109 protein-coding genes, 4 pseudogenes and 1 riboswitch (2 of these 114 cut by a window edge) are annotated in these 114,883 nt (G+C 67.6%); of the genes and pseudogenes, 70 read left to right on the plus strand and 43 right to left on the minus strand.

The genetic code is table 11. From position 1 onward, the window contains the following. The 3 genes from LWP59_RS34145 to LWP59_RS34155 all read left to right on the plus strand — a co-directional run. Positions 1-248: the 3' portion of a 50S ribosomal protein L25/general stress protein Ctc gene (locus tag LWP59_RS34145; protein ID WP_144643384.1), read on the plus strand. It extends 364 nt beyond the left edge of the window; only the last 248 of its 612 coding nucleotides appear in the window; its start codon lies beyond the left edge, outside the window; its stop codon occupies positions 246-248. Next, positions 245-838 (plus strand): aminoacyl-tRNA hydrolase, encoded by a 594-nt coding sequence (gene pth, locus LWP59_RS34150; protein ID WP_144643385.1) that lies wholly within the window; start codon positions 245-247, stop codon positions 836-838. Before LWP59_RS34145 ends, pth begins: the two co-directional genes overlap by 4 nt. A 136-nt stretch (positions 839-974) precedes the next feature. After that, the gene (locus LWP59_RS34155; protein WP_144643386.1) at positions 975-1,334 is read left to right on the plus strand and encodes a DivIVA domain-containing protein; all 360 of its coding nucleotides are present in this window, start codon (positions 975-977) and stop codon (positions 1,332-1,334) included. A 52-nt stretch (positions 1,335-1,386) separates the two neighbouring features. Here LWP59_RS34155 and LWP59_RS34160 read toward each other — a convergent pair whose 3' ends face one another. The 4 genes from LWP59_RS34160 to LWP59_RS34175 are packed head-to-tail and all read right to left on the minus strand — an operon-like array spanning position 1,387 to position 6,549. Further along, positions 1,387-3,156 (minus strand): fatty acyl-AMP ligase, encoded by a 1,770-nt coding sequence (locus LWP59_RS34160; protein ID WP_144643387.1) that lies wholly within the window; start codon positions 3,154-3,156, stop codon positions 1,387-1,389. Positions 3,157-3,187: 31 nt separating this feature from the next. Beyond that, a complete protein-coding gene (locus LWP59_RS34165) occupies positions 3,188-5,002 on the minus strand; it encodes an ABC-F family ATP-binding cassette domain-containing protein (RefSeq protein ID WP_144643388.1) in 1,815 nt (604 codons plus the stop codon). Then, positions 4,999-5,961, minus strand: a complete 963-nt coding sequence (locus LWP59_RS34170; protein WP_144643389.1) for a 4-(cytidine 5'-diphospho)-2-C-methyl-D-erythritol kinase — start codon at positions 5,959-5,961, stop codon at positions 4,999-5,001. The genes LWP59_RS34165 and LWP59_RS34170 overlap by 4 nt, the downstream gene beginning before the upstream one ends. A gap of 9 nt (positions 5,962-5,970) precedes the next feature. Further along, the gene (locus LWP59_RS34175; RefSeq protein WP_144643390.1) at positions 5,971-6,549 is read right to left on the minus strand and encodes a TetR/AcrR family transcriptional regulator; all 579 of its coding nucleotides are present in this window, start codon (positions 6,547-6,549) and stop codon (positions 5,971-5,973) included. A 162-nt stretch (positions 6,550-6,711) separates the two neighbouring features. On the opposite strand from LWP59_RS34175, the gene LWP59_RS40505 reads away from it, so the two are divergent. Beyond that, a complete protein-coding gene (locus LWP59_RS40505; RefSeq protein WP_267903832.1) occupies positions 6,712-7,422 on the plus strand; it encodes an MFS transporter in 711 nt (236 codons plus the stop codon). Positions 7,423-7,435: 13 nt separating this feature from the next. Beyond that, positions 7,436-7,840, plus strand: a complete 405-nt coding sequence (locus tag LWP59_RS40510) for an MFS transporter (RefSeq protein WP_267903833.1) — start codon at positions 7,436-7,438, stop codon at positions 7,838-7,840. Between the two features lie 47 nt (positions 7,841-7,887). Here LWP59_RS40510 and LWP59_RS34185 read toward each other — a convergent pair whose 3' ends face one another. From LWP59_RS34185 to metG, 5 genes are all read right to left on the minus strand, one after another. Beyond that, on the minus strand, positions 7,888-8,898 hold the full coding sequence (locus LWP59_RS34185; protein WP_144643391.1) for a methionine ABC transporter ATP-binding protein: 1,011 nt from the start codon (positions 8,896-8,898) through the stop codon (positions 7,888-7,890). A gap of 185 nt (positions 8,899-9,083) precedes the next feature. Then, positions 9,084-9,174, minus strand: a riboswitch (SAM riboswitch). A gap of 112 nt (positions 9,175-9,286) precedes the next feature. Then, complete coding sequence (rsmA, locus tag LWP59_RS34190; protein WP_144643392.1) at positions 9,287-10,141, minus strand: 16S rRNA (adenine(1518)-N(6)/adenine(1519)-N(6))-dimethyltransferase RsmA; 855 nt, start codon at positions 10,139-10,141, stop codon at positions 9,287-9,289. A gap of 55 nt (positions 10,142-10,196) precedes the next feature. Continuing rightward, positions 10,197-11,603 (minus strand): resuscitation-promoting factor, encoded by a 1,407-nt coding sequence (locus tag LWP59_RS34195; protein ID WP_144643408.1) that lies wholly within the window; start codon positions 11,601-11,603, stop codon positions 10,197-10,199. A 265-nt stretch (positions 11,604-11,868) separates the two neighbouring features. Then, positions 11,869-12,675: a TatD family hydrolase gene (locus LWP59_RS34200; RefSeq protein WP_229858489.1), complete on the minus strand. Its 807-nt coding sequence runs from the start codon at positions 12,673-12,675 to the stop codon at positions 11,869-11,871. A gap of 16 nt (positions 12,676-12,691) precedes the next feature. Continuing rightward, positions 12,692-14,497 (minus strand): methionine--tRNA ligase, encoded by a 1,806-nt coding sequence (gene metG, locus LWP59_RS34205; RefSeq protein WP_186383486.1) that lies wholly within the window; start codon positions 14,495-14,497, stop codon positions 12,692-12,694. A 48-nt stretch (positions 14,498-14,545) separates the two neighbouring features. On the opposite strand from metG, the gene LWP59_RS34210 reads away from it, so the two are divergent. The 4 genes from LWP59_RS34210 to LWP59_RS34225 all read left to right on the plus strand — a co-directional run bounded on the left by LWP59_RS34210 (position 14,546) and on the right by LWP59_RS34225 (position 17,859). Continuing rightward, the gene (locus LWP59_RS34210; RefSeq protein ID WP_144643394.1) at positions 14,546-15,181 is read left to right on the plus strand and encodes a PadR family transcriptional regulator; all 636 of its coding nucleotides are present in this window, start codon (positions 14,546-14,548) and stop codon (positions 15,179-15,181) included. 80 nt (positions 15,182-15,261) lie between these two features. Continuing rightward, the gene (locus tag LWP59_RS34215) at positions 15,262-16,251 is read left to right on the plus strand and encodes an ATP-binding cassette domain-containing protein (protein WP_144643395.1); all 990 of its coding nucleotides are present in this window, start codon (positions 15,262-15,264) and stop codon (positions 16,249-16,251) included. Further along, positions 16,241-17,008 (plus strand): ABC transporter permease, encoded by a 768-nt coding sequence (locus tag LWP59_RS34220; RefSeq protein ID WP_144643396.1) that lies wholly within the window; start codon positions 16,241-16,243, stop codon positions 17,006-17,008. Before LWP59_RS34215 ends, LWP59_RS34220 begins: the two co-directional genes overlap by 11 nt. A 236-nt stretch (positions 17,009-17,244) precedes the next feature. Continuing rightward, complete coding sequence (locus LWP59_RS34225) at positions 17,245-17,859, plus strand: GH25 family lysozyme (protein ID WP_144643397.1); 615 nt, start codon at positions 17,245-17,247, stop codon at positions 17,857-17,859. Between the two features lie 10 nt (positions 17,860-17,869). On the opposite strand, the gene LWP59_RS34230 is transcribed toward LWP59_RS34225, so the two are convergent. From LWP59_RS34230 to LWP59_RS34245, 4 genes are all read right to left on the minus strand, one after another. Continuing rightward, the gene (locus LWP59_RS34230) at positions 17,870-18,853 is read right to left on the minus strand and encodes a DUF4185 domain-containing protein (RefSeq protein ID WP_144643398.1); all 984 of its coding nucleotides are present in this window, start codon (positions 18,851-18,853) and stop codon (positions 17,870-17,872) included. A gap of 57 nt (positions 18,854-18,910) precedes the next feature. Beyond that, positions 18,911-19,387, minus strand: a complete 477-nt coding sequence (locus tag LWP59_RS34235) for a hypothetical protein (protein WP_144643399.1) — start codon at positions 19,385-19,387, stop codon at positions 18,911-18,913. Positions 19,388-19,831: 444 nt separating this feature from the next. Beyond that, positions 19,832-20,488, minus strand: a complete 657-nt coding sequence (locus LWP59_RS34240; RefSeq protein WP_144643400.1) for a response regulator — start codon at positions 20,486-20,488, stop codon at positions 19,832-19,834. Then, a complete protein-coding gene (locus tag LWP59_RS34245; RefSeq protein WP_229858487.1) occupies positions 20,485-22,089 on the minus strand; it encodes a sensor histidine kinase in 1,605 nt (534 codons plus the stop codon). Before LWP59_RS34245 ends, LWP59_RS34240 begins: the two co-directional genes overlap by 4 nt. A gap of 215 nt (positions 22,090-22,304) precedes the next feature. On the opposite strand from LWP59_RS34245, the gene LWP59_RS34250 reads away from it, so the two are divergent. From LWP59_RS34250 to LWP59_RS34270, 5 genes are all read left to right on the plus strand, one after another. Continuing rightward, positions 22,305-23,111 (plus strand): ABC transporter ATP-binding protein, encoded by an 807-nt coding sequence (locus tag LWP59_RS34250; protein ID WP_144643401.1) that lies wholly within the window; start codon positions 22,305-22,307, stop codon positions 23,109-23,111. Further along, complete coding sequence (locus LWP59_RS34255) at positions 23,101-23,979, plus strand: ABC transporter permease (RefSeq protein ID WP_144643402.1); 879 nt, start codon at positions 23,101-23,103, stop codon at positions 23,977-23,979. Before LWP59_RS34250 ends, LWP59_RS34255 begins: the two co-directional genes overlap by 11 nt. Before the next feature lie 16 nt (positions 23,980-23,995). After that, on the plus strand, positions 23,996-25,045 hold the full coding sequence (locus LWP59_RS34260) for an ABC transporter substrate-binding protein (RefSeq protein ID WP_144643403.1): 1,050 nt from the start codon (positions 23,996-23,998) through the stop codon (positions 25,043-25,045). Between the two features lie 183 nt (positions 25,046-25,228). Beyond that, entirely contained in the window at positions 25,229-25,918 is a 690-nt protein-coding gene (locus LWP59_RS34265; protein WP_186383487.1) for a G1 family glutamic endopeptidase, read from the plus strand. 56 nt (positions 25,919-25,974) lie between these two features. After that, complete coding sequence (locus LWP59_RS34270; protein WP_144643404.1) at positions 25,975-27,213, plus strand: aminodeoxychorismate synthase component I; 1,239 nt, start codon at positions 25,975-25,977, stop codon at positions 27,211-27,213. A 216-nt stretch (positions 27,214-27,429) separates the two neighbouring features. On the opposite strand, the gene LWP59_RS34275 is transcribed toward LWP59_RS34270, so the two are convergent. Beyond that, positions 27,430-28,386 (minus strand): quinone oxidoreductase family protein, encoded by a 957-nt coding sequence (locus LWP59_RS34275; protein ID WP_144646321.1) that lies wholly within the window; start codon positions 28,384-28,386, stop codon positions 27,430-27,432. A gap of 242 nt (positions 28,387-28,628) precedes the next feature. Next, positions 28,629-29,453: a 16S rRNA (cytidine(1402)-2'-O)-methyltransferase gene (gene rsmI / locus LWP59_RS34280; RefSeq protein ID WP_144646319.1), complete on the minus strand. Its 825-nt coding sequence runs from the start codon at positions 29,451-29,453 to the stop codon at positions 28,629-28,631. A gap of 56 nt (positions 29,454-29,509) precedes the next feature. On the opposite strand from rsmI, the gene LWP59_RS34285 reads away from it, so the two are divergent. Next, the gene (locus LWP59_RS34285) at positions 29,510-31,063 is read left to right on the plus strand and encodes a dolichyl-phosphate-mannose--protein mannosyltransferase (protein WP_144646317.1); all 1,554 of its coding nucleotides are present in this window, start codon (positions 29,510-29,512) and stop codon (positions 31,061-31,063) included. 496 nt (positions 31,064-31,559) lie between these two features. Here LWP59_RS34285 and LWP59_RS34290 read toward each other — a convergent pair whose 3' ends face one another. Continuing rightward, on the minus strand, positions 31,560-33,278 hold the full coding sequence (locus LWP59_RS34290) for a serine/threonine-protein kinase (RefSeq protein WP_144646117.1): 1,719 nt from the start codon (positions 33,276-33,278) through the stop codon (positions 31,560-31,562). A gap of 143 nt (positions 33,279-33,421) precedes the next feature. Here LWP59_RS34290 and LWP59_RS34295 point away from each other — a divergent pair, with 143 nt between their 5' ends. The 5 genes from LWP59_RS34295 (at position 33,422) to LWP59_RS34315 (ending at position 39,265) form a co-directional block, all read left to right on the plus strand. Continuing rightward, positions 33,422-35,293, plus strand: coding sequence for a propionyl-CoA synthetase (locus tag LWP59_RS34295; RefSeq protein WP_144646115.1), 1,872 nt, complete (start codon positions 33,422-33,424; stop codon positions 35,291-35,293). 78 nt (positions 35,294-35,371) lie between these two features. Continuing rightward, positions 35,372-36,256: a MarR family transcriptional regulator gene (locus LWP59_RS34300; protein WP_229858485.1), complete on the plus strand. Its 885-nt coding sequence runs from the start codon at positions 35,372-35,374 to the stop codon at positions 36,254-36,256. Between the two features lie 69 nt (positions 36,257-36,325). After that, entirely contained in the window at positions 36,326-37,885 is a 1,560-nt protein-coding gene (locus LWP59_RS34305) for a beta-N-acetylhexosaminidase (RefSeq protein ID WP_144646113.1), read from the plus strand. Between the two features lie 73 nt (positions 37,886-37,958). Then, positions 37,959-38,762 carry an SGNH/GDSL hydrolase family protein gene (locus tag LWP59_RS34310; RefSeq protein WP_144646111.1) on the plus strand — a complete coding sequence of 268 codons (804 nt, stop codon included), beginning with the start codon at positions 37,959-37,961 and terminating at the stop codon, positions 38,760-38,762. Beyond that, positions 38,735-39,265 (plus strand): TetR/AcrR family transcriptional regulator, encoded by a 531-nt coding sequence (locus LWP59_RS34315; protein WP_144646109.1) that lies wholly within the window; start codon positions 38,735-38,737, stop codon positions 39,263-39,265. The genes LWP59_RS34310 and LWP59_RS34315 overlap by 28 nt, the downstream gene beginning before the upstream one ends. A gap of 204 nt (positions 39,266-39,469) precedes the next feature. On the opposite strand, the gene LWP59_RS34320 is transcribed toward LWP59_RS34315, so the two are convergent. After that, positions 39,470-40,870 (minus strand): aminotransferase class I/II-fold pyridoxal phosphate-dependent enzyme, encoded by a 1,401-nt coding sequence (locus tag LWP59_RS34320; RefSeq protein ID WP_144646067.1) that lies wholly within the window; start codon positions 40,868-40,870, stop codon positions 39,470-39,472. A 24-nt stretch (positions 40,871-40,894) separates the two neighbouring features. After that, complete coding sequence (gene cadA / locus LWP59_RS34325; protein ID WP_308431792.1) at positions 40,895-42,625, minus strand: cadmium family heavy metal-translocating P-type ATPase; 1,731 nt, start codon at positions 42,623-42,625, stop codon at positions 40,895-40,897. A 62-nt stretch (positions 42,626-42,687) separates the two neighbouring features. Here cadA and LWP59_RS34330 point away from each other — a divergent pair, with 62 nt between their 5' ends. The 3 genes from LWP59_RS34330 to LWP59_RS34340 are packed head-to-tail and all read left to right on the plus strand — an operon-like array spanning position 42,688 to position 45,028. Next, positions 42,688-43,047, plus strand: coding sequence for an ArsR/SmtB family transcription factor (locus tag LWP59_RS34330; RefSeq protein ID WP_144646061.1), 360 nt, complete (start codon positions 42,688-42,690; stop codon positions 43,045-43,047). A gap of 17 nt (positions 43,048-43,064) precedes the next feature. Then, positions 43,065-43,559: a PH domain-containing protein gene (locus LWP59_RS34335; protein WP_229858482.1), complete on the plus strand. Its 495-nt coding sequence runs from the start codon at positions 43,065-43,067 to the stop codon at positions 43,557-43,559. After that, a complete protein-coding gene (locus tag LWP59_RS34340; RefSeq protein WP_229858479.1) occupies positions 43,556-45,028 on the plus strand; it encodes a PH domain-containing protein in 1,473 nt (490 codons plus the stop codon). Before LWP59_RS34335 ends, LWP59_RS34340 begins: the two co-directional genes overlap by 4 nt. Here LWP59_RS34340 and LWP59_RS34345 read toward each other — a convergent pair. Next, on the minus strand, positions 44,996-46,462 hold the full coding sequence (locus LWP59_RS34345) for a phytoene desaturase family protein (RefSeq protein ID WP_144646063.1): 1,467 nt from the start codon (positions 46,460-46,462) through the stop codon (positions 44,996-44,998). The two genes, LWP59_RS34340 and LWP59_RS34345, sit on opposite strands and share 33 nt — an antisense overlap. A 228-nt stretch (positions 46,463-46,690) precedes the next feature. Between LWP59_RS34345 and LWP59_RS34350 the strand changes: the two genes are divergently transcribed. Further along, positions 46,691-47,854 carry an FAD-dependent monooxygenase gene (locus tag LWP59_RS34350; protein WP_144646065.1) on the plus strand — a complete coding sequence of 388 codons (1,164 nt, stop codon included), beginning with the start codon at positions 46,691-46,693 and terminating at the stop codon, positions 47,852-47,854. A gap of 88 nt (positions 47,855-47,942) precedes the next feature. Further along, positions 47,943-48,311, plus strand: a pseudogene (locus tag LWP59_RS34355) (helix-turn-helix domain containing protein). Between the two features lie 297 nt (positions 48,312-48,608). Here LWP59_RS34355 and LWP59_RS34365 read toward each other — a convergent pair. From LWP59_RS34365 to LWP59_RS34370, 4 genes are all read right to left on the minus strand, one after another. Beyond that, positions 48,609-50,117, minus strand: coding sequence for an ISL3 family transposase (locus LWP59_RS34365; protein ID WP_456151351.1), 1,509 nt, complete (start codon positions 50,115-50,117; stop codon positions 48,609-48,611). A gap of 65 nt (positions 50,118-50,182) precedes the next feature. After that, complete coding sequence (locus LWP59_RS41395) at positions 50,183-50,524, minus strand: IclR family transcriptional regulator domain-containing protein (protein ID WP_444541916.1); 342 nt, start codon at positions 50,522-50,524, stop codon at positions 50,183-50,185. Further along, positions 50,457-50,675, minus strand: coding sequence for a helix-turn-helix domain-containing protein (locus LWP59_RS41270; RefSeq protein ID WP_144646301.1), 219 nt, complete (start codon positions 50,673-50,675; stop codon positions 50,457-50,459). Before LWP59_RS41270 ends, LWP59_RS41395 begins: the two co-directional genes overlap by 68 nt. A 96-nt stretch (positions 50,676-50,771) precedes the next feature. Next, positions 50,772-51,704 (minus strand): GlxA family transcriptional regulator, encoded by a 933-nt coding sequence (locus LWP59_RS34370; RefSeq protein ID WP_144646303.1) that lies wholly within the window; start codon positions 51,702-51,704, stop codon positions 50,772-50,774. A gap of 71 nt (positions 51,705-51,775) precedes the next feature. On the opposite strand from LWP59_RS34370, the gene LWP59_RS34375 reads away from it, so the two are divergent. From LWP59_RS34375 to LWP59_RS34385, 3 genes are all read left to right on the plus strand, one after another. Further along, positions 51,776-52,462 carry an HD domain-containing protein gene (locus tag LWP59_RS34375; protein ID WP_144646305.1) on the plus strand — a complete coding sequence of 229 codons (687 nt, stop codon included), beginning with the start codon at positions 51,776-51,778 and terminating at the stop codon, positions 52,460-52,462. 40 nt (positions 52,463-52,502) lie between these two features. Next, positions 52,503-52,922, plus strand: a complete 420-nt coding sequence (locus LWP59_RS34380; RefSeq protein WP_144646307.1) for a RidA family protein — start codon at positions 52,503-52,505, stop codon at positions 52,920-52,922. A 66-nt stretch (positions 52,923-52,988) separates the two neighbouring features. After that, positions 52,989-53,642: an MFS transporter gene (locus tag LWP59_RS34385; RefSeq protein WP_144646309.1), complete on the plus strand. Its 654-nt coding sequence runs from the start codon at positions 52,989-52,991 to the stop codon at positions 53,640-53,642. Here LWP59_RS34385 and LWP59_RS34390 read toward each other — a convergent pair whose 3' ends face one another. Continuing rightward, entirely contained in the window at positions 53,643-56,270 is a 2,628-nt protein-coding gene (locus LWP59_RS34390; RefSeq protein ID WP_233921950.1) for a LuxR C-terminal-related transcriptional regulator, read from the minus strand. Positions 56,271-56,411: 141 nt separating this feature from the next. Between LWP59_RS34390 and LWP59_RS34395 the strand changes: the two genes are divergently transcribed. Further along, the gene (locus LWP59_RS34395; protein WP_144643333.1) at positions 56,412-56,861 is read left to right on the plus strand and encodes a nitroreductase family deazaflavin-dependent oxidoreductase; all 450 of its coding nucleotides are present in this window, start codon (positions 56,412-56,414) and stop codon (positions 56,859-56,861) included. Here the strand turns inward: LWP59_RS34395 and LWP59_RS41275 are convergent. Further along, complete coding sequence (locus LWP59_RS41275; RefSeq protein ID WP_222425683.1) at positions 56,762-57,256, minus strand: SDR family NAD(P)-dependent oxidoreductase; 495 nt, start codon at positions 57,254-57,256, stop codon at positions 56,762-56,764. The two genes, LWP59_RS34395 and LWP59_RS41275, sit on opposite strands and share 100 nt — an antisense overlap. Here LWP59_RS41275 and LWP59_RS34400 point away from each other — a divergent pair. Then, positions 57,162-57,365 carry a hypothetical protein gene (locus LWP59_RS34400; protein ID WP_222425685.1) on the plus strand — a complete coding sequence of 68 codons (204 nt, stop codon included), beginning with the start codon at positions 57,162-57,164 and terminating at the stop codon, positions 57,363-57,365. The genes LWP59_RS41275 and LWP59_RS34400 overlap by 95 nt on opposite strands. A 15-nt stretch (positions 57,366-57,380) precedes the next feature. On the opposite strand, the pseudogene LWP59_RS41280 reads toward LWP59_RS34400, so the two are convergent. The 3 genes and pseudogenes from LWP59_RS41280 to LWP59_RS34410 all read right to left on the minus strand — a co-directional run. Beyond that, a pseudogene (locus tag LWP59_RS41280) lies at positions 57,381-57,572 on the minus strand (SDR family NAD(P)-dependent oxidoreductase); the annotation flags it as partial. Continuing rightward, positions 57,572-58,408: an NmrA/HSCARG family protein gene (locus tag LWP59_RS34405; protein WP_186383473.1), complete on the minus strand. Its 837-nt coding sequence runs from the start codon at positions 58,406-58,408 to the stop codon at positions 57,572-57,574. The gene LWP59_RS34405 and the pseudogene LWP59_RS41280, both read right to left, overlap by 1 nt. A gap of 80 nt (positions 58,409-58,488) precedes the next feature. Then, positions 58,489-58,953, minus strand: coding sequence for a nuclear transport factor 2 family protein (locus tag LWP59_RS34410; RefSeq protein ID WP_222425682.1), 465 nt, complete (start codon positions 58,951-58,953; stop codon positions 58,489-58,491). Between the two features lie 191 nt (positions 58,954-59,144). On the opposite strand from LWP59_RS34410, the gene LWP59_RS34415 reads away from it, so the two are divergent. The 3 genes from LWP59_RS34415 to LWP59_RS34425 all read left to right on the plus strand — a co-directional run bounded on the left by LWP59_RS34415 (position 59,145) and on the right by LWP59_RS34425 (position 60,396). Further along, positions 59,145-59,381: a hypothetical protein gene (locus LWP59_RS34415; protein ID WP_144643330.1), complete on the plus strand. Its 237-nt coding sequence runs from the start codon at positions 59,145-59,147 to the stop codon at positions 59,379-59,381. Positions 59,382-59,454: 73 nt separating this feature from the next. Further along, a complete protein-coding gene (locus LWP59_RS34420) occupies positions 59,455-59,949 on the plus strand; it encodes a (2Fe-2S)-binding protein (protein ID WP_267967028.1) in 495 nt (164 codons plus the stop codon). A 270-nt stretch (positions 59,950-60,219) separates the two neighbouring features. Then, positions 60,220-60,396: a hypothetical protein gene (locus tag LWP59_RS34425; protein ID WP_186383472.1), complete on the plus strand. Its 177-nt coding sequence runs from the start codon at positions 60,220-60,222 to the stop codon at positions 60,394-60,396. On the opposite strand, the gene LWP59_RS40515 is transcribed toward LWP59_RS34425, so the two are convergent. Next, positions 60,393-60,527 carry a hypothetical protein gene (locus LWP59_RS40515; protein ID WP_267903830.1) on the minus strand — a complete coding sequence of 45 codons (135 nt, stop codon included), beginning with the start codon at positions 60,525-60,527 and terminating at the stop codon, positions 60,393-60,395. The two genes, LWP59_RS34425 and LWP59_RS40515, sit on opposite strands and share 4 nt — an antisense overlap. A 154-nt stretch (positions 60,528-60,681) precedes the next feature. Here LWP59_RS40515 and LWP59_RS34430 point away from each other — a divergent pair, with 154 nt between their 5' ends. The 4 genes from LWP59_RS34430 to LWP59_RS34445 all read left to right on the plus strand — a co-directional run bounded on the left by LWP59_RS34430 (position 60,682) and on the right by LWP59_RS34445 (position 64,499). Further along, positions 60,682-61,122 (plus strand): nuclear transport factor 2 family protein, encoded by a 441-nt coding sequence (locus tag LWP59_RS34430; protein ID WP_229858560.1) that lies wholly within the window; start codon positions 60,682-60,684, stop codon positions 61,120-61,122. A gap of 104 nt (positions 61,123-61,226) precedes the next feature. Then, the gene (locus tag LWP59_RS34435; protein ID WP_222425681.1) at positions 61,227-63,191 is read left to right on the plus strand and encodes an alpha/beta hydrolase fold domain-containing protein; all 1,965 of its coding nucleotides are present in this window, start codon (positions 61,227-61,229) and stop codon (positions 63,189-63,191) included. 13 nt (positions 63,192-63,204) lie between these two features. Beyond that, complete coding sequence (locus LWP59_RS34440; protein WP_186383471.1) at positions 63,205-64,164, plus strand: amidohydrolase family protein; 960 nt, start codon at positions 63,205-63,207, stop codon at positions 64,162-64,164. Then, a complete protein-coding gene (locus LWP59_RS34445; RefSeq protein WP_144643327.1) occupies positions 64,161-64,499 on the plus strand; it encodes a hypothetical protein in 339 nt (112 codons plus the stop codon). The genes LWP59_RS34440 and LWP59_RS34445 overlap by 4 nt, the downstream gene beginning before the upstream one ends. A gap of 23 nt (positions 64,500-64,522) precedes the next feature. Here the strand turns inward: LWP59_RS34445 and LWP59_RS34450 are convergent, their stop codons facing one another. Both LWP59_RS34450 and LWP59_RS34455 read right to left on the minus strand, forming a co-directional pair. Then, entirely contained in the window at positions 64,523-65,374 is an 852-nt protein-coding gene (locus LWP59_RS34450) for an alpha/beta fold hydrolase (protein WP_233921951.1), read from the minus strand. Between the two features lie 23 nt (positions 65,375-65,397). After that, positions 65,398-66,249, minus strand: a complete 852-nt coding sequence (locus LWP59_RS34455; protein WP_308431797.1) for an SDR family NAD(P)-dependent oxidoreductase — start codon at positions 66,247-66,249, stop codon at positions 65,398-65,400. Between LWP59_RS34455 and LWP59_RS34460 the strand changes: the two genes are divergently transcribed. The 6 genes from LWP59_RS34460 to LWP59_RS34485 all read left to right on the plus strand — a co-directional run bounded on the left by LWP59_RS34460 (position 66,233) and on the right by LWP59_RS34485 (position 72,286). After that, the gene (locus tag LWP59_RS34460) at positions 66,233-69,040 is read left to right on the plus strand and encodes a helix-turn-helix transcriptional regulator (protein WP_144643325.1); all 2,808 of its coding nucleotides are present in this window, start codon (positions 66,233-66,235) and stop codon (positions 69,038-69,040) included. The two genes, LWP59_RS34455 and LWP59_RS34460, sit on opposite strands and share 17 nt — an antisense overlap. A gap of 97 nt (positions 69,041-69,137) precedes the next feature. After that, positions 69,138-69,887: an SDR family NAD(P)-dependent oxidoreductase gene (locus tag LWP59_RS34465; RefSeq protein WP_144643339.1), complete on the plus strand. Its 750-nt coding sequence runs from the start codon at positions 69,138-69,140 to the stop codon at positions 69,885-69,887. Positions 69,888-69,924: 37 nt separating this feature from the next. After that, entirely contained in the window at positions 69,925-70,278 is a 354-nt protein-coding gene (locus LWP59_RS34470; protein WP_144643324.1) for a VOC family protein, read from the plus strand. Then, on the plus strand, positions 70,275-70,727 hold the full coding sequence (locus LWP59_RS34475; protein ID WP_144643323.1) for a nitroreductase family deazaflavin-dependent oxidoreductase: 453 nt from the start codon (positions 70,275-70,277) through the stop codon (positions 70,725-70,727). The genes LWP59_RS34470 and LWP59_RS34475 overlap by 4 nt, the downstream gene beginning before the upstream one ends. Before the next feature lie 138 nt (positions 70,728-70,865). After that, on the plus strand, positions 70,866-71,612 hold the full coding sequence (locus LWP59_RS34480; RefSeq protein WP_144643322.1) for an SDR family NAD(P)-dependent oxidoreductase: 747 nt from the start codon (positions 70,866-70,868) through the stop codon (positions 71,610-71,612). Between the two features lie 50 nt (positions 71,613-71,662). Then, positions 71,663-72,286 (plus strand): helix-turn-helix domain-containing protein, encoded by a 624-nt coding sequence (locus LWP59_RS34485; RefSeq protein ID WP_229858559.1) that lies wholly within the window; start codon positions 71,663-71,665, stop codon positions 72,284-72,286. An 80-nt stretch (positions 72,287-72,366) separates the two neighbouring features. Here LWP59_RS34485 and LWP59_RS34490 read toward each other — a convergent pair whose 3' ends face one another. Continuing rightward, entirely contained in the window at positions 72,367-73,179 is an 813-nt protein-coding gene (locus LWP59_RS34490; RefSeq protein ID WP_144643321.1) for a MerR family transcriptional regulator, read from the minus strand. A 79-nt stretch (positions 73,180-73,258) separates the two neighbouring features. On the opposite strand from LWP59_RS34490, the gene LWP59_RS34495 reads away from it, so the two are divergent. The 4 genes and pseudogenes from LWP59_RS34495 to LWP59_RS34500 all read left to right on the plus strand — a co-directional run bounded on the left by LWP59_RS34495 (position 73,259) and on the right by LWP59_RS34500 (position 74,967). Then, positions 73,259-73,627, plus strand: a complete 369-nt coding sequence (locus LWP59_RS34495; protein WP_144643320.1) for a nuclear transport factor 2 family protein — start codon at positions 73,259-73,261, stop codon at positions 73,625-73,627. 5 nt (positions 73,628-73,632) lie between these two features. After that, entirely contained in the window at positions 73,633-73,764 is a 132-nt protein-coding gene (locus LWP59_RS40520; RefSeq protein ID WP_267966977.1) for a hypothetical protein, read from the plus strand. Positions 73,765-73,791: 27 nt separating this feature from the next. Next, a pseudogene (locus LWP59_RS41285) lies at positions 73,792-74,399 on the plus strand (SDR family NAD(P)-dependent oxidoreductase). Positions 74,400-74,403: 4 nt separating this feature from the next. Then, positions 74,404-74,967, plus strand: coding sequence for a DNA-3-methyladenine glycosylase I (locus LWP59_RS34500; protein WP_144643319.1), 564 nt, complete (start codon positions 74,404-74,406; stop codon positions 74,965-74,967). A 64-nt stretch (positions 74,968-75,031) separates the two neighbouring features. Here the strand turns inward: LWP59_RS34500 and LWP59_RS34505 are convergent, their stop codons facing one another. Continuing rightward, on the minus strand, positions 75,032-75,559 hold the full coding sequence (locus LWP59_RS34505) for a MarR family winged helix-turn-helix transcriptional regulator (protein ID WP_144643318.1): 528 nt from the start codon (positions 75,557-75,559) through the stop codon (positions 75,032-75,034). Positions 75,560-75,659: 100 nt separating this feature from the next. Here LWP59_RS34505 and LWP59_RS34510 point away from each other — a divergent pair, with 100 nt between their 5' ends. The 8 genes and pseudogenes from LWP59_RS34510 (at position 75,660) to LWP59_RS34545 (ending at position 83,405) form a co-directional block, all read left to right on the plus strand. Beyond that, on the plus strand, positions 75,660-76,568 hold the full coding sequence (locus tag LWP59_RS34510; protein ID WP_144643317.1) for an NADP-dependent oxidoreductase: 909 nt from the start codon (positions 75,660-75,662) through the stop codon (positions 76,566-76,568). 91 nt (positions 76,569-76,659) lie between these two features. Then, positions 76,660-77,043, plus strand: a complete 384-nt coding sequence (locus tag LWP59_RS34515; protein ID WP_144643316.1) for a limonene-1,2-epoxide hydrolase family protein — start codon at positions 76,660-76,662, stop codon at positions 77,041-77,043. A 354-nt stretch (positions 77,044-77,397) separates the two neighbouring features. Next, a pseudogene (locus LWP59_RS34520) lies at positions 77,398-78,226 on the plus strand (helix-turn-helix domain-containing GNAT family N-acetyltransferase). 34 nt (positions 78,227-78,260) lie between these two features. Further along, entirely contained in the window at positions 78,261-78,776 is a 516-nt protein-coding gene (locus LWP59_RS34525; protein WP_144643315.1) for a DinB family protein, read from the plus strand. A 1-nt stretch (position 78,777) separates the two neighbouring features. Continuing rightward, positions 78,778-79,368, plus strand: a complete 591-nt coding sequence (locus tag LWP59_RS34530; protein ID WP_229858556.1) for a helix-turn-helix domain-containing protein — start codon at positions 78,778-78,780, stop codon at positions 79,366-79,368. A 78-nt stretch (positions 79,369-79,446) separates the two neighbouring features. Next, positions 79,447-79,818 (plus strand): hypothetical protein, encoded by a 372-nt coding sequence (locus LWP59_RS34535; RefSeq protein ID WP_222425679.1) that lies wholly within the window; start codon positions 79,447-79,449, stop codon positions 79,816-79,818. Next, the gene (locus tag LWP59_RS34540; RefSeq protein ID WP_144643314.1) at positions 79,815-80,981 is read left to right on the plus strand and encodes a hypothetical protein; all 1,167 of its coding nucleotides are present in this window, start codon (positions 79,815-79,817) and stop codon (positions 80,979-80,981) included. Before LWP59_RS34535 ends, LWP59_RS34540 begins: the two co-directional genes overlap by 4 nt. An 18-nt stretch (positions 80,982-80,999) precedes the next feature. Beyond that, positions 81,000-83,405 carry a DEAD/DEAH box helicase gene (locus LWP59_RS34545; RefSeq protein WP_222425678.1) on the plus strand — a complete coding sequence of 802 codons (2,406 nt, stop codon included), beginning with the start codon at positions 81,000-81,002 and terminating at the stop codon, positions 83,403-83,405. Between the two features lie 289 nt (positions 83,406-83,694). On the opposite strand, the gene LWP59_RS34550 is transcribed toward LWP59_RS34545, so the two are convergent. After that, positions 83,695-84,051 (minus strand): hypothetical protein, encoded by a 357-nt coding sequence (locus tag LWP59_RS34550; RefSeq protein WP_144643313.1) that lies wholly within the window; start codon positions 84,049-84,051, stop codon positions 83,695-83,697. A 135-nt stretch (positions 84,052-84,186) separates the two neighbouring features. Here LWP59_RS34550 and LWP59_RS34555 point away from each other — a divergent pair, with 135 nt between their 5' ends. The 3 genes from LWP59_RS34555 (at position 84,187) to LWP59_RS34565 (ending at position 86,822) form a co-directional block, all read left to right on the plus strand. Then, positions 84,187-84,480 carry a hypothetical protein gene (locus LWP59_RS34555; RefSeq protein ID WP_144643312.1) on the plus strand — a complete coding sequence of 98 codons (294 nt, stop codon included), beginning with the start codon at positions 84,187-84,189 and terminating at the stop codon, positions 84,478-84,480. A gap of 786 nt (positions 84,481-85,266) precedes the next feature. Next, the gene (locus LWP59_RS34560) at positions 85,267-86,238 is read left to right on the plus strand and encodes a tyrosine-type recombinase/integrase (protein WP_229858553.1); all 972 of its coding nucleotides are present in this window, start codon (positions 85,267-85,269) and stop codon (positions 86,236-86,238) included. A gap of 71 nt (positions 86,239-86,309) precedes the next feature. Further along, on the plus strand, positions 86,310-86,822 hold the full coding sequence (locus LWP59_RS34565; protein WP_144643310.1) for an Rv3235 family protein: 513 nt from the start codon (positions 86,310-86,312) through the stop codon (positions 86,820-86,822). Here LWP59_RS34565 and LWP59_RS34570 read toward each other — a convergent pair. The 5 genes from LWP59_RS34570 to LWP59_RS34585 form a co-directional block, all read right to left on the minus strand. After that, positions 86,798-87,964: a hypothetical protein gene (locus LWP59_RS34570; protein WP_144643309.1), complete on the minus strand. Its 1,167-nt coding sequence runs from the start codon at positions 87,962-87,964 to the stop codon at positions 86,798-86,800. The genes LWP59_RS34565 and LWP59_RS34570 overlap by 25 nt on opposite strands. A gap of 219 nt (positions 87,965-88,183) precedes the next feature. Further along, positions 88,184-89,053 carry an ETEC_3214 domain-containing protein gene (locus LWP59_RS34575; protein ID WP_144643308.1) on the minus strand — a complete coding sequence of 290 codons (870 nt, stop codon included), beginning with the start codon at positions 89,051-89,053 and terminating at the stop codon, positions 88,184-88,186. Positions 89,054-89,211: 158 nt separating this feature from the next. Beyond that, positions 89,212-90,258, minus strand: coding sequence for a hypothetical protein (locus LWP59_RS34580; RefSeq protein WP_144643307.1), 1,047 nt, complete (start codon positions 90,256-90,258; stop codon positions 89,212-89,214). Between the two features lie 55 nt (positions 90,259-90,313). Beyond that, on the minus strand, positions 90,314-90,976 hold the full coding sequence (locus LWP59_RS41290) for an NPCBM/NEW2 domain-containing protein (RefSeq protein WP_144643306.1): 663 nt from the start codon (positions 90,974-90,976) through the stop codon (positions 90,314-90,316). 149 nt (positions 90,977-91,125) lie between these two features. Next, on the minus strand, positions 91,126-92,241 hold the full coding sequence (locus LWP59_RS34585; RefSeq protein ID WP_186383476.1) for a hypothetical protein: 1,116 nt from the start codon (positions 92,239-92,241) through the stop codon (positions 91,126-91,128). Here LWP59_RS34585 and LWP59_RS34590 point away from each other — a divergent pair. From LWP59_RS34590 to LWP59_RS34635, 11 genes are all read left to right on the plus strand, one after another. Further along, entirely contained in the window at positions 92,236-92,838 is a 603-nt protein-coding gene (locus tag LWP59_RS34590; RefSeq protein ID WP_233459072.1) for an IS3 family transposase, read from the plus strand. The genes LWP59_RS34585 and LWP59_RS34590 overlap by 6 nt on opposite strands. Positions 92,839-92,916: 78 nt before the next feature. After that, on the plus strand, positions 92,917-94,176 hold the full coding sequence (locus LWP59_RS34595; RefSeq protein ID WP_233921948.1) for an IS701 family transposase: 1,260 nt from the start codon (positions 92,917-92,919) through the stop codon (positions 94,174-94,176). A gap of 36 nt (positions 94,177-94,212) precedes the next feature. After that, positions 94,213-94,368, plus strand: a complete 156-nt coding sequence (locus LWP59_RS41295; protein ID WP_407653019.1) for an IS3 family transposase — start codon at positions 94,213-94,215, stop codon at positions 94,366-94,368. Next, the gene (locus LWP59_RS34600; RefSeq protein ID WP_267903854.1) at positions 94,313-95,644 is read left to right on the plus strand and encodes a zinc ribbon domain-containing protein; all 1,332 of its coding nucleotides are present in this window, start codon (positions 94,313-94,315) and stop codon (positions 95,642-95,644) included. Before LWP59_RS41295 ends, LWP59_RS34600 begins: the two co-directional genes overlap by 56 nt. 323 nt (positions 95,645-95,967) lie before the next feature. Continuing rightward, a complete protein-coding gene (locus LWP59_RS34605; protein WP_144645875.1) occupies positions 95,968-96,699 on the plus strand; it encodes a thioesterase II family protein in 732 nt (243 codons plus the stop codon). Continuing rightward, positions 96,696-102,338 (plus strand): type I polyketide synthase, encoded by a 5,643-nt coding sequence (locus LWP59_RS34610; RefSeq protein WP_144645877.1) that lies wholly within the window; start codon positions 96,696-96,698, stop codon positions 102,336-102,338. Before LWP59_RS34605 ends, LWP59_RS34610 begins: the two co-directional genes overlap by 4 nt. A gap of 451 nt (positions 102,339-102,789) precedes the next feature. Beyond that, positions 102,790-103,248, plus strand: coding sequence for a hypothetical protein (locus LWP59_RS34615; protein WP_229858647.1), 459 nt, complete (start codon positions 102,790-102,792; stop codon positions 103,246-103,248). Between the two features lie 74 nt (positions 103,249-103,322). Further along, a complete protein-coding gene (locus LWP59_RS34620; RefSeq protein ID WP_229858644.1) occupies positions 103,323-104,039 on the plus strand; it encodes a hypothetical protein in 717 nt (238 codons plus the stop codon). 476 nt (positions 104,040-104,515) lie between these two features. Beyond that, on the plus strand, positions 104,516-105,784 hold the full coding sequence (locus tag LWP59_RS34625; RefSeq protein WP_233921952.1) for a hypothetical protein: 1,269 nt from the start codon (positions 104,516-104,518) through the stop codon (positions 105,782-105,784). Further along, positions 105,748-106,014 (plus strand): transposase, encoded by a 267-nt coding sequence (locus LWP59_RS34630; RefSeq protein ID WP_233921953.1) that lies wholly within the window; start codon positions 105,748-105,750, stop codon positions 106,012-106,014. Before LWP59_RS34625 ends, LWP59_RS34630 begins: the two co-directional genes overlap by 37 nt. Further along, positions 106,011-106,934 (plus strand): IS3 family transposase, encoded by a 924-nt coding sequence (locus LWP59_RS34635; protein WP_144646400.1) that lies wholly within the window; start codon positions 106,011-106,013, stop codon positions 106,932-106,934. Before LWP59_RS34630 ends, LWP59_RS34635 begins: the two co-directional genes overlap by 4 nt. Positions 106,935-106,992: 58 nt before the next feature. Here LWP59_RS34635 and LWP59_RS34640 read toward each other — a convergent pair whose 3' ends face one another. Both LWP59_RS34640 and LWP59_RS34645 read right to left on the minus strand, forming a co-directional pair. Further along, positions 106,993-109,275 (minus strand): hypothetical protein, encoded by a 2,283-nt coding sequence (locus tag LWP59_RS34640; protein WP_144645989.1) that lies wholly within the window; start codon positions 109,273-109,275, stop codon positions 106,993-106,995. Positions 109,276-109,787: 512 nt separating this feature from the next. After that, complete coding sequence (locus LWP59_RS34645) at positions 109,788-111,164, minus strand: AbiJ-related protein (RefSeq protein WP_144645991.1); 1,377 nt, start codon at positions 111,162-111,164, stop codon at positions 109,788-109,790. A 224-nt stretch (positions 111,165-111,388) separates the two neighbouring features. Between LWP59_RS34645 and LWP59_RS34650 the strand changes: the two genes are divergently transcribed. Next, a complete protein-coding gene (locus LWP59_RS34650; protein WP_144645993.1) occupies positions 111,389-113,224 on the plus strand; it encodes a hypothetical protein in 1,836 nt (611 codons plus the stop codon). 63 nt (positions 113,225-113,287) lie between these two features. Here the strand turns inward: LWP59_RS34650 and LWP59_RS34655 are convergent, their stop codons facing one another. Both LWP59_RS34655 and LWP59_RS34660 read right to left on the minus strand, forming a co-directional pair. Next, on the minus strand, positions 113,288-114,187 hold the full coding sequence (locus LWP59_RS34655) for a hypothetical protein (protein ID WP_144645995.1): 900 nt from the start codon (positions 114,185-114,187) through the stop codon (positions 113,288-113,290). Then, positions 114,162-114,883, minus strand: the final stretch of a protein-coding gene (locus tag LWP59_RS34660) for a hypothetical protein (RefSeq protein WP_186383644.1). It continues 844 nt past the right edge of the window; only the last 722 of its 1,566 coding nucleotides appear in the window; its start codon lies beyond the right edge, outside the window; the stop codon is at positions 114,162-114,164. Before LWP59_RS34660 ends, LWP59_RS34655 begins: the two co-directional genes overlap by 26 nt.

The following is a 114,883-nucleotide window of genomic DNA, read 5'->3' on the forward strand; positions in this document are numbered from 1 at the left end:
ACCTCGACGCCCTCTCGATCGAGGTCGAGGCCCTGCACATCCCCGAGCAGGTCGAGGTCTCCATCGAGGGCGCCGAGGTCGGCACCCAGATCCTCGCCTCGCAGGTCACCCTGCCGGCGGGCGCGACCCTGCTGACCGACCCGGAGGCCCTGGTCGTCGCGGTGAGCGAGCCGCAGGCCGAGGCCGCCGAGGGCACCGAGGGCGAGGCCCCCGCGGGTGAGGGCGAAGCCGAGGCCGCCGCGGAGTGACCGCTGATCTGCCCGGGGCCGGCGAGCAGGTGCTGCTCGTCGGCCTCGGTAATCCCGGACCCCGCTACGCCGGCAACCGGCACAACGTGGGGTTCATGGTGCTGGACGAGCTGGCCGCCCGCGTCGGCGGGAAGTTCAAGGCCCACAAGGGCGGCGCCGAGGTGCTCGAAGGCAGGCTGGCCGACCGGCGCGTGGTGCTCGCGAAGCCGCGCTCGTTCATGAACCTCTCCGGCGGCCCGGTCTCGGCGACCGCCAAGTTCTACAAGATCGAGCCGAGCGGGATCGTCGTCGTCCACGACGAGCTGGACCTGCCGTTCGGCAGCCTCAAGCTCAAGCTGGGCGGGGGCGACAACGGCCACAACGGGCTGCGGTCGATCACCAAGTCGCTCGGGACGAAGGACTACTTCCGGGCGCGGTTCGGCATCGGCAGGCCGCCCGGCCGGATGGACCCGGCGGATTTCGTGTTGAAGGACTTCTCGTCGGTCGAGCGCAAGGAGCTCCCGTTCGAGGTCGACCGCTGTGCCGACGCCGTCGAGGCGCTCATCGGCAAAGGACTGACAGCGGCGCAGAACACCTTCCACGCTGCGTAGTTGTTCGTCACTCACACGCGTGCGGCAGGCTCCTCCATCGAGTTCATGCGGACCTCGGACCTTCCGAGCGCGTTTCACCGCGGCTAGGACTGGATATGGGAAGTGTCCCGTCCTAGCTGAATGTGGAGAACTCTTCATGTCCCTTACCGCCGAAGACGTCTACCGCGTGGAGTTCGGTAACGCGCCGATCGGTCGGCGTGGTTACGCCAAGAACGAGGTCGACGCATTCGTCCGGCGCATCGCGAAGACCCTGGAGGACGAGGACGACCTCACCGCCGCCGAGGTGCACCACGTCGAGTTCGACAAGCCGCTGCTGGGCAAGCGCGGCTACGACGAGCGGGAGGTCGACGAGTTCCTGGAGCGGGCCGAGGACACCCTCGCGCAGCGCTTCGGCCAGGCCCACCGCCTGCCGGCCGCCCGCACGGGCACGGAAGCCACGGCACCCTCGCCGACCCCGCGGGTCACGGACGCGGGCCCGCTGAGCACGGCGCCCTGACAGGCCGCACGGAGAACGGGCACCTCGGCCGAGGTGCCCGTTCTCCGTGCGGTCAGCGGGTGGCCGACTGCTGGATCCGGTCCGCGAACTGGGTGGCCGTGGCGGCGCGTTTGACCTTGCCCGAGGGGGTCTTGGGCAGGCTCCCCGACGGGAGCACGACCACCGCGAACGGGCGCAGGTCCACGGCGTCGCGCACCCGCGCCACCACCTGCTTCACCAGCGTCCGCTCCGCCTCGGCGTCGCCGGCGAGCTTCGACTCCAGCACCACCGCGAACCGTTCGCGCCGGGTACCCGCGTCGATCCGGACCGCCACCGCGTTGCCCGCGCGCACGCCCTCGACCGAGGTGGCCGCGCGCTCGATATCCGTCGGGTAGATGTTGCGCCCGCCCATGATGATGACGTCCTTCTGCCGGCCGCAGATGACGATCTGCCCGTCGATCAGGTACCCCAGGTCGCCGGTGGCCAGCCAGCCCTCCGCGTCCTGCGTCGGCACCGGGCCGTCGACCGTCAGGTACCCCGGGGTGACCGCCTCGCCGCGCAGCCGGATCTCGCCGACCTGCCGCTCGCCCAGCACGTTGCCCTCGCCGTCGACGATCTGCGCCTCGAGCCCGTCCAGCGGCCGCCCCAGCACCGCGAACGAACGCACCTCGTCGGTGCCGCGGCGCAGGTCGCCCTCGGGCACCGGGACGGCACGGTTGTCCGCCTCCAGCGCGTCCGCCTCGACGAAGTCCAGCGTCAGCCCGGTGAACAGCGGCGCGAACGACACCGCGAGCGTCGCCTCCGCCATGCCGTACGCCGGGAACACGCACTCCGCAGGCATCTTGAACCGCGCACCGGCGTCGGTGAACGTCTGCACGGCGGTCTCGTCGATCGGCTCGGCGCCGTTGAGCGCGATCCGCAGGGTCGACAGGTCGTAGGCGTCGTCCTCCTCGACCCTGGCCAGCCGCCGGCCGACGATGGCGTACGCGAAGTTCGGCGCGGCCGTCGTCGTCGCGCGGTACTTGGTGATCAGCGCGGGCCAGATCAGCGGCCCGGACAGGAACTCGACCGGCGTGATCTTGATCAGCTCGACGCCGAAGGTCATCGGCACGGTCAGGAACCCGACCATGCCCATGTCGTGGAAGGTCGGCAGCCACGACACCATCACGTCGGACTCGAACACGAACTCCGCGCGCTCGACCATCGCCTTGATGTTGACGTAGAGGTTGCCGTGGTTGATCCGGACGGCCTTGGGCTCCGCGGTAGACCCGCTGGTCAGCTGCAACAACGCGAGGTCGTCCTCGCCGACCGGCACCGGCTCGGCGAGCGGTTCGGCCTCGAGCAGCTCGGAGATCAGCCGGAACGCGATGCCGTGCTCGGTGAGCACCGGGGCGAGCGCGTCGAACGGCTCGCCGAGCAGGACCAGCCCGGCGCCGATCATGTTCAGCACCTTGACGGTGTCCTCGGCCCACACCGCCAGATCGGTGCGCGGGGTCGGCTGGTGCAGCATCGTGACGCTGCCACCGGCGAGCCAGACGCCCTGCACGGTGGGCGCGATCAGCGCCGGCGCGGCCGCGAGCACGGCGACGGGGGTGCCGGGCTTCAAGCCTCCGGTGTCCTGCGGGACACCCGCACCCGGTCGGTCCTCCTCCGCGCGGGCTCCTTCGTCGGGCGCGCTCCGTGCGGGCACTCCGGTGACCAAGCCGCCGGCCAGTTTCTTCGCCTGCTCGTGGATCTCCGCCCAGGTCCGCCGGACCGGCTCCGTGGGCTCTCCCGTGACCATTCCCCGCTGCTGACCGCCACCCGCCGCGGTGGCGACGAGCGTGTCCACGAACCGACTCATGTTCGGCAGACTACTGGGCGTCGGCGCCGCTTCACTCCACCAGCTCGGACGTTTCCAGCCAGCGCGCCTCGACCTCGTCCTTCTCCGCCAGTACCGACTTCAGCTCCGCGTTGAGCTCGACGAGCTTGTCCGGGTTCGTGGCGTTCGCGGCGAGCTGTTCGTGCAGCTCGCTCTCGCGCTTCGTCAGCTGGTCCAGGCGGCGCTCCAGGCGGCCCAGCTCCTTCATCGCCGCACGGTGCTCGGCCGCGTTCGATCGGGACGGCGCGGGAGCGGGAGCGGGGGGAGCCGCGGTCTGCACCGCGCGGGCCCGGCGCGTCAGGTACTCGTCGACACCGCCGGGCAGATGCGTCACCCGGCCGTTGCCGAACAGGCCGTACACCCCGTCGCACACCCGCTCGAGCAGGTAGCGGTCGTGCGAGACGACCACGAGCGTGCCCGGCCACGAGTCGAGCAGGTCTTCCAGCTGCTGCAGCGTGTCGATGTCCAGGTCGTTCGTCGGCTCGTCGAGCAGGAGCACGTTGGGCTCGGCCATCAGCAGCCGCACGAGCTGCAACCGCCGCCGCTCGCCGCCGGACAGGTCGTCGACGGGGGTCCACTGCCGCGCGGGCGGGAAGCCCAGGCGCTCCGCGAGCTGCGACGCCGACATCTCCTGCTTGCCCAGCACCACGCGCCCGGCGATCTCCTCGACGGCTTCGAGCACGCGCAGCTGCCCGGGCAGCTCCTCCAGCTCCTGCGACAGGTGCGCGAGCCGCACGGTCTTGCCCTCGACCCGCCGCCCCGACTCGGGCTCGGACTCCCCGGCGAGCAGCTTCAGCAGCGTCGACTTGCCCGAGCCGTTGACGCCGACCAGGCCGATCCGGTCGCCGGGGCCGATCTGCCACGTGAGGTGGTCGAGAATGGGCTTCTCCCCCGCGTGCAGCGTGACGTCCTCCAGCTCCAGCACGGTCTTGCCGAGCCGCCGGCGCGCGAAGCTCAACAGCTCGACCGAGTCGCGCGGTTGCGGCACGTCCGCGATGAGCGCTTCGGCCGCTTCGATGCGGTACCGCGGCTTCGACGTCCGCGCCTTGGCGCCGCGCTGCAACCACGCGAGCTCCTTGCGCGCGAGGTTGCGCCGCTTCTCCTCGGCGCTCGCCGCGAGCCGCGCCCGCTCGGCACGGGCGAAGATCCAGTCCGCGTAGCCGCCTTCGTACTGCTCGACGTTGCCGTTCGTGACCTCCCACGTCCGGCCGCACACGGTGTCGAGGAACCACCGGTCGTGGGTGACCACGACGAGCGCGGTGCGCCGGGCCAGCAGGTGGTCGGCGAGCCAGCGCACACCCTCGATGTCGAGGTGGTTGGTCGGCTCGTCGAGCACGACCAGATCGAGGTCGCCGACGAGCGCGGCGGCCAGCGAGATGCGCCGCCGCTCCCCGCCGGACAGGTTCGCCGTCGGCGAGTCCAGGCCGAGCGCGGTGAGACCGAGTCCGTCCACAATAGACCTGACTCGCGCGTCGGCGGCCCACTCGTGCTCGGCCGAGTAGTGCGACAGCACGGCGTCGCGCACCGTGGTCCCCTCGCCCAGCTCGGTGCGCTGGGTGACCACGGCCATCCGCAGGTCGCGGACACGGCTCACCCGGCCGGAGTCGGGCTCGGCGATCCCGGCCAGCACTTCGAGCAGCGTCGTCTTGCCGCCGCCGTTGAGGCCGACGACACCGATGCGCTCGCCTTCGGCCACGCCGAGCGAGACCCGGTCGAGCAACGGCTTGACGCCGTAGGACTTGCTGACGGACTCGAGGTTGATCAGATTCGCCCGCCCGTCACCCGACCACCGCCCCCCACGGGGGCGCTGCGCGCCACTGTTTTTCACGCGTGCACCTGGGGAGGAGGAGTGGGGCGGTGAAGGTCGTCACCGCCGACGAAACGGGCACCGGGCACCGGGCCGTGTGCGACGCGGACCGTCCGGCAGACCCCGGCGCCGGCCAGCTCGGCGGCCACCTCGAGCGCCGATTCCCCGTCCTCGCACAGGAAGGCGCAGGTCGGGCCGGAACCGGACACGGTACCGGCCAGCGCACCGGCGTTGACGCCCGCCCGCAGCGTGCGGCGCAGCCCCGGCCGCAGCGAGACCGCCGCGGCCTGCAGGTCGTTGCCCAGCAACAGCGCGAGCTGCCGCGGGTCGCCGGACGCGAGCGCCTCGACGACGGGCGCGTGCGAGCCGACGCGCGGCGGGTCGCCGTTCTCCCGCAACCGATCCAGCTCGTTGAACACCTGCGGAGTGGACAGTCCACGATGGTCGAACGCGAGCACCCAGTGGAAGGTGTGCCGGGAGAGCACCGGGACGAGCTGCTCGCCACGGCCGGTGCCCAGCGCGGTGCCGCCGTAGAGCGCGAAGGGCACGTCGCTGCCGAGCTGCGCCGCGACCTCGGCGAGCTCGTCGCGGCCGAGGTCCAGTTTCCACAACGACGTCAGCGCGACGAGGGTGGCCGCGGCGTCCGCGCTGCCTCCCGCCATGCCGCCGGCGACGGGAATCCCCTTGCGCAGCACCACGCGCACCTTCGGCTCCGGCTTGTCGACGTGCGCGGCGAGCGCCTCGACCGCGCGCCAGGCAAGGTTGTCCGTGCCCGTCGGCACCGCGTCCTCACCCTCGCCGTAGACCTCGACGCCGGGCTCCTCGGCGAGCGCGACGGTCACCTCGTCCGACAGCGACAGGGCGTGGAACACCGTGGTCAGCTCGTGGAACCCGTCCCCGCGCAGGTCACCGACGGACAGGTGCAGGTTGATCTTCGAGGGCACCCGCACGGTGACTGGTGGCGGTACGACGGCTAGCACCCGTCAAGACTACGTGGCCTCCCCTGCCCCTCGCCCGCGAGGAGAAGCAAGCTCGAGAGCGACCTGGAGCGCGGCTTCCGGCTGCGCCACGCCGCCGGTCTCCTCCAGGAACCGGGGGTGGTTGCCCAGCAGGAGCGCGACCAGCGAGAGCCGGGCGCGCAGCTGCGCGGCCGGCTCCCGCTCGCCGGCCGCGATGATCGTGAACAGCTCCTTCATCCGCGTGATGAGCGGGTTGCGGTCGGCGAAGTCCTTCAGCGCGGGCTGGTTCTCCTGCATGAACCGCATGATCGGGCCCAACCGGCCCGCGATCAGCTGCGCCAGCCGCCGGATCAGCTCCGCGCGCGCCTCGCCTTGGTCGGGCTGCTCGCGCGCCCACTCCAGCACCTCGTCCACCGACCCCGCGAGGTCGTCGAGCAGGCTCGCGACGATGTCCTCCTTGGTGCGGAAGTGGTAGTACAACGCGGCCTTGGTCACGTCGAGCTTTTCCGCGATCTCCCGCAGTGAGGTCTTCTCGTAGCCCTGCTCCACGAACAGGTCGAGCGCGACCTGCTGGATGCGCTCCCTCGTGTCACTGCGACGCCCCGCCATGACCGTCCTTCCTGAGAACCTTCTCAAACTAACTTGACGCCCGGCAAGTCGAAGCTCGTCTTACGGCTAGCCAATTGACTTGTCGGCCGACAAGTAATGCCGCTTCTCAGCTTACTTCCACAAGGGGATCACCATGACAACCACCATGAGCGCGCCTGGGGCGTGCGCACGGACCAGCGCCGGTGGTGGGCGCTCGTCGCGATCGGACTGGCCCAGCCGCTGGTCATCGTCGACACCACCATCGTCAACATCGCCCTGCCCTCGGCGCCGCGCGAGCTCGGCATGTCCGACGTCGCCCGGCAGTGGACGATCAGCGCCTACACCCTCGCCTTCGGTGGGTTGCTGCTGCTCGGCGGGCGCCTGGCCGACCGGCTCGGGCGCAAGAACACGCTCATCGTCGGCGCGATCGGGTTCGCGCTCGCCTCGGTCGTCGGCGGGGCGGCGACCGGGCCGGGCATGCTCATCGCGGCCAGGGCGGCGCAGGGGGGCTTCGCCGCGCTGCTCGCGCCGTCCACGCTGTCGCTGCTGACCGTCACGTTCACCGAGGCCCGCGAGCGGGCCAAGGCCTTCGGCATCTACAGCGCGATCATGATGTCCGGCGCCGCGCTCGGCCTGATCGCCGGTGGCGCCCTCGCCGAGTACCTCGACTGGCGCTGGTGCCTCTACGTGAACCTGCCGCTGGCCGCGATCGCCGCGGTGCTGGACTGGTCCGTGCTGCCGAAGGTCGAAGGCCACCGCGAGACCCGGCTGGACTGGATCAGCGCGATCCTGGGCAGCGGCGGCATCGTGTCGCTCGTCCACGCACTGGCGGAAGTCGCGACGCGCGGTCGGGTTCCGGCGTGGTGCTGGGCTTCGCCGGCGCGGCAGTCGTGATCATCGGGCGTTCGTGTTCCGGCAGACGCGGGTCGCGAACCCGTTGCTGCCGCTGCGGATCCTCGCCGACCGCACGCGTTCGGCCGGTTACCTGACCATCGGCGCGGCCTCGTTCGGCATGTTCGGCCTGTTCCTGTTCCTGACCTACCAGCTGCAGGGGATCATGCACTACGGCGCGTTCCAGGCCGGGCTGGCGTTCCTGCCGTTCCAGCTGGGCAACGTGCTCGTGTCGACGCTGCTGTCGCGCCGGCTGCTGCCGCGCACCGGGCCGCGGCCCCTGCTGGTGATCGGCATCCTGCTGATGGCAGCCGGGCTGGCGACGCTGACCCAGCTGACGCCGTCGCGACCGGATGGGGCGGCCGGGGTCCTCGCCTTGGCCGCGATCGGCGTCGGCGTCCTGGTCGGCCCGAAGAAGTGACCGGTGCTTTCCCGCAAGAGCACCCGGCTCTTGCGGGAAAGCGCTGTTCAGGCCGCGATGCTCTGCGGGCCCTCGGCGAGATGCGTGACGTACGCGCCGCGCTCGGCGATCCAGGCCAGCGCGCTGTCGGCCTGCCGGCCGCGGACGCCGACGCGGAAGCGGGCGACGGGGGTGTCGCCGACGCGGGTCAGCCCGCCGCCGATGGTCGCGAGCTCGACGTCGAACCGCGTCGCGGCCTCCGGCAGCAGCGCGCCGACGGCGGCGAAACCGATCAGCACCACGTCGGCGGCACGGTCGTACGCGGCGGTCTGGGCGCGGGGGGTGTCGATGGCGGGAAGCAGCGCGTCGGCGGTCCGGCTGCCGGGCGCGGCCAGCAGGTCCAGCACCGTGCCGTGCTCGACGACGCGGCCCGCGTCGAGGACAGCGACCTGATCGCAGACGCGCCGCACGACCGTGCTGTCCGGCGTGGTGAGCAGCACGGTGACGCCGAGTTCGGCACGGGCCCGGTCGAGGACGGTCAGCACCGAGGTGGCCTCCTCGGCCGCGATACCGGCTGTCGGGTCGTCGGCGAGCAGCACCGCGGGACCGGTCGCCAGGGCACGGGCGACCGCGACGCGCCGGCGCTGCGCCTCGGTCAGCTCGCCCGGCTGCTGGTTCGCGCGCTGGGTGAGGCCGACGATGTCGAGCACGCGGCCGACCCGGTTGCGCCGCTGCGGGCCGTCGACACCGAGCCGCTCCAGCGGGGCGGCGATGTTGCCGGCGACGGTGCGCTCGGCGTGCAGCGCCGGCACGGCGTCCAGCACGGCGACCTGGCGGCGCACCTCGCGCAGCCGGCGCCCGTCGAGGCCCGCGGTGTTCAGGCCGTCGAGGCGCACCGTGCCGCGGTCAGGTTTCTCTTGCAGGGCAACGACTTTGGCGAGAGTGGACTTGCCGGACCTGGCGGGGCCGACGACGCCGTAGAGCGCGCCCGCGCCGATCTCGAGGTTCACCTCGCGCAGGGCGAGGACCGGGGAACTCTTGCCGGGGAAGGACTTGGACAGATTTTCGACAGTGATCAACGGAAGCTCCATGCTGCGGGCGCCGCGGGCGCCGGACGTCACCGAACAGACTGTCCGCAAAGGACAGTCGCGAAAGGAATCGAACTCAGCGGGTGAGAACGGTCAGTGACGACATGCACACACGGTGCGGCGGCACTCATCAACGACTCGGCGCTTGGTGAGCATTCGCGTCCGGTACACGGCTTCCTCCATCGATCCTGGCGGTAGCACCTGCCCTGTGGAGGGTGGTTGCTGCGACTTCGGCGAGCCAGGTCTCTCAGTCGCTCGGGATGGATACGATAGAAGTAGAACGGATGTCCTGTGTTCTGCGCAAGTATCCTGGTCGAGATCACACAGGTTAATCACACGTACGGCGGTAAGGACCGGCCGCTGCGCCCTCGCGGAGACGCTACGCGTTGCTGCGTTGACGCTCCGCTATCCGCGCGAAGTCGGCGACGGTGATTTGCTCACCGCGGGCGCGGGGATCGACGCCCGCCGCCTGGAGCACCGCCCCGGCCCGTTCGGCCGAACCGGCCCACGAGGCGAGCGCGGCGCGCAACGTCTTGCGCCGCTGGGCGAACGCCGCGTCGACGACCGCGAACACGGCGGCCCGGTCGGCGGCGGTATCGGGCCGGGCGGCGCGTTCGAAGGACACCAGCGCGGAGTCGACGTTCGGCACCGGCCAGAACACCGCGCGCGGCACGGGGGCGACCTTGCGGGCCTTGCCGTACCAGGCGAGCTTCACGCTCGGGACGCCATAGATCCGGCTTCCCGGCCCCGCGGCCATCCGGTCGGCGACCTCGGTCTGGACCATGACCAGTGCGCGGCTCAGCGACGGCAGCTCGGCGAGCAGGTGCAGCACCACGGGCACGGCGATGTTGTAGGGCAGGTTCGCGACCAGTGTGGTGGGCGGTGCGGGCAACTCACCGGGCGCGAGTCTGAGCGCGTCCCGTTCGAGCACCGTGAGCCTGGCCGCGGCCTCAGGTGCGCGCTCCCGCACGGTCACGGGCAGCCGCGTGGCGAGTACCGGATCGATCTCGACGGCCACCACGTGGGCACCGGAGGCCAGCAGGCCCAGCGTGAGCGAGCCGAGCCCGGGCCCGACCTCGAGCACGGTGTCCTCCGCGCCCACCCCGGACAGCTCCACGATCCGCCGGACCGTGTTGGGGTCGTGCACGAAGTTCTGGCCGAGCTTCTTCGTCGGCTGTACGTCCAGCTCGGCGGCCAGCCCGCGGATCTCGGCCGGACCGAGCAGTTGTGCCACGCCGGAGACTCTACCCAACGTCAGGAACGGTCCCCGGCGAGCACAACGCGCTCGGTCAGGCGATCCCGGCCTTCTTGGAGCACACCGGCCACGCGCCCCAGCCCTGTCCGGCCTGAACCCGCTGCGCGACCACGATCTGCTGCTCGCGGCTGGCCTGGTAGGCGTGCTGCGCGTAGGCGCCGCCGCCGTAGGCCTGCCAGGTGCTGTTGGTGAACTGCAGACCACCCTCGAAGCCGTTGCCCGTGTTGGCCGCCCAGTTGCCGGTGGACTCGCAGCTCGCGAGCCGGTCCCACAGCGCGCCGTTGCTGATGTCGGGCTGCTTGGTGCCGACCCGGACGATCTTCGGCTTGGCCTCGGTGAGGACCTTCACCGACAGCTGCTCGCGGTCGGTCTCCGCGCCGTTCTTCTTGGTCACGCGGTAGGTGACGATCTGCTTGCCCGGCGCGCCGGGATCCTGCACGACCTGCTTGCCCGCGTCGAGCGTGGCGTCCTTGATCTGCTGGACGGGCGGGTCGATGTCCTCCTGCTGGTTGATCACCGAGACGCCGGTGCGGCTGATGTGCACCTCGGCGCCGTCGGCGATCTTGAACTGCAGACCACCCTCGACCTCGTCGTCCGGGCCCAGCGAGAGGTTCTGGTCCTTGAGGAAGTCGGCCGCGGTGACGGCCGTGCTGGTGACCTGGCGGGGCGCGGAGTCGCCGTCGTAGACGGTGACGTGCTTGAGGGTGTTGATCGTGACGGTCGAGCCCTCGAGCGGCAGCTCGGCGTTGGGCGCGATCGAGAAGAAGCTGCCCTGGCCGAACTTGCCGCTCATGCCCAGCTGGTCGAGCGCCTCGGCGAGCGTGTCGGCGCGGACCCAGGAGTCCTTCGCGACGCCGTCGACGACGAGGTTGAGGTGCCGGCCGCGCTCGAGCTTGATGACGCCGCCGTCGCCGACGGGAGCCTGCGGGGACGGGGAGAGCGCGTCGTGCTCGCCGACGGTCAGGCCCGCGTCGTGCAGCACCTCGCCGACGGTCTTGCCGTAGCTGTGCACGGTCTCGGTGTGCCCGTCGACGTCGACGGTGACGCTCTTGTTCATGGCCAACGCGGCCGCGCCGCCACCGGTGATGCTGATCAGCAGGGCCAGGACCGAGCCGCGCAGAAAGCGCTTCTTCCAGGTCTTGACCGCGGTGACGAGTGCCCGCTCGGGCTCCTCCTCGGCCTCCACGATCGCCGTGCGGTCCGCGGAAGCCAGATCCGGCAGCGCGAGCGCGGGCAGCATGGTCGTCTCGGCGTTGATCAGCCGGATGAGCTCGTCGACGTCGAGCTCGGCCTCCGCCATCATGTCGTCGGCGTCGGGACCGAGGACCGTGCGGAGGTCGTGCTCCGTGATGGCGAGGTCGTCGGAGAAGTCCCAGTCGTCCTCAGGATTCGGCCAGTCCAGCGTGCCGACGCCAGCACGCGAGGACGCGTACCAGTCCATCGTGTCGTCGAGGCGCGCGTGAGCCTGTCTACTACCAGTCACAGCAGGTCGTTCCCTTTCGCACTAGCGGCATCCGCAGTTCCGTGTCATCCCCAACCCCGACCTGCACTGACACGACTGCGGTTTTGCGCCTACCGATTAATCGGGTGGCACGATCACGGGACAGTAACGGGTCCCGCGAGGTTGCGCAAACACCGACCGGAATCTAGTGGTCTTCGTCACTCCTCCGTGTGGTGGGTGAGCGTCCACGAATGTCGCAATGCGTTCAACCCGTTGTGACAGAAGGGAGTTGGAACACGCGCTCGGCGTTCCGGCAAGCCGCCGATGCGACGTCTTCCAGACTCTGTTCTCGCAGCTCAGCCAGGTAACGAACGGTATAAGCGGTGCAATACGGTTCATTCGGCCTGCCGCGGAACGGATGCGGCGTCAGGAACGGTGCGTCCGTTTCGACCAGGAATTGCTCCGAAGGGACCAATCTCGCCGCTTCGTGCAGGTCACGGGCGTTCTTGAAGGTCACCGTGCCGGCGAACGACAGGACGTACCCGGCGTCGACACAGCGGCGGGCGATGGCCGCGTCCCCGGAGAAGCAGTGGAACACCACCCGCTCCGGCACGCCCTCCTCGGCCAGGATCCGCAGCACGTCCTCGTGCGCGTCCCGGTCGTGGATCATCAGCGGCTTGCCCACCCGCTTGGCGAGATCGATGTGCCAGCGGAACGCCGCCTGCTGGGCGTCGTGCGGCGCGTAGTCCCAGTAGTAGTCCAGACCCGTCTCGCCGACGGCGACTACACCGTCCGCCCGCGCCAGACGCTCTATTTCGGACCGCTCGGCGTCGCCGAAATCCTTGGTACGGGTGGGATGGACGGCCACCGCGGCGAACACGCGGGGGTCCCATGTGGACGCCTGCGCGGCCCAGCGGGCCGCGGCGAGGTCGTCCGCGACGGTCACCACGCGGGTCACCCCGGCGGCCTCCGCGCGGTCGACCATGGTCGCCACGTCGGCCGCAGTGACCGCTCCGCAGGCGTCGAGATGCGTGTGGGCGTCGACCACCGGCACCGGGAGGCGCTCCGGCACCGGCGGTCGTTCCTTCTTATTCGGCTTCGTCACGTTCGATCGGCGCCCACTCGGGCCCGGTCTCGCCGAGCTTCGGGTCGAGCTTCGCGAACAACGGGGTCGGCTTCGCCAGCGGACGCCCGACCTCGACCGGCGTGGACTGCCAGCGTGCCTGCTCGGCCGCGTAGTCCCCGGTGAGGATCGGGTTCGTCCGGCCGGGGATGTCGAGGTCCTCGACGTCGTGCAGCTCGGGCTGGGCCGCCCAGACCCCGGTCCCGCCCAGCGCCTCGTGCACCTTCTGCGCCGAGTGCGGCAGGAACGGCGTGAGCAGCGTGTTCGCGTCCGAGACCACCTGCAGCGCGGTGTGCAGCACCGCGTCCCGGCGCTCCGGGTCGTCCTTGAGCTTCCACGGCTCCTGGTCCGACAGGTACCGGTTCGCGGCCGTCACGACGCGCATGGCCTCGCCTGCGGCCAGCTTGAACCGCGAGCGCTGCAGGTGCCCGCCGACCGTCTCGAACGCCTTGCGTGAAAGCGCCTTCAGCTCCTCGTCCGCGGGTGCGGGCTTCGCCGGGGCCGGGACGGCGCCGTTGTTCTTGTGCGCCATCGAGATCGACCGGTTGACCAGGTTGCCCCACTCGTTGGCGAGCTCGAAGTTGGTCCGCCGGACGAACTCGTCCCAGGTGAAGTCGGTGTCCTGGGTCTCCGGGCCCGCCACCGAGATGAAGTAGCGCAGCGAGTCCGGGCCGAACTCGCGCAGGAAGTCGTGCACGTAGATGACCGTGCCCCGCGAGGTGGAGAACTTCGAGCCGCTCATCGTGAGGAACTCGCTGGAGACGATCTCGTCCGGCAGGTTCAGCGTGCCGTACCGGCCGATCTCGCCGCCGCGGTCGCCCGCGCCGTTGTGGCCGAGCAGCAGCGCCGGCCAGATCTGGGCGTGGAAGGTGATGTTGTCCTTGCCCATGAAGTAGTAGCCCCGCGCGTCGGGGTTCGTCCACCACTCCTGCCACTGGTCGGGGTTGCCCGTCCGGCGCGCCCACTCGACGCTCGCGGAGAAGTAGCCGATGACCGCGTCGAACCACACGTAGAACCGCTTGAGCGGCTGGTCGTGCCAGCCGTCCAGCGGGACCTTCACGCCCCAGTCCAGGTCGCGGGTGATCGGCCGGGGCCGCATGTCCTCGACCAGGTTCCTGGTGAACTTCAGGACGTTGGGCCGCCAGTCGGTGCGGGTCGAGAGCCACTTGCCCAGCGTCTCGGTGAACGCGGGCAGGTCGAGGAACAGGTGCTCGGTCTCGACGAACTTCGGCGTCTCGCCGTTGATCCGCGACTTGGGGTTGATCAGGTCGGCCGGGTCGAGCTGGTTGCCGCAGTTGTCGCACTGGTCGCCGCGCGCACCGTCGTACCCGCAGATCGGGCAGGTGCCCTCGATGTAGCGGTCGGGCAGCGTGCGGCCGGTGGACGGGCTGATCGCGCCCGTCGTGGTCTTCGGCACGACGTAGCCGTTGCGGTAGAGCGCCAGGAAGATCTGCTGGGTGACCTCGGCGTGGTTGCCGGTGGTGGTGCGGGTGAACAGGTCGTAGCTCAGGCCGAGGCCCTGCAGGTCCGAGCCGATCTGGCGGGTGTACTTGTCCGCCGTCTGCTGCGGGGTCAGCCCCTCCTTGTCCGCCTGCACGGTGATCGGGGTGCCGTGCTCGTCGGTCCCGGACACCATGAGCACCCGGTTGCCGGCCATTCGCTGGTAGCGCGAGAAGACGTCCGAGGGGACGCCGAAGCCGGACACGTGGCCGATGTGGCGGGGCCCGTTGGCATAGGGCCAGGCCACCGCCGTCAACACATTGGTGCTCATGCTTTATTAGCGTACGGGGGCTGTCAGCTCACTTAATGGGAGGTGCTCGTGTCCGCGACCCGGCTGCTGGTGCTCGGCGTCGTGCGGATGCACGGCAGCGCACACGGCTACCAGGTGCGCCGCGAGCTGCTCAGCTGGTCCGCGGACAAGTGGGCCAACGTCCAGCCCGGCTCCATCTACCACGCGCTGAAGAAGATGACGACCGAGCAGCTGCTGGAACAGGTCGCGACCGAGGCGGGCAGCGGCCCCGACCGGACCGCCTACCGGCTCACCGAGGACGGCGAGGCCGAGTTCCAGCTCCTGCTCGCGCGCGCACTGTCCCAGCCGGACCCGGCGAGCCAGGAACGCTCGGCGGCGATCGTGCTGATGACCGCGCTGCCCCGCGAGCGGGTGCTCGGGCTGCTCCGGCACCAGCTGGTGCAGCTGGAGGCCGAGCACCGCACGGCCGGGATGCTGGCCGACGAGCGGACGGCCGGGGAGAAGCCGGCGCACGTCCACGAGCTGTTCCGGCTGTGGCAACTGCACGCCGACGCGAACGTGACGTGGCTGCGCGAGCTGGTCGCGCGACTCGAAGCCGGGGAATATCTCATGGCGGACGATTCCGGACAGTCATTCGGCGAACCCCCCGCCCGTCGCCCGACCACCGCCCGTGGTCGAGGCGCTTCGCGCCACTGTGCTGACTGATCAAGTTTGACTACCGGCTGACACTGGGAGATAGAGTGCCGACTCACGCTAGTCAAATTTGATTACCGGAAGGGGAGGCCATGATCAGGGCACGCGGTCTCGCGCGCAGCTTCACCGCGCGCGGCCGCACGGTCGAGGCCGTCAAAGGCGTCGACATCGACGTCGCCGAGGGGGAGCTCGTCGGTTTCCTCGGCCCGAACGGGGCCGGGAAGACGACCACGCTGCGGATGCTGACCACGCTGCTGCGCCCGACCGCGGGCGAGGCCACGGTCGGGGGCTGTGACCTGCGGACGGACCCGCTGGGGGTGCGGCGGCGGATCGGGTACGTCGCCCAGGGCGGCGGGACCGCCCCCGAGTGCAAGGTGCTCGAGGAGATCGAGCTGCAGGGCCGGCTGTACGGCCTCTCGAAGACCGACGCGCACCGGCGCGGCGCCGAGCTGACCGAGCAGCTCGACCTGTCGGGTCTGGATCAGCGGTTGACGAAGACGCTCTCCGGCGGGCAGCGGCGGCGGCTGGACATCGCGCTGAGCCTCATCCACGACCCGAAGCTGATCTTCTTCGACGAGCCGACCACCGGCCTGGACCCGCAGAGCCGGGCGAACCTGTGGGAGCACACCCGGCGGCTGCGCAGCGAGCACGGCGCGACGCTGTTCCTCACCACGCACTACCTGGACGAGGCCGACTCGCTGTGCGACCGGATCCTGGTGATCGACAACGGCGAGATCGTCGCCGAGGGCACCCCGGACTCGCTGAAGTCGCGGGTGTCGGGCGACGGTGTCACGGTCGGCGTGGCGGAGGACTCGGTTTCCGCCGCGGCGGAGGTCGCCGGCCGCCTGCCGGGTGCGCACGAGGTGACCACTGTGGACGGTGCCGTGACGTTCCGGGTGCCGCGCGGGGACACCGCGATGCCGGACCTGCTGCGCGCGCTGGACGCGGCGGGTATCGCGATGACCTCGATCCAGGTCCAGCGCCCGACCCTGGACGACGTGTTCCTGACCCTGACCGGGCGCAGCCTGCGAGACGCGGAGCAGGGTCCGCCGGCGCCGAAGGAGGCCGTCCATGTTGCGTGAGACGTGGTTGATCTTCCGGCGGGACATGATGCTGTCGTTGCGCAATCCCGCGTGGATCATGATCGGGATCATGCAGCCGGTGCTGTACCTCGTGCTGTTCGGTCCGCTGATGGAGAAGGTCGTCAACAACACGCCGGGCTTCCCGCCGGGCAGCAGCTGGACGATCCTGACGCCCGCGCTGATCATCCAGCTGGCGCTGTTCAGCTCGTCGTTCGCCGGGTTCTCGATCCTGACGGAGTACCGAAGCGGGGTCCTGGAGCGGTTGCGGGTGACGCCCGCGAGCCGGGTCGCGCTGCTGATGGGGAAGGTGCTGAACAACGCGGTGCAGGCCGTGGTGCAGGCGGTGCTCATCACCGTGCTGGCGTACCTGGTGTTCGGCCTGGACGCACCGTTCGGCGGGGTGCTGCTGAGCCTGGTGATCGTCGCGTTGACGGCGGTGACACTGGCGTCGGCGTCGTACGCGGTGGCGCTGACGATCAAGAGTGAGCAGGCTTTCCCGGCGTTGCTGAACGCGGTACTGATGCCGGTGCTCCTGTTGTCGGGGATCCTGCTGCCGATCACGAGCATCCTGGCGCCGAACTGGCTGTACGTGATCTCGCGGATCAACCCGTTCACCCACGTCGTGGACGCCGAACGAGCCACTTTCCGCGGCGATTTCACGTTCGGCGCGCTGTATGTCGGCGGGATCGTGCTCCTCGTGATGGCGTTGCTCGCCGTGTGGTGGGGCGCGCGGACCTTCCAGCGGGAGAACGCTTAGAGACTGTTTCAGAAGTGGCTTGCGGGCCGGTGCGGGTAGCGGAACCTGAGGCGGCCCCTCGCTGTGGGATCGCCTCCTCATGACCGCCAGGCCAAGCCACCCAATTCCATGAAGTGGATCCCCCCGTGCGCTCGCTGTGACGCTTCCGCTTTCCCCTGGGTGAGTCAATCCCGCATCCGGGCCTTTTCGCACTTAGAGTGGCTGGACAGGGTCACGGGGAGTGCGAAGGTGGAGGTTTGACAGAGGGCGAAACGGCGCGTGGGATCAACCTGTCGCTGCATGCGACCGTGGCCGACTGGGGCACGGTCCGGTCCGCTGCTGTCGTTTTCGCCTCGATCACCGTCACCGAGAACGTCAACTGGAGCGACGCCGGTGCCCAGCGTCAGATCGCTGCCGCGCAGGAGGCCGGGGTGCGCGCCGGGATCCGGCACTACGCCCGCCCCGGCGCCCCGCAGGACCAGGCCGAGCACTGCGTCCGCCTGGGCAAGCAGCTCGGCGTGTTCGGCCCCGGCTCGCTCGCGCCCGCGCTCGAGGTGGACGCCGTGGGCGTGGACGACCGGTTCATCAAGGCCTGGATCAAGGGCGTCCGCCACGCCGCGGGCATCCGGCGCGTGCTCGTCTACGCCCGCTACGACACCTGGCTGCACCACCTGCGGCCGGACAAGTGGGCCGACTCCGACGTGGTGCTGTGGGTGCGCCGGCACAACGGCATCCCGGGCAGACCCGGCTGGTTCCACCCGCGGCTGGGCCTGCACCAGCACCGCGCCGCCCCGATCGCGCCCGGGCTGAACGGCCCGATCGGCCTCGACGCGATCGTCTACCCGTTCACGATGACGGACGTCCTGCTGTAGCCGACCGCGCTCACCCGGCGGCGAGCCGCGACCGCATGAGGAACACGTTGTACGGGCCCCACTGCGACATCAGGTAGTAGATGTCAGGGCCGTCAAGGGCCCACGGGTGGAGATAGCCGCCGTACAGGCCGGGGTACTGCGCCCCGGGGACGGCCACCTCGCCCGGGGACCACGGGCCTTCGAGGCGGTCGGCGGTGTGCAGCAGGATCGCGCCGCCGGGGTCGTCGAGGTGCATCGCGAGCCACTGTCCCAAGTGGACGTCGTAGGCGACGGAGAGCTCGCCGACCGGGCCGGGCAGCACCGGTACGGCGGCGGACTCGTCGCGCGTCCAGCCGGTGCCGGTGAAGTACTCGTAGGCCTGGGCGTTCAGGATTTCGGGCACCGCCGCGCGGGCGAGGTAGGCGTCGCCGTGGCGGCCGTTGGTGGTGCCGAAGAGGTACAGGTGGTCCCCGTGGCGGGCGAATGCGCCCATCTGGAACGGGTCGTCGCGGCGGCTCTTCCGGTTGCGCCAGCGGGCGTCGGACGGCTTTTCCCAGGTGACGCCGCCATCCGCGGAGTAGGCGATGCCGCCGTAGTTGGTGTGCCAGTAGCCGGGCGGCCCCCACTCGCGGACGGACATGTACTGCACGTACTGGACGCCGTCGATCGCGATGCCCGTGTTCGGGATGACGGTGACCTCGCCGCGTCGCTTGTCGCGCGGGATGACCTGGGCGGCCGTGCCGTCGGGGCGGGGGATGAAGCCGTCGAGCAGCAGGCCCTGGGAGAGGTCCGTCGTCCGGGAGAACCCGAGGACGTTGCACCGCCAGTCCGCGCTGTTCGGGCCGCCGCCGTCGCCGCCCCATCCCTCGCCGAAGGTGTCCCCGAACAGCACGAACACCCGCCCGTCGCCGCCGTCCCACAGGATCCCGAGATCGGTCCCGTGCACGGCGAACCGCCGGTCGGTGTACCCGGGCCCGGTCACCTTCGCGACGAGCTCCGTCCCCTCGACTCGCATGCCTCCCACGTTAGGCGATGCAGATTTTGTGACGCGGGTCACGCGAACGCGATAAGATCAGCGTTTCTGTCGTCGCCAGCAGGGAGGATGGAGCAAGACAAGAGCCGAGGTGCGACCGGAGGCGTTATGACGACCATTGTGAAGGTCAGCCGTGCCACGCTGCTCGCTCGCCGTGCCCGAATTCTTCGGCGTCTGGGCACGAACCTCGAAGAGTTCACCGAGCGCGCGCATGCCTTCGGTCTCGTCGGCGAAGAATGGGACGCTTGGGACCAACTCCAGAACATCGCGTTCCTGCTCGGCGATGACAGGTCCTGACCTCGCGACGGAAGTCCAGCTGTTCACCGCCGAAACGGAGACTTTGCTGCGCGCCTGCTTCTCGCGGGTGAACGAGCCGAGGATCGAGGACAGCGGTGCTCGTGTCGTCGTCGAGATCAGCGCGGTGGCCTCGGGCAGGACGGGCAGGAGCTCGCCGACCTCGACATCTGTCAGCGGTTCTGCCTCGACAGCACGGAGGCGTACCTGGCGGTCGAGCAATCGGTGTTCAAGGTGACGGCGAAGGTCGACCGGACACCCATCGCCAGGTACGACTACGACCGCGAGGCCCGCGCGAAGCCGTCATCGCACATCCAGATTCACGCCCACCGCGGCGCGATCTCGCACCTGCTTTCCCAAGCGGGCCATCCGAACCACACGCACTCGAGTCGCTGCACTTCCCGACCGGTGGCGCGCGTTTCCGGCCGTCACTGGAGGACCTGCTGGAGTTCCTCATCCGCGACTGCAGGTTCGCCGCCAAGGACGGTTGGCACCGGGCTGTACGCGAAGGCCGGGAACGGTGGCGACGGCGTCAGCTCCGATCTATCGTTCGCGCCGTACCGAGCGAGGACGTGTCAGTTCTGAAGGAGCTCGGCTACACAGTCATCGCACCCCCGGCAGGTGTCGAGCAGGACAGGTCGAAACCCCTGCACAGCTGGTGAACGCCTAGGCACGCCAGCTGTACTCGTGCTCCGGCCGGCCTGTCGCGCCGTAGCGGAGGCGCATTTCGACCGTGCCGGCCTCGGCCAGGGCCGTGAGGTAGCGCTGCGCCGTGGCGCGGGCCACGCCCAACTCGTTCGCGATCTCCGCCGCCGAGAGTGGGCGCGCCGCGCGCTGGAGCTGCTCGGACACCAGCCGCGCGGTCGCGCTCGACTGGCCTTTCGGCGTCGCCGCGCGGTCCTGTTCGTGCAGGACGCGGAAGGCCCGGTCGAGGCCGGCCTGGTCCAGGTTCCGGTCGTCCGCGACGAGCTGCCGGTACCGGGCATACGCGGTCAGCCGCTCCGCGAACTGGCGCGTGGTGAACGGCTTGATCAGGTAGTTCAGCGCCCCGCCGCGGACCGCCGCGCGCACCGAGCGGGTGTCCGTCGCCGCGGACAGGATGATCGTGTCGGTCTGCAGCTCCGCCAGCAGGCTCAGCCCCGACTCGTCCGGCAGGTAGACGTCGAGCAGCACCAGGTCCGGCGACAGCTCCCGCACCCGCGCGCGGGCCTCGGCGGCGGTGTGCGCCGTGCCGACCACCGCGAACCCCGGCACCGCCTCGACGAACCCCGCGTGCACACCGGCGACCCGGAAGTCGTCGTCCACGATCAGGGTGCGGATCATGCCTCCCCCTCCAGCAGCTCCGGCAGCGCCGCGACGAACAACGCGCCCCGGTCCGCACCGCCCGCGTCCGCGAGCCACACGTCACCGCCCCGTGCCCGCGCCGCCTGCCGGGCCAGCGCCAGCCCCAGCCCGTGCCCCGGCGCGATCTTGGTCGACACGCCTTCGTCGAACAGCGTGTCCCGCAGGTCCGGCGCGATCCCCGCTCCACTGTCCATAACGGACACATGCAAGGTGGTTCCTTCGTCGAGCAAGGCGATTTCGACGGTCGAAGGACGCCGCGAGCCCATCCGCGCGGCGTGCAGCGCGTTGTCCAGCAGGTTGCCGACGACGGTGTTCACGGCGATCGGATCGGTCACCGTGGCAGGCACCCAGGAGTCGTCCGACAGCCCGAGTGTGACCCCTTTTTCCTGCGCCTGCTCGATCTTCGCGACCAGCAGTGCCTGCAGGTACGGGTCGGTCACGCTGTCCCCGATCGCGCCGGGACTCAACATCGAGGTGTCGGTCAGGGTCTGCAGGTACTCGATCGCCTCGCCGTTGTGCCCGAGCTGCAGGAGCCCGGACAAGGTGTGCAGCCGGTTGCTGAACTCGTGCCGCTGCGCACGCAGGCCGTCCGACAGGGACCGGACCGCGTCGAGCTCGCGGGTGAGCGCGTCGAGATCGGTGCGGTCGCGGAATGTCAGCACTGTGCCGAGATCCCGCTCGTCCCGGCGCACCGCCCGCGAGTTCACCACGAGCACCCGGTTTCCGGCCACGGCAAGGAGATTGTCCACCTGCTGCCGTTCTGCAACCGCTTTCCCGAGCCGCGGCGACAGGTCCAGTTCGGACACCTGCGCACCCACGGGTAACGGCTTTCCCAGCAGCCGCTCGGCTTCGTCGTTGCGCGCGGACACGCGGCCCACCGCGTCGACGGCCAGCATGCCCTCGCCGATGCCGTGCAACACGGCCTCCCGCTCGTACAACAACTCCGTCAGCTCACGCGGTTCCAGCCCGTGCGTCAGCCGGTTCAACCGCCTGGTCAGCAGCGCCGACGCGCCCACCCCGAGCGCGAGCGCGCCGACCGCGAACAGTGCGCAGGTGAGGATCAACCGGCCCAGATCCCCTGTCGCCGCACCGATCTCGTACCCGACACTGACCTCGCCGACGATCCGGTCGTCCGCGGTCCTGATGGGCGTCTTGCTGCGGACCGACTGGCCCAGCGTGCCCGCCTGCACGGCGCTGACCACGTCCTTGCCCGCCAGCGCTTCCGACGGATCCGTGCTCACCAGCTTGCCGATCTGGCTGACGTCGGGATGCGCGAGCCGGATACCCCGATCATCGGTGATGACCACGAACAGCGCCCCGGTCCGCGCGGTCACGGCCTGCACCTGCTGCTCGAGCTCGCCACCCGGTCGTCTCGCGGCGGCGTTCGCGACGACCACCGGATCGACGGCCACCGTATGGGCGATGCCCAGCGCGCGCTCGCCGTACTGCTCACGCAGCGTGCCCCACAGCAGCCAGCTCACCAGTGCCAGCCCGACCGCCAGCAGCAGCACCACGACCCCGATCTGGAGGATCAGGATCTGCCGCGAGAACCGCATGCGACCGAAGACGCCGTTGTCCATTTCGGGAGATTACTGCGGCGCGAAGCGTCTCGGTGAGGGGCGGCGGTCGGGCGAGGGGCTGGCGGATACCCACTGCTCAAGACACTGAGCTTAATGTGCGAAACGCTCAGAACGCGCGAGAGACAGGCAGAACGCGAACAAGCTTCACGCGCGGGACACGGCTTCTTAACCTCCGTCACACGGTCCACCCAACCGAGTGACGAAGGAGTCACCCGATGTCCTCACCACTGATCGAACTGGTCGGTGCCACCAAGCGGTTCCCCAGCGGGAGCGGTTCGGTGCACACCGCGGTTCGGGAGCTCGATCTGACCGTCGACCCGGGCGAGTTCGTCGCCGTGGTCGGACCCACCGGGTGCGGCAAGTCCACCACGCTGTCGCTGGTCTCCGGCCTGCAGCCGGCCTCCGCGGGGCAGGTGCGCGTCAACGGCGAGCCCGTCACGTCCATTCCGGACGGTGTCGGCTACATGTTCCAGACGGACGCCGTGATGCCGTGGCGCTCGGTGCTCGACAACGTCGCCTCGGGCCCGCGGTTCCGGGGCGCCTCGAAGGCCGAGGCCCGCCGGCAGGCCGCCGACTGGGTCGAGCGCGTCGGCCTCGCCGGGTTCGAGAAGTACTACCCGCACCAGCTCTCGGGCGGGATGCGCAAGCGGGTCGCACTGGCCCAGACCCTGGTGACCAGGCCGCGGATCATGCTGATGGACGAGCCGTTCTCGGCGCTCGACGTGCAGACCCGCGCGCTGATGCAGGACGAGCTGCTGCGGTTGTGGTCGGGCAGCGGCGCCGCTGTGGTGTTCGTGACCCACGACCTCGAAGAGGCGATCGTGCTGGCCGACAAGGTCGTCGTGCTGACCACGAGCCCGGCGACCGTCAAGGACGTGTTCACCATCGACCTGCCGCGCCCGCGGAAGGTCGAAGAGCTGCGCATCACCGAGGAGTTCCTGGGGATCTACCGCGAGGTGTGGGAGTCGCTGCGCGTGGAGGTCGACAAGGCCCGGACGAAGGGAGCGAGTGATGTCGCTTGAGACCGCAGGCACGCCGATTCTGGTGCAGCCGGAGACCGAGGAGATGATCCTGGCCCGCCAGCGCAAGGCCGTGGGCCGGCGCCGGCGCAACACCTGGTTGCTACGGCTGGGAATCGTCGTGGTGTGGCTCGGCAGCTGGGAGCTCGCCGCCACGTTGTGGATCGACCCGTTCTTCTACTCGAAGCCCTCCCGCATCTGGGACCGGCTGGTCGGCTGGTTCACCGCGGGCACCGATTTCGGCTCGATCTGGTACCAGCTGTGGGTCACCGTCGAGGAGGCCGTGTTCGGGTTCGTGCTCGGCGCGCTCGCCGGGGTCGTGCTCGGCGTGCTCCTCGGGCGCAGTCAGTACCTCGCCGACGTGCTGGCGCCGTTCATCAAGGCGGCCAACGCCGTGCCCCGGATCGTGCTCGCCTCGCTGTTCGTGATCTGGTTCGGCCTCGGGCTGGCCTCGAAGGTCGCGACCGTGATCGTGCTGGTGTTCTTCGCGGTGTTCTTCAACGCCTTCACCGGCGCCCGGGAGGTGGACCGCAACCTGATCGACAACGCGCGCATCCTCGGCGCGCGTCCCGTCCAGGTGCTGCGGTCGATCGTGCTGCCCAGCGCCACGTCGTGGATCCTGTCCTCGCTGCACACCGCGTTCGGCTTCGCACTGATCGGCGCCGTGGTCGGTGAGTACGCCGGTTCCAAGGCCGGCATCGGCTTCCTGATCGCGAACGCGCAGGGCACGTTCGACTCGGCGGGCATCTACGCCGCCATGATCATCATCACCGTCGTCGCCCTGCTCGCCGAATGGGGCATCGGACATCTCGAGAACCGGCTGCTGCGCTGGCGGCCGTCGATTTCCGCCCAGACCACCTCGGCCGTCTAGAAAGGACACCGGATCAATGAGGATTCGCAGGATCGCCGCCGCCGTCGCCGCGCTCGCCCTTGTCGTGGGCGCGACGACCGCCTGTCAGGACTCGCGCGTCGCGCAGACCGGGGCGAACGGCAAACCGAAGGTGACGATCATCGTCGGTGGCCTCGAGAAGGTCATCTACCTGCCCGCGATGCTGACCCAGCAGCTGGGCAACTTCACCGCACAGGGCCTCGACGTCGAACTGCAGGGCGAGCAGTCGGGTGCCACCGCGGAGACCTCGCTCGTGGCCAAGCAGGTCGACGGCGTGGTCGGGTTCTACGACCACACGATCGACCTGCAGGCGAAGGACCAGTGCATCCAGAGCGTGGTGCAGATGGCCAACATCCCCGGTGAGGCGGAGGTCATCGGCACCGCGAGCGCGGGCAGCATCAACAGCGCCGCGGATTTCAAGGGCAAGAAGCTGGGCGTGACCTCGCTCGGGTCGTCGACCGACTTCCTGACGAAGGCGCTCGCGGCGAAGGCGGGCGTCGGGGCCGACCAGTACACGCCGGTGAAGGTCGGCGCCGGGCAGACGTTCATCGCCGGACTGGACAACGGCGGCATCGACGGCGGTATGACGACCGACCCGACCATCGCGCAGCTGACCAACACGGGCAAGGCGAAGGTGCTCTACGACATGCGCACCGTCGAGGGCACGAAGGCCGCGCTCGGCGGCCTGTACCCGGCGACCTCGCTGTACCTGAACTGCGACTTCGTGAAGCAGAACCACGACGTGGTGCAGAAGCTCGCCAACGCCTTCGTGGCCACGCTCAAGTGGATCGGCCAGCACACCCCGGAGGAGATCGCCGCGAAGATGCCGCCCTCCTACAGCGGCGGTGACCAGGCGTTGTACGTGAAGTCGATCAAGGACAGCATCGGGATGTTCAACACCGACGGGAAGATGGACCCCGCGGGCGCGAAGAACGCGCTCGAGGTGCTGTCGTCGTTCTCGACGAACGTCAAGCCCCGCAAGGATTCCATCGACCTGTCGAAGACCTACACGACAGAGTTCGTGGACGCGGCGGCCGGCCAGGGCTGAGCAACCTCCCGACGGGGCCGGGCGCGAGCACCCGGCCCCGTTTACCTTTCCTTGAATCTTCCTTGGTTGGTGATTTTGATCCGAAAGTAGCTGTTGGCGAGGAAGCTTCGATATCGATAATTACCGGCGGTGCACCCCCGATCACGCTCGAGTCCCCTGCCGATGAACGGATTGGAACCCGCTATGAAACCGACCCTCTCCCGCTGCGCGGGCATGCTCGCCGTCGCAGCTGTCGCCACCACCGCCTTCGCGGGCACGGCGACGGCGGCGCCCGTCTTCGGGGCGCAGAACTTCTCCGGTGGAAACTGGGGTGGTTACGTGAGTTTCGGCAGCTTCACCACCGCGACGGCCAGCTGGGTCGAACCGTCGGTCACCTGCAACTCGACCAACGACCTGTTCGCCCCGTGGGTCGGCATCGACGGCGACGGCTCGTCGACGGTCGAGCAGACCGGGGTCGCGACCGACTGCTCCAGCGGTTCCGCCGTGTACCAGGCGTGGTACGAGATGTACCCGGCCGCGCCGGTGTACTACAGCAACCCGGTCAGCGCGGGTGACCACATCTCCGCGACGGTGACCCGGACCGGCACCAGCACGTACAACCTGGTCATCAGCGACACCACCAAGGGCTGGTCGAAGACCACCACGAAGTCGCTGTCGTCGAAGCACTCGTCCGCCGAGGCGATCATCGAGTCCCCGACCGACTCGTACCCGAGCATCAGCGGCGGGGTGAAGTTCACCGGGGTCAAGTTCGACGGGACGAACCTCGCGTCGACCTCGCCGTCCGCGCTCGACGCCGACGACCGGGGCTCCTACACCTGGATCCCGGGTGCCATCGCGTCCGACGGCACCGACTTCACGATGACGCGCCACTAGCCGGCTTCGCCGCCTCCGGCGCATCCCGGAGGCGGCGGTTCGGGCACAATGCCCCAGTGCGGCTCGTCAGGAAACGCTTGCGGGGCAAGCGGACCGCGGACGAGGTGCTGGCGTCACTGACGGTGCGCGCGCGGGCGCAAGGGGTGGGCACGGCGGCCGGGCTGTGTGGCGACTGGTTCGGCTCGCAGGCCGTACTGGCGCCCGAGGTACGGCCGGCGCCGGCCGCCGACCCGTTCTTCCCGTTCCGAGGCCAGCCCGAGCCGCCCGGGGACGGCGCGGTGGGCGGCGGCTGGTTCGGCTACCTGTCCTACGACCTCACCGACCCGTCCGGCCGCGCCACCGGCATCCCACGTGCGGTCTGGAGCTGGGCCGACCACGTGCTGCGCCTCGACACCGAGGGCCAGTGGTGGTTCGAAGCCCTGGGCCCCGGCGCCGACCCCGCCGAGTTCGAAGCCTTGCTGGCCGCCCCATCGCCGCGCCTGCGCTGGGCACCGGCGCGGCTCGACCGGCCGTTGCCGCACACCGAGGCGATCAAGGCGTGCGTGCACGCGATCGAGGCCGGTGAGCTGTTCCAGGCCAACATCTGCACCCGGTTCACCGGGCGGTTCGCGGGCGACCCGGCGGGTCTGTTCGCCGAGGGCGTCCGGACGCTCGCCCCACGGCGAGCCGCCTACCTCGAGGGCGACTGGGGCGCCATCGTGTCCCTGTCGCCGGAGCTTTTCCTTGCCCGGCAGGGTCTTTCGGTCCGCTCGACACCCATAAAGGGCACGCTTCCCCGCCGCGGCCCCGCGGACGACCACCTGCGCGCGCGGTTGCGGGAGTCGGTGAAGGACGTGGCGGAGAACGTCATGATCACCGATCTGGTGCGCAACGACCTCGGCCGCGTGTGCGAGGTGGGCAGCGTGCGGGTGCCGGACCTGCTCACGGTCCGCCCGGCGCCGGGCGTGTGGCATCTGGAGTCCACAGTGGAGGGTCAGCTGCGCGGGACGGACGAGGACCTGCTGCGCGCGACGTTCCCGCCAGGCTCGGTGACGGGCGCGCCCAAGATCCGGGCGCTCGACCTGATCGCGGAGCTGGAGCCCGGCCCTCGCGGGGTGTACACCGGCGCGGTCGGCCTGGTGTCGCCGGTCGCCGGGCTGGAGCTGAACGTCGCGATCCGCACGTTCGAGATCGCGGCGGGCCGGATCGCCCTGGGCGTCGGCGGCGGCATCACGGCGGACTCGGACCCGCAGGCGGAATGGGCGGAATGCCTCCACAAGGCGGCGCCCCTGGAACGCCTGCTGGCGGCGGGCTGACCTCGCGCTGTGCCCGAGGTGGCGGGTACTCGAAACCCGCCGCCCGGCAACGAAACGAAGGCCGTCCTGGCCAGGCCGCTCCCTGATCCCGATACGCAGCCTCCTCAGCGGTCGCCGCGCCGGGTCAAGGCATCTTTCCCGCCTTGACGCGGTGTGGCGACCGTTGAACACTTGGCGATCGGGTCAAGGACGGCCCCGCCCCCACCCCGCCCGTCCCTACCGGCGCGGGTCCAGGATCAGCTTGCCCATCGTGGCCCGCGAGCGCAGCGCCTCGTGCGCCTTGCGCGCCTCCGAAAGCCCGTACTCGCCGCCGGGAACCGCCCGGATCTTCCCCCCGAGCGACAGCTCGAACAGCTCCGCCATGGCCTTGCCGAACACGTTGCCCGGCAGAGTGAGCGCGTGCGGCAGCCACATGCCCGAGATCGTCGTCGAGTGGCTGAGCACGGCGCCGAGCTGCACGGGCTTCGGCTGCTGCCGGCTCGCCATCCCGTAGAACGCGAGCCGCCCGAAGGGGGCCAGCGCGGCGATGCTCTGGTCGGTCACCCGCCCGCCGGTCATGTCGAGCACGATGTCCACCCGCTTGCCGCCGTTGGCCTCGCGCAGTGTCGCGGTCATGTCCTCGGCGCGGGAGTCCACCGCGACGTCCGCGCCCAGCTCCAGCGCCAGCGCCCGCTTCTCCTCGCTGCTGGCGGTCGCGATCACGCTCCCGGCGCCCCACGCCTTCGCCAGCTGCACCGCGATGCTGCCGACTCCGCCGGCGGCCGCGTGCACGACAACGCTTTCTCCTGATTCCAAATGCGCGTTTTTGCGCAACAACAACCACGCGGTCGAACCCTGCACGATGAAGGAAAGCGCGGAAAGGTCGTCGACCCCGTCGGGCACCGGAATGAGCGTGCGGCGATCGGCGACTGCCCGTTCGGCATATCCGCCGCTGTTCACCAGCGCCACCACGCGGGCACCTTCGGACGTGCGCCCGATCACCTCGCCGCCGGGCACCAGCGGCAGCCGGCTCGGGGCCAGATAGGTGTTCTCGGCCTGGTGGGTGTCCGCGTAGTTGACCCCGGCGTGGTCCACCTCGACCAGCACCTGGCCCTCGCCGGGCACGGGATCGGGCAGTTCGACATTCCGCAGGACCTCGGGACCACCGAACTCCGTCACCTGAACAGCGCGCATGGCCGGAACCTTACCGGTCGGTAATCGGATAAACGGCGGTAGCCTGGCCGCGCTGGGGGATTTTGTCATCGGGGGGTTCGATGAATGCCGAAAGCGTGAGCTATCCGATAGCGGGGGACATCGGGTACGTGGTCGTCGGCGAGTACCGGCGGCGGCTCACCGTCGAGCTCAACGTCCAGGCCGTGCGCAAGCTGCCGACAGCCGTCGTCAGCCGCCGGGTGTTGATCGCGGCGAAGCGCGCGTTAGCCTCGGCGGGCAGCGAGGACGGCGTCGTAGAGCTCTTTCTTGGAGACCCCGGCGACACCGGCGACCTCGGCGGCGGCGAACTTGAGCCGCTCGCCGGCGGCAACCCGTGACACGACCTCCTCGACCAGGTCGCTGACCTGGACCGCGGCGGGCCGGGCGCCTTCGAGGACCACCGTGATCTCGCCACGCACACCGTCGGCGGCCCACTCGGCCAGCTCCGCGAGCGTGCCCCGGCGCACCTCTTCGTAGGTCTTGGTCAGCTCGCGGCACACGGCGGCGCGGCGCTCGCCCAGCGCCTTCGCGGCCTCGTCGAGCGTCACCGCCAGCCGGTGCGGTGACTCGAAGAAGACGACGGTGCGCTGCTCACCGGACAACGCGGCGAACCACTTGGCCTTCTCACCGGCCTTGCGCGGGGCGAAGCCCTCGAAGCAGAACCGGTCGCTGGGCAGCCCGGACAGGGCGAGCGCCGTGGTCACCGCGGACGGCCCGGGCAGGCAGGTGACCGGCAGGTCCTCGGTCACGCAGGCCGCGACGAGCCGGTAGCCGGGGTCGGACACGCTGGGCATGCCCGCGTCCGTCACCAGCAGCACGGTTTCGCCCGCGTGCAGCGCTTCCAGCAGCTTCGGCAACCGCGCCGTCTCGACGTCTTCGTAGAAGCTGACGACCCGGCCACCCGGCGTCACGTCCAGTGCGGCGGCCAGCGCGCGCAGGCGCCGGGTGTCCTCGGCGGCGATGACGTCGGCCTCCGCCAGCGCGGTGATCAGGCGCGGGGACGCGTCCCGCGAGTCACCCAAGGGTGTGGCGGCGAGGACCAGCGGCATGTCGTACACCCTAGGGCCACCACGAACTCACCTGGTCACCCCTACGATGAGTCCCCGTGACCGCACTGCTGACCCGCCCGTCGCCGGACCCGGTCGAGTCACTGCGCCCGCCGACCGACCGCGAGGCCACCCTGCTCGGCCGCCCGATGCCGTCGGACCGGCTGCGCGGCTGGGTGGTCACCATCGTGCTGGGGCTGGTCGCGGCGATCACGCGGTTCCAGAACCTGGGGTTCCCCACCGACAAGGGCACCCCGATCTTCGACGAGAAGCACTACGTGCCGCAGGCGTGGCAGATGCTGCGCAACGGCGGCTTCGAGGACAACGCCGGCTACGAGCTGGTGGTGCACCCGCCGCTGGCGAAGCAGCTGATCTCGCTCGGCGAGTGGATGTTCGGCTACGACGGCTGGGGCTGGCGGTTCAGCTCCGCGGTGGCCGGCACGATCATCGTGGTGCTGACCGTGCGTGCCGCCCGGCGGCTCACCCGGTCCACGCTGCTCGGCGGGATCGCGGGCATCCTGGTCGTCTGCGACGGGGTGTTGTTCCTGCAGTCGCGGATGGGGATGCTCGACATCTTCATCGCGCTGTTCTCGTTCGCCGCGTTCGCCTGCCTGCTCGTCGACCGTGACCAGGTGCGCCAGCGGCTCGCCGTCGCGGTGCGGGAGGGCTGGGCGGACGAGTCGCCGTGGGGGCCGCGGCTGGGGTTCCGCTGGTGGCGGTTCGCGAGCGGGGTGTGCGTCGGGCTGACCTTCGCTGTCAAATGGTCCGGGCTGTACTACATGGCGTTCTTCGGGCTGCTGGTCGTCGGGCTCGACGTCGCCGCCCGCCGTGCGGCCGGGGTGCCGCGCCCGTGGCTGGGCACGCTCCGGCGTGACGTCCTGCCCGCGCTGTGGGCGATGGTCGCGCTGCCGATCATCATCTATCTGGCGAGCTGGTGGTCCTGGTTCGCGAGCGAGTCGGCGACGGACCGGCACTACACCGAGATCAAGGACATCGCGCCAGGATTCTGGGGCTGGGTGCCGGCGGGGCTGCGGTCGCTCGGTGACTACTCGATGAACGTGCTGCACTTCCACGAGACGCTGCTGACGCCGAAGAACGACCCGCACCCGTGGGAGTCGAAGCCGTGGACCTGGCCGATGGGCCTGCGGCCGATGCTCTACTACTACGAGTCGGGCACCAGCACGTGCGGCAGCACGGACTGCGTCCAGGCGACGATGCTCATCGGGACGCCCGCGACCTGGTGGCTGGCCGGCCCGATGATCGGCTGGGGTCTGTGGCGCTGGGTGTTCCGCTTCGACTGGCGATACGCCGTCGTGCTGGTCGGGTATTTCGCCGGGTACCTGCCGTGGTTCACCAACATCGACCGGCAGATGTACTTCTTCTACGCCACGCCGATGGCCCCGTTCCTCGCGCTCGGGCTGACACTCGCGCTGGGCCAGATCCTGGGCAGCGCCCGGCGCGGTTTCGAGCGCCGGGGCACGGGCCTGCTCGTGGTGGCACTGTATGTGGGGCTGGTGGTGGCCAACTTCGCCTGGCTGTGGCCCATCCTGAACGGGGATACCATCTCGGGTGCCCACTGGCAGGCGGAGCTGTGGCTACCGAGCTGGCGGTAGCCGGTGGGCGGTGCTCCCAGCCACCCACTCACGGCGACCCGGCAACGCCCGACCGCCCCGCGAAGGCGAACCCGGCAACGGCAGCCAAGAATGCGATCCCCGCGTCCCTAACACTCCGCGATCGGGGTGGGGCGGCCCACCTCGCGCCCCGCGCGGGGTGGGCCGCCCCACCCCCGCCCCCGCCTAACCCCAGCCCAGCTCGTGCAGGGGAAAAGATCAAGAGAGTCCTCGCCGGACGGGCAGGCTCAAAGATGAGCCAGGAAAAGCCCCTACGTCACCTTCTCGAGGTGGTCGAGTTGGGTGGCCATCCCGTCGCCTGCGGTATGCGCATATCACTTTGCCCCAGCCCCGCAAGCTTGGTGCTCCCAGCCGCCGGCCCCAGCAGATGTTGCGGGCCTGGACCAAAGTGATGCCGCGAGTTCAGGCGACGGGATGACCACCCAACTCTGGGGCTGGGACGGGCGTTCCCCAGCCACTCGAACCAATCCCACCCCACCTACCCCCGAGGCGGCAACGCCCGCGTCGCGGACTGTTGCCTCGGCACGATCCTCGTCACCGGTCCGTCCGGGGACTTGCCCGCGCGGCCCAGCCAGCCTTCGACCTCGTGCCGGACCGCGTTCAGCGTCGGGCGGCGGCGGGGTTCGTTGTCCAGCGACGCGATCAGCAACCGCGCGTGCGCCGAGCGCTGGGGCAGCCGCGAAGCCGGTTCCGCGCGCGCCGCGGCCATGAGCGCCGCCATCGGGCTCTCGCGCGTCCCCCGCGGGGGGTAACCCGACAACGCGTAACTGACCGTCGCCGCGAGTTGCCAGGCGTCGGAGGCCGGAGAGGCCGCCGCGCCGGCCGCCTGTTCCGGCGCCACGAAGTCCGGCGTGCCGATCATCATGCCCGTCGCGGTCATCGTGGAGTCGCCGCGGCTGCGGGCGATACCGAAGTCGATCAGGTGCGGCAGCCCACTCGGGTCCAGGATGATGTTCGAGGGCTTGATGTCGCGGTGCAGCACACCCTTCTCGTGCGCGGCCTGCAGCGCACCGGCCATCGTCGCCCACAGCCTGCCCGCGGCGATGTCTTCCAACGGGCCCTGACCGTCGACCGCCGTGCCCAGCGCCTGACCCTCCAGGTACTCCATCACCAGCGCGAGCCCGTCCGGCTCCTCGACCAGGTCGTACACCTTGACGCAGTTCGGGTGGCTGACCATGGCGAGCGCGCGGGCCTCGCGGCGCATGCGCTCCTCGGTGTCCCGGTCCGGCGCGTGCGCGATCTTCAGCGCCACCGTGCGGCCGAGCTGGTTGTCCACCGCCTGCCACACCGTGCCGAACCCGCCGTGGCCCAGCCTGCGGATCCGCCGGTACCGCCCACTGCCGTTGGCGGTCGAGCCGGGCGGCACGGGCACCGGGCCCGGCGCGGACGCGAGCTGCTGCGCGGGCGCGACGGCCGTCGGCGCGTACTGCTTGTTCGGCGGCGCGGCGGGAGGGGGCTGCTGAGGCATCGGCCGCGGCGGTGGCTCCGGCTTGCGCTCCTGCCGTGGCCGGTTGATCACCGCCCACGGCGGCGGCCCCACGAGCGCGACCGGGATCAGCCCGAGCACGGTGATCGGCAGGAAGCCCAGCCACAGGTGCACCGCCGTGTTGGCCTCGACCGTCGAGCTGAACACCACGAACAGCACGAACGGCACCCAGAGCAGCCGGCCCGGCCACTTCTGTCCCCGGCGCATCGCGGTGCGGGCCTGCAGGATCACGAAGAACAGCGACGCGACCGGCAGCCCGATGAGCGCGCCGAGGTAGTAACCGTAGGCGAGCTTGCTGCCCGACGGGTAGAACAGCGTCTCGAAGACGTTCTGCCCGCCGCCCAGGTACTCGCTCTGCTTGCCGATGAACCCGCAGTAGTCACGGCCGATCGTCGACAGCTCGGCGCCGGACAGGCCCGACGGCTGCCCCGCGTACGCGGCGCGGAAGGTGCCGGAGACGCCGTTGGCCAGCAGCCACGGCAGCAGGAACACGGTCACCAGGCCTGTCACGGCTATGACACTGATCGTCACGGCGTCGTAGGTGTTGCCGGTGAACTTGCGCATCAGCGCGACGATCACGGCGCCCAGCACCGGGAACAACGCGATGAGCGCACCGGCGGCGCTGGTCGCGAACACCCAGTCACCGGGACAGAACCCCGGGTTGAACAGGGTGTGCGCGAGGGACAGCAACCAGCTCGCGAATGCGTTCACCGCCGGTCCCTCCTGCTCGGGTGTTTCGCCGACCCCCACCCTATTAGTCGGTTGGACGCGCGGCCCGCCCGGCGGGTTGCCGCGTCCTCGTTTCGGGAGATGATGTGGGGAAACCGGCTCGACGACGAGGAGGTCTCTCCCCCATGGGCACCTACGCCGAGGAGTACCAGCGCAGCCTGACCGACCCGGAGGGGTACTGGCTGGGCGCCGCCAAGGCCATCGACTGGGTCCGGGAGCCCGAGCGGGCGCTCGACACGACGAATGCCCCGCTCTTCCGGTGGTTCCCCGGCGGCGAGCTCAACACCTCCTACAACGCACTGGACCGGCATGTCGAGCGCGGCCGCGGCGAGCAGGCGGCGCTCATCTGGGACTCCCCGGTGGCATCGGCGAAGCGGACGTACACCTACGCGCAGCTGCGGGACGAGGTAGCGCGCTTCGCGGGCGCGCTGCGTTCGCTGGGCGTCGGCAAGGGCGACCGGGTGATCATCTACATGCCGATGGTGCCCGAAGCCGTCGTCGCGATGCTCGCGTGCGCGCGCATCGGCGCGGTGCATTCAGTCGTGTTCGGCGGCTTCGCACCCAAGGAGTTGGCGGCACGCGTCGAGGACGCCAAGCCGAAGGTCATCGTTGCCGCGTCGTGCGGCATCGAGCCGACCCGAGTGGTCGAGTACCTGCCGATCATCAACGCCGCGCTGGGCGCGACGGCCCATCAGCCGGACAAGGTCGTCGTCCTGCAGCGGGACGCGGCGCAGGCCGAGCTGGGTGCCCGGGACGTCGACTGGCAGGAGCTGATGGCAACCGCCAAGCCCGCCGAGCCGGTTCCGGTCGCCGCGACCGACCCGCTGTACATCCTCTACACCTCCGGCACGACGGGGAAGCCGAAGGGCGTGGTGCGCGACACCGGCGGTCACGCGGTCGCGCTCGCGTGGACGATGGGCGCGGTCTACGACATCCAGCCCGGCGACATCTGGTGGACCGCCTCCGACGTCGGCTGGGTCGTCGGGCACTCCTACATCGTGTACGCGCCACTGTTGATCGGCGCGACCACGCTGCTGTACGAGGGGAAGCCCGTGGGCACGCCGGACGCGGGCGCGTTCTGGCGCGTGATCTCCGAGCACCGGGTGAAGGCGCTGTTCACGGCGCCGACGGCGTTGCGGGCGATCAAGCGGATCGACCCGGACGCCCGCGAGCTCGAGGCGTACGACATGGCGGACTTCAAGACCCTGTTCCTCGCCGGCGAACGGCTCGACCCCGAGACCTACCACTGGGCGCACGAGAAGCTGGGCACGCCGGTCATCGACCACTGGTGGCAGACCGAGACGGGCTGGCCGATCGCCGCGAACCCGCGCGGCCTCGAGCCCATGCCGGTCAAACCCGGTTCGGCGACCGTGCCGCTGCCCGGGTACGACGTGCGGATCCTCGACCAGTCGGGCGAACAACTGCCCGCCGGCCGCGAGGGCGCGATCGCGATCAAGCTGCCGCTGCCGCCGGGCACGCTGCCGACACTGTGGGGCGACGACGACCGCTACATCGAGGCGTACCTGTCGCGCTACGAGGGCTACTACCTCACCGGTGACTCGGGCTACCGCGACGAGGACGGCTACCTGTTCGTGATGGGTCGTACCGACGACGTGATCAACGTGGCCGGGCACCGGTTGTCCACCGGTTCGATGGAGGCGGCGCTCGCCTCGCACCCGGCGGTCGCGGAATGCGCGGTGATCGGCGTGCGCGACGAGCTGAAGGGGCAGCTGCCGCGCGGGTTCGTCGTGCTCAAGGCGGGTGTCGAGATCGAGGAGGACATCCTGCGCGAGGAGCTGGTCGCCACGGTGCGCCGGGACATCGGCCCGGTGGCGGCCTTCCGCCATGTGTCCATTGTGGACGCGCTGCCGAAGACCCGGTCCGGCAAGATCCTGCGCAAGACGATGCGCGGCATCGCCGAAGGCCGCGACGAACCGGTCCCCTCGACGATCGAGGACCCCGGGGTCCTCGACGCACTGCGCGACATCCTGCGATAACCCCTGCTCAGGTGCCCTTCGCGGCACCGCTTCAGCGAATAGTAGCCATGGCAATAATAGCCATGTACACTAAATTTCGTGGAGCCGACGACGGGGTATCTGGTCTGGCGGTTGTCGATGAAGTGGCGGGCGTCGGTGGACCGGACGCTGGCTTCACTCGGACTGACGCATGCGCAGTACTCACTCCTGGCGTCCCTGAGCGGCCTTTCCCGCACCGGGACGCAGCCGAGCCAGCGGGAGCTGGCCGACTACACCGGGCTCGAGCCCATCTACGTCTCGAAACTGGCCCGCACGCTGGAAAAGGCGGGCCTGGTCGAGCGTCCCGTCCACCCGGACGACCCGCGGGCCGTCCGGCTGAAGCTGACCCAACGCGGCCAGGAGGTCGTCGCCGAGGCGATCGGCCGCGTGCACGCCCTGTTCGCAGAGCACATGGCACCCATCGGGGGGCCGGACGCGCCGCGTGCCCGGGAGCTGCGCCAGAGCCTGGTCGCCCTGCTCGGCGAAACCCCGCTCACCATCGACGAAAGCGAGCGCACCATGACCACCCCACGCACGATCAACGGCCGCACCATCAACGTCGCCGCCGCCGCGACCCGCTCGGTCCTGGAAACCTTGCTCGACAAGGAAGGCCTGGACTTCGACGCGTGGATCGCGCTGCAGTACGTCACGGAGCCCACGACGCGTGAGGCCGTCCGGGGCTCGATCACGGTGCCCGGCGCGCCGGGCGGCCCCGCGATCGAGGCCGCGCTCGACCGCCTCGCCGCCGCGGGACTGCTTCGGGAAAGTGGCGGACAGGTCGAGCGCACCGCCGAAGGAACTGAGCTGTTCGGGCGAATCACCGCGGTCACGGCCCAGATCGGCGACCAGCTGTTCGACGGGATCGACCCGCGGGACCTGGCTGCCGCGGAGCGGGTGCTGGAGCGGGTCACCGAGCGTGCGACGGCGGTGCGCGGCGGGCTGTGAGGCATTGCATGTCCGGATGAAGTGGTCTATACCTTTGAGATCCGCTCCCCCCGACAGCCGGAGTGCCCGATGCGTAGACGCGTGTCCCTGGCAAGTTTGTTCGGCGCGGCCCTGCTGGCTCTCACCGTGTTCGCCCAGCCGGCGAGCGCGGAGCAGACCACACGGCAGCTCACCGATGTGATCCCTGTTCCCGTTGACGCCAAACCCGACCCCCGAGCCGATTTCCGGCTCGACCCGGCGACGGCCATCGTCGCCGGCCGGGACGCCCGGCAGGTCGCCGGCTACCTCGGCGGCCTGCTGCGGCCGTCCACCGGATACCGGTTGCCCGTGGTGCCGTTCGCGGTCACCTCGAAGATCGAACTGGATCTGGCCAGGACGGCGAAGGTCGGTGACCAGGGCTACCAGCTCGACGTCACCAAGCGCGGCGTGACCATCCGCGCGAACACCACCGACGGGCTGTTCGCCGGCGTGCAGACCCTGCGCCAGCTGCTGCCCCCGTCGGTCGAGTCGAAGACCGTCCAGCACGCGAAGTGGGTCGTGCCCGGCGGCAGCATCACCGACTACCCGCGGTTCGGCGAGCGCGGCGCGATGCTCGACGTGGCGCGGCACTTCTTCACCCCGGACCAGGTCAAGCTGTACATCGACCAGATCGCCCAGTACAAGATCAACACGTTGCACCTGCACCTGGCCGACGACCAGGGCTGGCGCATCGAGATCAAGAGCTGGCCGAACCTGGCGAAGTACGGCGGCAGCACCGAGGTCGGCGGCGGTCCTGGCGGCTACTACACCCAGGCCCAGTACAAGGACCTGGTCGCCTACGCCGCGTCCCGGCACATCACGGTCGTCCCGGAGATCGACATGCCCGGGCACACCAACGCCGCGCTGGCCTCCTACCCCGAGCTCAACTGCGACGGCGTGGCCCCGCCGCTCTACACCGGGATCGACGTCGGCTTCAGCTCGTACTGCGTCGACAAGGACATCACCTACAAGTTCCTCGACGACGTGATCGGCGAGCTCGCGGCGATGACTCCCGGCAAGTACCTGCACATCGGCGGCGACGAGGCACAGGCGACGACCGAGGCCGACTACCAGAAGTTCGAGAGCCAGGTGCTGCCGATCGTGGCCAAGCACGGCAAGCTCGCCGAGGGCTGGCACGAGATCGCGAGCGTCAACCCGCCGGTCAGCGCGATTCCGCAGTTCTGGGACACCGACGGCCAGGACGCCGCGACGGCCGCCGCGGCCGCGGCCGGCAACAAGATCCTGATGTCGCCGGCGAACAAGGCGTACCTGGACCAGATGTACACCCCCGACAGCCCGCTGGGCCTGCACTGGGCCGGGTACGTCGAGGTCAAGGACTCCTACGACTGGGATCCGGCGACGGCGGTACAGGGCGTGGGCGAGCAGCAGGTGGCCGGTGTCGAGGCGCCGTTGTGGTCGGAGACACTGACCAACAGCGACGCCATCGAGTACATGGCCTTCCCGCGGCTGGCGGGGATCGCCGAGATCGGGTGGTCGCCGGAGTCGACGCACGACTGGAACTCCTACCGCGAGCGATTGGCCGACCAGGGCCCGCGGTGGACCGCCGAGGGAATCGACTTCTACCGGTCACCACAGGTCGACTGGAAGTAAGCCCCGGTAGACACTGTCTACTTCGTTTGGTACCAAGGTCTTCTTGGGTGAACAACTCATGACGGAGACCTGAATGCAGTACGAACGGTTCATCGCCCTCGGCGACAGTTGCACCGAGGGGCTGCACGACCCGTACCCGGGCAGCACGCAGTACCGGGGCTGGGCGGACCTGGCCGCGGCGACCCTCGCCGCGCTCAACCCCCAGCTCCGGTACGCCAATCTCGGCGTCCGGGGCCGGCGGCTCGACCAGATCATCGTCGAGCAGATCCCCACGGCGCTCGATCTCCAGCCCGATCTCGTGGCACTGTTCGGCGGCGCCAACGACGTCATGACCAGGCATTTCCGCCCCGAGGTCGTCGCGAAGCGGGTCGACGCGGCGGTTCGCATCCTCACCAGGTCGGCGCCATCGGTCGTGGTGTTCACCCTGAGCGACGTGTCCAGCCGGATTCCCGGCGTGCTGCGTGTCCGGCACCGGATCGACGCGCTGAACGAGTCGATCCGCGCGGCGGCCGGGCAGTACGGCGCGATGCTGGTCGACCTGGCCGACGAGGACGTGCACGACCTGCGGTACTTCGGCCCCGACCGGCTGCACCTGTCCGAGCCGGGGCATCGCAGACTTGCCGCGCACCTGCTCACCCGGCTGGGTGTTTCCAGTGATCCGGCGTGGCTGGCGCCGCTGCCCGGCGAACCGCTGCAGCCGGGCCTGCGGGCGCACGCGCAGTGGATGTGGCAGGAGGTGCTGCCGGTGGCGCTGACCCGTACTCGCAACTGGTTCGTGGGCCGCTCGCCCGGCGACGGCTTCGCGCCCAAACGTCCGGAACTGCTGCCTGTCCTCGACGAACTGAACCCGTGGACAGCGATCCCCGGCGGCGCCTGATCTCGAGCGCGGTGGCGCTGCTGACCGACGAAGGCGTGGAGGCGGTGACGCTGCGGCGCATCGCCAGGGAGGCCGGCGTGTCGCACGGGGCGCCGTTGCGGCACTTCACAGGACGGGCGGAGCTGCTGTCGGCGGTGGCGAGCGAGGGGTTCGCCGAGCTCGGCGAGGCGGACCTGCCGAAGGCCGGTGCGCAGGCACGGTTGCTCGCGGCGTGCCGGGCGTACCTCGAGTTCGCCCAGCGGAACCCGGCGATGTTCGAGCTGATGTTCCGGCACGACCTGATCGACACGGCGGAGCTGGACCGGGCGTTGTTCACCCGGTTCACGACGCTGGTGGCGGACGCACAGGCGGCGGGCTGGCGCGAAGGCGTGGACTCACGCACCCTGGCGGCGTCCCTGTGGGCGGCCCTGCATGGCCTCGCCGAACTCTGGCTCTGGGGCGGCCTCGCGGACCGCGACCTACCCACGACCCTCGAGGTGACCCTCACCGCCTACCTGGGCTGAGAGGTGCGCGTCGGTGGGCAGCCGGCTCCGGCTCGCCACCACCCGCGCCCCGGCGCCACCCTCCACTGCCCACCCCCGGGAACGGCGGCCCCGGCAACGGCAGCCGGGTGGCCCACCGCCCACACCCCGGACCGACCCGAAGCCTCCTCACTCCAGCGCCGGGGCGGGGGTGGGCCACCTCGCGCACAGCGCGAGCCCCCCAACTCACCGCCGCCCCGGGCTGATCCGCCTCCCGGCCGCCTGCAGCGCCGCCCACGCCGCGTCCACATGGGCCGCCGTCGTCGCCGGGGCGCCGATCGCCAGGCGGAGCCAGACCTCGTCGCCCACTTTGGTGTGGCTCAGGTACAGCTTGCCCGACGCGTTGACCCGTTCCATCAGCTCCAGCGCGTCCGTCCGAAGTGGACGGAAGCACACCAGCCCGAACGGATGGTGTGCCCGCAGCTCGAAGTCCGGGTCCGCCGCCACCAGCTCCGCGAACCGGTCCGCCAGCGCGATCCCCGTCCGCACGTGCTCGCGCAGCCCTTCCGCGCCGTACCACCGGATCACCGACCACAGCTTCAGCGCGCGGAACCGCCGCCCGAGCGGCACCTGCCAGTCCCGGTAGTCGATCACCTCGCCGGACTCGCTCGCCGCGTTGCGCAGGAACTCCGGCAGGATCGACAGCGCGTCGATCATCGGCTTGCGGTCGGCGACCCACAGCACGCCGCAGTCGAAGTTCGTCAGCAACCACTTGTGCGGGTTCGTCGCGTAGGAGTCCGCGTACTCCGCCACCCCGTCGTTGATCCACCGCAGGTCCGGGCACACGGCCGCGACACCCGCGTACGCCGCGTCGATGTGCAACCAGATCCCGTGCTCGCGGCAGATCTCGCCGATGGCGCGCACCGGGTCGATCGCCGTGGTGGACGTCGTGCCGATCGTCGCGCACACCAGCGCCGGAGTCACACCCGCGGCGACGTCCTCCTCGATCAGCGCACGCAGCCGCGCCGGGTCCATCTCGAGCGTCTCCGGGTGCACGTCCACGGTTCGCACGTCGCCCGCCACGAGGCCGGTGATCCGGCCCGCCTTCTCCAGCGCCGAATGCGTTTGCGAGGACACGTAGATCGTGCGCCGCCCGTCGGTGCCCGTCCGGTGCAGCGCCGCGAGCACGGCCACGAGCGCGGCACTCGACGCCGAGTCCTGGATCACCCCGCCGCCGGCGGAATCCGTGCGGAAGTGCGCGGGCAGGCCGAGCAGTTCCGCGAGCCAGTCGACCACGACCGTTTCCAGTTCGGTGCACGCCGGGCTCGTCGCCCACACCATGCCCTGCACGCCGAGCCCGGACGACAGCAGATCGCCGAGGATGCCCGGCCCGCTGGCGTTCGCCGGGAAGTACGCGAAGAAGCTCGGGTGCTGCCAGTGCGTGACGCCGGGCAGGATCACCCGGTCCATGTCGGCGAGCACCTGTTCGTACGGTTCGCCCTGCTCGGGCGGATGGGCCGGCAGCATCGCGCGCACGTCGCCCGGCCGGACCTGTGCGCGCACCGGGTGCTTCTCGACGCTGCCCAGGTAGTCGGCGATCCAGTCGACGACCTGCTTGCCGTACTGCCGGAACTCCTCCGGCGACATGTGCCCTGCCATCCGCCCAGCTGATCAGGTCCAGGCGGACTTCCGCAACAGCCGCAGCCCGTTGAGGGCCACCAGCGCGGTCGATCCTTCGTGCCCGATCACGCCCAGCGGCAACGGAAGCGTGCCGAGCAGGTCCCACAGCACGAGGCCGACGATGAACGTGCCCGCGAGCGCGAGGTTGGCCAGCACGAGCCGCCGGGCCCGCCGGGACAACGCGATGACCGCGGGGATCGTGCTCAGCTCGTTCCGCACCACGACGGCGTCCGCGGTCTCCAGCGCGAGATCGACGCGCCCGACGGCGACCCCGACGTGGGCCGCCGCGAGCGCGGGCGCATCGTTGATGCCGTCGCCGACCAGCATTACCCGCTCACCCAGCTCGCGCACCGCGGAAACCTTGTCCTGCGGGAACAATCCCGCTCGCACGTCGGTGATGCCGACCTCGGCGGCGATCTTCCGGGCGGCGTCCTCGCCGTCCCCCGTCAGCAGCACCGGCTCGAACTCCGCGAGCGCGGCGACGGCCGCGTGCGCGTCGTCCCGCAGCCGGTCGGTGAGGGTGATCGTGCCGACCTCGACGTCGTCGACGTACACCGTCGGCCCGCGGCCCACGAACACCTGCCTGCCCTCGACGATCGCCCGAACCCCGACACCCGGAACCGCGGAAAACTCTTGCGCGGAAGATACTTCCAGGCGACGTTCTTGCGCGGCAGAAACTATCGCGCGGCCCAACGGGTGCTCGCTCGCGTACTCCGCAGCCGCCGCGAGCCGGAGGACCTCGTCGTCCGCTTCGACGACCTGTGGCGCGCCTTCCGTGAGCGTGCCGGTCTTGTCGAACGCGACCCGGGTGGTCGTGCCGAGCTGCTCCATCACCACGGCGGACTTCACCAGCACCCCGTGCCGGCCCGCGTTGGCGATCGCGGACAGCAGCGGCGGCATGGTCGCGAGCACGACCGCGCACGGGGAGGCGACGATCATGAAGGTCATCGCGCGCAACAGGGTCGGCCGCAGGTCCGCGCCGAACGCCAGCGGCCCGAAGAACAACGCGAGCGTGGCGAGCACGACGCCCACCGAGTACCGCTGCTCGATCTTCTCGACGAACAGCTGGGTCTTCGCCTTGGTGGCCGACGCCTCCTCGACCATCGCGACGATCCGCGCGATGACGGTGTCCGACGCGGCCCTCGTGACGCGCACGTGCAGCGCACCGGTGCCGTTGAGCGTGCCCGCGAAGACCTCGTCCCCGGCACTCTTGGGCACCGGCAGCGGCTCGCCGGTGATCGACGCCTGGTCGACCTCGCTCGCCCCCTCGACCACCTCGCCGTCGGCACCGATGCGCTCGCCGGGCCGCACCAGCACGACGTCCTTTACCGCCAGCGACGCCGTGTCCACGACCTCCGCGCCCTCCGCCGTCAACCGCGTGACGTGATCGCCCGCGAGGTCCAGCAGGCCACGCACGGAGTCCGCCGTCCGCCGGGTCGCGACCGCCTCCAGCGCGCCCGAAGTCGCGAAGATGATGATCAGCAACCCGCCGTCGAGCACCTGCCCGATCGCGGCCGCGCCCACCGCCGCGACGACCATCAGCAGGTCCACGTCGAGCGTTTTGTCCCGCAGGGCAAGGAGTCCGTCACGCAAGGGCGCCCAGCCGCCAGCCAGATAACAGCCCGCGTACAGCCATTCGGCGGGCCCGCCCGCGAGCTGCACGCCGAGCGCGGCCAGGAAGAACACCGTCGACACCACGGCCCATCGCACTTCCGGAAGCATGCCGCCGAGCCTACAGGAACACATGAAGACGTCTACATGTGTTCTATTGCTAGGATTACACCGTGGGGCACGGAGTCGAAGGCAGGGACACGCCTGCCGCGTCGCTGGACGCGGCGAGTGCCGCCACGGTCGCCGCCACCCTGCAGGCGTTGGCCACGCCGAGTCGCCTGCTCATGCTGACCCGTCTGCGGCAGGGGCCCTGCTCGGTCGGCGAGCTCGCCGAAGCGGTGGAGATGGAGCAGTCCGCGGTGTCACACCAGCTGCGCCTGCTGCGCAACCTCGGCCTCGTCGCCGGACGCCGCACGGGCCGCAGCATCGTCTACAGCCTGTACGACAACCACGTGGCCCAGCTGCTCGACGAGGCCGTCTACCACGTCGAGCACCTCCGACTCGGCGTAACAGACCGCTCCGACACGGCTTGACTGGCAGAGTGGTCGACGTGACCGAACCAGTGCTGGATCTTCGGCCCCCGGCGAACCTGGTGAGCCGCCGCGCGGTGCTGTTCTGGACGACCAGGGCGGCCCTCGGCTGGCTCGTCCCGCTGATCGGCGAGCTGCTGTGGCTCGTCCTCGGCGATGGCGGCACCCCGTTGGCCATCGTCCTCGTCGTCACCGCCGTACTCGCCGTCGCGCACCTGATCGTGATGCCCCAGTGGCGTTACCGCGTGCACCGCTGGGAGACGAGCGAGCAGGTCGTCTACACCCAGTCCGGCTGGTTCAACCAGGAACGCCGCATCGCGCCGGTCTCGCGGATCCAGACCGTCGACACCGAGCGCGGCCCGCTGGAGCGCATGTTCGGCCTCGCCAACCTCACCGTCACCACCGCCTCCGCGCGCGGCCCGGTGCACATCCACGGCCTGGAACTGGACACCGCGCAACGGCTCGCGGCCGACCTCGCCACCCGCACCCAGGCCACCGTCGGGGACGCGACGTGACCGAGCCTCCACTGCCCTGGCACCGGCTGAGCGCGAAGATGCTCGCGGTCCACCCGGTGCAGGAGACCATCCGGTTCCTGCCCGTGCTCATCGGCGTGCTGTTCATCGGCAGCAACGGCCAGGGCCACATCTGGAGCCTCGTCGGCCTCGGCATCGCGGTGGCGGGCGGGTTGCTGCGCTGGTTCACCACGACCTACCAGATCACGCCGTCGCACATCCGGGTCCGCCGCGGACTCCTGCGCCGCCGCGAGCTTTCCGTGCCGCGCGACCGGGTCCGCTCGGTCGACCTGACCGCGCATCCCCTGCAACGCATCCTCGGCCTCAGCCGCGTAGTCGTCGGCACGGGCCGGTCGGACCGCCACGACGAAGGCGTCACCCTCGACGCGCTCGCGACCCCGGCCGCGGCCCAGCTACGCGAGGAACTGTTGCACCGCAGCGTTTCCGTCGAGCAGAAGGAGCCCGAGGGAAGAGTCGTCGCGCAGCTGTCGCCGCGGTGGGTCCGGTACGGGCCGTTCACGTTGTCCGGCATCGCGACGATCGGTGTCGTGGTCGGCTCGCTGGCCAACCTGTTCAACGAGACGCGCCTCGACCCGGACAACTTCGGCCTGCTGCGCTCGGTCATCGGGCAGCTCACGTCGGTACCGGTCGCCGTCGCGGTCGTGGAGATCACCGTCTTCGCGGCGGTGCTCGTCGCCGTGCTGTCCGCGCTCGCCTACGTCCTGGCGTTCTGGAACTTCCGGCTGACCCGCACGGAAGGAACGCTGCACGTCACGCGTGGCCTGCTCACCAGCCGGTCGACGACCATCGAGGTGCGACGGCTGCGCGGCGCCGAGATCAGCGAGCCGCTGCTGCTGCGGGCCGCCGGCGGCGCGCGCTGCATGGCGATCACCACCGGCCTGCGGGTCGGCCGCGGCTCCGAGCACGGCGGGTCGGTCCTGCTGCCCCCGGCGCCGCTCGCCGAAGCGCGGCGGGTCGCGGGCGAGGTCGTCGGCGATGCCGAACCGGCGGTGCACGACCTCATCCGCCACGGCCCGAGGGCGCACCGGCGCCGCTACACACGGGCGTTCTTGTTCGCGGCGATCGTGACCGGCGTCCTCCTGCTGCTGTGGTGGCTCGCCCGCTGGCCGGCGTGGCCGTGGCAGGCCGCGCTCGCGCTGTTCCCGCTCGGCGCCCTGCTGGCCGAGGACCGCTACCGCAACCTCGGTCACGCCCTGCTGGGGCGGCGGCTGGTGTTCCGGCACGGCAGCCTGCTACGCCGCCGGTACATGCTGTCCTCCGAGGGCGTGATCGGCTGGGTCGTGCACCGGTCGTTCTTCCAGCGCCGGGCGGGACTGGTCTCGCTCACCGCCACCACCGCGGCCGGACGGCAGCACTACACCTGCACAGACATGCCGGCCGCCGAAGCGGTCGCGCTGGCCCACGACGCCGTGCCCGGGTTACTCGACCCGTTCCTCGTCCGGCGCGAGTGACGGCAGCTCGCGGATGCCGAACTCGTTGCGCAGCACGGATTTCGCCGCGAAGTAGCCGCTCATGCCGTGTACCCCCGGGCCGGGCGGCGTGGCCGCGGAGCACAGGTAGACACCGCCGAGCGGCGTGCGGTACGGGTTCCACTTCAGCACCGGCCGCCCGGCGAGCTGCCGCAGGTCGATCGCGCCGGCAGCGATGTCCCCGCCGACGTAGTTCGGGTTGTATTCGTTCTGTTGCAAGGCATTCGTGCTCCGGCTGGCGAGCACGGTGTCGGTGAAGCCGGGCGCGAACCGTTCGATCTGACGGCGGATCAGCTCGGTGGGATCGACGGGATCTCCGTTGGGCACATGGCAGTACGCCCACACCGGCCGCTTTCCCGGTAGGCCACGCGTCGGGTCCGCGACCATGGGCTCGGACAGCAACACGTATGGCGCCTCGGCTCGTTTCCCTTTCGTGGTGGCGTTTTCGCTCGCGTACACCGCCGCCTGGTCCCCGCACACGTGCACCGTGCCGGCCTTGCGCAGCTCGGGGTTCGCCCAGGGGATCGGCTCGGACACGAGGAAGTCGACCTTCGCGGCGGCGGGTCCGTAGCGGTACTTCTCGAGACCGCGCCGGTAGCGATCGGGCAACAGGGGACCCGCGATGTCGAGCAGGTTGCGCGGCCCGATGTCGAGCACGACGGCGCGGAAGGCCGCGAGCTCACGCAGGTCGGTCACCGGCCGCCCGGTGTGCAGAATTCCGTGGTGCGCGAGGAAATCGTCGGCGAGCGCGTTCGCGATCCGCTGGCTGCCGCCACGTGGGAGGGGCCAGCCGGTCGAATGCGCGAGGTGCCCGAGCAGCAGGATGATCCCGGCCGCGGGCAGGCTCGGCAACCTGCCGACGGCGTGCCCGGCGACACCGGCGAGCATCGCCGCCGCCTCTTCGGTGTGGAACAAGTGCCGCGCGATCGGAGTGCCCTGCGTGAGGATCCGGGCGGGCAACGACAGCAGCGCCCACGGATCGGCCGGCACGGACCGCTGGTCGGAGAACAGCGCGTCCACCAGGCCCTGGGAGTGCATGACGAGTGGCCGCATCAGCTTCCGGTACCGCGGCCCGTCCGCCCCGAGCGCCTCGCATGTGCGGTCGAGGCTGCGGTATGCCAGGCCCGCGCGGCCGCCGTCGAGCGGATGCCCGTAGGCGATCTCCGGCTGGCACATCTCGACGCCGCGAGCAGGCAGGTCGAACTCGCGGAAGAAGCGGCTCGCGGCCGCCATCGGGTGCACGGCCGAACAGATGTCGTGGCCGACCTCGGAGTCGAACAAGGCCTTCGACCGCAGCCCGCCGCCCAGCTGCTCCGCACCCTCGCAGATCTCGACCCGGAGCCCGGCGCGGGCGAGCATCACGGCGGCGGCCAGCCCGTTGGGCCCGGATCCGACCACGACGACATCACTGGCCATCAACCGGGTTTACCCCACCCGATGATCAGGGCAAACACCGGTGTCCGGGAAGTCCGTTCCGGGAAGCTCAACGGTATGGCTTCGCCGACGCTCGAACTCCCCCGGCTCCCGCTGGTGGTGGTCGTGCTGTTCCTCGGGCCACGCGCCGTATCCGGGCCTCGACCTGGGCCGCCGCCCGGTCAGCCGGCGGTCAGCGGACGGTCAGCGGACCCCGGCACGCTCCGGGACATGAACATTCTGATCTCCGGCGCGAGTATCGCCGGCCCCGCATTGGCCTACTGGCTCGACCGCTCCGGTCACCGCGTCACCGTCGTCGAGAAGTCGTCCGAGCTGCGCACCGGTGGCCAGGCGGTCGACTTCAAGGGCGCCACCCACCTCGAGGTGCTGACGAAGATGGGCGTCCTCGACGAGGTGCGGCGGCGGCAGACCGGCGGCCACGACCAGACCGTCGTCGACGCCAACGGCAAGACCCTCACGGTCATCCCCGGCGAGTTCACCGGCGGCGACATCGAGATCCGCCGCGGCGACCTGACCCAGCTGCTGTACAAGCGCACCGTCGAGAGCTGCGAGTACGTCTTCGGCGAGTCGATCACGTCCCTGACCGAGACGGGTACCGGCGTCCACGTGACGTTCGAGCACGGCCCGGCCCGCACGTTCGACCTGGTCGTCGGCGCGGACGGAATCCACTCCAACGTCCGGCGGCTCGCCTTCGGGCCCGAGAAGGACTACGTGCGCTTCCTCGGTCACTACTACGCCCTGGCGGACCTGGACGTGCCCGGCAGTGGGTTGATGTACAACGAGCCGGGGCGCATGGCCGCGCTCGGCGGCCCGAAGGCGCCGGCGTTCTTCGTGTTCGCGTCGCCGGAACTGGAGTACGACCGCTACGACGCCGAGCAGCAGAAGCGCCTGTTGATGGCCGCTTACGACGGCGGCGGGTGGCGGATCCCGGAAATGGTGGCCGCGATCCCGTCAGCGCGCGACATCTACCTGGACTCGATCAGCCGCGTCGAGGTCGACCGCTACGCCCAAGGCCGCGTGGTCCTCCTCGGCGATGCGGCGTACGGCAACACTCTCGGCGGCTTCGGCACCGGCCTCGCGATCGTCGCGGCGTACGTCCTGGCGGGTGAACTGGCCCTGACACACGGTGATCACCGTGCCGCGTTCGCCGGCTATGAGGAGTCGTTCCGCGACTACGCGAAGATCGCGAAGCAGGGCAGCGCGGGCCCGTTCCTGGCCCCCGGTTCCCGGTTGCGGATGCGCCTGCGCAACTGGACCTTCAAGTCGCGCTTCCTGCTGCGTCAGATGCTGAAGCTGACAGACAAATTCGCCACGGACATAACGCTGAAGCCCTACCCGCTCCCAGCCGCGAAGAACAACCACTCGGAACGGTAACCCGCCGGGGCGGTCACAAACCGCACCTTCACCGCCGACCTGAGACGCGGGCGGCCATTCGGGTTGTGAAACCAGCCTCGACACGCTCCTGCCGGCACTAACGCCGCACGACCGTCCCCGGCGTGCCCGGCAACTCAGCACCGAGCAGATCCAGGAGCTGATCGCCGGCTACCGGTCCGGCTCGACGGTCTACGAGCTGGGTGCCCAGTTCTGGATCGAACGGCGAATCGTCAGCAACCTCCTCCACCGGCACGCGTGCCGATGCGCCACCGCGGCCTCTCGCCCGACCAGATCGACCACGCCATCCACCTCTATAACCTCGGCTGGTCACTCGCCCGAGTCGGCGATCACCTGGACGTCAACCACACCACCGTGCTGAACAAGCTGCGTGAACGCGGGCATCCCCACCCGCGACACCCACGGCCGTCCACGCGTCGAAGCAGGTGGTGCTCGATGACAAGCTCTACCGTGGTTCGAGCGGTCACCGTGACCACGGGTGTGGTCGTCGGCCTCACGTTTCTCTTCGGCTTCGGCAACGTCCTCGACCTCGCGCTCCGGCTCGGCGTGCCCATCTGGGTCGCGCCACTCGTCGCACCTGCCGTTGACCTCTCAATTTTCGGGCTTCTTCTGGGCTGTCGGCATCTGGCGCAGATCTTCTGCACGCCCTGTCTGCTGCTTCCCCGCCGACCGGAGTCTCGTTGGGTCTATCCCGTGATCGGCTCTGGCCCGAATGCGGTGGTAGCGCTGGGTGGCGTTAGCCGAGCAAGATGCGGTGACGCAGGAGAGGGAAGCCCGCGCGACCGTACATCTGCCGTTTGATCATCTTGGTTTTGGTGTTCACTCCTTCCGTTCGTCCGTTGTGGAATGGTTGGGTGAGGGCGGCGTTGACGGCCTCGCGGTCGAATTCGAGTCCGCGGGTGTAAGCGTGCAGGTGAGGTAGATCCTCGGCTCGGGCCCGGTCGATCCAGTCACTAAGACGGTCATCGTTGCCGGTGGTCGGGGTGAGCAGAGCCGCGAAGTCACCGACGAGGGTGGCCAGCGCCGTCATCTCGCGGCAGGCGCTCACGGCGGCTTCGAGTCGTTCCCGCTGGCGATCTTGGAGCTTGTCCGGGCGTGTGAGCAGGTAGCGCGTGAGTCGCTTCGGAGAGATCGCTGGCCGGTCGGATTCGACTCGTCCTTGGGTGATGTAGCGATACAGCAGATTGTGGCTTCCGGTGTAGCCGCGCTGTTTGATCTCTGCCATCAGCTGATGCACGGGCACGGCCGGGTCCTCGCGGCGGCGGCCACGCAGGTAGTCACGGAATGGGTCGACGAGGGTGGGCCGGTACTGCGGTGCGCGAACCAGCCGGTCGGGTTGATCGATGCGGGCGTATCGCTTCACTGTGTTCATTGCCAGGTTCAGCCGGCGTGCGATTTCGAGCAGCCCCACGCCGTGCTTGAGCAGGTCGTGGATCTGTTGCCAGCGTTGGCGGGTGGTCACCGCTCGCGCGCCCTCGCGCAGTGGCGGACCGGTCTTGCCCCAGCAGGTGCTGTGCGCGGCGACCTCCTTCAACACGACCTCGGCGAGGTTGTGCCACAGATGCCAGCGGTCGCCAACCTGCACCGCGTCGGGCAGGGCTCGACGGATCGCCTGGGCATAGGTGGCCGAACCATCCCGGCACACCACCTCCACACCGGGATGCTCCCGCAGCCAGGCCTCCAGCACCTCTGCTGTGCGGCCTGGCAACACCTCAACCCGCTCGCCGGTTTCCGCGTTGATGATCACGGTGGCGTAGCGTTGCCGCTTACGCAGGGCAAAGTCGTCCACCCCGATCACCCGGGGCACCGACCTGGTCGGCAACGGCAACTGCAGCAGCGCCCGCAGCGCGGTCTGCCTCGACAGCACCACACCGACGGCGGCCAGGACCCGGGCGCTTGCACGACCGGCCAATTCCCGCGCAACGCTCGCCACGTGCGCGGCCAGCCGAACAGTTCGACGCTGATATCGCTGCACGATGCCAACGGGCTGCTCACGGAACGTCTGCCGCAAGCACCCGAGATGCCCGCAGCGCATCCGTCGAATCCGCAGCCGTATCAGCACCCGCCGCCCGTCAACCGGCACATCGACCACTTGCCGGACGACATAGCCGTGCACTCGCCCCGTCGCCACCCCGCAGTCCGGGCAGTCCACAGGACCGGGCCGCGTCGATGCCCGCACCACGAGCACCCCAGCCTCATCGTCGACGCCATCGAGGACCAGGGACGACAGCCCCGAGAACACCAACGCAAGAAGTTGATCACCAGCGCACGGCGCTCACCCTGGCACAGCACCGAATCGGACACGCATCGTCACCACCGGATCCGTGCCAGAGCCGATCTTGAAACAGTCCCTACGTCCTCGCCGCATTCGGCGAGGATCGCCTTACCGGCCGCCCAGGCATGCAGTGGAATCGGCGTGCCCAGCTCATGGATATACCGCAGTGGTTTGGTGCACTCGACACGACGCACGTATATGGCGACCAGGTCGTCCGGATCGAACCTCGCCAGGTAAGCCGACTCGCCGACCTGGTCGACCTGGTGCGCATGACCCCTTCGATCGACACCGCCGTCGACGAGAGGGACATCACGCGTGCGGCCAGCTGGACGAGACGAGGTCCGATCGAGTACTGGCCTGCGGTGACTGGGTCGCATACCCCTCTTCGGCGAGGGACTGGAGGATGCGATGCGTCGCGCTGCGGCTCAAGCCCAGCTGCTCGGAGACTCGCCGAATGCTTGGCCCCGGGTTGCTGGTCGCCAACATGTCCAGCACGACCAACGCGCGATTGGTCGATTCAAGAGCCATGGTCACCTCATGCGAGCCGAACGGGACAACCCAGAATACGCACAGTCTCACAACGGCGGCCGAATGGTGGCTCTGGTCCGGTTTCCCGAGGCCGCTTCAGTTCTTGAAGGTGCGCCGGTACGCGGTGGGGGTGGTGTCCAGTACGCGCCGGAAGTGCAGCCGCAGGTTGGCGGCGGTGCCGAGCCCGCAGTCACGGGCGACGCGATCCACCGGGTGATCGGTGGTCTCCAGTAGTTCTCGAGCCCGGCCAAGACGGGCGTCGAGAAGCCACTGCAATGGGGTCGTGCCGGTCTCCTCGGTGAACCGGCGTATGAGAGTGCGCTTCGACAGGCCCGCGTACCGGGCGAGTTCGCGCAGGGTGACCGGCTCGCCGAGGCGTTGCAGAGCCCATTCGCGAGTGTCGGACAGCGACGCGTCGCCGGCCACCGCGACCGGGGCGGGCACGTACTGGGCTTGCCCGCCTTCGCGGTGCGGGGCGGCGACCAGGCCGCGGGCGATCCGGTTGGCCACTACCGCGCCGAGGTCGCGGCGCACGATGTGCAGACACAGGTCGATGCCGCAGCACACTCCAGCCGAGGTGAGGACGTCACCCTCGTCGACGTAGAGCACGTCGCGATCCACTGACACAGCGGGGAAATCGCGTTCGAAATCATCGATGTACTGCCAGTGGGTGGTGGCGTGCAGGCCGTCGAGCACGCCAGCCGCGGCCAGCGCGAAGGCTCCCGTGCAGATCGACACCATCCGCTTGCCCCGCTCGTGTGCCTCAGCCAGCGCGGCAAGGATGGCTTCTGGCGGTCGGCGGGGTGGCTCGGATCCCGGCACGATCACGGTGTCGGCGACGCGCACCTGATCCAAGCCCCCGTCGGTGACCACCGTGAAACCCCCGGTGGTGTGCACCTTCGTGGCGAAGGTGCACACGGTCAACTCGTACGGGGTCTCCGGCCGGGCGGAGAAGATCTGCGCCGGGATCGCCAGATCAAGGGGCATGACCTCGTCCAGGGCCAGGATCGCGATCCGATGAGCGGTCATGGCACGATCCTATCGAAGTATGGCAATGTTGCCTATTACGAGTTCAGGGCGGTTGCAGGCAAGCTGAAGACATGACCGGACCTACTCGTGACGCGCCCCCCGACGGGGCGGCCGACGTGATCACGCTGCCCGGTACACCGTTGGCCAAGGCTGTGGTGGACCTGATCCGCCCGGTGGAGACGCCGTCGGTGTTCAATCACAGCGTCCGCAGTTACCTGTTCGCCCGGCTGGTGGCCGGCCGCCTCGGCCTGTCCTCGGGCCGCGACTACGACGACGACCTACTGTTCTCCGCGTGCGCGATGCACGACCTCGGTGTCGCGTCGGACGGCCCGCACAGCCAGCGGTTCGAGGTCGAGGGCGCCGATCGCGCCGCCGAATTCCTCATCGGACGCGGGGTGCCCGCATCGGACGCCGATCGGGTGTGGCAGGCGATCGCTTTGCACACCTCGCCGGGCATCGCGGAGCGCCGCGGCGCGCTGTGCGTGCTCGTCCGCGAAGGCGTCGCGCTCGACTTCGGCGGCCCGATGGGAACAGCGCACGCCGCGGCGCTCACCGACGAGCAGGCCGATGCCGTGCACGCCATGTATCCGCGGCTGGACATGATCCGGTCGCTCACCGACTCGATCGTCGCGCAGGCGGCGAAAAGCCCGAAGAACGCGCCCCGCTACTCGATTCCCGGCGAGTTCCTCCGTGAACGCGAGGCTTATGGCCGGACGCGGATGGAGCACTCCTGCAGCTCGTCCCGATGGGGCAACTGAAATCCCACGGTCCACTAGCCACGAAAGGGGAAATGCCGCAATGGCAATCCACACCGTCGAGGTCCCCGAGGACTCCGAGGTCTTCGGAAAAACCGTCAACGCGTTCGCGAATTTCGGCTACTCCGCCGCCGTTCGCTCGCACGGGCACCTGTTCATCGCCGGCACGATCGGCCGCCGCGCCGACGGCACCATCCCCGAGGACATCGAGGAACAAACCGAGATCGCCATCCGGCGCATCGAGGAGATCCTCCGGTTGGAAGGGCTCGATCTGTCCGCGCTCGTCGATGTGACCAGCTACCACGTCGACATCCACCAGCACCTGCCCGGCTTTTCCCAAGCCAAGGCGCGCCTGATCAACCCGCCGTACCCGACCTGGTCGCTGATCGGCGTCAGCGGACTGGCCAGCCCCGGGCTGCTCGTCGAAATCCGGGCCACCGCCGCCTATCCCGAAGCGTCCTGACCAACCACCGCTCCTGGCCCGGCTCCCCCGGGCCAGGAGCGGGCAACCAGCTACTTGGTACTCACCATGAAGATCGTTCGGCGTCCGGGCCTCCTGTTGCCAGCCTCGATGATCGTGTCGTTCCTGGCTTCCTCCAGCACACCGACGCCGCTCTACGCCACCTACGCCAACCAGTGGCATTTCTCGCCGATAACAACCACCACGGTGTTCGGCACGTACGCCGTAATTGTGCTGGCCGCACTGCTCGTGCTCGGCCGGGCATCCGACCACCTCGGTCGCAAGCCGGTGCTGCTCGGCACGCTGGCGTTGCAGATCGTCGCCATGATCGTGTTCAGCGAAGCCGACGGCATCGGGGCCCTGTTCGCCGGGCGGATCCTGCAGGGGGTCACGACCGGCAGCGCGCTGGGCACGCTCGGCGCGGCGATGCTGGACATCGACCATGAACGCGGCACCCGCGCCAACGCCGTCGCCCCCGGGCTGGGGTCCGGGATCGGCGCCTTGGCGTCCGGCCTGATCGTCCAGTATCTGCCAGCACCCACCCGGCTGGTCTACGTCGTGTTCATCGGGGTCTTCGTCGTGCAGGCCCTCGGCGTGGCGCTGCGGCCAGAACCCACCGGCCGCAGGCCCGGACTGCGTGCCGCTCTCGTACCCGAACTATCTGTGCCCCGGCCTGGTGAATCGGCGACGCCGGAATCCAGTGATTGGGCAAGCGGACCGTAGTTACTTCGGAGATGCCGGCGAGAGTCGGCGTGCCAGGAGCCGCAGCTGGCGGGCGCGTTGAACGGCGGCCGACCGGTCGCCCGCACCGAGTTTGGCATAGAGGTTGCGGATGTGAGTGTTGACTGTATGGATGGAGATGTGCAGGTCATGCGCGATCTCTGCCCGCGTCAGGTTTGTCGGGAGAAGTCCAAGGACGCGCAGTTCACTGGGGGTGAGCTCACTTGGGCGGGGGAGCAACTCTTGGTCCGTGCCCGGCGGCGGCGCGCCTCTCAGTTGGTCGATGATGTCGGCGAGAAGGGCACCATGGGCTGTCTCGTGGTGACGGAGCACGCCGAGTACCTCCGCGGCTTCGGTCATGGCGAACGGAAAGACCAGCCGGTCGGGCTCGGCGGTGGCGAGAGCTGCCGCGGCGGCCGCTGCCGCGGCGTCTCGATCGCCCAAGCGCAGGTACGCGGTGCCGGCGAGCAGATGCGCTTCGACGAGTGTGAACGGTTCGACCGGGGGTGTGGCATCCCGAACGGGACTGAGTGCTTCCACCGCCATGCCGGGGTTGCCGTCCACGAGGCAGATCCATGCTCGCGCGTTGGAAATGGCGCCCGTCCGCCCGGGTGCAGGGGAAAATCCGGCCAGCGTGGCACGGGCCTCGGCCGGCATTTCCAGGCGAGCTTGCGTGGTTGCGAGCCATCCGGCGATCCGCGGCGCGAGAGCGTGCACACCGGTGAGCAGCGACTGCGTTCGCGCTGCCGCCGCGAACGCGTCCAGCGCCGATCGTTGCTGCCCGCGACCGGCGTGCAGCATGCCGCCCGTCAGGTGCAAGAGCACCGCGGTGGCGGGCTCGACATGTGCGGAGCCGACTTCCCAGGCGCGGTGCAGCCAGCGTTCCCCCTCGTCGAACTCGCCCATCCAGATGGCCATGCCACCGACCGCGGCCAGCGCAGGTGCGAGTATCGGTCGATCGTCCAAGCCATAGCGTTCGGCCAGGGCTACCGCCTGGCGGCCCCGCTCACGCGCTGTCGCGACCGAGACAAGCTTCGACGGAAAACCTTGATGCGCGCGGCACGCGACTTCCAGATAGGGGCGGCCCGTCCTGCGGGCGAGTGCGGCTCCGTCGGCGAGATGCCGCTCGGCCTCGAGGAGGCGCCCGGTCCACGTCTCGACGATCCCGAGATTCAGCAGCGAGACTCCACGCAGTTCACTACCCATCGCGAGCGGCTCGCTCGAAGCGTCCGTCATCGAAGCATCGAGCCTCTTCACTTGCTCGACAACCTCACTGAACTGGCCGCTCTGCCTTGCCAGCGCCAGTCGAAGGGACGCGATCGCCACCGCCAGACGGCCGCGGCGAGCCGGAGCAGCGCTGGGGAGGTGAGACTCGGCCAGCGCCAGCTGGGCTGCCGCCTCCTGCGTCCGCCCCTGGTTCAGCTCAGCGGCCGCGTGCGCGAGCGCGAGGTCGGGATGATCGACCGACGCCCCGTCCGGAAACGCTTGCAGGGCCGCGCGAATCGTTCCCGCCTGCCCGTCGAGCACCCACTTGAACGAGTTGTCCGCGACGAGCCGGGCGGCATCGGGCCAGTCGCCCGCGGCGATCGTGTGCCGTACCGCCTCAACGACGTTCCCCCGGTCGGCGAGCCACCGCGCGGCCCGGCGGTGCAGGCCGGGAACCTCGTCGGCGGATCTTCGGCGGAGTTCCAGGCGCAGGAAGTCCGCCAGGAGGTGGTGGTAGCGAAACCAGGTGCGCTCGGCGTCGAGCGAGACGACGAACGCGTTCGCGTCCTCCAGTGCCAGCAGCATCTGTTCGGAGCCCGAGCGGCCGGCCAGCAGGTCGGCGAGCTCACCGTTCATCCGGTCGACCAGTGAGGTGCGCAGCAGCATGCGCTGAACCTCGCCCGGCTGGCGCTCGAGCATTTCGGCCATCAGGTACTCGCCGATAGCGCGGTCGGTCCCCGAGAACTCGGCCACGAAGCGCTCCGGCTCCGGGTGACCGCTCAGCGAGATCACCGCCAGGCGCAGGCCGGCGGCCCACCCTTCGGTGCGCTGGTGCAGCGCGGCCACCGCTTCGCCGGACAGACTGATGGTGGAATCGGCGAGCAGTTCGCGCGTCTCGTCCTCGGTGAATCGCAGATCTCCGGCGCGGATCTCGGCGAGCGCGCCGGCCAACCTGAGCTGGTGCAGTTTGATCGGCGGATCCCGGCGGGAGGACAGCACCACGCGTGCAGTGCCCGACAGATTCGCGAGAAAGTATTCGAGCTGGGTGAGGGCGTCCGTTGACCTCAGCTCATGGAGGTCGTCGATGATCAGCACGACGAGTCCGGCGTGTCCGGCGATCTCCGACAGCACACTGTCGACGACGTAGTCCACGTCGGGTACAGCGGTGGGCGCCTCACAAGCCGCTGTGGTGCGCGCCGGGCCACGGATCGCGTCGAGGACGGCGCACCAGAACCGCTGTTCGTTCTGCTGGTCGCGCTCGACGGACACGAACGCGACCCGGCGAAGCTTCCCCGAGCGCTCAGCCCACGCTCGCAACAGGGAAGTCTTTCCACTTCCCGGCGGCGCCGAGATGACCGTCAGACGTTTGGTCACGGCGCCGTCGAGCAGTTGCAGAAGACCCTTCCGGTCGAGCAGGTTGGTCATGGAGGCCTTCCAGCGCCTGCCGAACATGGACCAGAGTGTCGGGGAACCCAAGCCCATCGTACTGCCCCGGAATCACCGGAACCCGGCGATGACCATGCTGGTCCAGCGGTGTCAGGCTCGTGTGAACGAGAGGAGTTCGACATGAGCGACCCGCTCGACTGGAACGCGAAGACCATCGCGGAGTTCCGGGCGAACGAGGGCAGGGTTGGCGGGACCTTTGAGGGCGCTCCGCTGGTCCTGGTGCATCACCGCGGCCGCAAAAGCGGGCAGGAGTACGTCACTCCGGTGATGTATCTCCCGCACGACACCGAGCCGGACATCATCTACATCTTCGCGACCAAGGGTGGAGCGCCCACCAACCCGGCCTGGTATCACAACTTGACCGCCGCCGGTGTCGGCAGTGTCGAACGCGGAACCGGGACATACAACGCGACCATCCGCGATGTGACCGGTCCTGAACGCGACCGGATCTACGCCGAGCAAGCGCGGCGCTATCCAGGCTTTGCCGAGTACGCGCGCCAAACTGCCGCGGTCCGCACCATTCCCGTGCTCGAACTCGGACTACAGCTCGCCCCTTCACTCACGAACTGACGGGTGCCACCCCCTGCGAGCTGGCGCTCGAGCAGTTTGCCGACACTGTCGCGCCAGCGGGCGCCGATCGGCGCTGAGGCGGGATCGGGGAAGATTTCCTTTTCCCCGTTGCCGACCGCGTCGAAGATGGCCTGTGCCACGGATTCCGGGGATGCCATGGGCACGTTGGATCCCTGTGTCATGTCGGTCGCCACCGGGCCGGGCAGGACCGCGTGGACCCTTACTCCCTGCCCGGCCACCAGGGCGCGAAGCGACTGGGTCATCGAGAACGCCGCCGCTTTCGAGAGGGAGTAGGCGGGGATGACGAACGGCATAGGGGCGAGAGCGTTTGCCGAGAGGATGTTGACGATGGCTCCGCGGGAGCGGGTCACCGCCGGCAGGAAGGCCTGGGTCACGGCGTGGGTTCCCAAGAGGTTGACGGCCCAGGTGGCGTTCGAGCACGGCGGGGTCGGTGAGGTCGTCGCGCTGCATGATGCCGGCGTTGTTGATCAGCATGTCCAGTGACTCGACCTGGCCGGCTGCTGCCTGAATCTGTGCGGTGCTGGTGATGTCCAGTCGCAGGGACGTCACCCGGTCGTCTGGGTAGGCCAGTGGCTCGCGGGCGCAGGCGTACACGCGCTGGGCGCCTCTGGCCAAGGCTTCGGCTGCCAGTGCCCGCCCGATGCCGCGGTTGGCTCCGGTCACCAGGATCACCTTGTCTTTCATGCCCATCACTCCCGTTCGGGCCGGGCCGCCAGCCACTGTTCGAAGGTCTTCGTTCGTGGTGCCAACGCCTTGGTGGCGGCGAAATCGGCCCGGAACGCCGGCGGGCGGGCGAACCACTCGAACATCGCTCGCTGGTCGGCGTCGCCACCGAGCACTTCGATCGGCAGAGGTTCGTATCGGGCCGGGACGTCGTGACGGTGCTGGTAGGCCTCAGCGATCTGCTCGCCGGTCCGCTCGTAGCCGGCGATTTCCACCGACCCTCCGGCGACGCGGCCGGGGTCCAACGCCACAGCTGCGGCGACTGCGCCGACGTCCTCGGCGGCGATCATCTGGAGCGGGATTCCGGGCGGCAGAGGTATCCGCACCATCAGCTTGCCGTCCTGCATGGCCGGTGTCATGAACTGTGCGAAGTTGTCCCTGAACACCGGTCGTACGAAGGTGGTGGACAGGCCACGCGCGACGAGGTATTCCTCGACGTCGCGTTTGCCCTCGAAATGGGGAATCCCGGTGTGGCGCTCCGCTCCGCCGACCGAGCTGTAGATCACGTGCGGGACGCCGACTGCCGCCGCCCCGTCGGCGATCGCGTGCCCGTGCGCCACCTCGATGTCGGTGCGTTGGTCGTATCCGGGTGTGGTCATGGCGAAGACTCCGTCCACGCCGGTGAATGCCGCGCGGAGACTTTCGGGATCGTCGAGATCAGCAGCGACGAGGTCGGCGCCGAGCCCGGTCAGGGCGCGGGCCGCAGCGGAGTCAGTGCGACGCGCCAACGCCCGGACCGCGGCCTGCGTGCGCAGAAGTGCGCGGGCGGTGGCCCTGCCCTGGAGGCCGGTCGCGCCGACCACCGCGATCGGTCTCCGCTCCGCCGGGTCGCGGGCTGTCACAGGGATTCCTTTCCGCTGCCGGCTACTTTCAGGTCCGCTGATCAGGTTCCGGCCGCGGCTGCGGACGCGAAGTCCGGCAGGATGCCCATCTGCGCGAACATGGTGGTCGTACCGACATGGCAGTTGAACTCCTGGATCTTGCCGTTGCGCACGTACCAGAAGTCGGCGGTCGGGATGTCGAGCTTGGCCCCCGTCGGCTGGATCGCGCCGGTGGGCGTCTCGAACGGCCCGAGGAAAGTGCCCCGGATCGACAGCTCGATCGCGACGACGTCCCCGAGCACGTTGACCCTGTGCAGCTCCCGGTGAACGTCGGGTAGCAGCTTGCCCATCCAGGCGACCACATCGCCCAAGTGGTCACCCCGGTAGCTGTCCTGGCCGGACACGCCGCCGATGCCGTTGAACACACCGTCCTCAGCGAACAGATCGACAAATCCCTGGATGTTCAGGACGTCACCCTGGGCGAAGTGGTACGCGCGGCGCACGAGCGCTTCGGTTTCGGTTGTCACTGCTATCTCCCATTCGGGCATGGAGCAGGGCGAATCAAGGTTCGTCCCGGGGATGGTGAGGGGGCATCGCCGGATTCCGGTGATGACGTCTCACCTCCCTCACCATGAGGCTGACCCTGTGCGTCGAGTGGCCGAGGCGGGGCACCGCTTGTCGGCACATCTGAAGTGTTTCCGGAAAGTGAGGACATGACATGGCGGGCCCCGGCGACAAGCTCAGCTTCGAGCAGGACATCAGGCCGCTGTTCCGGCAGAAGGACCGCGACGCGATGCTGGCCGCCTTCGACCTGTTCGACTACGAGGACGTCGTCGAGAAGGCCGACGCCATCGTGGGATCGCTGCGCAGCGGGCAGATGCCGTGCGACGGCGCGTGGCCCGCCGAGCAGGTGGACAAGCTGCAGCAGTGGATCGACGCGGGCACGCCCGCCTGACGGATCACCGGCATCCGGTGCTGACCAATGTGGAACGTCCCCTCGCTCTCAGGAGATTCTCGTGAAGCTGAACGTGAACGGTGCCGATGTCGACGTTGATGACCGTTTCGCGACCAGCCCGCTGTTGTGGGTGCTGCGTGATGTGCTGGAGTTGACGGGAACCAAGTACGGCTGCGGGATTGGGTTCTGCGCCGCGTGCACGGTGCTGATCGACGGTCGCAACACGAAGTCGTGCCAGACACCGGCCGAGACCGCTGTCGGCAAGGCGATCACCACGGTCGAAGGCGTTTCGGGTCTGGTCGTGGAAGCTGTCCGGGACGCGTGGCGCCGGGGCAACGTGGTGCAGTGCGGGTACTGCCAGCCGGGTCAGACCCTGGCCGCCACCGCGCTGCTGACGGCCGACCCGTCGCCGGACGACGCGGCGATCGGCAGTTGGATGAACGGAAACCTGTGCCGGTGCGGCACGTACCCACGGATCCGGAAGGCAATCGGCGAGGCGTCCGAGGCGCTGGCCACCGCGTGGTCGCTGCCGGAGAACTCGGCAACGAAGCGCTCCGGGTCTGGGTGACCGGCCAGGGCGAGAGCGGCGAGGCGAAGGCCCGCTGCCCAGCCCTCCGTTCGCTCGTGCAACAGCGCTACGCCCGCATCGGCCAAGTCGACGCCCGACGCCGCGAGCAGGGCTCGGGTCTCCCGCTCGGTGAACCGGAGTTCGGCGGCGCGGATCTCGGCCAGCTGACCGGCGAGGCGCAACTGGTGCAGTCCCAGCCGCAGGTCGTGCCGGGTGGTCAACACCGCGTGCCCGTGGGGTGGCAGGTTCGTCAGCAGCCGGGAGAGGTGGGTGAGCGCGTCGGGCGAGGTCAGCTCGTGCAGGTCCTCGACGACCAGCGTCAGGTCGCCGTCGATCGCGGCGAGTCCGGCCAGCACCGCGTCGACCATCGCGGACGCGTCGAACTCCGGCGTCGCCTCGGCCGGTTCCGCGCGGATCGCGTCGAGCAGCGCGAGCCAGAACTGCTAGGCGTCCTGCTGGTCGCGCCGCACCTGGAGCACGAAGATCCGCCGCCGCTCGGCACGGTCCGCCCAGGCGCGCAACAGGGACGATTTTCCATTGCCGGCCGGTGTCGAAATGATCGTCACCTTCCGCGTCACCGCGCGATCCAGCTTGGCGAGAAGGTCACGCCACTCGATGAGCCAAGAAGTTATCGGAGCCACCACAGCGAACCTACCGTCGAGCATCGCCCGCGGCCGGAATCGCCTGAATCAGGTGACGACCGCTCACCTATCCGCTCACAATGCTGGTCCCGTGGACAACGAGCAGATCGTCCGGCGGGCCTACCAGGTCGCCGAGGACAAGGACCTGGAAGGGTGGGTCTCCGCCTTTACCGAGGACGGCACCTTCACCGATGAGTCCATCGGGGTCACCTATCGCGGTTCCAAGGAGTTGCCCATCACCGTCGAGGTGTACGCGCGGGCATTCCCGGACATGCACCGCGAGCTGTACCAGTTCTACGGCAGCGGTGACATCGTCGTCGTCCAGCTCGCCCTGCAAGGAACCCATCTGGGGCCGTTGAGCCTGCCGTTCGGCACGCTGCCGGCGACCGGCAAGCGGATGGACGCGCCGTGCTGCGACGTGTTCGAACTGGTCGGCGGCAAGATCAAGCGCTTCGACTGCTACCCGTCCGGGACCGTCCTGTTCACCCAGCTCGGCGTCATCGCGAACATCAGCGCTGCGCTGGAGTCGTGACGATGAGCGCACAACAGCAAGCGAGCCTGGACGCGGCCCTGCGCCAGTGGAGCTTCCCGCCCAACATCGGCATCGACGAGCGACGACGGCTGTTGGGCGAGTGATTGGCGGCGAATCCCCTGCCGGCCGACGTGCGCGTGACCACGGGTGTGCTCGGTGACGTCCGCACCGCGGAGATCACCGTCGCCGGCGTCGACGCCCGGCACGTCGTGCTCTACTTCCACGGCGGCGTGTACGCGCTCGGCGACGCGGCGACTGCCGCCGACCTTGCCGCGCAGATCGCCAGGCGGACCAGCGCCGAGGCGATCTCGGTCGAGTATCGGCTCGCTCCCGAACATCCTTATCCGGCTGCGGTGGACGACGCGTTCGCCGTCTACCAGGCTCTCCTCGACGATCGAGTGGCCCCTTCGGAGATCGTGACCGCCGGGGAGTCAGCGGGCGGCGGACTCGCGATCGCCACGCTGGTCAACGCGCGGGAGCGCGGGTTGCCGATGCCCGCCGCGGCGTACGTGCTGTCGCCGTGGGCGAATCTGACCCTGTCCGGGTCCACTCTGGACAGTAAGAAGGACGTCGACCCGCTACTCGACCGGACGTCCTTGCAGGCGGCGGTCGTCGACTACGTGTCCGGTAAGGACAGTGCGTCCGGGTTGATCAGTCCGGTGTTCGCCGACCTGTCCGGGCTGCCGCCACTGATCGTCCAGGCCAGCACGCACGAGGTGCTGCTCGACGACGCCATCCGGCTGGCGCGCACGGCCGCCCTAGCCGACGTGGACGTCACCCTGGACATCACGGCCGGGGTGCCACACGTCTTCCAGTCCTTCTACCCGGTTCTCGACGAAGCCGTCGCCGCACTGGACCGAGCCGGACGGCTGCTGTCAGGCCATCTCGGCGTCGAAGGCTGGTCCTTCACGGACGTGCTGCCTATGTTCAAGCTGCTGGAGAACACGCCGACCGGCGCGGACGCCTACCACGGGCGAACCGGCCCGCTGTCGATCCGGCAACGCGCGGACGAGGAGCTCACGCCGTCGCTGCGCGGGTTCGTGGAGGCGTCCGTCGCGCACGGGTTCCCGCGCGTGCGCGACTTCAACGGCGCCGACGCGAACGGCGCCGACGGCTACCCGGTCGACGTGGTCGACGGCGTTCGCCAGAACGTTGGGCTGGCGTACCTCACCGCCGAGGTGCGCCAGCGCCAGAACCTCACCATCCTCGGCGAGGTCAACGTCGACCGCGTGCTGTTCGACGGCACGACCGCGACCGGCGTACTCACCGCGGACGGCACGGAGTACCGGGGGCGAGAGGTGATCCTCTCCGGCGGAACCTATGGCAGCGCCGCCATCCTGCTCCGCTCCGGCATCGGCCCCGCCGACCATCTATCCGATATGGACATAAAGGTAATCGCGGATCTGCCCGTGGGCCAACGGCTCCAGGACCAGCCCGGCTACTACAACGCCTACGCGCTGGCGCCGGAATACCTGGACATGGATCCGGCGGTCGGCTCCCTGCTCTGGACGGCGTCCAGCCAGGCCGCGGCAGGCGAACTGGATCTGCACGTGACCGCGACCCACCTGATGGACGGGTCGCTGAGCCCGACCGGCGGCGCCATCGTGCTGATGGCCGCGCTGACGCGCCCCGAATCGACCGGCACGGTGACGCTAGCCAGCCGCGATCCCGACGATCCGTCGCTGATCGACCCCAACTACCTCGGCACCGAACGCGACGCCGCCCGCATGCTCGAAGGCGTCAAACTCGGCCGCGCCATCGCCCGCAACTCGGAATTCGCCAAGTTCGTCGCGGCTGAACTGACACCGGGCGAGGCTGTCACGGACGATGACGCCCTCGCGGAGGGCATCGCGGCCAACGTCGCGGTCTACGGCCACCCCACCTCCACGGTCCCGATGGGCGGAGCCGGTGATCCGTGGGCCGTCGTCGACTCCGTCGGCGCGGTCAAGGGTGTCGCCGGGCTCCGGGTCGTCGACGCGTCGATCATCCCCGAGGTTCCGTCGTCAACCACCAACGTCACCGTCATCATGCTGGCCGAACGAATCTTCCAACGCGTCTACGCTGGCTGACCAGGGAGCTGCCGTGACCTTCACCGTCGACGTCCACCACCACGTGCTGCCCGACTTCTTCTGGCAGGCCACCAACGAGGCAGGCCATCCGGCGGGCGGCATCGCACCACCGTCCTGGTCATTGGAAAGCGCGCTGTCCTTTCTGGACGATTCAGAGATCGACGTGGCGATCACCTCGATCAGCACCCCCGGCGTGCACACCGGCGACGACGCGGCAGCCCGCAAGCTGGCCCGACAGTGCAACGAACACTCCGCCGAACTGATCCGCGACCACCCGGACCGATTCGGCGCTTTCGCCTGCCTTCCGCTGCCGGACGTGGACGGCACGCTCATCGAACTCGCCTATGCCCTCGATGATCTCCACCTGGACGGCGTAGTGCTGTTCAGCAACGCGCGCGGGATCTATCTCGGAGATCCACGCCTCACTCCGCTGTTCGACGAGCTGCAACGACGCGCCGCCGTGGTGTTCATCCACCCCAACCCGTCGCCCGACCCGAGTGCGCACGCGCTCGGCCTGCCCGACTCGCTCATCGACTATCCCGCCGACACCACGAGGGCCGTCGCACAACTGCACTACAGCAACACGTTCGCGCGCACCCCGGACGCCACATACATCCTCTCCCACGCGGGCGGAACCGTGCCGTATCTGGCCGGCCGGTTCGGCATCATCGACGCCATGGACGTGGTCCCGGGCGGCGAGCACCGGCGGAGCGCCGCCGAGGCCTTCCGCAGCCTGTACTGGGACACCGCGCTGTCCTGGAGCGACCCGGTGCTGAGCATGTTGCGTGACCTCGTGGGCATGGACCACGTCGTGTTCGGCTCCGACTACCCCTACCTGCGTCGCGATCTCGCGGTCTCCTGTCGCGCCCAGCTCGAACGGAGCCAGGAACTGAACGACGACGAACGAACCGCGGTCCTGGGCGGCACGGCGCTGTCGGTGATCCCAAGGCTGAATGAAAGGAGAGCGACATGAGCGAAGTGCTCGACTGGAACGCAAAGACCATCGCGGAGTTCCGCGCGAACGAGGGCAGAGTCGGTGGGACCTTCGAGGGCTCGCCCGTCAATCCGTGCATGAGGTTCTCCCTCACACGCCGTTCACCGTCGGCATTCGGCACGACCCGCCAGGCCCGAAACGGCCTGGGTGCAGCAACAGTTCCATCAAAGGACGATCAGGCCGAGCTGGTTACTGGACGAGAACGCGATCACCCAGCGACCAAACGCTCGCAGGCAGGCCAAAGTGAATCCGCTGGTGGGCCCGGCACTACGGGCCGGCACGGTCATCCGGTGTTCCGGATCGAGCCGCGATGACCCGAGGGACTTGGCTGCTCGGTCTACTCGACGTCGAGGAACAGCTTGGTGTGCTTGACGAACAGTTCGGGGTACTGAAAATGGGCGCCATGGTTGGCGTCGGGGTAGAGGATGAGCTGTGCGTCGAGGGCATGCTGCTGGAGCAGGTATGAGTTGATGGTCGGGATGATGATGTCGTTGTTGCCGTTGACGACCAGGGTCGGCTGCACCAGTCCTTTGAGGTGGGCGTAGGTCTCGTCCTTGTCCGCGCCGTAGGCCGCGATCGCGGCGGTCTGCGCCGCAACAGTCTCGGTCGCGACCCCGGCATCACGATCCTCGCGGCCCATGATGCGCGCCAGGAAAGCACGACCGGCGGCCTGGCTGGTCTCAGTGGAGGAGAACAGGATCGGCAGCCACATCTCCTCCTGGTGCTCATAGGTCTTGAAGAACAGCGCCCTGGTTTCCGGCGGAGCCGCACCGATCCCCTCACCGCCGCGCGGCCCGGTGCCGACCAGGACCAGGCGGCGTACCAGTGCGGGACGGTCGAGCCCCACCTGCTGGGTGACCAGGCCGCCCATGGAGTGGCCCAGCAGGTCGACGGTGCCCAGACCGATGGCGTCGATGAATGCCTCGGCGTCGCGCGCAGTCTGCTCGATGGTGTCCGGAGTGGTTCCGGTGGAGGAGGCGATACCGGCGTTGTTGAACAGGATGACCTCGCGGTCGAGGGCGAATGCGTCGGTCAGCGCCGGGTCGTGGTCGTCGAGATTGCCCATGAAGTGCTGGAAGAAGACCAGCGGAACACCGTCCTTCGCGCCGAAGCGGCGGTAGGCGAAGCGGATGCCGTTCGCCTCGACGAATTCGGTCGGGGCGGTGTCATGCGTGTAGGCGGTCATCATTGCCTTTCGTGTCAACAAGAAGTTCAGATCGCGGTGCGGCCGCCATCGGCGGCGACCGTGGCGCCGGTGACGTAGGCCGACGCAGGCGAGGCCAGGAACGTGATCACCTGGGCGATCTCGTCGGCGTGGGCCGCCCGGCCGAGCAGCGTGGTGGCGCCGAGCGCTTCGATGCGTTCCGGGTCAGCCGCGGTGAACACCGGGCCGGGCGCGATCGTGTTGACCCGCACACCACGTGGGCTGAACTCGGCCGCCCATGCCCGGGTCATGGCAGTCAGCGTCGCCTTGGTGCCCCCGTACGCAGCGGCGCCGGACATGCCGATGGTGGCCACCATGCTGGCGACGTTGATGATGCTGCCGCCGCCGTTGGCCGCCATTCGCGGCGCGAGCGCCGCGACCAGGAAGTAGGGCGCCCGCACGTTGCTGTCGAACAGCGCGTCATAGGTGGCGACGTCCAGGTCGGCAGTGGGACCGAACCAGGAGAAACCCGCGTTGTTGACGAGCACGTCGACCTCGCCCGCCTCGTCGGCCAGACGTCGGATCTCGGTCGGGTCGGCCAGGTCGGCCGCGATGAACTGCGCCTTTCCGCCCGTCTGTGTGATTTCGGCGACGACCTGCTCGCCCCGCCGCGCATCACGGCCGTGCAGGACGACATCCGCGCCCTCACCGGCCAGCCGGATCGCGGCGGCACGCCCGATGCCGGAGGTGGCGCCGGTGACGAGGGCCCTCCGGCCAGCCACATTCTGCTGAGTACTGGTCATGGCGCGAGCGTCGCACCCCGCCGAACCTCGGACACCGCATGAACGTGTGATCTCCTGCGGCCGGAGTGTCAGCCGGGGATGAACGTGCCAGGCTTTCATCATGGCCGTGACGACCACGGTGACAACGGCGCTGCACGGCCGCGACCCGGAGTTGACCGCACTGAGCGAGGCGCTGGGTTCGCTGCGCTCGGGCACGGGCATGGTCGTGCTGATCGAGGGCAGCCCGGGGATCGGGAAGAGCCGCCTGCTGGCCGAGGCGGTGCGGATGGCAGGCACCCTGTCAGTACGGGTGGGCGTTGGCGATGCCGACCCGGCCGAGGCCGCCGTCGAACTGGCACCGCTGCTGCGGGCACTGTTCGACGGGCCTGCGCTGCTGCTGCCCCGCTCCGCGTTGCCCGTGGCACGCGGTGGTCCCGAACAGCGGTACTGGCTGCTGCAGGATCTGGAGACGTTGCTGGAGGGCGCGGCGTGCGAAGCACCTCTGGTGGTGTGCCTCGACGACCTCCAGTGGGCGGACAGCGGCACCCTGGCCGCGCTGCGGGCACTCCCCACCCGGCTCGCGTCGGTCCCGGTCGCCTGGATCCTCGCCGCCCGTCCGGTCCAGCCCGGCAGCGCCCTGGCCGACGTGGTCGAGCAGCTGGTCGCACAGGGGGCTCGACGCATTACGTTGGAGCCGCTCGCGCCGGCCGCGGTCGCCGAGCTCGCCTCGGAGGTAATGGCAGCCCGGCCCGACCAGGCCCTGCTCGACCTGGCGGCGGACGCTGCCGGTAACCCGTTCTTCCTCGTCGAGCTGCTGCGCGGATTGCGTGAGGAGCGACTCGTCCGGATCGAGGACGGGGCGGCGCGGCTGGTGGAGGCGCGGCTGCCCAAACGGGTCGCCGCAGGCATGCGCCACCGGCTCGCGCGCCTGTCCGAATCAGCCCGCCAGCTCGCCGCCATCGCGGCATCGCTCGCTCGTCGTTTCACTGTCAGGGAACTGGCCTCGATGCTGGGCGCACCGCCCGCGTCCCTGCTCGTCCCGGTCGAGCAGCTGATCGAGGCAGGCGTCTTCGCCGAAGGCGCCGACCGGCTGAGTTTCCGGCACGACATCATCCGCGAAGCCGTCCGGGACACGACGACGGTCTCGGCGCGCCGGGCGCTGGACCGGCAGGCCGTCGACGTCCTGCTCGCGGGCGGGGCGCTCCCGGTCGAGGTCGCCGCGCAGCTCGCCACCAGCGCCGCGCCGGGCGACGAGATCGCGGTCGGCCTGCTCAAGAGCGCCGCCGACGCGCTCGGCCCGCGCGATCCGGCCGCGGCCGCCGAACTGAGCTGCCACGCGCTGGACCTGATTCCGGCCGGTCACAGCGCCGCCGGTCCGTTGGTCGCGACCACCACGGTGCTGCTGCACGCCGCGGGCAAGACCGACGACGCCGAAGCGTTCGCGCGCAAACATCTGCGCGACGTCGTTCCTGTGGCCGAAGAGACGGCCGTGTCCCTTAGCCTGGCCAGCATGTTCGCCCTGTCGCCAGACGTCCGCGCGGACGCGGGGCGGCGGGCGCTGGCGCTGCGCGATCTGTCCGATCAGGATCGCGTCCAGCATCTGGCGCGGCTGGCGTACAACCTGGTCCAGGCCGGACGGCCGAGCGAGGCTGCCGAGCAGCTCCAGCGGGCTCGGCTGACGATCGAACGCGCGGGAGACCTGGCCGCACGCTCGATCCTGCGGCAGGCCGAGGGCGCGCTGCGCTACGTCGACGGCTACTTCCAGGACGCGCGCACCCTCCACGAGCAGGCGATGCGCGACGGATTCGGCCCGGGGGAGGAGACCCGGGAGTGGGTCGCGCGCCAGTGGCGCAGCGAACTGCTCGCCGTGTCCGATCGCTTCCAGGAGTCACTTGAGCTGATCTCGACGGGAATCGCCGCCGCGAACCGGGAGCGGCAGGCGTTCGCGCTCGACTTCTTTGAGACCTGGCGCGGCCGGCAGCTGTTCCAGATGGGGCGCCTCGCCGACGCGGCGGCCGCGTTGGAGGGCCGCTTCGACGCGGCCGGCAACACTCCGGTCGTGGGTGCGCTATACGCGGCAGGCGTCGTCGCGCTCGGCCGGGTCGCGATCCACACCGGTGACGCGCGGCAACGGCGCGAGACGGCGGCGCTGGCTCGGGCGATGGTGGCAGCGGGCACGCCCGCCAACCGTGCGCACGGCGGCTGGCTGCTCGCGCTCGCCGCGATGGCCGACGGCAAACCAGCCGATGCCCGCGCGGCGCTCGATGCCGCCCGTCCCGGCGCGGCCGGACGCATCACCCCGCTCTACCCGATGGACGTCACCGACGACCCGCAACTCGTCCGGATCGCGCTCGCCGCCGGCGACCAGCGACTTGCCCTCGACACGGTCGATTCGGCGGAAGAACGGGCACGTCGCAACCCGGGGATCGGCTCGATCCGCGCGGCGGCCACGCACGCCCGCGGCCTGCTCGACGCGGACGTCGCGCTGCTCGCCGAGGCATGCCGGCTCTTCGAGGCAGCGCCGCGCCCGATCGCCCATGCATCGGCGCTGGAGGACCTGGGGGTCGGACAGCTCAACCGGGGCGAGTCTGCGGCGGGAGTGGAGACGCTCGGTCGCGCACTCGTCGAGTACTCCGAAGCGGGTGCGAGCTGGGACGCCGGTCGGGTACGCGGGCGGCTGCGCGCCAACGGGGTCCGCCGCAAGCTGGTGACCAGCACGCGACCGAACGCGGGGTGGGCCGCGCTCACCGACTCCGAACTGACCGTGGTCCGCCTCATCACCACCGGACTGACCAACCGCAAGACAGCTGAACGGCTGTTCGTCTCGCCGCACACGGTCAGCAGCCACCTGCGCCACGCGTTTACCAAGCTGGGCGTGAACTCCCGCCTCGAACTCGCCCGCGTGGTCGCCGAGCACTCCGCGAACTAGACATCGCACGCCCGTGCGATGTCGCCCCGCTCTCGCGGCGGCAATGTCGTTGTCAGGTCATCCGACCGAAAACGACGACGAAGAAGGCCGAACAGACATGTCTGGACTGCACGGAAAAGTTGCCGTGGTCACCGGCGGGACGAGCGGCATCGGCCTGGCCATCACGCAGAGGTTCGTGAAAGAGGGCGCGCATGTCTTCATCACCGGTCGGCGGCAATCCGAGCTGGACAAGGCGAAGGCCCTGATCGGCGACGGGGTGACCGCGGTGCGCGGTGACGCCACCAGCACCACCGACCTTGACCGTCTCTTTGAGACGGTCAAGGCGGACAAGGGCGTGCTGGACATCCTGGTCGCCAACTCGGGCCGCGTCGAACCGGAGGAGTTCGGGAAGGTCACCGAGGACAACTTCGACAAGACCTTCGATCTCAACGCCAGGGCGACGCTGTTCACCGCGCAGAAAGCACTGCCCTTGATGCGTCAGGGCGGGTCGATCATCCTGGTCGGCTCGATCGCCGGTATCAAGGGCATGAACGGCTACAGCACCTACAGCGCGACCAAGGCGGCGATCCGCTCCTACACCCGCACCTGGACCCAGGAGTTCCAGGACCGCGGCATCCGGTTCAACACCCTGAGTCCCGGCCCGATCGACACGCCGATCATGGACGGCCAGGCGGACACCAAGGCGGGCGCTGACGCCATCCGAGCCGCCTTCGCCTCGGTCATTCCGCTCGGGCGGATGGGCCAGCCAGAGGAAGTCGCGGCCGCCGCGTATTTCCTGGCCTCCGACGAGAGCAGCTCCGTGACCGGCATCGACCTGGCCGTCGACGGCGGCATGGCCCAGGTCTGACGCCACCTTCCGGCACAATCCAGAAAAGGATCACATCATGAACATTTCCGTGCTCGGCCTGAGCATCGACTGCGCCGACGCAGTCAAACTGGCCCAGTTCTGGGCCGATGTCCTCGATCGGCAGGTGAGTCCGCGGGCCAGCGCCGAGTTCGCCGCGATCGGTCCCGACGCGTCGACGCAGCTTCTTGCGCTGACGTTCCACCAGGTCCCCGAGGCCAAGACGGTCAAGAACCGGCTGCACCTGGACCTGATCAGCACCGAGTTCGCCGCGGAATCCGACCGCCTGCTGTCCCTGGGCGCCACCCGGGTGGCCGACGTCGAACGCGACGGCGCGCGCTGGAGCACCTTTCGCGACCCCGAGGGCAACGAGTTCGACCTGGTGGCCGGGTGAACCCCGACAAGCAGGCGGCTCAGGAGTACGTGCCGAGCCCGAGTGAACGCGTGCGAATCCAGGTGGCCAGCTACGAAGCCACCGACGGACGGGAAGGCGGAACGCTGGAAGGACGTCCGGTCGTCATCCTGACCATGACCGGAGCCACCAGCGGCCAGATCCGCAAGACCCCGGTCGTGCGGATCGAGCGCGACGGCACCTACCTCGCCGTCGCCTCCGCCGGGGGCGCGCCGAACAACCCAGCCTGGTACCACAATCTGATCGCCCATCGCGACGTGCGGCTCCAGGATGGCGCCCGGGTGTACCACCTGCGCGCTCGCGAGGTCTTCGGCGAAGAGAAGACCGAAGCGTGGACACTGGCCGAATCGCGATGGCCCCATTTTCCGGAGTATCGAGCCAAAACAAGTCGGGAAATCCCGATCCTGCTACTCGAACCATCGGCACCGTGATGACCACCGCCGAGCGCTTGCGCGGCGGGGTGGGCGTCGCTGCGGTCACCCTCGGCACGTTCACCTTGGTCACCAACGAGTTCATCCCAGTCGGGTTGCTGGCCAGCAAGCCCGTCCCTGCGGAAAGGCAGCGTGCTAATGGATAACCAGGTTGTACTGATCACCGGAGCCCTTGCCGGCATCGGCCGGGCAACGGCGACCGCGTTCGCCCGCGACGGCGCGTCCGTCGTCGTTTCCGGGCGACGTGACGAGGAAGGCAGGGCGCTGGTCGCCGAACTTCGGGAACTGGGCGGCAACGCCGAGTACATCCATGCCGACGTCGCCATCGAGGACGAGGTCCGCGCACTGGTCAAGGGCACCGTCACGATATTCGGCAGGCTCGATGCTGCCGTCAACAACGCGGGCTTCACCGGCGACAGCGGCCCGCTGACAACCCAGACCGAGCAGGCATACGACACCGTGTTCAACACCAACGTCCGCGGCCTGCTGTTCTGCCTCAAGCACGAACTGCGCGTGATGATCGAGCAGGGAAGCGGCAGCATCGTCAACCTGTCCTCGACCTTCGGTGAGCGCGGCGGCGCGGGCGCGGGCCTGTATGTGGCCAGCAAGCACGCGGTGAACGGATTCACTCGGTCCGCGGCCCTTGAGGTCGCGGCCGACGGCATCCGGGTCAACGCGGTCGCTCCCGGTCCGGTGGCCACCGCGGGCCTGGCAGCCTTCGCCGGCAGTCCGGATATGACCGCGGCCCTGGCCGCCGACGTCCCCATGGGCCGCCTCGGCCACGTCGACGAGATCGCCGAGGTCATCCAGTTTCTCACCTCGGATCAGGCCAGGTTCATCACCGGCCAGATCGTCGCCGTGAACGGTGGCAAGACGGCCCGCTGACATGGAGGGACAGCTGGAGGGCAAACGCGTGACCCTCACCGATGCCGACTATGAACACGATCGGGCACCGGATGCCGGCGCCGCCCGTGGATGCCACCGACCCAGCCCCCGCCGGAGCCGCTGGCGGTATGCGGCCTAGCAGAACGGCTCCCATTCGGGAGCTCTCGATAACGAACGAGACAACTTTCGTCGATGCCTGTCCAAAAACCCGAAAATTACGCATTGTAACGGGAGTGGACCTTGGGGGAGCTTATTACAACCCGAAAGACCAGGTCAGGACCCTTGAACGGCTCCGCGAGAAGCTCCCCAACCTCGACGCACCCGAGCCGACGGAGGCCCGGCCGGACCGGCCTCGGCGTGCCCGGCAATTCGACTCCGACCAAGTCGAGCGGCTGATCGCCGCCTACCAGGCCGGCGCGACGGTGTACCAACTCAGCGACCGGTTCGGTATCGAACGGCGCACGGTCAGCAACATCCTCCACCGGCACGGTGTGCCGATGCGCCGCCGCGGCCTCTCTCCAGGCCAAGTCGACGAAGCCATCCACCTCTACAACCTCGGCTGGTCCCTGGCACGAGTCGGCGATCACCTCGGCGTCAACCACACCACCGTGCTGAACAAACTCCGTGAACGCGGCGTCCCCACCCGAGACTCCCACGGCCGACCGCGAACATGACCGAGACCCGGTCGGGCAGGAAGTGACCGCGCCCGGTGAGCAGTGCCAGCTCGTGGACTCATGATCTCGATCGGTGGGGTTCAGTCGGGAGTGAGGCGGAAGATGGGCCAGCCGATCTCGGTGCGCCATCGGCCGGACTCGTCAGTGTCGCGGGGGCCGACCAGATAGGTTTCGTGGATGGGGCCGGCCACGGTCAGGGTGTGCGTGGTAGCCCAGCCGCCCAAGCGGCCGTAGGTGACGTCGATGTCGTCGTGTGGTCCGGTGTGGACGGTGACGGCGAGTTCGACCGCCGGAAGGTCGAGGACCTCGATCCTCCCGGCTGCTCTGGGTTGGTGCACGGGATGGAACACGGTCATCTCGCCTGAGCCGTGAGTGAACAGTTCGTTGGCGTACCGGCCGGCGGGTGCCCCGGTGCGCTCGCCGGGCGGGAACGCGGCGTCGAGCTCGGCCATGGCCGCGGCGTACCAGTGGTGGACGTCGTCCACTCCGACCGTGCCGCGGATGGCGGCGACCGTGCGCGCCGGTTCGGAGCGCAGGTGCACCGGCAGCTCCTCGGTGCCGGTGCGCAGGAGTGTGCGCAGGGACACCACGGCGGCGCGGGTGCGGTCGAGGGTGTCCTCCAGCCGACGCAGGTGGGCTGTGACCAAGTCGGTGCGCCGTAGTGGGTCGTCGGTGGCCAGAATTTGCTTCACCTCGGCCAGCGGCACGTCGAGCTGACGCAGTTGGTGTATCACCTGCGCGGACGGGATCTGCGCCGCTGTGTAGTACCGGTAACCGGAGCTCGGGTCCACAGTGGTGGGCACCAGCAGGCCGGACTCGTGGTAGCGGCGCAGCGTGCGCACGCTCAGGTGGGTGAGGGTGGCGAATTCTCCGATGGTCAGCCCGGCGCGCATGCCCCCACTGTGCCCCCTCCCGCTGGGAGCGGATCCAGGACTTGACCCTCTCCCGGCGAGAGAGCCCAGGTTGGGTGACATGGAACAATTCGATTGGACCCAGGTGAACGAGATCGCACCGGACGATCTCCCCGACGCGATCACCACCTACCTCGTCGCGCACCATACGCGCGACCTCGATACCGCGATCGGGCAGTACACCCCTGACGCCGTGGTGACCGACGAGCGCCGCGACCACCACGGGCCAGCGGAGATCCGTGCCTGGCTGGCCCGCTCGGTCACCGAGTACACCTACACGACCACGCTCACCGCCGCCTACCGCGCCGACCAGGACCACTTCGACGTCCTGCACCGCCTGCAGGGCGACTTCCCCGGCGGAATCGCGGACCTGCACTACCGCTTCACGCTACGGGACGGCCACGTCGCCCGGCTGGTCATCGAACCGTAGGGAGCATGGACGTGAGGACGGGGTTCATTGCCGCCGGCACGCCGGGCGGCTTCGGCACGGCCTACGCACAGGCCGCACTCGACATCGGCGACCGGGTTGTCCTGACCGCCCGCCGGGTCGACGCGCCAGCGGACTGAGCACGCCGCTACGGCGAGCGCGCACTGGTGTTGCCTCTGGATGTCACCGACCCTGCGCAGGTCCGTGCCGCTGTGGCCGGCGCCGAGGAGCATTTCGGCGGGATCGACGTACTGGTCAACAACGCCGGACGCGGGTGGCATGGATCGGTCGAAGGAATGGCCGAAACTGCGGTCCGCGCGGTGTTCGAGCTGAACTTTTCGCCGTGTTGTCGGTCACCCGCGCCGTGCTGCCCGGCATGCACGCCCGCGGCCGCGGCCGGATCATCACCATGTCCTCGGCCGCCGGCCTACGGCCCGCGCCGGGATTCGGCTACTACAGCGCCGCCAAACACGCGATCGAAGGCATCACCACTGCTCTCCGCACCGAGGTTGGCGGCCTCGGCATCCACGTCCTGACCGTCGAACCCGGCCCCGCAGCGGGTTCGGCGGGGCGACCACGGTGTGGCCGTCCGTCGCGAGCTCGCGGATCACTCCCGCGAAGCCTGACGCGTCCGCGAAGGCGCCGTGAACGAGGACCAGCGTGGGGGACATGGGCACGCTCCTTTCTCTCGTGCCTTCGAGCCTCCCGCCGGCTCGCACGGCGGTCCCTCACACGTTCGGATGAGGGACCGCGCCCGGACCGCCGTCCATACTGAGGGCATGTCGGTGGTCGTCGGACAGGACGGGAAGCCGCGCTGCCCCTGGGCCGGCGCCGGCGACTCCCCGCTCGGTCGCTACCACGATGACGTCTGGGGCCGGCGCACCTACGACGAGTCCGCCATGTTCGAGGCGCTCACGCTCGGCGTGTTCGAGGTCGGGCTGAGCTGGGCCGTCGTGTTCGGCAAACGGGACGCCTTCCGCGCCGCGTTCCGGAACTTCGCCGTCGCCGAGGTCGCGGCGATGACCGACCGGGACGTCGACCGGCTGGTGCTGGACGCCTCGATCATCCGCAACCGCGGCAAGATCCAGGCCACCATCGACAACGCCCGCGCCATGGGCTCCGCGTCACCAAGCCTTGCCGCGCTCGCCAAGTCGTACGAGGTCAACCGCAAGCACGCGCCCCGCTCCGTCGCCGACCTGCCCAGCTCCACGCCCCAGTCGGAGGCATTCGCCAAGCAGCTCAAGGCGCAGGGATACCGCTTCGTCGGCCCGACCAGCGTGTACGCGTTCATGCAGAACACCGGCGTGGTCAACGACCACGTCCACGGCTGTTTCCGCGCATAGTGCACGGTGTCGCCGCCGGAACTGGACCTCCGGACGCTGGGACATGACCGTCGGCCGGGAACGGTCAGTCCTGCGTGGGGCGCCAGTCGGCAGGCGGTGGCAGTGTGCCCTGCTTGATGATGTTGGCGTACACGCCCTCCAGTGCCTCGGTGAGCGGACCCAGGAGCTTGGCTGGCAGTCCGTCGAAGAACAGTTGCCGGACGAGGTCGACGTGGCCGGGGGCGGCCTGATCGAGGACGTCGCGGCCCTGGTCGGTCAGGGCCACTTCGGTGACCCGCTTGTCGGCTGCGGACGGGCCGCAGGTCACCAGCCCCCGCGTGTCCATCCTGCGGACGTGATGGGACAGCCGGCTGCGCTCCCAACCGATGTGGGCGGCGAGCGCGGTGATCGGCATCCGCTCGTCGTCGGCGACGCCCAGCGCCGTCAGCACGTCGTAGTCGGGGAGCGACAGGCCGCTGTCGGCGACCAATTGGCGGTTCATCTCGTAGGTCAGGCGCAGCTGGATCCGGACGTAGGCCAGCCATGCCCGTTGCTCGTCGCTGCCGAGCCAGCCGCCCTCGGGTACCGGGGCAGCCTTGCCATTACGTGACATATCACCTAAGTTTCCTTCTCGACACCGCAAGCACAACCACCACCGGCGGCGAGCTCCCGCACATCATCTCGCCCAAGCCGCCGCGACCAGGAGGAAACCCATGTACGCGGCAGTGCTCATAAAGTACGGGCCGGCTGACGTGCTCGCCTGGTCCGAAGTGCCCCTGCCCGAGCCGGGCCCCGGTCAGATCAGGATCCGCGTGCTCGCCGCCGGGGTCGGCCCGACCGACCTCAAGATCCGGCGCGGCGACCTGCAACAGGTGTTCCCGCTGCCGTCGCCGGCGGTTCTCGGCTTCGAAGCCGCGGGAACGGTCGACGCTGTCGGCTCCGCCGTGACCGGCGTGGCGGTCGGTGACGAGGTCGCGGCCCTGCTGCCCGCTCTCGGCGGATACGCCCAGTACGCCCTCGCCTCCGCCTGGACGCCCAAGCCGGCCAGGGTGAGCTGGGCCGACGCCGCAGCGCTGCCTGCCTCGGCGGAAGCCGCCGTCGGCGTCCTGCGACAGTTGCACGCCACCTCGGGCGAGACACTGCTCATCCTCGGCGGCGGAGGATCGGTGGGCCTGATCGCCACCCAGCTCGCCGTCTCCCTGGGCGTCGCCGTTCTCAGCGCCACCGCATCGCGCGACCAGGACCTCGTCCGGGAACTCGGCGCCATCCCCGTGCACTACGGGCCTGATCTCCGCGCAGAGGTGCACGCCCACGTCGCGAGGGTCGACGCCGTCTTCGATGCCGCCGGAAAGGGCGCGCTCGGCGACGCCGTCGAACTCGCCGGAGGACCCGCACGAGTGATCACTCTCGCTGACGAACACGCAGCCGACCACGGCGTCGCGCTCTCCGCCCCCACTCCGGACCGAGCCCCGGACGCTCTCGACCAGACCATGCCGCTACTTGCGTCCGGCGAACTCCGCCTGCGCACCCAGCGCCTCTTGCCCGTGCAGGACGCTGCACAAGCGCATCAACTACTCGACACCGGCCAGGCACACGAGAAACTGATACTCACCACCGAATAGGCCACGACCCCTAACGCCGTCGGGACAACAATTCTCCGACGGTGAGGAAGGACTGCCGACTTCGCCGAAGATCGACCGCAGAAGGATCCAGATGGAGAGCCCGATCGAGGTGGTGCGCAGGTTTTGCGCGGCATGGTCCGACAATGTCGGGGCAGTTGAGCTGGCCGCATTTTTCACTGATGACGCCGTCTACCACAACATCCCGTTCGCGCCGGTCGCCGGCAGGGCGGCCATCGCCGACACCATCGCCTCGTTCATCCGCCCCGGGCCGCCAGGAATTGAGCGAATCGAGTTCAGGGTCATCAACATCGCGGCCGACGGTCCGGTCGTGATGACCGAGCGGGTGGACGTCTTCACGCTCCCTGGCAAGTCGTTCGAGTTGCCGGTCATGGGAACCTTCGAGGTCGATGACGGCAAGATCAAGGCGTGGCGGGACTACTTCGACACCAACCAGTTCACCAGCCGGATGGGATGAACGCGTCGGTGGCGGTCTGCAATGCGCCACGTCATCCGGCCTGTCGGCTCCCTCGGCCCGGGGCTTCCGCTCCGTGCTGGTCACAGCGACTCCGCGCCAACGCACGGTGGTACTCGATGATCGCCGATACCGCCGCCGCGGTCGGGCTCACCAGCCACACCTGGCTGAGCACCGACATCGCCGGCACCGTCGATGATCAGCCGTGACTGCTGGGCATCGCCCTGTCGCACGCAACCCAGTCCACGAAACGCCTACCCGCGTGCTGCATACCGCCTGCTACGTGATCTGTCTTCAGAAAGCCGACGGCGCTGAGAATCGCGGCCCGCGTCTCGCTAGATAAACGCACTCTGGGGCTTGATATGCGAACCTTTCCGTGGCGTGGAAAAGTGCGGCATCACCTACGCCGAGTGGTTCGCCTGGCTCGCCGAACCTGTCTGGGTCCGGCTGCTCCACGCCGTGGCCACCGGCCCGAAGAGCATCACCGTCGGCGCGCTCACCGAGATCCTCGGCACCAGCCAATCCACCACCTCGCACCATGTGCGCAAGCTCGCCGACGTCGGCTTCGTCCGCCTCCCCAAGGAAGGCACCGCCACCATCGTCACCGTCAACGAAGCCTGCTGCGCCGAGCTCCCGCACGCCGCCGACGCCGTCATGGGCCTGCTCGCCCCGCGCCCGTGCTGCCCCGACGACGTGCGCGCCGACATCACCGTCCGCGGCCTCGAACCCGGCGACTGGGCCGCGGTGCGACACATCTACGGCGAAGGCATCGCCACCGGGATCGCGACCTTCGAGACCACCGTCCCCAGCCGGGCCAGCCTGGACGCGAAATGGCTGCCCGAGCACCGGTGGGTCGCCGAACTCGACGGGCAGGTCGTCCGCTAGACCGCCGCCAGCCCCGTCTCCGGCCGCGACTGTTACTCCGGCGTCGCGGAAACCTCGATCCACGTCGCCGACGGACATCGTGGCCGGGGTGTCGGCAAAGCCTTGCTGTACAAGCACGTCACGGCCGCGACGCTGCCGGACTCTGGATGCCGCGAACCGCGATCTTCACCGAGAACCGCGCCAGCATCGCCCTGCGCCACTCCGGCGGATACGCACCGTCGGCATCCGCGAACGCATCACCCAACTCAACGGCACCTGGCACGACACCGTCCTCATCGGACGCCGCTCCCCCGTGAACTGACGCCGATCCGGCGATTCGAGAGGATACTGGAAGCGTGGATCGGCAAGCAGTACACAACGAGATCGACCGAGCGCGAGTGAGCTTCCACGAACTCCTCGACCACGCCTCGGCCGCTGAACTTCGCCCCTCGACCAACGGCACCCGCTGGAACAACAAACAACTGCTGTTTCATATGCTGCTCGGATATCTGATCGTTCGAGCGCTGCGCGGCCTGGTCGTGACCATCGACCGACTACCCACCAGCGCGGGCCGACGCTTCGCTTACGTGCCCAACGCCGTGACCGTGCCCTTCGACGCGGTCAACTACGCCGACGCGTGGCTCGCCGGCACGGTGCTACCCCGGCGAGCACTCAACGCACTCTTCGACCGTGTCATCGCCTCGCTGCACCAACGCCTGGACGCCGAGACCGAGGATTACCTCGCGCGGTCCATGCGCTTCCCGACCCGGTGGGATCGGTTCTTCCGCGAGACGATGACCCTCGCCGACGTCTACCACTTCCCGACCCAGCACTTCGACTTCCACCGAGCCCAGCTCACGCTCACCCGATGACGTGACTGAGACCGACACGCATCACGCGAACGCCGGGACACCTTGGGGGAATAAGCGAAAAACTGACGAAAAAGCCGACACCAGCGGTACCCCTACACGGCCGCTGACCTGGGGTTTTGCCGTGTCCAGGGGTACCGCTGGGGCTTCATCTGTGGACCTTGGGGGAACTTACTACAACACAAAACCTCAGGTAGAAGCCCTGGAAACCCTGCTCCGGAAGCTGCCCGGCCCCACCGAACCGGCAGCACCGCCCGTCGATCGACCCAAACCACGACGGGCACGGCAACTGGACGCCGACCAGGTCCAGGAACTCATCACCGGCTACCAAGCCGGAGCGACGGTGTACGAACTCGGCGACCGGTTCGGCATCGAACGGCGAACGGTCAGCAACATCCTCAAACGACACGACGTGCCGATACGCCGCCGCGGACTCGCCCCCGAGCAGGTCGACGACGCCATCCACCTCTACAACCTCGGCTGGTCCCTCGCTCGAGTCGGCGAACACCTGGGCGTCAACCACACCACCGTGCTGACCAAACTCCGCGAACGCGGCATCCCCACCCGCGACACACATGGTCGACCTCGGTCTTGATGTACTGGGATTCTCCGGGGCACCGTCAGACGGTGGTACGTCGAATCGATCTCACCGAGTTCACTACGCTGGTACCCCATGGCAAGGGCTCCGAAGTTCAGCGCCCGGATGTCCGGTCGATGGCGGATCGTGGCGATGAGTGGCTGGGACCGCGACGCGATCGACCTGGTCGAGCCGGGTTATGTCGAGTTCGCCCGGAACGGGACCGGCCAGTTCGGTTTCATCGCCGTCCACGGTTGGCTGGACTGCCGCCCGGTCGAGCGGGACGGCCGGCCCGGCGTGGAGTTCACCTGGGAAGGTTCCGACGAGGGCGATCAGGTCAGCGGACGCGGCTGGGCAGTCATGGCCGACGACGACACGATCGAGGGCCATCTGTTCTTCCACCTGGGCGACGACTCGAGTTTCCGGGCGAAGCCGTTCACCGATGCCGACGAACCGGACGGACCATGAGCACGTACCAGTACTACGAGTTCCTGGCGATCGACTGGCCACTGGACGATCGCGAACAAGCTGCGGTCCGGTCGCTGTCCACCCGGGCGCGGATCTCTTCGACCAGCTTCGTGAACGAGTACCACTGGGGCGACTTCAAGGGTGACCCGCGCCGTCTGATGGAGCGCTACTACGACGCGCACCTGTACGTCGCCAACTGGGGTACCCACCGGGTGATGTTCCGTCTGCCGTGCGATCTGCTCGATCCCGATGTCGTCGAGGACTACTGCATCGGTGACGAGGTGAGCGCCTGGGTCATGGACGAGTTCATCGTGCTCGACATCAGCAGCGAGGACCACGCCGGTGAGTTCGACTTCGACTACGACCCCGAGAACCTGCTGTCGACGATCGTCGGAGTTCGCGCCGAACTCGCCGCCGGTGATCTCCGGCCGCTCTATCTCGCCTGGCTGGCGGTCTATGGTGCCTGGGAGCGCGATGAAGACGTTTTCGATCGTGATGCTGACGACGATCTCGAACCACCCGTTCCGCCCGGGCTGGGCACGCTCACTGCCGCGCAGCGGGCGCTGGCCGACTTCCTGCGCCTCGACGACGATCTGATCGCGATCGCGGCTCAGACTTCTCCGCCGCTGGGCAAGACGGCCGATAGCCCTGATGACCTCACCGTTTGGGCAGCTCGCCTGCCGGTCACCGAGAAGGACCGGCTCCTGGCGCGGGTAATGCAGGGTGAGGCGGCGCGGGTGCAGATGGAGTTGCTGCGTCGTTTCCGCGGCGACACCGCTCCGATCATCCCCGTCCCAGCCCGCCGGACCGTGGCCGACCTGCTCGACGACGCGGCGCGGCGACGAGCCGACCGTGAGCGTCGGCTGGCCTCAGAGCACGCCGAAGACGAGGTACGCCGGGAACAGGCGCGTCTGCAGGCTCGTGAACGACGACTCGACACACTGGCCGCTGAGGAAGACGCCGCGTGGTCGCGCGTCGAGGCGATGATCGCCACCAGGAAACCGGCCGAGTATGACGCCGCCGTCACGCTGCTCACCGATCTGCAGGCGCTGGCCGAACGCGAGGACCGCTACGACACGTTCACCACCCGCACCATCGCGTTGCGGCAAACGCATGCACGCAAACCCAGCCTCATCGAGCGCCTCAACCAGGCACGCATCTGACCCATCTACGGTGGCTCTGTGGAAGACGATCTCCAGCCAGCGGAGCTTGCGGAGGAACTCACGGAGCTCCGTGAGTTGACAACGCAGTTGCGTACGGAGAACGCACGGTTGTTGCGGCTGCTGGAGCTGACTCCGAAACAGGCGGCTCCGCCCGGCCCGGTGCAGACCGGCTTCTTCGAGGCGCACCCGGGCCCGGTCGACCGGCGATCGGCCCCGGAGGTGAAGGTCGATTTTTTCGCTGCCTTGTTCGCCGCCCGCATCGACATCTACGCCACGCGATGGGAGAACGCGCGTACTGGCAAAGCTGGTTGGCTGCCGGCGGTGCGCGGCGGGTGGCGCAAGGGCGTCCGGCATGAGGATCGCGACTACCTGCCGCTGAGCAAGGACGTGCTGCGGACGCACCTGGTCGGCGATGTGCATGTCGGGCCGTATCCACTGGTGGACGGCGACCTGTGCTGGTGGCTGGCGGCCGACTTCGACGGCCCGATGGCGATGCTGGACGCCCTGGCCTACCTGAAGGCCGCCAGGGCGTGGTCGGTGCCGGCCGCGCTGGAGGTCTCGCGCTCGGGCGTCGGCGCACATGCATGGGTGTTCTTCACCGCACCCGTGCCCGCGGAGACGGCTCGCCGACTTGGCACCGCCCTCTTGCGGGAGGCGATGGCAGTGCGTGGCCGTATGGACCTGGCCAGCTACGACCGGCTCTTCCCGTCACAGGACGTGCTGCCCTCGGGCGGCGTGGGGAATCTGATCGCTGCACCTTTGCAGGGCAGGGCCCGCCAGGACGGCGCGGCGGCGTTCCTCGATCTGGCGACGATGGAACCACACGATGACCAGTGGGCGTACCTGTCCTCGCTCGGCCGCATGAGCCCTGCCGAGGTCAATCGGGTCGCGCGCCGCGCCGGTGGAGTCACAGTCGGCGCCGGCATCGACAAGATCGGCGCTGCGGTCTCGACCCGGATCCGTACCACCGCACCTCCCATCGTGCACGCCCGGCTCAGCTCGGGAATCCGACTGGAATCAGGGGAGCTGACCCCTGCGTTGCACGCGACGCTGAAGCACGCGGCGTCGATGACGAATCCGGTGTTCTACGAGCGCCAGCGACTCCGAATGTCCACGTGGGACACACCGCGATTCCTGCGCAGCTACGACGAGACTCCCGACGGCGGGCTCATCCTGCCTCGGGGGCTGCACGACACGGTGGCCTCGCTGGTCGAGCAGGCGGGCAGCCGCCTTGAGGTGATCGACGAGCGGCAGGCCGGCGAGACGCGGGAGTTCACATTTGCCGCTACGCTGACCCGTCAGCAGCAAGCCGCCGTAGCCGATCTGCGCGACCATGATCTTGGTGTGCTGGTCGCGCCACCGGGTGCGGGCAAGACCGTGATGGCCTGCGCGGTCATCGCCACCCACGCGATCTCCACGCTCGTGCTGGTCGACCGCAAGACCCTGGCCGACCAGTGGCGCACCCGGATCAGTGAACTGCTGGGCGTCAGAGCCGGCCAACTCGGCGGTGGCCGCCGCAAAACCCGTGGCGTGGTTGATGTCGTCATGCTGCAAACCCTGGCCCGCAAGAACGACATCGAGGAGCTCACCAGCGGCTACGGGCTGGTCGTCGTCGATGAGTGCCACCACATCCCGGCCGCGGCGTTCGAGCACGCCGTCAAGCAGATCCCGGCTCGCCGCTGGCTCGGACTCACCGCCACCCCGTACCGACGCGATAAGCTCGACGACCTGATAGCCCTCCAGTTGGGCCCGATCCGGCATACAATCGCCCCATCAAGCCGCCCCGGCGAGGACTGCGCAGCCCAACTCGAATTGGACACGACTGCACAGCGTCCGAAGCCGGTGCTCCATGTGCACGACACCGCCTACCGCTACACCGGTGATGCCAACCCGACGAAGCCCGGCGGGATGGCGGCCATCTACCGCGATCCTGTGGCCGACGACACCCGCCTCACCCAGATCGCCGACGACGTGACTGCCGCGCTGAAACGAGGTCGACACTGCCTGCTGCTCACCCAATGGACCACCCACGTCGAACGGTTCGCCGACGAGCTCCGGCGACGCTCGCTCGACCCGATCGTGCTGCGCGGCGGCATGAGCGCGACCGCCCGCCGCGATGCTCTGGCCCGCCTCCAACCCGCGGACGGAGTACCACTGCTGGTCGTCGCGACCGGGCCATTCGTCGGTGAAGGATTCGACTGCCCCGCACTGGACACCCTGTTCCTCGCCGCACCGATCGCGTTCAAGGGACGCCTCGTCCAATACGCGGGTCGGATCCTCCGCGCTCACGCCGGCAAGGCCACCGCCGAAGTCCACGACTACCACGACATCAACACCGGCGTCCTGGCCTCTTCCCTGGCCAAACGCGCACCAGGGTACGTCAGCCTCGGCTTCCCCGACCCCCGCCGACCAGCAACACGTTGAGCAGGAGTGGCTGTCGACGAGCAGACGCACCGGGTCGCTTCTTGTCAATGTGACCAGGCGACAACCCACACCGTCCACGGGGATACACACGATCGGCTGGGCGTCCCGCTCGCGCAGTAGTCCAGTCATGGCTCCTAGCGAGCACGCGGGCAATCGTGGAACGCGCGGCAGGCGGACAGCACATTCCAGACCAGGCCACGATGCGCAACATCTACGACCGGCTGCGCGGTCTCGATGACGGCCTACCGCCGATCCAGAACACCAACCTACTGTCAGCTGCTTGCTGGTCCTAGACTTGGGCGACCCTCGCCCTTGTCCGCTGAACCGGAAGCAGTCCACCCGCAGCGTCCTCTTCGCTGGAGAAGACATCCGGATGCTGCCGGATTATCCTCAGCGAGAGATCCAGATCAGCGTCAGCAGCCTTGCTGGCGAACAGCAAGATCCTCGTCCCCACCTGCGTGATCAACGAACCGTCGCGACAGGGTGGTGACTTCTCATGGCTAAACCAAAGAAGCGGCAACACAAGCCCCGAACCCGCGTGTCGAAGATCCGGATTCACGGTGTGCGGCACGATCCACCAGACGCGCACAAGATCGCCAAGGTCCTCGTCGAGATCGCAAGAAGCCTGGATGACGACCTGGATCACGACCCAGGCAGCCCTACCAAAGTTCTAGTAAGCGACCCAACGTGCAGCGACCAAACCTCCGACACAGATGAACCCCCTGTGAGCGCCTGACCTGGGATTTCCAAGCGCTCAGGGGGTTCATCTGCAACTTCATGTGTGGACCTGATCGCCCCTTATCACAACCGCGAGAACCTCGCGAACAGCCTGGTCAAGGCGGTAGACCGGCTGCGGAAGGCGCAGCGGCAACCTCGTCGGCCGCGGATCAGCGTGCAGTCGACCGGGCGCACTGACCGCCAGTGGCGGGTCAGTGACCGGCTCACCGATGCCGATGTACGCCTGCTCGTCCAAGCCTTCGAGCAAGGTACGCCCAAGTGGAAGCTTGCCGAGCAGTACGGCATCTCGGAGAGCAGCGTGAAGCGGCTGCTTCGGGCTCACCGCACCAGCAACTAGCCTGTTCGGCTCCCTCGGCCTGGTCATCGTCAGCGGTGACTGGGCCGAGGGAGGACTTTCCCTCTCCCCAGTATTGAAGATCAAGTAATCGAAAGGAGGTGAACCATGTTCACGACCGACACGCTCACACGGCCCCGGCGCCTGTGGTGGCGACCAGTGGGCTCCATCAAGACCCCTGGCGACGGCGCCACCCCGCTGCTTATGACCATCGAAGAAGCGCGGCAAACACTTCGCGTTAGCCGCTGGAGCATCTATCTATCAGCTTATCCGAAGCGGTCAGCTAACCACACTTAAAATCGGAAGCCGCCGCTTAGTACCCGTTGCAGCAGTGAAGGAACTTGTGAGAGGGCTAAGCACCGGAGACCCTAACTAATGGCTCGCCGGAATGCAAATGGCGAGGGGTCCATCTACAGGCGGAAAGATGGACGATACGAAGGTGCTGTATACCTACGAAGCCACAGCGGGTTACGCAAGCGTGTCCGTGTTTATGGAAGAACCAGAGGCGAAGTACACGCCAAGCTCCTAGTTCTCAAAACAAACGCCGAGCAGGGCATACTAATCTCAGATAAAAATTGGAGAGTTGGCGACTTCTTAGAATACTGGCTTATTCGGGTCGTCGAACGTTCAAACCGTGCCACTACGTTTGAGCGCTACGAAACAGTCATACGGCTACACCTCAAGCCTGGCCTTGGTCAAATCTTCCTGAGGGACCTATCAGGCCCGCTTACGCAAGGGTACTTCGATCAAAAAGCCGCAGATGGATGTTCCCCTGCGACGTTGCAGAATATGCGGAAGGTTCTTCGCGCCGCACTCAGCGAGGCCGAGCGCCTGGAGCTCGTCTTCCGCAACGTCGCCAAGCTGATACGACCCGCCAAGTACAAGCCCAAAGAGGGTGCGACTTGGACACGGGACGAGGTAGCAAGATTCCTGCATCTCACCCAAAACGAACCTTTGTATCCTGTTTTCCTGCTCAAGATCCTCTACGGGTTTCGCCTCGGCGAACTTCTAGGACTTCGTTGGTCAGACGTGGACTATACGCGGAACACTATTAGCGTCAGACAGCAGGTACAGCGCATCCGCGGAAAGCTGCGCGTTGTCGATCTTAAAACTGAAGCATCTGCGCGCACAGAAACGCTCCTTGGCCTGGCAATCGAGGCACTTGCGTCACAAAAAATGGCCCAAGAATTGCTTCGAGGCAAGGTAGGCGACGCGTGGCACGAGCAACCAACAACAGAGCGGCTTATCTTTACAACAAGGACGGGCAAACCAGTAGAACCAAGGAATGTAAATCGCGCTTTCAGTCGGATCTGTCGGCAGCATGGGTTGCGCAAGATTAAGCTCCACGAGATACGTCACACAAACGCTACCTTGCAGAAGCTCGTTGGCGCTCACGATCGAGATATCCAAGCGAACCTTGGGCACGCCGATATAAACACGACGCGGAAGATCTACCTACATAGCGACGAAGAAAGTCGGAATCAAGCCCTTCAAAAAGTGGAACGTCTGTTTACGCGATCAGCAGGAAGCGGCCGTTGCCGTCAACCGCAGTCGTCAGATGCCGAACTTGTTGAAACTCTTACATCAATTAACTTTGGTGCCCCGGGTTGGACTCGAACCAACGACCTTAGGCTTAGAAGAGGTTCTTCCAACTCCTTAGAAATCAGATTGCAATCTGTTAAGGAATCTGCAGCTGACCGTACGCGAACGTGGCTGCTCGGTTGTGTTGCCGTCAATGCTGCCTTCAAGTCACACCACTAAACGTACTTGCTGGTCGAGATGCAATCCTCGACCTAGTTTCTGCTACCCACAATAAACGGAGGAACTCATGCATGGAACCACTCAAAACCTCGTCGGAGGCAGTACCACAACTGCCTCTTGAACTCTTCGCCCGCTTGGCCGGGAACACGGCACTCACCGTGGAACAGCTCGCTGTGCCGGACCGATGGGAACCCGGCATCACGATTCCGGCCGAGCTGTCACCGCGAGCGCCCGAGCACAACCGGGCCACACCCCAAGAGCACATCACTATCGGCCGCATCGTCGCCGGGCTCGTCGAAGTCCTTGACGCGCAGCGTCGGCTACAGCAGGTCCAAGACCATCTCACGCCGCAGCTCTACCTCGTCCTGCAAAATCACCTCGCACACCGGAACGTCACAACGCCACAGGGCTACCGGCTGCGCACCCTACGCACCTTCAAGCCACGGCCGCACGTCATCGAGGCGTGGGGCAGTGCGGCCAACGCTCAGCAGGTGCGGGCCGTGGCTGCGCGGCTCGAGCATTTTCGCTACGGCTGGTTGTGTACAGCTGCCGTCATACTTCAACGACCGAGCGGCGACCGGTAAGTACACCGAGAATTGCGCCAACCTTGCAGTGAACTGGTGAAGTGCCGGTAGATTTCCTTGTCGAACTTCACCCGATCATCCGGCACGTTCTCGTAACGACCACCTAGTTCAGCCCACTCATTTGCCGTCGCTTGATGCGATGCATACTTAAACTTGTCATACAGCGTCGGCCCATTGAACAAAAACCAGAAGTATCCATAGTCAGCGTTTACGCGTGTGCTTAGCTCCCGCAGCTCAGCAGTAGCAGGATCACGGAAATACTTCCCCGGAGCAGCCTCGAAGAGTCCGGCGTTTTCATCGAGCAGGCCGGCCACGACATGGCAGACGTAGAGATGGGCGAGTAGCCGGGCTTCTTTCGTGTAGGGCTGCGACAGGCCAGAACCAGTCCCTCCTCGATGGTGATTGCTGTCCACGTGTAGATCGCGTGAGGCGCCGTGTGTCGGATGAAGAAACTTGCCAAGAAACGTATAGTGCGCTTCAACTCGCGCGATGCCTGCTTTATCCAAAATACCGTTCAGTTCCAAACACTGAAGCAACGCATCATAGGAGAGGAAATACCGGTACCGCTCCGTCTCATCCTCTCGATGCTTCTTGAAGGCTTTTTTGACGTCGTCTTCCAGTTCATGGAAGACGAAGTAGCGATCTTCCGGCAGACGCATAGCTTCAGGTTGAAACTCTTGAAAATGAAAGAAGTGTAACGGAATAAAGAACTCCGGATCATCTGCCCCTGTCAGTCCCTCGTAAATGTACATCAGGTGCCGCTTCGCGCGCGGATACTTCTCGATACCGAGACAGTTTGTCTCACCCTGGGCTCGTTCAGCCGCCCAGTCAGCCCGCCGCCGTGTTAGATACTTCTTGAAATCGCCCTCACTCAGATCAGTGCGGTCTTGTAACTTGAAGAACTTGCGACCGCGACACATAAGCATGTATAGCAGGTAATTTTCCAGCAATGACCGCGCCAACCCGAGGCCATCAGCGACCTTATCGTTCTCTAATAGCAGCAAGCAACTCTCAGCAGTCTCCATGCGCAGATTGACAAACTCTGTCATATCGTCGTACATCGCATTTTCGACGTCGCCACCTACGATCTTCTCTCCCCATGCCTTATAGGCAGTTAGTATCTCGCGGGTCGTCGTAGCCACTCTGGCAATTTCGCCGTCTATAAGAGAATACACAAGACATATAATAGCTACGAGTTCCCGGATAGGGAAGTACCGCTCCGATTCCGCTCGAGCGACAGGTTGTAGCCATCGACATGCGGGACGGGCCGTCACCGGCGGAGCGCGTACGAGCAGTCGTAGCCCGCCTTCACCATCTTGGACACGGATGGCTCCGCACCGCGGTTGCTTTGGTGTGACGAGTTAGTCAATAGACGTTTTTCCGAGAGCACGCCAAAACTGGAGCTTTCGAAGCAATGCGTCCCAGAATGATTGACGCTGCGGCCGTCGTTCTACCGCTTCCATTCGCGGCCCGAAACCGTGGCCATTCAGCCTGGCGCGTGTTAGGTCACTAACGGTTATAGTATTTATGGCGGTTTGCCTTCGGGCGTCGTGGACGATTCTTTTTTGTTCTTCACTTAGCGTAGCTTCCCAGTCGAGATGCAACTTCTGGGCCTCATCATCCGCAGGGATATTTATTGGGATGGCCGTCAATCTGCCAATGCCCATCATGCTGTGGCTGCATATCCAGTCCATGTACTTTCCCGGACGACCAAAGCTGCGGTTCTCGCCATACTCATAGAATGACGCACCTCGCGTTAAGTAGATTTCACTAGGTTGATCCGGAAGGCCTGAAAATGTTGTCTTACCGAGCTTCACAGGGAAAGCACTCGAACTGCCGACGAACCCAAGAAAAAAACGCGGCTTGAACCGCTTGCTGCATGCGGTAAGCGAGTAGCGGCGGATCGATTCATCTTTGCCGACGAGTATCTGCACGTATCCGTCACCGGCGAGCGGCCAGACGTATTCCGTGAACTCCTCTTGAGCTTCGTCTGAAAACGTGTTCTTGTACGCGGCAGTACCGAATAGCTCAAAGGCGTGCTTAATCTGGAGACCAAGACTCAACTGGCCGTATAGCTTGATCCAGCGCCGCCGCCGGCCAAACGACTTCCGCCACGCTTCGAGCACTGTTTTTGATATAGCCAAGGCAGCGACGACTGAACCTGCGTTCTTCAGCATGGGGCCACCCGCGTTGACGGTCGCATCCCAGATAGCCGGTATATCAACAGTCACTCTGCCAGTATCCGCTAGCTCGCTCCTTCGTGCTACCTCAAATTCAAAATTGTCGACGTGCCAGGTCGGCAAACCTCCACACGGTTACCAGACCTCGTTGTACCCGCCGCATTAGCGGCCTGGCTGTTTGCCGAACTGGAGTGCCGTTACGTCTCCGGCTAATTGAAGATTACCGAGCGGGCACAGGCGACCTGCTCAAGCTCATGGCGTACTTCCTCAGGAACCGTCTCCGTGACCACGCCAGCACTACCGGCAACAGCCCCGTCATTTAATGTGACTTCGGCGACGCGGAGGGAATCTACCTGGGATGCGTTACCTGCTAAGCAGATCGCGGCAGCCACCCAGACGTCACCGGTCGCTTCCCCTGGGAACGGGTTCTTCTTTCCCAGGTCCCAGCTGACCGCGAAGTTTGGACGAGCGTCGGATTGCCCGGGTTGGACGTAGCTTCCCTCAGGGTGTTCCTTCAACGCGACGGCGTAGCCCACCAAATAGGCTCCCGGGGCGGCCGCCGTCAGCGGGATTGATCCCCCGGGGTCGCGGTCTCCAAGCTCGACCTTCGCAACTGGCGGCGCGAAGGGAAGCCCGTGGCCCTCGCACGACGCATCAGGTTTCCCGAGTGGCCCTTCACCACCTTGGAAGCCCACGAACGCAGCTGGCACATAACGATCTGGCAGCCCGTGCACAATGAGCCAGCGAATATCCGGGAAGTGCGGTTCAAGCGTGATGTCCTGCTGTGGTTCGCCCAGGCAGTAGCCGTCGATGCCGATGGTGCAGGACGCCGGGAAGTGATCGTTCTGTTTGAACTGCCGACCGGGTCCACTCCGCGAATTGGCGCCTTGCTCGGTGGTCTGGGCGTAAAACGCGGCGCCCTCCAGAGGGGCATTAGCACACGCTGCTGCTGCGGCGCCCCGCGGCGTCTCCGGGAAGAAGTACTGGGCGGTCGCGAATGCTCCCGTGCCGACCGCGACGAAACTCGCCAGAAGGGTAATCGCGCCCTGTGGCTGCGCGGGCTTTCTGGTCGCCCCACGGTAGAGCAAGGCAGCACCGCCGACAGCCGTTGCGGCCATGAACGCGTTGATGTTGCCGATACCCCCAGCGTAGATCTGGCCATCATGGAACCACACGAGCCGTACAACTGGCGGTGCGATGATCAGCACTATTCCGAGGATGATAAAGAACCAGTTTCTTTTTCGCTCTTCGCTCACGCGACTGCTCCTAGCTCAGCTCGCGGCAGGGGCACGTCTTCTGCCATACATGCGCTTACCTGACGAACCGGGCGTCACACCAGCACGGGTACTCGGCGTTCGTACCACTACTAACGGTCAACTTCACACGGCTGGTACCCGTAACACTGACATCGAACGATACGCTAGCTGGCCATTCCACTTTTTCCGGCGGCCGCAACACTGAACCCGTAGACGAGTAGATGGCGAAGTACACGAGCCCGTCGATCGTTGCGTCGTGGCGAGTATCGTCAGTCAGTCCAAAGGTTCCGGTGAACCTTGTGTAGCCGGATGGGATGTTGACCTCAACATCGTACGTGCAGTTGCTACAGTTCGTGAACCGATAGGAGTAACTGGACGGGTAGTCCTGATTCCCAATTGTGGCAGCACCACGTCGGGGCGAAGAGGGTTGACGAATGAAGTTTCTATCAGGAAGGTTACTCAGAAACAACGCATCTGAACCAGCCACCACTGGGCCTTGCGTGTCAGAGGGTGTCACGGATGTCGGCAAAGAGGAAGAGGTACTCAATGTTGGCGATCCGGGAGCCGCGGTGCCCTTATCCGGTTCCGATTTAATGTGAGCGGCCCAGATCACACCTCCTGCTGATATCAACCCCACCACGATGGCGATCGACCAACCGATAACGTGATGGCGAGTGATTTTCCCGCTACTGTCGTTGTTCTGTGGAACGTTTGCCACCTAGTACCGCCGTCTCAAAAGGTGGGGACGAGGACAAGATCCTACCGTAGCTAAGCGCTCACCGAGAAGTACAGCGCGACTGTTTCTCCACTGCTTAACTCCGGACCTGGACCTCTGCCCCATCACGACGGCGATGATCTTTTTGGCCTTTAGGCCAACTCGTCGTCGAGCACCCACACGAAGGCAACACCGGCTCTTGGAAAGACTTGTCCGTCGAACCGCACGTCGATGGTCTTCGCTGGTACCGCCGCTGGCGACTGATCCAGGTAGGAGCTATCGGGGCTCGCGAAGTAGTCGAGCACGCTCACGTAGCTGATCGGTACCGCTGTGTAATCGAACCGGACATGGAAGCCGCGGGCTGGACGCGGCAGGTCGAGGTACAGGAGATGGCCGTGGCGCTGCACGAGCGCCCGGTAGGTGAAGGAGACCGTCACCTCGTCCTCGGGCTCGACCTTGCCGAGGTTCACGGCGTAGATCTGCGAGCCGCGCCGTTCGGACCGCCGGATCGTTCGCGGCTTGCCGTCAACACTGAACTCCAGCAGCTCGAAGGCCGCCTGATCGCCAGCGTCAAGCCCTGTGGTGGGATCGAAGTGCCAGACCGAGGCCACCGTCGGGTCGCGTGACAGCGCTCGGTACTCAGCCGCCTCCGCGACACAGGCAAAGCGCATTGTGCTGTTGGCTGGCCGTAGCCGATACTCCCAGCGGACAGTGGCGACAAACATCGAGCCTTTGCCAGTCACGGGGCCAGCAGTCCACGGTGCCAGCGATACCGCGACGTCCACGTTGCGCCAGCGTTCGGGTGAGCGGATGACCTGATCTCGCAGGTTCGCGTACGCCTCGCTCGCCAAGTGCTGATCACCGAGCCGCATACCGAGCGCATTGGTAGCGATACGGTCAAGCGCGTCATCCGAGGCGATGTTCCGCAGCGCCTCTGGCCGAAAGGCGAAGCTGTCGAGCACAGCGTCGCGGATGGCCGGCGCTTCGTGGCGGATAGCCCGCCGTAGGTGCTCGTCAGTACGCTCGTCCGCTTCCCTCCGGGCGTAGTACTCGAAGATGACAGCAACAACACCCGCACTGAGCAGCGTGGTACCGATCTCGTCCAGGGGCCAACCAACCAGCCAGTGCCAGGTCGGCGAGGACGGTGCCGCCCCTGCCGCGGCCAGCACCCCGACGCCGAGCACAGCGGTCACCAGCCCGGCAAAACGGAGCTTAGTCTTGTAGAGACGGCGGTCGCGGAGGCGTTCGAGGCCGCGCACGGCCTGCACGGATCACCGCGGATACTCATCGATTTACGTGCTGTCGGCTGGACGGTGAGCGAGAAATCGGTGGCCAAGTCGATGGCCCGCCAGGGATTGGTCGCACGTCCCAAGAAGCGGCGGAAGAACCTGACCCGGCCGGATAAACGGGCGGTGCCATTCCCGGATCTGGTGCAACGGGACTTCACCGCGCCGGAGCCGAACCGGAGATGGGTCGGCGATATGACCGAAGTGCCAACCGACGAGGGTAAACTCTACCTCTCGACGGCGATAGATCTGTTCTCCCGTCGGCTGCTCGGCTACGCCACCAGCATCCACCCGGACGCCGAACTCGCAGGTGAGACTATCAAGATGGCCGTCGCGGCTCGCGGCGGGAAGGGCCGGATCGCGGGGGTAGTCTTCCACTCCGACCGTGGGTCGACCTACACCGCACACGATTTCGCCGTGCTCTGCGACAAGCTTGGCATTCGGCAATCGATGGGCCGCACCGGATCGTGTTTCGATAACGCCGCGGCCGAGTCGTTCTTCTCCACCCTAGTACTCCAGCCGGACTTCGTGATCGGTGCTGGTGAGGGGGTGTCGGAGATGGGTGCGGCCGCCAGTTGATCATGGTCGGTTGTGTGGACTTCCCAAGATCGGCTGGCGGCCGCGGGCCCCAGCATAAACCCTGCTCGCTGGCAGGCGATGTTCGATGAGCTGACCGCGCGGATCGCGGGCCGTTTCAGCCGGGTCGAGCCCCGTCGTCGGGCGGAGAAACTGTTGCTGGGTCTGGTGTCTGAGCTGCCGCGGAAGAACTGTTGGACCATCGCCGAGCATGTCGGAGACGCGACACCAGACGGCCTGCAGCACCTGCTCGCGCGGGCGGTGTGGGATGCCGACGCGGTGCGTGACGACCTGCGCGACTACGTCTGCGACCACCTCGGCAGCCAGAACGCAGTCCTGATCGTCGATGAGACCGGAGACTTGAAGAAGGGCACGCGCACCGTTGGGGTGCAACGTCAATACACCGGAACCGCCGGTCGGATCGAGAACTCGCAGGTCGCGGTGTATCTGACGTATGCCACGACGGCCGGGCACGCGTTTATCGACCGGGCCTTGTATCTGCCGAAGTCCTGGACGAGCGACCGCGAACGCTGCGCCGCGGCTGGGATCAGCGAGAACATGCAGTTCGCGACCAAACCCGCCCTGGCCACCACCATGATCACCCGAGCCCTCGATGCCGGAGTTGATGCGCCGTGGGTGACCGGCGACGAGGTCTACGGCGCCGACCCCACGCTGCGCGCGGAACTGGAGCGCCGTGGCGTCGGCTATGTGCTGGCCATCGGATGCGACCGCCGCGTCACTACCGGAGCGGGGACGTTCCGCCCGGACGAGTTGGCCACCCGACTACCGAAACATGTGTGGCAACGCCTGTCGGCCGGTACCGGGGCGAAGGGACACCGCTTCTACGACTGGGCTTTGGTCGACATTGATCAGGATGCCGAGGTGGGCGGGCATCGGTGGCTGCTGATCCGACGCAACCGCCGCACCAGAGAGTTGGCGTTCTACCGCTGCTACGCGCCCACCCCCGTCGCGTTGCCCGTTCTGGTTCGCGTGGCTGGAACCCGCTGGCGTGTCGAAGAATCCTTTCAAACCGGCAAAGGTCTGGCAGGCCTGGACCAGCACCAGGTCCGCCGCTGGCTCTCATGGCATCGCTGGACCGTTCTGGCGATGCTCGCGCACGCGTTCCTCACCGTCCTCGCCGCGACCGAACCCACCCAGACACCAACATCCACCCGCTGGATTTCCTTGACCTGCAACGAAGTCCAACACCTGTTCGCCACGATCACCACCACGCTGATCACAGGCACCACGCACCACCTACGCTTCTCAGCCTGGCGCCGACAGCATCAACACCGAGCCCGACAGGCCCACTACCAGCGGCAATCCACCCGAGAACCATAAACATCACGATCTACGGCTGGAGTACTAGAACACGAAGTGCTTTCCCGTCATCACTTCAAGACTCGGAAAGAAGCACAACAGACTATTGTGGAATGGGTCGTCGACTTCTACAATCAACGACGTCGCCACAGTTCCTGTGGCATGCAATCCCCGATCGACTACGAGACCGCTGCGGCCAACCGAGCCGCATAGAGGAGTCCTCCACGGTTCGGGGGGAAGCTCACACTACCTCAAGGGACTGTTGTGGTGCACGCGCTGTAAACACCGGCTGGTCATCACCTTCGTCCGAGGCCGCCACGGTGGCGAGTACTACTACTTCTACTGCCGCGGCCGACAAGACGGGCTGTGTGACCTGCCAGGTATCCCCGTGGAGGTGGCTGAGGCTGCCGTAGAGGCCCACTACGCGGCAGTGCTGGCCATACCGGCCGAGTGGCTGGCTGAGGTACCTGCAGGCATCGACGAGGCGGTGAACGCCAACGTCCAACTTACCGACGAGCTACGCGAGCAGTACGCCGTGCGCCTGGCAACGCTGGAGCGCAAAGAGGACTACTTCTTAGACTTGGCGGCCGAGGAAGGCTGGCCGAAAGACCGGCTCCGCGCCAGGCTCGACGGCCTGCGAGCGGAGCGTCGCGAGATCACAAACACGCTCGAACGAGCTGCCACCAAGCTCGACCACGGCCGCACGATCTTCTACCGGGCGCTAGACCTGCTCCGAGAACCGCAAGCGGCGTACCACGCAGGGGACGAAGTAGTACGCGGCATCCTCAACCGGGCGTTCTTCACCCGGCTGTATCTCGACGGCGGCAAGGTCACCAACCAACAGCTCAAAGAGCCGTTCAGCGTCCTGAGCGACTTCTACCTGATCAGGCGCCAAAAAAACAAGAGCGCCGCCCCAGTAACCCGGGACAGCGCTTCCGCCACAGGTAGTGACGGCTCAACCCCTCCAACCTTCCCCTCTGGGGGTCAAGGTTGTGATAAGGCCAGTTACGTGGACCTTGGGGGAACTTACTACAACACGAAACCCCAGGTAGAAGCCCTGGAAACCCTGCTCCGGAAGCTGCCAGACCCCACTGAAATGAGTCCACAACCCATCAACCGTCCCACACCACGGCGGGCACGCCGCCTCACCGCAGACCAGGTCCAGGAACTCATCGCTGGCTATCAAGCCGGAGCGACGGTGTACGAGCTGGGCTACCGCTTCGGCATCGAACGGCGGACGGTCAGCGACATCCTCCATCGGCACGGCGTGCCGAAACGCCGCCGTGGACTCTCTCCACAGCAGGTCGACCATGCAATCCACCTCTACCATCAAGGCTGGTCACTCGCCCGAATCGGAATCCGCATGCAGGTCGCCGCGGACACTGTGCGCAAGCGCCTCCTCGAAGGCGGAGTGACCATGCGTGACGCACACCGACGACCTCCCGCCGAACGGACCAAACCAGGCACCTCACGAGGCGAGTCGGCGTGATCGGCGACCGCCGGTCCCTTGCCGATCATGCGCGCCCAGCCGTGCCGACGCGTTGTGTCCCCAGCCGCGTACACAGCAGCGTCGTCTGTTTCTCAGCAATCGGGTTCGTCGCGCTGAGTAGCCTGTCAGGTCAGACATGTGAAGGACTCTGTCGAATCGGGCGACGTCGGCGAGGTCGTCGCGATGCGTCGCGGCCGTCCGTTACGCCTGCTCCCGTCGATGCTGACCCAATTGAGCGACTTCTCCTTACGCGGCAAGGGATGTCATGATCACATGGCCCATGTTCCACAAAGTGACTCCCATGTTACGGATCGTGAGGATCAATGGCTGGGTGCTGGTTCGACCCCCCTGTCGGCGAGGGTCTTCATTTGTATTGCTTCCCGCACGTCGGCGGGAGCGAGTCGTTGTATGCGGGCTGGCAGGAACGTTTGAGCCTCCAGGTGGTTCCTGTGCTCTTGCCTGGACGCGGACGGCGTGCGGACGATCCGGCGCTGATGTCGGCCGAGGAGATCGCGGTTCCACTGGCCCGCCAGATCGCGATCCACTCGCGACAGCAACGGGAAATCGCATTGTTCGGTCACAGCATGGGAGCACTGCTGGCCTACGTGACCGCGGTGGCGCTGGAGCGAGATCACGGTATGTCTCCGGTACGGCTGTTCGTCGCAGCGGCAGGTGCACCACACCGCCCCAGCCGGTTGAGGCCGGTACGGATGTTGCCTGACGAGGAGCTGCTGGCCGAGGTGCTGGCCGTAGGCGGAACCCCGGATGCAGTGCGGTACGACCAGGAGACGCTGAGGAATGCGGTGCCTGCGTTGCGCGCTGACGCGGCGGTCGTGGAGACCTACCGCCACGACGGACATGTTCTTTCCTGCCCGATCACGGTTTTCCTCGGCGCCGCCGACCCGGTGGTCACTCGGGACAGCGCGCGCCGATGGTCGGAGCTGACCGCGACGCCCGCAACGATCTGCACGCTGCCCGGAGACCACTTTTTCGTCCGTGACCCGCTGGTAGCCGACATGGTTCAGATGGAACTCACAGGGAGCGCGGTGGGATGACCGGCATTGATCATGTGGCAGTCGTGGGGATCAGCTGCCGGTTCGCGAACGCCGACGGTCCGGACGAGTATTGGCGATTGCTGCGGGACGGTGTCGACGTCGTGCGGGAGATTCCCGGGGATCGGTTCCCGATCGATTCCTACTTCGATCCCGACCCCGATGCCGAGGGACGCACCTACAGCCGGTGGGGCGGATTCCTGGACGACCTCGCGGGGTTCGACGCGGCATTCTTCGGCATCTCGCCGCGGGAAGCCGACCGGATGGACCCACAGCAGCGGCACTTGCTGGAAGTCGCTTGGAACGCCTTGAACGACGCCGGCATCGCGCCGGGCACGATCGAAGGGACTCGGACCGGTGTGTTCGTCGGTGGGATCGCGGTCAACTACGCGGACCTCGCGAGCAAGCTGCCCGACCTGAATGTCTACGCGGTGACCGGCACCGCGAGATCAGTATTGGCGGGCAGGTTGTCGTTCGCCCTGGACGCCAGAGGGCCCAGCATCCCGGTGGACACGGCCTGCTCATCGTCCTTGGTGGCTCTGCATCTCGCATATCGCAGTGTTCGGGACGGAGAATCCGAACTGGCCATCGCGGGCGGCACGAACGTGGTGTTACTGCCGGATGAGGGCATCGCCTACTCCCGGGGCCGGATGCTCGCCAGGGACGGGCGGTGCAAGTTCGCCGATGCGTCCGGCGATGGTTTCGTACGCAGCGAGGGCATCGGCGTCGTCGTGCTCAAACCCGTCAGCCGGGCCGTCGCCGACGGCGACCGTATTTACGCGGTGATCATGGGCAGCGCCACCAACAGCGATGGAAAATCCAGCGGCTACCTGCTCACACCGTCCTGCGACGGGCAGGTCGCGATGATGCGCGCTGCGCTCGCTGACGCCGGCCTCGAAGCTCGGCAGCTCGACTACGTCGAGGCCCACGGTACCGGCACAAGCGTCGGAGACGCGGTGGAATTGCGCGCTCTGGCCGAGGTCCTCGGCACGGCGCGGCCCTCGGACCGCCCGTGCCTGGTCGGCTCCAGCAAGACCAACATCGGCCATACCGAAGGCGCCGCCGGCATCGCAGGCCTGATCAAGACCGCGCTGAGCCTGCGGCATCGGCAGATTCCGGCAAGCCTGCACATGAACGAGCCGAACGCCGCCATCGACTGGGACGACGCCAGGCTGGCCGTGCCGACCTTCACCAGACCCTGGCCACATGCTGGTCGCGCGATCGCCGGGGTGAGCGCCTTCGGTATTGCGGGGAGCAACGCACACGTTATCGTCGCCGAGCCGGACACACCCCAGCCCGCGCAACTGCCGGCTGCCGGGTCACTGGTCCTGCCGATCTCCGCCGCAGACCCTGTCGCGTTGAGAGTGCTCACGGGCGACTACGCGAGACTTCTGCGCGACAGCGACCCGGCCGACGTGCCGGGAATCTGTGCCGCGGCCGCACAACGCCGCGACCACTATGCATACCGTATCGCGGCGACAGGTCATGACGCGGAGTCTCTTGCTCAGGCACTGTTGAACACGCCGCAGCCTTCTCATGCCGTCGACGAGGCACCGAAGATCGCCTTCGTCTTCCCAGGCCAAGGTTCGCAGTGGCCGGGAATGGGACGGGATCTCCTGGACAGTGAACCGGTGTTCCGGGACGCCTTGCGGGATTGCGCGGCGGCCATCGCCGAGCACACGAGCTGGTCTTTGCTCGATGTCCTTGCGGGCGACGAGTCCGATGCGTTGTCCAATCTGGATGTTGTGCAGCCAACGCTGTGGGCGATGCAGGTGTCGCTGGCGGCGCTGTGGCGGAGCTGGGGTGTGGAACCGGATGTCGTGATCGGTCACAGCATGGGGGAGGTCGCAGCCGCACATGTCGCAGGTGCACTGGATCTCGCCGACGCTGCCAGGATCATCTGCTTGCGCAGCCGCCTCGCCCAGCAGCTCAGTGGTACCGGAGCGATGGCCGTCCTGGGCCTGCCGCCGTCCGAGGTGGCCCCCCTGCTCGACGGGCAGCTCGCCATTGCCGCTTACAACAGCCCGAACACCACCGTGATATCCGGTCCCGCCGACGAGGTGCAGGCGGTGGTGCACAAGGTCACGGACAACGGCCAGTTCGCGCACCTGGTCCGGGTCGACTTCGCGTCACACAGCCCGCTGATGGATCCGATCCGGGAACAGTTGCTCGAGACTCTCGACGGGATCGCACCGCGGCCGGCTGGGGTGCGCTTCCACTCCACTGTCCACAGTGGTGAACTCGACGGCACAACCATGGACGCCAACTACTGGGCCGACAACCTGCGTCAGCCGGTGCTGTTCGCCGATGCGATCGCCACCGAAGCCCGGCAATGCAGGATTTTTCTGGAAATCAGCCCGCATCCGGTGCTCACCGACGCGATCACCGATTGCGGCGCGGCCAGGACAACGAGCTCACTGACGCGTGGTGAGCCAGGTCAGGCGACCCTGCACGCCCGTTTGGCGCAGCTGTACGAGGACGGAGCGACGATCGACTGGCGCGGGGTGCTCGGGAGGCGTGCTCCGCACCATGACCTGCCGTGCTACCCGTGGCAGCACAAGCCGTACTGGCTGCCAGACACCCCTGTGGCCGACATCGCCAAGGCCACTGGCTCACCTGGTTATCTGGTCGAACACCGCGTCCAGGGCACCTCGATCTTGCCGGGCATGGTCACTGTCGATCTCGCCCTGCAAGCGGCGCATCGCGAGCTCGGGAATCCGTTCGAACTCTCCGACATCCGGTTCCACGCGCCGCTGACATTGACTGACATCCCGCCTCGGCTGCGGACCGAGCTAGAAGACGGGAAGTTCAGCGTGCACGGCCAGGACACCGACGGAACCTGGATCACCCTCACCACCGGCAAGGTCCAGCCTGCCACAACCTACCCGCCGCCCGCCCTCGACCTCGAAGCCTGGAGTGCCCGCTGCACCGCGCAGCTCAACGTCGATGCGTTCTACGCGGAACACCAGGCGCAGGGCAACGATTGGGGCCCGTCCTTCCAGCGGATCACCGAATTGCGCGGTAATGACAGCGAAATGCTCGCGATGCTCGACCTTCCTTCACATCTGCGCAACGATGCGGACGCCCACCTGTTCCATCCGGCGTTGCTCGACGCATGCGGTCAGGTGGCCGCCGCATCCGTTCGCGGTCCGTTCGTCGGCGAATCAATCGAACGAGTCCGCTGGTATGGGAGCCCCGGGCCCTCGGTCATCGCTCATCTTGACGGTAGACACGACGACGGCATGTCCTTTGGAGGCAACCTGGTGATCGCCTCCCCACAAGGCGAGCCACTCATGGAGATCACCGGACTTCGTTCGCGGCTCCTCAACGGGAAACCGCGCGTCGAAGAGAACGACTGGCTGCACGAAGTACGGTGGCGACCGCTGTCGGCCGCCCGGATTCGTCGGGGACGACGGGCGCCGCGGTGGCTGGTCGTCGGTGATGATCCCACAATATGCGACCGGCTTCCCGGGGCGGTCGACACCGAACTCGGTGCCACGACTGACGACCTGGGGGTGATCTTCACGACGGGCGGCGAACATTCGTGCCGCGACCTCGTGCAATTGGTGAAGTCGCTGGTGGCGCGAGAAGGTGCGACCCGCCTGTGGATCGTCACCCGCGGCAGCCAGTCCGTGCTCGAATCCGATTCCGTGCCCACACCGGAGGCAGCCACGCTCTGGGGGCTGCTCAGGACGATATCGGTGGAGCATCCTGCCCTCGGCGCTACTGCGGTCGACCTGCCAGAACAGCCTACGGAGGCTGATCTCCGCGCACTGACGGACGAACTGGCGTTGCCCGCCGGTGAGTACCAGGTCGCGCTGAGGGGTGGACGACGTTTTGCCGCCCGCCTGGTGGCGTCCTCACCGCGTCCCGCTGCTGCCCGGCAACCCGGTGAAGATCAGGTGCTGATCGCCGTGACGACCGCGAGCGACGATCCTGGGCTGTGGAGTTGCGTGGGCATCGTCACTGATGTGGGACCGGGAGTGCGTACATTCGCGCGAGGCGACCAGGTCCTCGCTTTGGGAGCCAGTCGCACCGGGTCGTCCGCACTGGCAGAAGCTGCGCTCACCGTGCCGATGCCGCGCGCCTTCACTCCTGCTGAAGCAGTCACCCTTATGCACGCCTACGTGCCCGTTCTGCATGGTTTGCGGGACCTAGCACGGCTGGGAGCAAATGAAACGGTTTTGGTCCATCCCGCAACCGGGCCCCAGGCAGCCGCCGCGATACACGTTGCACGCATGCTCGGCGCGACGGCGATGGCGGAACGTGCGGGCATCGCAGAGGAACGAGCCCTGCTCGACTGGGCGGGAATCCCCGAACCTTCCGATCGTCCGGACGTCGTCCTCACCACAACGAGCGCCCCGGTGCCGGATGGAGGCCGTTGCGTGCAGATTGGCGGGCAGGCACCGACCCCATTACCGCCCAACGCCTCCTACCACCGTGTGGACGTCTCCGCACTCTCGGTTCGTCAGCTCAGCGGCCTTGTCCATGAGGTGGTCTTGTTGGCGCACCGCGGCGACTTCCCGCCGCTCCCGTTCCGGCAGCACGGCGCGTCCCGGATCACAGTCGGCATCGATCGGCGCGAACCGGCGTATGTGATCACCGGCGGGCTCGGCGACCTCGGCGTCGTGGCCGCCGACCTGCTGATCGAACGCGGCGCGAGACGCCTCGTCCTGATCGGTCGCAGTTCTGTGCCGTCGCATCGGGTGGCAACGCTCGACCGATGGCGCGGCAATGGAATAGACGTGGAGTACCACGCACTCGACATCGCAGACGAACCTGCCCTCCGTGCGCTCCTGGAGCAGCCGATCCGCGGCGTCATACACGCCGCAGGCATCGGCACACACACCCCCGTCACCGATCTGAGCGCAGAGGAGATACAGGAAGTTCTTCACCCGAAACTTCGGGGAGCAGCCGCGCTCCATTGCGTTCTCGCCGACCGCCCGCTGGAATTCTTCGTTCTGTTCTCCTCCGCGGCAGCGGTGTTGCCCTCTCCTCTGCTCGGTGCCTACGCCGCGGCGAACTCCTGGCTTGATGCCCTGGCGCTGCACCGCTGCGCCCACGGCCTACCGACCCTGAGCATCGGCTGGGGCTTCTGGGAAACCGGCATGGCGGTTCGTCTCAACGGACCGGGCCAACTCCGGGTGCCGGCAGGACTCGCCAGCTTCACGCCTGCCCGCGGGGCGGCGATGCTCGGCCAATTGCTCGACCACGGCGTCACTGGCCATGTCGTGGTGACTCCGGCTGACTGGGCGGCTTACGCCAGTGCCTACTCAGATCTCTCCACTCAATGCGTGCTGACGGAGCTTGCGATGCCCACTACACAGGAAGTGTTTGTGCCGCACGCACGCACAGCGCCAACTGTCGAGCACGCGCCATCCGGCGCAGAGGGAGTTCCGCCCGGCGGCACACTCGAAGACAGCGATCGCATCGGCGAACTCGTCGCAAACGTGCTGCGACTTGTTCCCGAGAACATCGACCGTCGCCGCCCGCTCAACAAACTGGGCATGGACTCGCTCATGGCGACTGAGATCCGGACCTGCATCAAGAACGAATACGGAGTCGACATACCGATGCTCACTCTGCTGAAAGGCGCGTCGATCGACGATGTGGCTGCAGCGCTTGCACACTGCCGAACTTGACCGCGGGCGTGTCACTGCAGGTTCGTAGCAGAGGCCGGAACGGTCTCGCGATGAAGACGTCGAAGAGACCCTCGACAGATCAGCATGAGCAAGCGCCGCTGGCGAACAGCAAGATCCTCATCCCCACCTGCGTGATCAACGCAGGTGGGGACAGGGTGGTGACTTCTCCTGACCAAATCCAAGGAAGCGGCCACGCAAGCCCCGAACCCACCCGTCGAAGGTCCGGATTCAAGATGTGCGACACGATCCACACGGCGACGAGATCATCAAGGTCCTCATCGAGATGGTCGGGAAAATGAATGGCGACCTGGATCAAGATCCAGTCAGCCCGGTCGAAGTCCTGGTAAGCGACCCAACGTACCGCGACTAAACCCTGGACACAGATGAACCCCCTACGAGTGCCTGACCTGGTTCTTTCGGGCGCTCCGGGGGTCCATCTGCAACTTCATGTGTGGACCTTGGGGGAGCTTATTACAACCCGAAAGACCAGGTCAGGGCCCTTGAACGGCTCCGAGAGAAGCTCCCCAACCTCGACGCGCCCGAGCGGACGGCGGCCAAGCGGGACCGTCCCCGGCGTGCTCGGCAACTCACCGACGAACACATCCACGAGCTGATCGCCGGCTATAGGTCCGGCGCCACAGTCCACGCGCTCGGCGATCGGTTCGGCATCGACCGACGAACAGTCACCACCATCCTCCGCCGGTACGGCGCGCCGATACGCCCCCGCGGCCTCACACCCGACCAAGTCGACGACGCTATCCACCTCTACAGCCTCGGCTGGTCACTCGCCCGGATCGGCGCCCGCATGGACGTCACCGCCGACACCGTCCGCAAACGCCTCCTCGAACACGGCGTCACCATGCGCGACACCCACGGGCGCCCGCGCATCGAAGCAGGTGCCCCACGATGACCCCGTCCACAACCACCCTCTCAGCCCGACCAGGCTCGAACAGCACTCCCGTCGTCCAAGCCGTCACCGTAATCATGGGCATCGTCGTCAGCCTCACCTTCCTCTTCGGCTTCGGCAACGTCCTCAACCTCGCGCTCCGCCTCGGCGTGCCCGCCTGGATCGCGCCGCTCGTCGCACCCGCCGTCGACCTCTCGATCCTCGGACTTCTCCTCGGCATTCGACAACTGGCCCTGACCGGGGCGACACCGGCACAACTGCAGCCGGCCCGCCGACTGCTGATCTTCGCCAGCGCGGTCACGCTGGCCTTGAACGTGGCTGACCCTCTCGTAGCCGGCGAGTACGGCAAGGCGGCGTTCGACGCCGTAGGTGCGGTGTTGCTGATCGGGTGGGCCGAGGTCGGCCCGGATCTGCTGAGGACGCTGACTGTCGCATCTCGGCCGAACGGCACAGCGTCCGACGACGCGAAGCGGATGGACGCCCAACTCGCCGACGCACCAACCGCTGTCGGGCAGACGACGGATTCGTCCAGAGCGGCCACGAAACCCGAGGGCGGCTCCGGCGGGCAGAACAACCTGGCAGCTTCCGCCATAGTTGATGCCGATCTGCTGGAGCGGGCGAGGGAGGCGGACGCGCGACACTGGGATGAACACCGTCGGCCGATCTCCGCGGACACGCTGCGCAGGACGCTCCGCATCGGCACCGCCCGTTCCCGGCTGCTAGTAACCGCGATCCGGGCTCAATCGCAGGAACGATCAGCTCAAGCTGGCGTGCTGACGCACGCTGGAGAGTGAGGTGAGGTCGGGATGAAACTGTGGGAGAAGCACTGCTGCGTCCGCAGAACGTTCCTGCGCGTTGCGGACAGAGGCCGGATGGCCCCCACACCCCCTGGTCTATGCGCCCCGACAACACCCTGCTGGAACGCACTCTCATGCCGATGAGCGTGCGTTGGGATTGGCAGTGACCGGGCGGTGAGACAAATCAACGACAGGGGTCAGACAGGCTAACGATCGTGAGTGTCGGCGCCGATACAGAATATGACCGCCGCTGTCGAGGCTAGGGAAGGCTGTGACAGGTCTGGTTGTGCAGGGCACCGGGTGGGAGATCCTGGTGCGCGGCGACCGCGCCAGCACCCGTCGAGATCTTACGGGCTCCGATGTCGTCATCCTGGACGGCGTGACCGGCCGATACGTGTGGGCCGCACCGCCCACGGCGCCTCACTGCGGTCAGTCGGCCAGACAGTACGAGCACGATGTCATCTGAGGAACGCATGAACGAGCCCATCGCGCCGGACGATCCTGTTGAGCCCGAGGCTACGGGGACGCCAGCGTCAACTTCTGCTCCCCAGGACGCGGGCGCCAAGTCCGACACGCAGGCTGCCGGTAACGCTGAGCGCGGTTCGAGCACCTACGCGACCGGCGGTGGAGGAGTTTCGTTCGCACATCGCGTCGCGACGGTCTATCTGGCCAGCATTTTGACCGGGGGCCGGCGGGCCGAGGCATCGGAACTGCCGGTGCGAAAGGTGTCGTTTCAGACCAGTCCGGCGCATCCAGTTGATGACCTTCTTGTCGAGTGCGGCGACGGGGCAACCGAGGTAACGCTCGCCGTGGCCTGTCGAGCAACGCCCAATTTCGTCCAGAGCAATGACGAGACGGTGAAGCTCGTCGGGTCACTGCTCGCCGAGGTTGCGAGGTTTGACACCGACTCCCACCAGGTAGCGATCGCGACGGCCGGTTGGTCCACTCAGTGGGAGCAGCTCGCGACGGTGTGCGACATCGCGCGAGCCCATGCTGGCCCGGAATCGTTCCAGGCGTCTATGGATGTAGAAGGCCGGTGGTCCAAGCCAGTGCATGAGCGGCTCGGCCAGTTTCTAAAGATGATTGAGAAAGCCGTCGAAGACGAGACCTCGGATGAAGAAGTTCGTCAGCTGGCGTGGCGGCTCCTTGGACGGCTGCACATTCTGGGGCTCGCAGTTCAGAGCCCAGACGGGGGCGACCGCACGGCGGTGGCGACATCGCTGGACGGTGTCGCCTCAGCATCAGTCGATGGGACCGTGGTCCGGGACCGGATCGAGGTAGAGGCAACCCGCTACGACGCGACCGGCGCCGTGGTGGACCTCAACCTCCTGCGCCGTGACCTCCACGTCGTCATAGACGCGGCGAAGACACGAAGCCGACACGCGTGGACGGTGGTCACTGAACACCGAAAACTGGCCGTAGCCGGCGTGCGAACCGCCATCGGTGATGGTTCGTCCGGTGGTCCGGTCGAGATCGCACTCACCGACAGGCGCCAACAGCTCACTGCGGCCCTGCGCGAAGCGGGTACTCGGGGGTCGGCCTTGCTGATATCTGGTGAGTCCGGCACCGGTAAGAGCGCGTTGACGCTGTTGAGGTTCCCCCGGTTGCCCGGAGACTTCCAAACCAGGTTTTATCATGCGAACCGAGGAAGGAAGTCATCGTGGCTGCCCCTAAGAAGTACCCGGATGAGCTGCGGGAACGGGCCGTGCGGTTGTATCGGGAGTCCGATCCCAAGCCGGTGATCCGCCGGTTGGCCGAGCAGTTGGGCGTTCATCACGAGGCCCTGCGGAACTGGATCCGCCAGGACGAGGCCGACCGCGGCGAGCGGCATGATCGGTCGAGCACCGACATGGTCGAGGAGAACCGGCGGCTCAAGCGGGAGAACGCTGAGCTGCGGCGGGTCAACGAGGTGCTGCGAGCAGCCAGCGCTTATTTCGCCTCCGTGATCGCCCCGACCCGGAGGACGTCATGAGCTTCATCGACGCGCATGAGTTCTCGGTCGATCTCGTGCTGCGGGTCCTGGGCATCCCACCGTCGACCTACTACGACTGGCGGGCCCGGCAGTCCGCATCGAGCCGCCGGGCGCTTCAGGACGCTCAGTTGCTGGAGATGATCGTCAAGATCCGCTGCTCGCACGAGTTCGCCGCCACGTACGGGTCGCCGCGGGTGTGGCTGGAGCTGCGCCGCCAGGGGATCCGGGTCGGCCGCAAGCGCGTCGAGCGGATCATGCGCGAGCACGGCCTACAAGGCGCGTTCCTGCGCAAGGGCTGGAAAGGCGGCTCCACCAAGCAGAATCCGCGCCAGACGGCCGCACCGGACCTGGTCAACCGGCAGTTCGACGCCGATGCCCCGAACCGACTCTGGGTGGCCGACCTGACCCGGATCATGACCGGTGAAGGGGTGTTGTGGCTGGCCTCGATGCGGGATGCCTTCTCCAACAAGGTCGTCGGCTGGGCCACCGCCGCCCGCGCCGACACCAGCCTGGTGCTCACAGCGCTGGATTACGCCCTGCGCTCCCGCGACGTCCATGATGGACAGTTGATCCACCACAGCGACAAGGGCTGCCAATACGCGGCTCTGCGGTTCACCCAGCGCCTGGCCGACGCCGGCATCGCGCCCTCGACCGGCAGCGTCGGTGACAGCTACGACAACGCACTCGCCGAGAACCTGTGGTCGACCATCAAAACCGAGCTGATCTACTGGCCCGGCAACACCTTCACCACCCGCACCGAGGCCGACTCGGCGATCTTCCGCTACATCGACGGCTGGTACAACCCCCGCCGCATCCAGGAACGACTCGGCGGACTGTCCCCCGACGAGTACGAAGAAGCATGGCGCATCCGGCAACAGACCAGACCGGCTAGACTCCCGGCCGAGCCGGACGAATCCTGATAACCAAGTCTCCGGCAAAGCGGGGGAACCTCAAGTCGACTCGTTTCGGTGATGAGCCCTAATACAGCCAAGGAATCAGATCGACGGGCGTAGGGCCTGGTTTGGGATCAGGTTCGTCTTGGGTGTCGGCGTAGAGCGCCGTCAGTCCAGGCTCTCCAGTCGTGGGGCCAGTTCGCCACCGGAGCGGTGGCACATGGAACCGCTTGTCAACGTTCTCGTTGGCCCAGGCGATTGCGGCAAGCTGGCTCGCAGGGCTTGGCATGGGGTGATCGGCGACGGTGAGCAGCATCGCCCAGCAGTCGGTGTGTCGACGGAGGAACCAACGTCGGGCTTGAGGATCAATGGTCCACCACGAGCGGGCGTCGCCGTCGGCTATGTTCCAGCCGAGAGATACCGCGCCACCGCTGCTGAGCAGGTGATCCGCCCACTCGCGGGCCGCTTCGGGCGAATCCGCGCAGTCAGTCATGGTCGCGGCCAGGCGTGACAGACGGATGTGGCCCGAGTTCCAGTGCACAACGAACGTTGCGGGGGATGCGGAGGCGGTAGCGGGACGTGGCTCGTCGTAGGTGGTCTTCAAATCATTGAGAACCGCGAGGTCGGTCATGGCAGCGACGTTGTCAGACTCGATCAACAGGCGGCGCAACTCGGGGTGTGCCGCGAAAGTTGCGCGGTCACGAATGACAAGCACGAGGCCGACGCCTGCGAGGTGGCCAGTCCGGAGAATCTCGTTCGCGCACGCTGCGGCATGTGGATCGTCGAGGACGTCGTCGGCGTCATCGATCGCCATCAAGATGCCTGGCCATTCGGGTGTCGGCCGGTCGAAGTGCCGGCCGTCCCCGCGAAAGCGCATGATGTAGTCGGCAAGCCGGTTGAGGTTGTTGATCGTGTCGGGCACGTTGGTGGAGATCCAGCTCTGATCTGGGAAACTGCCACATACGGCCGACAAGTCGTTCTCGTTGCGGGGATCGGCAGGTACGACGAAAAAGACTTCGGACGCCGCGGCCTCGTACGTGATCACACGTAGCATGTTCGATTTGCAGTTTCCCGGATCGCCGAAGATCAGGCCGTGCTCGACTCGTCCTGCGGGTGAGTGCAGGTGCCAACGCCCTACCTCGGCTTGGTTATCTTCAGTGCTCACCCCGATACGGATGGTTCCGGTTATCGGGTCGTAGCTTGACCCGCCGGGATGGAAGATCGGGGCGTCCCGTCGCAAGCGCTCAGCGCGCTGGTGGAGGAGTTGCTTGCGTAGCTCAGTGAGCGGCGGGCGCGGGCGAGGCGTCGTGTCGACTGCCGGGGCTGCGGGTGCCAGGAAGTCCGCGGGCCGGCGGACCGATGGTGCTTGATCGCCGAAAATGGCCAGGACGGTGCCTGATGCCTCGGCTCGGCTGGCGAAGATTTCCTTCCCATGGCGGACGGCGAGTGCTTCGAGGCGGTGTGGACTCAGCTCGGTGGCGCTGATCCCTCGCAGCACTGGCCGGCGAGGGTGCGGGGGGAGGTCCTGGGAAATGAAGTGGCTGCGGTGGAAGTTTGGTTCCTGCCGAGAGTAGAAGCGAGCAAGCCCGGCCCAACCGTCGAGATGGACGTTGAGCAGGCGGAAGCCGGCGTCTCTCATCTGCCGCATCGCCGCGGTCGGCTCGGTGACGCGCCATTCCAGGAGCTTGTTGTTGTAGTCCGGCGCGAAGTAGGACACCAGGCTGTGTTCGATCAGGTCCACCGCGGGCTTCAGGATGTCGCCACCCTCGATGGCGAAGATCTTGTAATAGGCGTTCAGATCCGGGCCTTCGTCGTCGTCCTCAATGTGATCGTCCGGGGACCAGCTTCGTTTGTGGAGGGCGAGCGGGGCGAGGAAAATGTCCCAGTCACTGCCGACGTGCTCGGCGTAGATCTGTTGAAGTTTCTGGTGGCGGGCAGTGCGGGCCAGCGTGGTCTGATCGAACGCCATGCCAACGTAGAGGACTTCCTGGCGGGCGAGTTCAGCCTGAGCGTCTGACAGCAAAGATCCCAGGGCCCATGCGTCGCCGTGCAGGAGCTGTTCGCCAGCGTTGAGCGAGAAATATGACCCATCTGGGTGAATGGTGAAGTTTCGCGTAGGACCGAGGTCCGAGACGTCGGCGCCAACCTGCACGGTCAAGCTGGAGCCGTCCGGCCGCCGCGTGGTGACGTCAAGGGTCAGGACATCCTCGTCAAGTACAACCGAGTCCGGCGCGATCCGCACGGCCGGTCGGCGGCTGACGATGTACCACCGGCAGCCGCGAAGGGCTTGATCGAGCTTGTCAACGTCACCAAAGCGCTGCTGGTAGATGTGCTGCACTCGTATCCGGTAGCTGAGTGTTCCGGCCATGACATGGGAGGTTACGGAACGGGTCTGACAAATTACAGAGCGAGCAACGCTGCGATGTCTAGGACCTCCAGCAGTGGTCAACACCGGGATAGCGGCATCGACCGGGCCGCTGAGGCGCTCCGCCGGAGGCCACAACCCGCCGACGCCGACCGGTGATCAACCGGATCGCCGACCCGACGACCGCTGATACCGTAGCGCCGAGGACGGCCGCGTGTTCTGTGTCGTCGAGATGGTCTGACCGCCTGATGGGGCGCCTATCCGGCCAGCGAACAGGCACTCGACCTCCTGGTGAGATGGTTTCGTCAGGTGTCGGCCCAACCCGTGGCGCAAGTCAAATGACTACCGCCGAGGTCCGGAACCGCGGAGTCGTAGTTATGCGAGGTAACAGGCAAATCTGACGATGCGACTAATATTTGACGGCCCGCCATCCCTCCCCCATGATGACGGGCCGTCGTCGCATCCGGCCCCCAGGAAGGCCAGGCGACCGCTATTCTTCGTCAGACCAGGGCGGTCTACGAGGTACCTACTCCGAAGGCACGGAAGAGATCGCGAAAGAACTCGTGGATAGTCGTGCGCGCTTGTTCTTCAGTTCGCAGCTCGTCAGCTCCGAAACGGAAAACCTCGTAACCACCAAGCTTGAGGTCACGATCGGCGCGCATATTCGTGGCGTACAACGCAGCATCCGCTCGCCCGTCCGTGGAGTAGTGGCGCTTCCCGTCTACTTCCAGCACGACTCGGTGCCCGTGGGGCAGCAAGAGCAGGAAATCCATCCGGAACCTGAGCAAAGCGTCCCTTCCGCGAGCTTGAATGGTCTTCGGGTCCCAGTGAAGCCAAACTTCAGGCAGGAGTGCCGGCAAGTTGGGAACGTCGGCCCCGAAGACCGAGTGGTACAGGCGATACAGGTTACGCTGCGGCGGCGAACTGGCCGGCAAGCAGTCCTGTAGCCGGCTGTATAGCGTCCTCTTCGCGTCGGCGTCGGTCTTTAGATCGCGCGAGTCTTTCCACCATGCTTGCAGGTCCCGCCAGCGGAGACCGTCTGACCCAATGGGTCTGTCGTAAACAAGAACACTATCGGTGTTCCCTACAATCTCGATGTCATTGTCGATGGCGTCACTAAACCGAATGTCAGGTTTTGTTGTCGACGCGAAGATTAGATTCTTTGGGCGGCCACGACTGGATCGCGTAGAGACAAGGCTGAACAGCGGATATCCGCCATCCTCACCGGTTTCGCGCAGCTCGACACCCACATGGTCGAGGTGCGGGTTGACCGCAGCGACGAACCGGCGCTGCGCCTCCACCTCTGGCACGACGTCCGCCGAAGCGAGCCCCTCAAGGAATAGGGCAAACCGTTTGTCTGAGGCTTCGAAGGCCCCCAGTCGTTCGAATAGCTCCTCGGCCGACCAGTCGGAATTGCGGTAGACATGTTGGGCGATGTGGTCCCGGAGGGTTCTTCTACCACCGAAGATAGCCCCGAACGGGTCGTCGTCCAAGACCCACAAACTATCGAGCAATACAGTGAAGCGATCTCCATCGTGGACAAGGTCGTCGAGGTGGAGGGCACGGGCGATCTCGCGCCGAGTTCGCTTCGGGATCGCTGGTTCACCTCTCATGGCCCACAAGGTGTCCTGAACGATGTTCCGCTCCGCTGCGTTCAGCCCACCGGCCTCCAACACCTTCTCCGCAACACGAGCCAAGGCCGCGTCGGGGACTTCTGCGAAGCTGGCCGAGGCACGCTCGTACTTTGACCCTTCGTTCGCCTGCGGCGGCGCCGGGAGGCCGAGTGCCTCACACGCGGCAGTCAGCGTGGCATGCGTGTTGGCGCCGCTGATACGCGAGGGAACAAATTCGAGAACCTCGCGAAGTTTCGCCAGGTCAGCAGCACTAGCCATCAACCGATTTTGCCAGACATCTGATCAGCCCTGTTCGGTCGGATGCCGAGGCAACTGCACGGACTTGCAGGCCACATACTCGGCGGCCCAGTCCCGCCCGAGCAGCGTGGTCATCGTGCTTGACGGCCGTCCGGTTGCGCCAGCTTCGCGTGGGCTCCGTGACCACGCGTCGGCCAAGGTAGGGCGAACAGAGGTGCATCACCTGGATCAGCGAGGATGAACGAGTGGTTGATGACCTGAGCGGGCTTGGTCCGCAGGGCTTCGAGCGCCTCACCCAGGCGCTGGCCGTTCGCGTCCTGGGGCCGGGCGTCGATGTGTTCGGCGAGGGACCGGATGGCGGGCGCGAAGTGAGCTTTCACGGCCGGCTGCCGTACCCGAGCCCTGCCGAACCCTGGGACGGCTATGGCGTCCTGCAGGCCAAGTACAAGGCGAGGATCACTGGCACCCGATCGGATACGGCGTGGGTGAAGCAGCAGATCACCGCTGAGCTGAAAGCGTGGACCGACCCCGCCAAGAAGCGCGTGCTCGACGGTCGGTTGCCGGAGTATCTGATCTTCGTCACGAACGTCCCTCTGTCCGCTGTGCCAGGCAAAGGCGGCAAGGACCAGATCGATGCTCTGATCCGAAGCTACGCGAAAACACTCGGACTGAAGGGGTGGGCGGTCTGGGACGGCACCGCCGTCTCCACGCTGCTCGACAGCTTCCCCGAGGTGCGCCGGGCGTTCAGCGCATTGATCACCCCCAACGAGGTACTTGCGGCGATGCACGACCATCTGACCGCGCCCCCAACTCCGCCGCGGGTCGATGTCGTTATCACCTCCCCGCAATATCGCCCTGGTCAGCCCGGACACGAATCGGTCTTCCAGTCCGCTTACGATGCCGCCGGAGCAGCCGGCCTGCTCGGCGAGGCGATGGGCGAAGTGCAGGAGGCCGGACCGGGCTGGGTGCAGCACTTCACCGGCGTACCTGGTGGTGAGCCTGCCGCACTGGCCGAATTGCCGGGAAAGCCCGCTTCGGCGATGGCCCGCGTGGTGTGGAACGACCTGCAAGCGATCGGGGATGGGCTACCGAACTCCGGCACGATTGGTGTCGGGTTTCCCGCCGCCAATCGAGCCGCTCCAGTTCCGTACATTCGCTCCGACCAACAGGTGATCGAGTTGGAGGGCGGGCTGTGGGGACGCCGAGGGCGAGGCCGCCTGCTTCGCCGTCCCGGCCAGCCCGCGGTATGGCAGACTGAAATCATCTTCGACAGCGAAGCTGTGCGAGACAAGGATTCCTGGACGAGCCTGGCCGACAAGCGCGACCTACGGCTGCGGGTTGCCGGGCGAATTCCGCTGGTCGCGGAGGACTGGGGAATCACCGACCCCGGTCGAGCCAGGATGCTGACCGCACTGGAACAGACCGGGTTGGGAGAGGTCTGTCAGCGCCTCGCCACTCGATACGGACTTGACACAACCAGGGCAGGCTGGCAAGAGATCGACGAGCCCGACGGTCACAACAACAGCCGATTCAGCGCTCATCACCAGACCGTGGTCGGCATTGATGGACGCCCCGCAGTATCGACGTGCCTGTACATGGTGCTACCCGCCGGTCACAGCACAGATTTGCGGACCGTGGCCGACTTGCGGATCGATTTCACCGCAATCGATCCGTCCACAGCATCGGCTGGTCCCGCGCAGATTCCTCCCGCCCTTCGGGTCACGATGACCGAGTTGGTCGAGTTCTTCGCCCATGCCTGGCACGTTGCAACGGTGATCCTCCCGTTGGCGGCCACGGACGATCTGCTGCATACGCCGCCAGCCGGCGCACCGCGACTGGAGCTCTACATCCAGAGCGAACGCCCCGAAAACGGAGGAGCAGAACGCACGGTCCGGGCCTTGGATATGGTCGATTTGTCTACCCTCGGCGCTCCACGCAGCAACCAGTCCCGAGATCTGTCGGTCGCCGTTACTACCCCGTTGGGACTGCCGCGCACGGAGATCGACATTCTGGTCCACGACGGTCTGAAGCGGATGGCCGCCGACTTCGGACTGGTCGTTCGACCGCGGAGCACGACGTAGCCGAGCCCGAAGTAGGGCTCAACAAGCATCGCTGGCCTGAATCGCCGGGGACTTCGTCGTCCCTCAGATCGGGATGGTGGTTTGCTGAGGCGTTCCCGGAACGGGTTCACCGAAAAGCAGCGATCGTGCGCGTGCCAGGAAGCCCTTATCCAGACCGGTGGTGGTCACGAGGTACTGCACGATGTCGGCGGCCTGTTTCGCGGCCAAGTCTTCATGCAGCGAACCAAGATCCGCCGGTTCGACGCGCTGAGCCAGCGCCGTTACCGTGGTGAGCACTTCAAGCAGCCGAAGTGCTGGCAGCACACGGTCGGGCCGGCGCATCACCCTGGTGATCAGCTCTCGGAGTTTGGGGTAATACGCCGGCAGCGGGTCGACATTGACATCGGCGGGCAGCGCCCCGCCTTCGCGGAGACTCGCGAGCAGGCCGGACAGCTGCTCTTTCTCCCGCAGGCCCACGACGCCGCCGAATAGGTACTCTTGCAATCCGCGATCTGGGTCGGACACGTGGGCGGATCGGATGGCGTGGATGGTGTGGCAGAGGCTGACCAGGTAGAGCCACGTCAAATCGAGGACCAACGCGAGATGGCGTGGATTCCGTGGGTCAAGTTGGTCGGCACACGCGCGGAGGTGCTCGACCATCTGCATCAGGTTGCGATAGTCGTCGTAGAGCCAGTAGCCGAACTCCCGGTAGTCGAGCAGCGGCTTGAGCCTCTTGTCCAAGCCGGTGAAAGCGGCCAGGACTTTCGTGGCAGCGGACACCTCGAACAGGTGAGAAAGTGGTGCGGCGTCCAGGGAAAGCTCGGATGGATGGAGTTCTTCTAGCCGATCAAGGTCAGCACTGGTCAGCGTGGTGATCCCCAACCGGGTGGCGAGTTGTCGGGCAGCGTCCGTGACCACGGAATCACGCACCATGTATGCGTCGTCGGCAGCGAAGAAATCACCCACGCCGCGCACCCAGAACATGCGACCGGTGGAGCCACCTGGTGTGGTCTTGCAATCCACGATCGTGCTGTGCAGGCGAGCCCCGCCGGTCAGGCTGAGGCCGAGTACGTCGAGATCGGTAAACGACTCGGGCTGGGACGAACGTTTTCCTCGCTCCTTGGAGGTGTCCGGCCCCGTCGCCGGGCCCCATGCGCCTCGCAGCTGCACGTCGAGCCGGGTGGTATAGCCCATCCTCCAGAGCAGCCTGCGCGACGTGACCTTGAGGCCGAGATCTTGTTCGCTCATCGAATACGTCCCGTCCCAACGCCGCATCCACAACCGTCTGCCATTGCTTGGGCGACACGATCGCCTTGTTGCGGAGTCGGGCCGTCGTCTGCATCGGGGCGGAGAACGGCTGGCCGAGCAACAAGGCGGCGCGGGCTTGCTCGTCGCCGACTCGACTCGCGACCGGCTCGCCGTGGGTGATCAAGTCGCGGGCGATACGCAGAGCTTCACGGTTGTCCTCGGTATCGATGAACCGAGGGCGTACCCAGCTTCCGCCGGGCAACGAGTCTGGGGCGAAGGCGATGATGCCAGCCGAGTGCATGAGCCGGTATTGCCTCTCGTGGGACGAGTGAGGTTGCAGGATGCCACGGTTCGGGTCAAGGAGCTTGTCGATGACATCGACCAGCGCGGTGGCGGGCAGGCTGGTCGCTCCGCCGAAGTGCTGCCCACACC

It is taken from the genome of Amycolatopsis acidiphila (assembly GCF_021391495.1).
Taxonomy (GTDB): domain Bacteria; phylum Actinomycetota; class Actinomycetes; order Mycobacteriales; family Pseudonocardiaceae; genus Amycolatopsis_E; species Amycolatopsis_E acidiphila.

Bases quoted from the DNA above. Each gene is read 5' to 3' on its own strand.
- LWP59_RS34155 (WP_144643386.1), top strand. From the start codon at position 975: ATGTCCCTTACCGCCGAAGACGTCTACCGCGTGGAGTTCGGTAACGCG.
- LWP59_RS34160 (WP_144643387.1), bottom strand. From the start codon at position 3,156: ATGAGTCGGTTCGTGGACACGCTCGTCGCCACCGCGGCGGGTGGCGGT.
- LWP59_RS34175 (WP_144643390.1), bottom strand. From the start codon at position 6,549: ATGGCGGGGCGTCGCAGTGACACGAGGGAGCGCATCCAGCAGGTCGCG.
- LWP59_RS34195 (WP_144643408.1), bottom strand. From the start codon at position 11,603: ATGGACTGGTACGCGTCCTCGCGTGCTGGCGTCGGCACGCTGGACTGG.
- metG (WP_186383486.1), bottom strand. From the start codon at position 14,497: ATGAGCACCAATGTGTTGACGGCGGTGGCCTGGCCCTATGCCAACGGG.
- LWP59_RS34215 (WP_144643395.1), top strand. From the start codon at position 15,262: ATGATCAGGGCACGCGGTCTCGCGCGCAGCTTCACCGCGCGCGGCCGC.
- LWP59_RS34220 (WP_144643396.1), top strand. From the start codon at position 16,241: ATGTTGCGTGAGACGTGGTTGATCTTCCGGCGGGACATGATGCTGTCG.
- LWP59_RS34230 (WP_144643398.1), bottom strand. From the start codon at position 18,853: ATGCGAGTCGAGGGGACGGAGCTCGTCGCGAAGGTGACCGGGCCCGGG.
- LWP59_RS34240 (WP_144643400.1), bottom strand. From the start codon at position 20,488: ATGATCCGCACCCTGATCGTGGACGACGACTTCCGGGTCGCCGGTGTG.
- LWP59_RS34245 (WP_229858487.1), bottom strand. From the start codon at position 22,089: ATGGACAACGGCGTCTTCGGTCGCATGCGGTTCTCGCGGCAGATCCTG.
- LWP59_RS34250 (WP_144643401.1), top strand. From the start codon at position 22,305: ATGTCCTCACCACTGATCGAACTGGTCGGTGCCACCAAGCGGTTCCCC.
- LWP59_RS34255 (WP_144643402.1), top strand. From the start codon at position 23,101: ATGTCGCTTGAGACCGCAGGCACGCCGATTCTGGTGCAGCCGGAGACC.
- LWP59_RS34260 (WP_144643403.1), top strand. From the start codon at position 23,996: ATGAGGATTCGCAGGATCGCCGCCGCCGTCGCCGCGCTCGCCCTTGTC.
- LWP59_RS34265 (WP_186383487.1), top strand. From the start codon at position 25,229: ATGAAACCGACCCTCTCCCGCTGCGCGGGCATGCTCGCCGTCGCAGCT.
- LWP59_RS34275 (WP_144646321.1), bottom strand. From the start codon at position 28,386: ATGCGCGCTGTTCAGGTGACGGAGTTCGGTGGTCCCGAGGTCCTGCGG.
- rsmI (WP_144646319.1), bottom strand. From the start codon at position 29,453: ATGCCGCTGGTCCTCGCCGCCACACCCTTGGGTGACTCGCGGGACGCG.
- LWP59_RS34295 (WP_144646115.1), top strand. From the start codon at position 33,422: ATGGGCACCTACGCCGAGGAGTACCAGCGCAGCCTGACCGACCCGGAG.
- LWP59_RS34305 (WP_144646113.1), top strand. From the start codon at position 36,326: ATGCGTAGACGCGTGTCCCTGGCAAGTTTGTTCGGCGCGGCCCTGCTG.
- LWP59_RS34310 (WP_144646111.1), top strand. From the start codon at position 37,959: ATGCAGTACGAACGGTTCATCGCCCTCGGCGACAGTTGCACCGAGGGG.
- LWP59_RS34320 (WP_144646067.1), bottom strand. From the start codon at position 40,870: ATGTCGCCGGAGGAGTTCCGGCAGTACGGCAAGCAGGTCGTCGACTGG.
- cadA (WP_308431792.1), bottom strand. From the start codon at position 42,625: ATGCTTCCGGAAGTGCGATGGGCCGTGGTGTCGACGGTGTTCTTCCTG.
- LWP59_RS34345 (WP_144646063.1), bottom strand. From the start codon at position 46,462: ATGGCCAGTGATGTCGTCGTGGTCGGATCCGGGCCCAACGGGCTGGCC.
- LWP59_RS34350 (WP_144646065.1), top strand. From the start codon at position 46,691: ATGAACATTCTGATCTCCGGCGCGAGTATCGCCGGCCCCGCATTGGCC.
- LWP59_RS41395 (WP_444541916.1), bottom strand. From the start codon at position 50,524: ATGCGACCCAGTCACCGCAGGCCAGTACTCGATCGGACCTCGTCTCGT.
- LWP59_RS41270 (WP_144646301.1), bottom strand. From the start codon at position 50,675: ATGGCTCTTGAATCGACCAATCGCGCGTTGGTCGTGCTGGACATGTTG.
- LWP59_RS34370 (WP_144646303.1), bottom strand. From the start codon at position 51,704: ATGACCGCTCATCGGATCGCGATCCTGGCCCTGGACGAGGTCATGCCC.
- LWP59_RS34375 (WP_144646305.1), top strand. From the start codon at position 51,776: ATGACCGGACCTACTCGTGACGCGCCCCCCGACGGGGCGGCCGACGTG.
- LWP59_RS34380 (WP_144646307.1), top strand. From the start codon at position 52,503: ATGGCAATCCACACCGTCGAGGTCCCCGAGGACTCCGAGGTCTTCGGA.
- LWP59_RS34385 (WP_144646309.1), top strand. From the start codon at position 52,989: ATGAAGATCGTTCGGCGTCCGGGCCTCCTGTTGCCAGCCTCGATGATC.
- LWP59_RS34390 (WP_233921950.1), bottom strand. From the start codon at position 56,270: ATGACCAACCTGCTCGACCGGAAGGGTCTTCTGCAACTGCTCGACGGC.
- LWP59_RS34395 (WP_144643333.1), top strand. From the start codon at position 56,412: ATGAGCGACCCGCTCGACTGGAACGCGAAGACCATCGCGGAGTTCCGG.
- LWP59_RS34400 (WP_222425685.1), top strand. From the start codon at position 57,162: ATGACGAACGGCATAGGGGCGAGAGCGTTTGCCGAGAGGATGTTGACG.
- LWP59_RS34415 (WP_144643330.1), top strand. From the start codon at position 59,145: ATGGCGGGCCCCGGCGACAAGCTCAGCTTCGAGCAGGACATCAGGCCG.
- LWP59_RS34445 (WP_144643327.1), top strand. From the start codon at position 64,161: ATGAGCGAAGTGCTCGACTGGAACGCAAAGACCATCGCGGAGTTCCGC.
- LWP59_RS34450 (WP_233921951.1), bottom strand. From the start codon at position 65,374: ATGATGACCGCCTACACGCATGACACCGCCCCGACCGAATTCGTCGAG.
- LWP59_RS34460 (WP_144643325.1), top strand. From the start codon at position 66,233: ATGGCCGTGACGACCACGGTGACAACGGCGCTGCACGGCCGCGACCCG.
- LWP59_RS34465 (WP_144643339.1), top strand. From the start codon at position 69,138: ATGTCTGGACTGCACGGAAAAGTTGCCGTGGTCACCGGCGGGACGAGC.
- LWP59_RS34470 (WP_144643324.1), top strand. From the start codon at position 69,925: ATGAACATTTCCGTGCTCGGCCTGAGCATCGACTGCGCCGACGCAGTC.
- LWP59_RS34480 (WP_144643322.1), top strand. From the start codon at position 70,866: ATGGATAACCAGGTTGTACTGATCACCGGAGCCCTTGCCGGCATCGGC.
- LWP59_RS34485 (WP_229858559.1), top strand. From the start codon at position 71,663: ATGAACACGATCGGGCACCGGATGCCGGCGCCGCCCGTGGATGCCACC.
- LWP59_RS34490 (WP_144643321.1), bottom strand. From the start codon at position 73,179: ATGCGCGCCGGGCTGACCATCGGAGAATTCGCCACCCTCACCCACCTG.
- LWP59_RS34495 (WP_144643320.1), top strand. From the start codon at position 73,259: ATGGAACAATTCGATTGGACCCAGGTGAACGAGATCGCACCGGACGAT.
- LWP59_RS40520 (WP_267966977.1), top strand. From the start codon at position 73,633: ATGGACGTGAGGACGGGGTTCATTGCCGCCGGCACGCCGGGCGGCTTC.
- LWP59_RS34500 (WP_144643319.1), top strand. From the start codon at position 74,404: ATGTCGGTGGTCGTCGGACAGGACGGGAAGCCGCGCTGCCCCTGGGCC.
- LWP59_RS34505 (WP_144643318.1), bottom strand. From the start codon at position 75,559: ATGTCACGTAATGGCAAGGCTGCCCCGGTACCCGAGGGCGGCTGGCTC.
- LWP59_RS34510 (WP_144643317.1), top strand. From the start codon at position 75,660: ATGTACGCGGCAGTGCTCATAAAGTACGGGCCGGCTGACGTGCTCGCC.
- LWP59_RS34515 (WP_144643316.1), top strand. From the start codon at position 76,660: ATGGAGAGCCCGATCGAGGTGGTGCGCAGGTTTTGCGCGGCATGGTCC.
- LWP59_RS34535 (WP_222425679.1), top strand. From the start codon at position 79,447: ATGGCAAGGGCTCCGAAGTTCAGCGCCCGGATGTCCGGTCGATGGCGG.
- LWP59_RS34540 (WP_144643314.1), top strand. From the start codon at position 79,815: ATGAGCACGTACCAGTACTACGAGTTCCTGGCGATCGACTGGCCACTG.
- LWP59_RS34560 (WP_229858553.1), top strand. From the start codon at position 85,267: ATGCGGAAGGTTCTTCGCGCCGCACTCAGCGAGGCCGAGCGCCTGGAG.
- LWP59_RS34565 (WP_144643310.1), top strand. From the start codon at position 86,310: ATGGAACCACTCAAAACCTCGTCGGAGGCAGTACCACAACTGCCTCTT.
- LWP59_RS34595 (WP_233921948.1), top strand. From the start codon at position 92,917: ATGTTCGATGAGCTGACCGCGCGGATCGCGGGCCGTTTCAGCCGGGTC.
- LWP59_RS34605 (WP_144645875.1), top strand. From the start codon at position 95,968: ATGGCTGGGTGCTGGTTCGACCCCCCTGTCGGCGAGGGTCTTCATTTG.
- LWP59_RS34610 (WP_144645877.1), top strand. From the start codon at position 96,696: ATGACCGGCATTGATCATGTGGCAGTCGTGGGGATCAGCTGCCGGTTC.
- LWP59_RS34620 (WP_229858644.1), top strand. From the start codon at position 103,323: ATGGGCATCGTCGTCAGCCTCACCTTCCTCTTCGGCTTCGGCAACGTC.
- LWP59_RS34625 (WP_233921952.1), top strand. From the start codon at position 104,516: ATGAACGAGCCCATCGCGCCGGACGATCCTGTTGAGCCCGAGGCTACG.
- LWP59_RS34635 (WP_144646400.1), top strand. From the start codon at position 106,011: ATGAGCTTCATCGACGCGCATGAGTTCTCGGTCGATCTCGTGCTGCGG.
- LWP59_RS34640 (WP_144645989.1), bottom strand. From the start codon at position 109,275: ATGGCCGGAACACTCAGCTACCGGATACGAGTGCAGCACATCTACCAG.
- LWP59_RS34645 (WP_144645991.1), bottom strand. From the start codon at position 111,164: ATGGCTAGTGCTGCTGACCTGGCGAAACTTCGCGAGGTTCTCGAATTT.
- LWP59_RS34655 (WP_144645995.1), bottom strand. From the start codon at position 114,187: ATGTTCTGGGTGCGCGGCGTGGGTGATTTCTTCGCTGCCGACGACGCA.